The organism is Pseudoclavibacter sp. 8L (genome assembly GCF_902506465.1).
GTDB lineage: Bacteria > Actinomycetota > Actinomycetes > Actinomycetales > Microbacteriaceae > Pseudoclavibacter.
On the sequence record NZ_LR733185.1, the window covers coordinates 1,153,308 to 1,268,650 of the forward strand.

A 115,343-nucleotide genomic window follows, 5' to 3' on the forward strand; every position below is an offset into this window, starting at 1 on the left:
CTTCAACGCGGCACTCGTCGCCGCGATGGGCGTCGCGTTGGCGACGCTCCTCACGTCGCTCGTCGTCATGAACGAGCGAGACCTCACGGGGGTCATCTCGCCGCTCACGACGCTCACCGACACGTTCGACTTCTACTCGCTGCCGGTGCTCCTCCTGCTGGTCCTCGTCACGCTCGTCGGCTGGCTCGGCTGGCTCCGCAACTGGTGGATCGCCGCGATCGCCGGATTCGTGCTCGCGCTCATCGCGGGCACGGTGGGGTACGTCGTCCGGCTCGCGACGGGTGGCGCTGAGTTCACCGGCGAGACGTGGTCTGCGATCTTCACGGAGTTCTTCGGGCTCAACTTCGTGTTCCTCGTCTCCGGCACCGTGTTCACGGCGCTCATCGGGCCGACGCTGTTCCGCCGGCAGGTCGCCGAGATGCTCCGAGAGGTGTCCTCTCGCGTCGCGCACGCGGGGGAGCTCCGCCGGTTCGCGGAGTCGAACAGCAAACTGGCGCTCGTGCGCATCCCCGCGGCGAACCCGCAGGATGCCCAGGTCACCTTCCAGGAGCGCGCGGCGGTCGACCGCGATCGCGCCAACGAGCAGTGGGAGTCCTACGTCGCGCTGCTGGACGAGCACGGGTGGGAGACCCGCGAGGTCCCAGCGGCTGAGACCATGCCGGACTCGGTCTTCACCGAGGACCAGGTCATCGTGCTCGGCCAGGTCGCCATCCTGGGTCGCAGCGGGGCGTCTTCCCGCCGCGCGGAGCTGCCTGGCGTCCGCGCCGCGCTCGCCGAGACCGAGTTCGTCACGATGGAGATCGAGGCCCCGGCGACCCTCGACGGGGGCGACGTGCTCCTCGCGGGCGACACCGTCTACGTCGGCGCCTCCACCCGCACGAACGCCGAGGGCATCCGCGCGCTGCGCGAGATCGCGCTCGATCTCGGCTACCGCGTCGTCGCGGTCCCCATCAGCGGAGCGCTGCACCTGAAGAGCGTCGCGACCGCCCTGCCAGACGGGACCGTCCTCGCCTGGACTCCCGCGTTGGAGCAACCCTCGCTGTTCGGCGGCTACATCGAGGCACCCGAGCTGCTCGGTGCGAGCATCCTGCCGCTGGATGCGGACACCGTGCTCGTCTCGGCTGCCGCACCGGCGACCGCGAAGCTCGTGAAGCGCCTGGGCTACAACGTCGTGACCCTCGACATCTCGGAGTTCGAGAAGCTCGAGGGCGGGGTCACCTGCCTGTCGGCTCGCGCCTACTAGACACGACCGCATCCCCGACTCCATCACACGATCGCTGCCCGGCGTTTCACCCTCTCGCGGTTCCGCAAGAGGGTGAAACGCCGGGCAGCGATTTGGGTCGAACGGCTCTACAGCGAGCCGGTTCCGTGCTGGCTGAGCTCCCGCTCGCCGATCGTCTCCCCATACTGGGTCTCACCGGTGACGACGAACCCGAGGCTGCGGAAGAAGTCGCCAGGCCCGAGGTCGCCCTCTTCCCAGATGGTGGTCACCTTGTCGAAGCCGCGACGCGCAGCCTCATCGAGGATCGCCGTCACCGCGAACGATCCGACACCACGGCGCTGGAAGTCGGCATCGACGTTCATGCGCATGATCGTCGCCCGGAACAGCTCGTCGGGAGCGTCCTCGTCGAAGTTCGCCATGATGAAGCCCACGACTCGACCATCGAGCACGACGACCCTCGGCCATGACGTCGTCTGGCTGACGTAGGCCTCCGAGATGGAGTGCGAGACAGGCGCGACGAACGCCTCCTGGCCTGGTTTCAGGGTGAGCGTGTTGGCGGCGACGATGTTGTCGGCGGACAGCTCTTCGATATACAGCTCGCTCATGGATGCAGAGTAGCGCTCCGTCTGAGTAATCCTCCGAATGCGGCCCCGGTAAGCTGGAGGCAAACCGCGCTCAGAAGGAGAACTCTATGGCGAAGATCAAGGTCGAAGGAACGGTTGTCGAGCTCGACGGCGACGAGATGACCCGCATCATCTGGCAGAAGATCAAGGACACGCTCATCCACCCGTACCTCGACGTGAACCTCGAGTACTACGACCTGGGCATCGAGAAGCGCGACGAGACGGACGACCAGATCACGGTCGACGCGGCGCACGCGATCCAGAAGCACGGCGTCGGCATCAAGTGCGCGACGATCACCCCTGACGAGGCACGCGTCGAGGAATTCGGCCTCAAGCAGATGTGGCGCTCCCCGAATGGGACCATCCGCAACATCCTGGGCGGCGTCATCTTCCGCGAGCCCATCATCATCTCGAACATCCCGCGCCTCGTGCCGGGCTGGAACAAGCCGATCATCGTCGGCCGCCACGCGTTCGGCGACCAGTACCGTGCGACCGACTTCCGCTTCGCGGGAGAGGGCAAGCTCACGGTCGAGTTCACGCCGGACGATGGCTCCGAGCCGCAGAAGTTCGAGGTGTTCCACTCCCCGGGCGACGGAATCGCGCAGGTGCAGTACAACCTCGACGCATCCATCACCGACTTCGCTCGCGCATCGCTCAACTACGGCCTCACGCGCGGCTACCCCGTGTACCTGTCGACGAAGAACACCATCCTGAAGAAGTACGACGGTCGCTTCAAGGACATCTTCCAGGAGATCTTCGAGGCCGAGTTCAAGGAGAAGTTCGACGCAGCAGGCATCACCTACGAGCACCGCCTCATCGACGACATGGTCGCTGCGTCGCTCAAGTGGGAGGGCGGCTACGTCTGGGCCTGCAAGAACTACGACGGCGACGTCCAGTCGGACACCGTCGCGCAGGGCTTCGGCTCGCTCGGCCTCATGACGAGCGTCCTCACGACTCCCGACGGCAAGGTCGTCGAGGCTGAGGCCGCGCACGGCACGGTCACGCGCCACTACCGCCAGCACCAGCAGGGCAAGCCCACGTCGACGAACCCGATCGCCTCGATCTACGCCTGGACGCGCGGCCTCGCGCACCGCGGCAAGCTCGACGGCAACCAGGAGCTCATCGACTTCACGCAGGCTCTTGAAGAGGTTGTCATCGAGACCGTCGAGTCGGGCAAGATGACGAAGGACCTCGCCGCGCTCGTCGGCGAGGGCACCCCCTTCCAGACGACCGACGACTTCATGAACTCGATCGCCGAGAACCTCGCTGCACGAGTGTCCGCGTAAGCGACACCCGACCGCACACGAGGCTCCTGCCTCGGAAGCCCCGCATCCTGCCTCGGCAGCATGCGGGGCTTCTGCGTTGTCCGAATAGGGTGGAGGCATGAGCACCACGCCAGTCCGCATCACCGTCACGGGAGCAGCCGGCAACATCGGCTACTCGCTCCTCTTCCGCATCGCATCGGGCGCCATGCTCGGCGATACTCCGGTCGAGCTCCGGCTCCTGGAGATCCCGCAGGCGGTCAAAGCAGCAGAGGGAACGGCGATGGAGCTCGCCGACGGCGCCTTCCCGCTGCTCCGCTCAGTGGACGTCTTCGACGATGCGGACGCGGCCTTCGACGGGACGAACATCGCCCTGCTCGTCGGGTCGATGCCGAGGCGTGACGGCATGGACCGCGCCGACCTGCTCGAAGCGAACGGCGGTATCTTCGCGCCGCAGGGCCGCGCGATCGGGACGCACGCCGCCGATGATGTCCGCGTGCTCGTCGTCGGCAACCCCGCCAACACGAACGCCGCGATCGCCCGTGCCGCAGCGCCAGATGTTCCGGGCGATCGCTTCACTGCCATGATGCGTCTCGACCACAACCGAGCGATCGCCCAGCTCGCCGCGAAGGCTGGCGTCGGCGCTGGCGAGGTGTCGCGCATCCATGTCTGGGGAAACCACTCGAACACGCAGGTCCCGGACGTCGATCACGGCACGATCGCGGGTGCCCCGATCCGTGAGCGCATCGCCGACGATGCCTGGATCGATGGCGAGTTCGTCACGACGGTTGCGACGAGGGGCGCCGCGATCATCGCGGCGAGAGGTGCTTCATCGGCCGCTTCGGCGGCATCCGCCGCGGTCGACCACGTCCGTGACTGGGTGCTCGGGACCCCCGAGGGCAACTGGACGACGGCCGCGCTCCCCTCGAAGGGCGACTACGGCATCCCCGAAGGCCTCGTCGCGGGTGTTCCGGTGACGTCCAGTGGCGGCGACTGGCAGGTCGTCCAGGGGCTCGCGCTCGGCGAGCTGACGCGAACGCGCCTCGCGGCGACGGTCGCAGACCTCGAAGCCGAACGCGATAGCGTTGTCAGTCTTGGATTCGTTCCGTCGACCTCCTGAAGTGAGAAGAGCTGCAATGACCAATGCCGAACCGGACATCCTCGCGCTTGAGGTGCTGATCCGCCGCGATGGCGTCGGCGAGATTCGGGAAGGCGACTCGGTCGAGCGCATCATCGCGGCCGACGCGGATGAGCTTCGGTCGGCGATCATGACGCGAGTCGTCGATCGCGCGACGCGCGAGGAGATCGTGATCGACCTCCGCACGATCGACATCGACGGTGTCTTCCCGCTCCGCGTCTCTCCGGACGGGAGCCTCATCGAGACAGGCGACGTCGGTGAACTGGCGCCTGGCGAGGACGAGCTCACGGACCGACTCGCCCCCGGAGGGGCCGCCGCCGGGTCCTCAGTCGAACCCGTCTCCGAGGACCGCCAAGACGAGACGGTCGGAGCGAACAGCGACGGATTCCTCCCGCAAGGGAATGTGCACGAGACCGTGCGCATCCCGAGGGTCGAGATGATGCACCACGCCCTCGACCAGGACGCGGAGACCGCGCAGCCAGCCCCTGCGCCCGATGCAGGGCTTCCCGAGACGGAGAACGAGAGCGGACCCGCGCCAGAGAGCCCAGAGCCGTATGACGACGAGGCGGGCAACCCCTCGAACGCGGACACACCCCCGGTCTGGTTCGAGGACCGGATCGACGAGGACGGCCTCGAGGACACACAGCCGTGGCAGCCGAGATTCCCCCGCGACGCGCGCCAGATGCGGGAGCTCGAGGAGCTCGAACGCGCCGAGGCGGGAGCGAGTGAGCGCGCTCGTGCCGACACAGCCCCAGAGCCGGCGAACCCAGCCCCAGTCGCAGCAACCGCCACCGCAGGAGCGGTCGCCAGAGCAGCATCCGCGACCGCGCCGGAACGCCGCAAGAGCGACACCTCCGCCCCGACGCTCGCCGACCTGCTCGCCGACAAGCAGGCGGCACCGGAAGCCCCGGCGCAGCAAGGCTGGCGCAGCGCCCTGCGCCTCGGAACGGGCGGGCTCATCAAGCTCGGGCCAGGCGAGGCCGAGCGAGTCAAGCGTGACGAGATCCGCCGAGTGCAGCGGCAGTTCGACGGCTCGCGCACCGTTGTCGTCATGAACCCCAAGGGCGGCGCGCACAAGACCACTGCGACGCTCATGATCGCCGCTACGTTCGGCGAGATTCGCGGCGGCTACACGCTCGCCTGGGACAACAACGAGACCCGCGGCACGCTCGGGTGGCGTTCGCACGCCGGCAACCACCGCAACACGGCCGTCGACTTCCTGCGACAGCTGCCGAGGTTCGAGGTCTCGGGAGGCGCCACGATTGCAGACGTCGACCGATTCGTGCGACCGCAGGGGGACGCGCAATTCGACGTGCTCGCATCCGACGACGACGCAGCTTCCGCGGCGATCATCGACGCAGAAGCGTTCTCGCGCATGCACCGCACCCTGAGCCGCTTCTACCGCGTCCTCGTCGTCGACACCGGCAACAACATGCGCGCCAGCAACTGGGAGGCGGCCCTCGACGTCGCCGACCAGCTCGTCATCGTCTCCACCGCGAGAGAGGACACGGCCGCCTCCGCGGCCTGGCTCGCCGACGGACTCCGTGAGCGAGGCTTCGGTGAGAAGCTCGAGAACGCCGTCACCATCCTCTCCAGTCCCTCCGCGAAGGAAGACCAGGCGCTCACCGAGCGTCTGCACCACCACTTCGAGAGGCTCACGCGCGCCGTCGTTGAGGTACCGTACGACCACGCCTTCGTCGGTGGCGGCGAGCTCAGCGTCTCGAGCCTCAAGCCAGCCACGCGAGATGCGTGGCGCACCGCGACCGCCGCCATCGCGGAACGCCTCTGACCGAACTCCAGACCTAGGAACCCAGTGCTCACGATCTCCCACACCTCCCGTGCTGCCAGCCCGGAAGAGATGGATGACATCCAGACCGGTCTCAACGACCGCTACGGCGTCGTCCTCTCCTCTGGCGTCGAGTACCCGGGCAGGTACACGCGATGGGACATCGGATTCATCGATCCGCCCCTCATGATCGAGGGCCGCGGGTTCAACCTGCGCATGCGCACGCTGAACGAGCGTGGGAGCATCCCGCTGCGCGCATTCACCGACGCCTTCGAGCGCCTCGACGGCGTCACCGTGCGAGTGCTCGCCGACGGCGAGGTCGAGATCGACGTCACCTCGCAGCGCGACGAGATCATTCCAGAGGAGCAGCGCACCCGCAGGCGGTCGAGCTTCAGCGTGCTGCGCGCCATCATCGAGACCATGCCGGACGACGTCCCGCACCTTGGCCTCTACGGCTCGTTCGGCTACGACCTCGTCCGGCAGATCGAGGCCCTCGAAGCGCCGAACGGCGGAGACCAGCGCGACCTCGTCGTGTTCTTGCCAGACTCCGTGCTCGCCGTCGACCGGCAGCGCGGCGACGCCACCAGGCACGACTTCGAGTTCTCCGACGGCACGACCTCGACCGAGGGGATGCCCCGCACCGAGGTGCTCAGCCCCTTCGTCTCGCCAGCGGCATCCGCACAGTCGTCCCGCGATCACGAGCCGGGGGAGTACGCGGCCCTCGTCGAATCTGCCAAGGCCTCGTTCGCACGCGGCGACCTCTTCGAGGTCGTGCCGGGGCAGGCCTTCCGCCGCCCCGTTCGCACCAGCCCGGCCGACGTCTTCGCCTACCTGAAGCGCAACAACCCGGCCCCCTACGGGGCACTCATGAACCTCGGCGGCCAGGAGTTCCTCGTGAGCGCCAGCCCAGAGATGTTCGTCCGGGTGGCCGGCAGCCGTGTCGAGACCGTGCCGATCTCGGGCACCATCGCCCGCGGGGCCGACGCGATCGAAGACGCCGACCGCATCCTCGAGCTGCTCAACAGCGACAAGGACCGCTCCGAGCTCACGATGTGCACCGACGTCGACCGCAACGACAAGTCGCGCGTCTGCGAGCCTGAGTCGATCAAGATCATCGGCAGGCGGCAGGTCGAGCTCTACTCGAAGGTCATCCACACGGTCGACCATGTCGAGGGCAGGCTGCGGCCTGAATTCGACGGACTGGACGCGTTCGCCACGCACATGTGGGCGGTCACCGTCACCGGAGCCCCGAAGATCTGGGCCATGCGCTTCATCGACGAGCACGAACGCAGCCCCCGCACCTGGTACGGCGGCGCCATCGGCGTGCTCCTCGCCAACGGCGACGTCAACACGGGCCTCACGATCCGCACCGCGATGATCCGCGACGGCATCGCAGAGGTTCGCGCGGGAGGCACCCTGCTCATGGACTCCACGCCTGCCGCCGAAGAGCTCGAGACGGAGATGAAGGCGTCTGCGCTCCTCGAGGCGCTCGACGCCTCCGCAGAGAACGCCACCCCTGAGCCCGTCGCAGAGGCCGCGCCCGTGCGCTCCGGAGTCGGGCACCGCATCCTCTTCCTCGACCACGAGGACTCGTTCGTGCAGATGCTCGCCGGCTACATGCGCGAGACGGGCGCGGAGGTGCGCACGGTCCGCATCCCGAAGGGCGGCATCGAGCGTGCGGAGATGGCGCGCATCCTCGACGAGCAGCAGCCGTCGCTGGTCGTCATGTCGCCAGGGCCCGGCGCTCCGAGCGACTTCAGGTCCGCCGAGCTGCTCGACGAGATCGTCGGACGCTCGTTGCCGGTGTTCGGCGTGTGCCTCGGCCAGCAGGCCATCGGCGAGTACTTCGGTGCGTCACTGGGGCAGCTCGGGTACCCGCTGCACGGCCAGGAGCGCGAGGTCGTCGTCACCAACCCCGGATTCCTGGACGCACTCCCCGAACGGTTCGTCACGGGCAGGTACCACTCGCTGCACATCGACCCCGCGACGATGCCGGAGAGCCTCGTGCTCGTCGCCTCCGATGACGACGGCATCCCGATGGCCATCCAGCACCGTGAGCTGCCGATCTTCGCCGTGCAGTTCCACCCGGAATCGCTCATGACCCTGCGCGACTCTGCCGGGAAGCGCATCATCGAAGCCGTCATGGAGCGCATCCCGGCCCGAGTTCCCGCCGCCTGAGCTGGGTTCGGAAACAGTCTCGGTCGGCCGCCACGCCGCCGGCGGCGGTGCGCGGCGGCCGTTGGCGTTGCTCTTTCGTGTTGCCCGTTTGGGCGTTCTCGTGGAGTGCCCCTTCTATCGCGCGTAGCGCGCGTTAGTCGCGCCGTTGAGGAGCCCTCTTCCTGGAGTCCGTCTCTGTAGCAGGTAGCCCCGCTCCCAGCCAACTTCCGTGATGGATTGAAGTGTTTGGCCGCAGAGGCGGCGTTCCGAGGTTCACCGTCCCGGGAGCTGGTCAGGGAAGGTGGTGTGCGGTGTCGACCTGGACGGTCTCGCTTCGATGCTGTGGGCGGTTCTCGGCAGCGCGGCAGCGTGGCCGGTTGAGCGCCGACCTCTCGCAGGCACATCCCTGCCAACTTCCGTGATGGATGGGCGGGTTGGGCCGCGCTCGGAGCGATCCGAGGGCTCTCGTCCCGGAAGCTGGCCGGGCGGGGGAGTCAGCTGCGGGTGCTGAGCGCCGCTGCGAGCTCCCCAGATGTCGCGAGATCGTGCGCCGTCACGCACCCGTGCATCCCGGAGACGGCCGATCGCTCAGCGAGGAGTGCCGTGAGCTCAGCCGTCGCTCGAGACTGATTGCGGCCGCATGCGCTTCGCCGCTCACCCGTGCGCCGGTTGACCGCCGCGAGGGCCCACGAGTCGTCGCCGAGGGCTGGCGCCGCGCTGATCACGCTCGAGAGCTGGGGGATGGCGCCGACGACTGCCAGCGCTTGGGTCAAATGCCGCGAGCTCAGCGCCAGGTAGCTGCGGACCGCGTACCCGCCGGCCGGGCCGAGCAGGGTGTGGTCGGGGAAGTCGGCCCTCAGGTACCGCCGCCGTTTGCCGTCGCCGCCGAGCAGGGTTCGTCGCTCGCGGAAGTTTCTGATCGCCTCGGTCTCGGGTCTTGAGGCGATCTCTGAACCTGCGAGTGACTTCGTCCAGGCGACTGCCGCTGCGCCGTGCTTCTCGCCGGAACCGAGCATGATCCCGACATCGATCTCGTCTCCGGGCTTCGCGCCCAGTTCTCCGATGAGTGCCGTGCTGAGACCGGGTGCGAGGCCGGCACCGAGGACAACGGATGCGCGGGCGGAGTCTGCCGCGCATCGGAGCGCTGCGAGGTAGGACCCGGTTGCTGAGATATCGACGAGCGTGGCACCGCCGAGGTGCAGGGCGATCGCGGGGTTCTCGACGCCGGATGCGTTGATGATGACGTCGTGGTGCGGAGCGAGCTGGGCGAACCCGTGCACGTCTCGGCGGAGGTCGACGGTCACGGAGTGAGGGTGCCGCCGCCGGGCTGCCCGAGTCACTGCGTGCCCTGCGTTCTCGAGGAGCTCCGCGATGCTGGTGCCGACCGCACCGCTCGCCCCTATGACAAGCGCTCTCATGCGTTGGGCTCAATCTGCGGCCTGGCACGAACCGCAGCGTCAGGTTCTTGTCTGCGGCGGAGGACGCGGAGGTAGAGCTTCGTGAGCTGGGGGACCACCAGGTAGACGGCGAGCACGACGACGATGGCGGTGACCAGAGCGGTGGCGAGCAGGGCGGGCCAGGTGCTCGCAATCGAAGCCAGCAGCGCGCCGACGAGAGAGACGAGGGGGAAGATCGCGAGCCAGGTGAGGAAGGCGCGCTCGTGGACTGAGATCGGGGGCATGCGTACTCCAAACGTTCGGTTGGAGATTGAGCTTAGAAGCGGTGGGAGGTAAAAGCAACTAGTCGGTTGGAGTTGGTACCATTGCCCATGGCCTGGGACACGGAACGCACCAAGCAGCTGCTCCTGGAGTCGGCGACGAAGCATTTCAGCGATCGGGGCTTCGCGGGGGCCAGGATCGACGCGATAGCCAAGGAAGCCGGCGTCAACAAGGAGCGCATCTACCAGTACTTCGGCGACAAGCAGGCGCTCTTCGCGAGTGTCCTGCAGCATGCCCTGCTGCGCATCTTCGACGGGGCCGAACTCACCGGCCCCGGTCCCGAAGCCGTCGGCGCGTACGCGGCAGCACTCTTCGACCGGTACGGCGAGCATCCGGAGCTGCCGCGTCTCCTGGCGTGGGAGGGGCTCGAGACCGAAGGGGGTCCTGCGCTAGAGGAACGCATCGCGCGGTGCGCAGGCAAGGCTGAGGCCATTCGCTCGGCATGCCCCTGGCTGAGCGAAGCTGAGTCTCGGCACGTCCTCCTGAGCGTCGTCACACTCGTCAACGGCTGGTGGACGCTCCGGCAGCTCCACGGCATCATGCTGGACACGACGTCGGAGCACGTCGACCGCCGGTCCATCCTCGCCGCGCAGGTTGCTGCCCTCGCGCTCCCGGCGACACCCTCAGTGCCTCGGCCGGGCCAACTTGCGTGATGCATGCGTGTGGCCCGGCGTTTCAAAGTGCGTTCACGTCTCTTCGTCCCGGGAGTAGGTCACATCCTTCGGTGACGTCTCGAGCGGCGTACGTGGCTGCCGTCGGCGAGGAGAGCGAGCAGCGTGGCTTCGACGCGCGGCCACTGGAACATGATCTGCTCGTAGGTCAAGCGGAGGACTCGAAAGCCGAGCCTGTTCAGCACCAGGTCTCTCCGCCGATCGTTGCGCGAGTCCCACTCGGTCGCATGAAACTCCTTGGAGTCGCACTCGATGATGAGTCGATCGCCGACCAGGAGGTCCACATTGCCGACGCCAGCCACCGTGAACTGCGGATGGACGGCGAAGCCACGCAGCTGGAACCAGAGTCGGACGATGCTCTCGGTGCCAGATTGGCTCCGGGCATCCACGAACCTCAGCTTGGCCTGAGCTGAGAGCGGAACACGGGAGGCGACTGTTGTGAGTGCATCTCGAGTGGTGAGGCGCAGCTGCAACGCAGAGTCGGCCACGACGACAAGATCGCGCGTGGAGAGGCACGGGAGCGCACATTCCAGGGCGAGGTCGATGTCGTCGACTGCGTGCTTCTGTATCGGGCGCGCCTCGAGGACCGACGCGCGGTGTGTGACGAGGCTCCCGGAGTGCAAGCTCGGTGAGGTCGCGCGAGTTCGGCCCGGCGCGCTCGCGGCGATCCGGACGTGGGCCGCGGCGTGGGGCGGGGTCCAAGCCCCGAGGATCTTCAGCGCCGTGAGGCAGGTTGCTCGCGTGTGCCCCAGCACGGCTTCCACGACGGCGGATGACGCATCGGGCATGGCGTACCACCCCGGCGAAATCCTCCTGAAGGACTCACTTCTGAGCGATGCGTCGAGCTCGCGGCGTGTTCCGCCAGCCGCGTCCCACTCAGTCCGCGAGAAGACTCCACCGCTGGGCAGTGTGGGCGATCGGGTGGCTTTCCGGGCAGGCATGCGCCCATCACAACGAAGTTCGCCTGGCGAGGAGACCAGCAGCCTGCTGGCTGTGGGGATCGCCCTATCCACAGCCTCGGTGCTCCGAAGTGCGCGGTCAGCTTCCGGGATCAGCGTGGGCTGAGAGCCGCCTCCGCGTCCGCCGGGGGCGAATCATCACGGAAGTTGGCCAGCGGGAGCGGGAGCGGCAGTGGCGGAGGCGGAGGCGCGGGCCGCCCGCAGCGCGCGGCTCGGCGTGACCGGAGCGATCGGCTCGGATCAGTGGAAGATGATCGTGCGCTGCCCGTCGAGGAGCACGCGGTGCTCCGAGAACCACTTCACGGCCTGCGTGAGGGTGCGCGATTCCTCGTCCTGGCCTATGGCCATGAGCTCCTGGGGTGCCCGCGTGTGGTCGACGCGCACGACGTTCTGCTCGATGATCGGACCCTCGTCGAGGTCGCTGGTCACGAAGTGAGCGGTTGCGCCGATGAGCTTCACGCCACGCGCGTGCGCCTGCCGGTAGGGGTTCGCTCCCTTGAAGCCGGGGAGGAACGAGTGGTGGATGTTGATGGCTCGGCCCGCGAGCTCCGCGCACAGCTCGGGGGAGAGGATCTGCATGTAGCGAGCGAGCACGACCAGCTCGATCTGCTGCTCCTCCACGACCTGCAGGATGCGCGCTTCGAACGCCGCCTTCTCGTCGGGTCCGGTGACTGGCAGATACTCGAACGGCACCTCGTAGAACTCGGCGAGGCCCTTGAGGGCTTCGTTGTTGGCGAGCACTAGCGGCACGTCGATCTGCAGGTGGCCGGAGCGCTGACGGAAGAGGAGGTCGTTGACGCAGTGTCCGGCCTTGGTTGCGAGGACCAGGGTGCGGACGGGGCGGCCGGCGTTGTCGAGGGAGACCTCCGCGCTGAACCGCTCGGCGACGGGCTCGAGTCGAGCGAGGAGCTCCTCGCGGCTGGCGTCGGTGCGCACGTCCACGCGCATGAAGAAGCGACCGGTGTCGATCGAGGAGAACTGCTGGAGCTCCTCGATGTTGCCCGCGGAGTCGACGATGGCTCCCGTGACGGCGTGGACGATGCCTGGCTGGTCTGGGCAGTTGAGGGTGAGCACCCATCGAGTCGCTTCTGGAATCACGAGTTCAGGGTAGCCGTCTTGACGCCACCGTATAGAATCGGACGTGGTCGAGCGGATCGCTCGGCCCCCGGCGTGCCGGTATGCACGCAGTCGACTCCCTGACGAGGTTTCCCGCTCGTCCGGAGTGCGCCGTTCGGATCCTGCGAATGACTTCTCTCACTTCTTCTCCGCTGACGTCTGCCCCTCGGCTGCCGCTCGTCCCTCTCATCGCGCTCGCGTTCTCCACGTTCATCAGCGTCACGATCGAGATGCTCCCGACTGGGCTCCTCGAGCTCATGACGGTCGATCTGGGCGCGACTCGCGCGGAGATCGGCTGGCTGATGACCATCTTCGCGTTCACGGTCGTGTTGACGAGCACGCCGCTGACGGCACTCACGAAACGTGTTCCGCGGCATGCCCTCCTGGTCGTCGTGCTCGCGGTCTTCGCGATCGGCTCCATCGCGTCTGCGTTCGCTCCCACGTACGCGTGGCTCGTCGTGACGCGTGTCATCACCGGCCTCGCGCACGGTGTTTTCTGGGCGGTCGTCGCCTCGTACATCTCGCTCATCGCCCCGAAGGAGCTGCTCACGCGCGCGGTCTCGATCACGCTCGGCGGCGGGGCGATCGCGTATGTCCTCGGCGTTCCGATCGGCACGGCGCTGGGTCAGGCGTTCGGCTGGCGCTTCGCGTTCGGCTCGCTTGCGGTCATCACGCTGCTCGTCGCGGTGCTCCTCTGGTTCCTGCTGCCTCGGGTGAATCACCTCGACGACTCGTTCTACACGCGACCCATCGCTCTCCCGGACGACTCGGACGAGCCTGCGGCGCCGGTGAAGCGCGTTCGCTTCGCGCAACGTTCCCTGCTGACGGTGATCCTGCTCTGTGTCATCACGCTGATCACGATGACCGCCCAGTACGCGTTCTACTCGTACATCTCGCCGTACTCGCTCGACGTCATCGGCTTCCCGGTTGCGACGCTGAGCCTCGTGCTCTTCGCGTACGGCATCGCGTCGGCGGGTGGCACTGCGCTGGCCGGTGTCGTGTTCACATCGCGGCCGCGTGTGGGGCTGGCGACGGGCTACATCTTGATGCTCGTCGCGGTGACCCTGCTGCTCTTCGCGCACGACACGACAGTGGCGCTCATCGCGTTGGTCATCTGGGGTCTCGGGATGGGGGTGCTGCCGCCGCTGCTGCAGTCGCGCATCCTGAACGCAGCCCCCTCTCGCCACCGCGACCTGTCGAGCGCCCTGTACACGTCTGGCTTCAACTTCGGCATCGGTTCGGGCGCGCTGGTCGGCGGTCTGCTGCTGGATGCGGCAGGGCTCGTGGCGCTGCCCGTGTTCTTCATCGCGATGGTCGGGCTGGGGCTCGTGAGCGCTCTGGTGCTCGACGCGGTGCTGGCTAGGCGCCCGCTCCAGCAGTCGAGCTGAGCCCGGTCGAGCTGAGGTCGTCGGCGACCCGCTGCAGTCCGTCGCGGACGGCGGCGATCGTCGGCGATGCGGCGCTCGCCGTGCGGATGGATGTGAAGATCTCGCGTCGTGGGACCCCGCTCAGCGGCAGGAAGCGCACGTTGGGGGCGGCGTGCGCCCAAGTGAGGTCGTTGAGGATGCCCACCGCGTGCCCGGTCTCGATGAAGCGCATCTGCGCCTGCAGGTCGGCGGTCTCGTAGCGGACGTCTGGCTCGAAGCCGGCGACGCGGCACTGCTGCTCGCCCCAGTGGCGCGACGCGGAGCCCTGCGGTTCCATGACCCAGGCAAGGTCCCTGGTGTCGGCGAGCGTGGTCACGGGCGAGTCGACGGGCACGGCGAGGCGGAGGGCGTCGTCGGTGAGGAGGCGCTTGTCGAGGCCGGGGTGGTGCGGGGCGGCGTGGCCCGGGTACTGCTCCGCGACGACGACGTCGAAGTCGCCGGCGAAGGTGTCGAACAGCGCCGACTCCGGTTCGTGCTGCACCATCTCGATGCGGAGCCCTGGGTGCTCTTCGGCGAGCACGCGAAGCAGCGGCGGGATGAGGGTGAGTGCCGCGGATTGGAAGACGGCGAGGCGCACGGTGCCAACGGCGCTGGTGAAGGAGGCGAGCACTTCCTGCTCGGCGATCTCCAGGCGTTCGAGGATCTCGGCGGTGTGTCCGGCAAGGATCTCGGCCTGCTGGGTGAGCTGCACGCGCCGCCCGTGCTTGCGGAGGAGCTCGACGCCGAGCTCCGCTTCGAGGGCTGAGAGCTGCTGCGAGACGGCCGACGGTGAGAAGTTGAGGGCCTTGGCGACTTCGGCAAGGGTGCCGCGCAGCTGCACTTCGCGGAGGAGTCGGAGCTTGCGTACGTCGAGCATGGTCAATCATCACACGTGCTGATGAAAACGCGTCAATTTCCTTCACTTTACCTAACGGAAGTCCGGTGCTGATACTGGGTCACATGACCGCCACCGTGACGCCTGTCTTCCCCGCAGATTCCCTCACCGACCTCGCGCCGGAGGCAGTCGCACTCGTGCGCCGCTGGCTCACGGAGGCCGCCGAGATCCCGGTGGATGCATCCGCCGCTCAGCTCGCCGGAGTGCTCAAGGACCCGCGGGGGCTCGACTTCACGGTCGGCTTCGTCGACGGCGTCGTGCGCCCCGAGGACCTCAAGGTCGCGGCACGCAAGCTCGGCTCGATCGCCGACGAGGTGCCCGGCTTCCTGCCCTGGTACATGAAGAGCGCCGTGCGCGTCGGAGGCGCCGTGGCCCCGATCCTCCCCGGGGTTGTCGTGCCGGTGGCTCGCAAGGTACTCCGCGACATGGTCGGTCACCTCATCATCGATGCGACGGACGCGAAGCTGGGGCCGGCCATCGAGCAGATCCGAGGCAAGGGCGTCCGGCTCAACCTGAACCTGCTCGGCGAGGCCGTGCTGGGGAAGAAGGAGGCGGCCCGCCGCCTCGAGGGCACCACGAAACTGCTTGCGCGCGACGATGTCGACTACGTCTCGATCAAGGTCTCCTCGACGACGGCACCGCACCAGCCTTGGGCGTTCGAGGAAGCCGTCACCGACGTCGTCGAGGAGCTCACCCCCCTGTACCGCCTTGCCGTCGAGAGCCCGAACCGCAAGTTCATCAATCTCGACATGGAGGAGTACAAGGATCTCGAGATGACCATGGCGGTCTTCACGCGCATCCTGGACGCCCCTGAGTTCCTGAGCCTCGAGGCCGGCATCGTGCTCCAGGCTTACCTGCCAGACGCGCTCTCGGCGATGATTCGCCTGCAGGAATGGTCGGCTGAGCGCGTCGCCCGCGGCGGCGCCCCCATCAAGGTGCGCCTCGTGAAGGGCGCGAACCTGCCGATGGAGCGTGTCGAGGCGTCCCTGCACGGCTGGCCCCTCGCGACCTGGGGGACGAAGCAGGACTCCGACACGAGCTACAAGCGCGTGATCGACTACGCCCTCACTCCGGAGAGGGTGAAGAACGTGCGCGTCGGCGTCGCGGGCCACAACCTCTTCGATGTCGCCTTCTCCTGGCTGCTCGCGAAGCGCCGGGGAGCGACGGATGGCATCGAGTACGAGATGCTGCTCGGCATGGCGCAGAGCCAGGCTGAGGTCGTCAAGCGCGAGGTCGGCGGGCTCCTCCTCTACGTGCCGGTTGTGCACCCGCAGGAGTTCGATGTGGCCATCGCCTATCTCATCCGCCGCCTCGAGGAGGGCGCGAGCCAGGACAACTTCATGTCGGCGGTGTTCGAGCTGGCCGACAACGAGGAGCTGTTCGAGCGCGAGTCGCAGCGGTTCGTCGCCTCCCTCGATGCGCTCGACCGCGTCGTCCCTCCCAGCAACCGAGTGCAGGACCGCACTGCCGAGCCGGCGGTGCTGCCGGCCGACCGCTTCGAGGAGACGCCGGACACCGACCCGTCGCTCCCCGTGAACCAGGCTTGGGCGCGCGGCATCCGCGAGCGTGCGCAGGCTTCGGCCCTCGGCACCGAGACGATCGAGGCCAACACGGTCGGCACGCTCGGCGAACTGGACGCGCGGGTCACGCGTGCCGTCGCGGGCAGCCAGTCGTGGGGTGCGCTGTCCGGCGCGGCACGCGCGGAGGTGCTGCACCGGGCTGGTGACGCGCTGGAGCGTCGACGCGCGGACCTCATGGAGGTGGCGGCATCGGAGGCTGGGAAGACGCTCGACCAGTCGGACCCCGAGATCTCGGAGGCGATCGACTTCGCCCATTACTACGCGGAGCTCGCGCGCGGTCTCGACGTCGTCGACGGTGCGTCGTTCGTGCCGTCGAAGGTCATCGTGGTGACCCCGCCCTGGAACTTCCCCATCGCGATTCCCGCGGGGTCGACGCTCGCCGCGCTCGCGGCCGGCGCATCCGTCATCATCAAGCCCGCGCGGCCGGCAGCGCGCTGCGGCGCCCTCATGGTCGAGGCCCTCTGGGAGGCGGGAGTGCCGCGTGAGGTGCTGCAGTACGTGCAGTTCTCGGACCGTGAGCTGGGCAGCGAGCTCATCAAGAACCCCTCGGTCGATCGCGTCATCCTGACGGGCGGCATCGAGACCGCCGAGCTGTTCCGCTCGTTCCGCCCCGAGCTGCCGCTGCTCGCGGAGACGAGCGGCAAGAACGCCATCATCGTCACGCCGAGCGCCGATTACGACCTGGCTGCGAAGGACGTCGTCGCCTCGGCCTTCGGCCACGCCGGCCAGAAGTGCTCCGCATCGTCGCTCGTGGTGCTCGTCGGGCAGGCACAGCGCTCGCGCCGCTTCCGCGAGCAGCTCCTCGATGCGGTGCGCTCGCTCACGGTCGGCTACCCGTGGGATGCCGCATCGCAGATGGGGCCGATCATCACTCCGGCCTCGGGGAAGCTGCTCGACGGCCTCACGAATCTCGGGGCGGGGGAGCGGTGGGCAGTGGAGCCGAAGCAGCTCGACGACAGCGGCAAGCTCTGGAGCCCCGGAGTGCGGGTGGGCGTGGAGCGCGGTTCCGAGTTCCACCTCGTCGAGTACTTCGGCCCGATTCTCGGCATCATGACGGCCGACACGCTCGAGGAGGCGATCGAGATCGTCAACGAGGTCGACTACGGCCTGACGTCGGGAATCCACTCGCTCGACCGCGGTGAGGTCTCGCAGTGGCTCGACACCATCCAGGCGGGCAACCTCTACGTGAACCGTGGCATCACGGGCGCCATCGTGCAGCGTCAGCCGTTCGGTGGCTGGAAGAAGTCGGTTGTGGGATGCACGACCAAGGCGGGCGGGCCGAACTACCTCGTCGGTCTCGGCACGTGGCAGCGATCGGCCTCCGCACTCTCGGCGCCCATCGTCGACGCAGGGGCGCAGTCGCTGCTCGACGCGGCGAAGGCGGTCGCGAAGGCGCACCCCTCTGCGCTCTCCGACGCCGATACGGCGATGCTCGAGCGTGCGCTCGGCAGCGACGCGCACGCGTGGGCTGAGGAGTTCGGACGTGACCGCGACGTGCAGGCCCTCTACGCGGAGCGAAACGTGTTCCGCTACCTGACGTTCCCTGGGGAGATCGTCGTGCGCCTCTCCGAGGATGCCCGGGTCGCGGATCTCCTTCGGGTGATCTCTGCGGGTCTCGTCGCGAGCGCCCGTCTGCGCGTGTCGACGGGCGTCGCTCTGCCGTCCTCGGCGAAGGCCGCACTCGCTGGCGCCGGGGTGCCGATGCGGGCTGAGACCGATGCCGAGTTCCTCGGCTCGGCTGGCTCGCTGCATGCCGGTCGGATGCGCATGATCGGCGGCGATCCCGTGGCGCTGGCGCGAGCCGTGAATGGCCGCGTCGACCTCGCGATCTATTCGGGAGAGGTGACTGAGGCCGGCCGTGTCGAGCTGCTCCCGTTCTTGCGGGAGCAGGCGGTCTCCATTACCGCGCACCGTTTCGGAACGCCGAATGGGCTCACGGAAGGGCTTCTCTCACGCTGAACTGACGTCACTGAATTCGCCTCCAGTTCGACCGTCGGGTAATTCTCGGTATCCTGGCGTGAAGTTCAGGCGGTTGTTTTCGGGGGTATTCGGTGCTTGAGAGTTCGAGGCAGGATCTCAGTGCTTGGATCGCGAGGATCGCGCACACGGGGGAGCCGTTCGCGCATTTCTCGACGGAGGATCTCGTTTCCGGGGCGTTCCGGGAATTCCACGGGGAATCAGGGATCGCGGAATTCTTCGGCCTTTCGAGGGCGGGGAATTCCGCCGCGGCCGCCGCGTTCCACGCGTACACACTCGAAGCCTTCGTCGGCTCTGTGCATCTCTACGGAACGCTGCGAACCAGTTCCGGCGTCGAGCGCGGCGGGGAGGACTTCACTCGGGATGCGCACGAGAAGCTCATCGCGGTCGGCATGCTGCGGGGTTCGCTGAAGTATCGGAACGGAAAGCACACGGGGGTGCTGGGTCCAGGCGACGTGCTCGTCGTGAACTCAACGCATCCGCTTGTCACCGCGAGTATCGGCGTGGTCGAGACACTCGGCATGGCTGTCCCCATCCACGACATCTCGAAGGACTCGCGGGTCACGAGCGGACAGTGGCCGGTGCGTCTGCCCGAGAGCGCGCTCACGTCCGCCTTCCTGGCCTTCGTCGGGCGCTACCTCGTCGAGGACGCCACCGCGGAGGGGGGCGGGCAGGTGTCGTCGGGGCTTGCCGAGCCCGTGCTCTACGACCTGCTCCGTTCCGCCCTTCTGCAGGTCGTGCCGGCGACGATGACTCCGGCGCAGCAGTCGCTGCGGCTGCAGGCCGCCGTGCACGACCTCATCGAGAAGTACCACGTGCTCCAGGGCTTCGATGCGGACAGCATCGCGCGAGCCCTGCACATCAGTCGCCGCAAGCTGTACCGGGATCTCGCGGAGCACGGCGATGGTGTTGCCGGGCTCATCGCCGCGCGCAGAGTGAGATCTGCTGCCGCGATCCTCCTCGAGCAGCCGGCCATGTCGCTGAGCGAGGTGTCGGCGGCGGCGGGATTCGGGGACGCGACAACGATGCGGCGACATTTCCTCTCAAAACTCGGCGTGACACCCGCTGACTACCGCAGAGAGAACGCCTGACCGCGTAGCCTCATGCGTGCGGCTCCCGCAAGCATCTCGGCTCTGCGTCGAATGCAGAGAACCGCGATGAAGGATTCCCCCGCCGCCGATCAAAGGACGCCTCGTGGCTTCGTCGATTCACCGCCCCGCGCTGGTCACCGCCAAGATAGGGTTCGGTCTGCTTGCCTTTTCATCCATCGTCTCGGAGATAGCGACGATCGTGGAGCGCGGAACCTGGGTGCCCGATCAGTTCTTCGCCTACTTCACGATCGAGACGAACATCCTCGTGGTCCTCTCGCTGCTGATCAGCGGAGTCGCGACCGCTGCGAATGCACAGGGTGCGCGAATCAACGCCTTTCGCGCGGCAGTCGCGGTGTACATCCTCATCGTCGGCATCGGGTTCTCCCTGCTGCTCTCCGGCCTGAGTGACGTCGATTTCACGGCCGTGCCGTGGAACAACACCGTGCTGCACTACGCCATGCCAGTCGTCATGCTGATCGACCTCCTCATAGACCGGCCGACCAAGCGAATCCGCTTCGCCCCCGCTCTCATCTGGCTCATCTTCCCCGCCGGATACGCGGCGTTCTCGCTCATCCGCGGCAACCTCACCGGCTGGTACCCCTACCCGTTCCTGAACCCAACGAACCAGGGCTACGCGCCCGTCGTGCTGACCATCATCGGCCTCGTCGCACTCGGCCTGGCGCTGACCTGGCTCGTGACACTGCTCTCGCGGAGGCCAGCCAAGTCGCGGTAGACTTATGACGGCCGCGACTGGCGTTCAGGTGGGTCACCACCAGGGAGCGGCTCTTCGGGTTCTCGAGCCGTTCGCCTGGGCTCGCCGGTTCACGACCACATGTTCGCCGTGCCATCCGGTTTCCTGAAGGAGTCTTCGTGACCGATACGTTCAATGCCCCGCTGAGTGAAGTAGACCCTGAGATCGCTGCGGTTCTCGAGCAGGAGCTCGACCGCCAGCGCTCCACGCTCGAGATGATCGCCAGCGAGAACTTCGTTCCGCGCGCCGTCCTCGAGGCGACGGGTAGCGTTCTCACCAACAAGTACGCCGAGGGCTACCCCGGGCGTCGCTACTACGGCGGCTGCGAGGTCGTCGACGTGGCCGAGAACCTCGCCATCGAGCGCGCGAAGTCGCTGTTCGGCGCGGCCTTCGCGAACGTGCAGCCGCACTCCGGCGCGACGGCCAACGCCGCCGTCATGCACGCCCTCGCCCGTCCCGGCGACACGCTGCTCGGCCTGTCGCTCGACCACGGCGGACACCTCACGCACGGCATGAAGATCAACTTCTCCGGCCGCCTCTACAACATCGTCGCGTACGGCGTCGACGCAGAGACCTCGCAGATCGACATGGAGCAGGTGCGCGAGCTCGCACTCGAGCACAAGCCCAAGGTCATCGTCGCCGGCTGGTCGGCGTACCCGCGTCAGCTCGACTTCGCGAAGTTCCGCGAGATCGCCGACGAGGTGGGCGCCTACCTGTGGGTCGACATGGCGCACTTCGCCGGACTCGTCGCCGCAGGTCTGCACCCGAACCCGGTGCCCCACGCGCACGTCACGTCCAGCACGGTGCACAAGACCATCGGCGGACCGCGCTCCGGCTTCATCCTGACGAACGACGCCGACCTGGCCAAGAAGATCAACACCGCTGTCTTCCCCGGCCAGCAGGGTGGCCCGCTCATGCACGTCATCGCCGGCAAGGCCACCGCGTTCAAGCTCGCCGCGAGCGACGACTTCAAGGACCGCCAGGAGCGCACGCTGCGCGGCGCGAAGATCGTCGCCGACCGCCTCCAGCAGGCAGACGTGGCCGGGGCCGGCATCTCGGTCCGCTCGGGCGGAACCGACGTGCACCTCATCCTCGTCGACCTGCGCAACGCTGAGATCGACGGAAAGCAGGCCGAAGACCTCCTGCACGAGGTGGGCGTCACCGTCAACCGCAACGCGGTCCCCAATGACCCGCGCCCGCCGCTGGTCACGTCGGGTCTCCGGATCGGCACGCCCGCTCTCGCGACGCGCGGCTTCGGCGACGCCGAGTTCACCGAGGTCGCCGACGTCATCGCCCTCGCGCTCCTCCCCGACGCCGACGTGCCAGCTCTGCGAGCCCGCACCAAGGCGCTCGCCGACGCGTTCCCGCTCTACCCAGGCCTCGGCGAAGCATGACGGCTGCCTCACTCGACGGCAAGAAGGCTGCAGCCGAGATCAAGGCCGAGCTCCGTGAGCGCGTAGCCGCACTCGCTGAGCGCGGAGTCGTCCCCGGACTCGGCACGATCCTCGTCGGAGAAGACCCCGGCTCGAAGTGGTACGTAGCGGGCAAGCACCGCGACTGCGCTGAGGTCGGCATCGAGTCGATTCGTGTCGACCTCCCTACCGAGACCACGCAGGAAGAGCTCGAGGCGGAGATCGACCGCCTCAACGCCGACCCCGCGTGCACGGGCTACATCGTGCAGCTGCCGCTGCCGAAGCACATCGACCAGGACCGTGTGATCGAGCGCATCGACCCGTCGAAGGACGCGGACGGGCTGCATCCCACCAACCTGGGTCGTCTGGTGCTCAACGCCAACGACCCGATCACGACACCGCTGCCCTGCACGCCTCGCGGCGTGATCGAGCTGCTCCGCCGCAACGACATCTCGCTCAACGGCAAGCACGTGCTTGTCATCGGCCGTGGCGTGACGGTCGGCCGCTCGATCGGTCCGCTCCTCACGCGACGCGAGAACAACGCAACGGTCACGCTCACCCACACGGGCACGCCCGACATCGGGGCGCTCGCCCGTGAAGCTGACGTGATCGTGTCGGCTGCAGGTGTCGCCGGCATCGTGCGCCCCGAGTGGGTCAAGCCGGGCGCCGCGGTCCTCGACGTCGGCGTCAGCCGCATCGAAGACCCGGAGACGGGCAAGTCCAGAGTCGCGGGCGACGTCGACCCGGGAGTCTGGGACGTGGCCGCCTGGGTATCGCCGAACCCCGGCGGTGTCGGCCCCATGACGCGGGCGCTGCTCCTCGAGAACGTCGTCGAGCAGGCCGAGCGCCTGAACCCGGCGGTCTAACAACCGGTTTCGTGCCAAGGGTGCGGGCAGTTCATCGAACTGTCCGCACCCTTCTGCGTATCAACTTCTTCGCAACCCGCAGTCCGCCGCCATGAGCCACCAGCCATCAGAAGGTGAGCGCGTGTGCCGACTGGACCAAGTCAGTCGCGACCTGGGGCTCAGCCGTGCGGCTGAGACTGACGCTGCGCCGCGAACGAGGACACCAGCTGCTCGACGCGATCCGCAATGATGTCGCCACCGAACTCGGGGGGCGATGCGATGGTGCCGTCGGCCGCGAGGAGGATCGCCGCGGGGGTCGCGTGAGCCTCGAAGAACTCCGTGGCAGCCTTCGCGCCGAAGTACGTGTGGGGCAGCGCGCTCGGGTAGCTCTTCTTGATGGATGCGCGGCTCGACGAGGTGGCGACGATGATCTGTGCGTCGTCGCCCAGCCGCCGCGACCAGTCGCCGATCTGGCTGAGCACGGGCCCGCAGGAACCGCAGCCGACGCGGGCGAAGATGAGGATCGTCGTCTTCTGGGGGACGACGACGAGGTTGTAGAGCAGCTCCGGTGAGCCGTCCCCGGAGACGAGTTCGAGGTTGTGCGGGATAGCATCCCGGGCGGCGGGGTCGGAGATGAGGTCGGGGCCCTCGACGAGTTCGAAGTCCTGACCGACCGTCGCGTCGCGGGTCGCCGTCGGCGCGGAGACGGGTGGCTTCACGAGGCCAGCGATGATGCCGACGAGCGCGACGGTCGTGGTCGCGGCGAGCCACAGCCAGTCGTCGAGCGAGAAGAGCGCAAGCTGGGTCGGTACTCCGAGCGCCATGCCCGGGAGGAGCATCGCGAGGAGCGCTGCGAGTGTGAGGCCCGCGTTCCGCCAGATCGTGATCTGGCTGACCGGCTCGGTGCTGAGCGCCCCGAAGCAGTTGCAGTCGACGGCCTGTCGCTTGGCGACGCTGCGTGCCACCACGACCAGGTAGGTCGCCATGAGGGCGGCGGCGAGGGTGGCGGCGATCAGGTAGGCCGGTCCGCTGAGGAGCAGCAGCGCGGCTCCGAGGATGATCTCGCCCACCGGCAGCGCGACTGCGGTCCACGGCTTCCGGAGCGGGGCGGGGACGCCGAACGCGGCGAACGACTGCAGTGTGCGGGAGCGCTGGGGGAGCTTCAACGCGCCGCTGGCGATGAGGACGCAGGCGATCAGCGCGGGAAAGATCACGAAGGTGGGAAGCACTCGTTCATTATCGCCCTTGGGCGGCGCGTCGTCTCGTTGAGCTTGACCGGTGGCGCGGGGCCGTCGAAGATCGACGCATGCGCCTGAATTCCCTCGATGTGGTGCGCGGCTTCGCGATCTTCGCCATGATCATCGCCCACACGGTCGTGTTCCTGGACGACCGCGAACCGCGGGCCCTGCAGGTGCTCTTCCAGTTCCTGAACGACGCCGCGTCGCCGCTGTTCGCGCTGGTCATCGGCGTGACGGCCGGCTACCAGCTGCGGGATGCGGCACGGTGGGATTCCCGACGGAAGAGCTTCTTCGCGCTCTCGTGGGTCATCAAGGCGATCGTGCTCATCTTCGTGGGGCTGCTGCTGAGCATCAACTTCTCCGGCGTGCTCATCGTCTTGGATTTTCTGGGCATCATGATGCTAGTGGCGACGCCGTTCCTCTTTCTGCCGGCGGCCTGGTCGGCCGGGGCGGCGCTGCTCTTCCTCGCACTGGCGCCCATCGTGAACGAGGCAGCGCGGGACTGGGCGCTGACGTCCGCGTTCTCGCCGTCATCGATGTTCGACCCGACCGCCCTCCTGCTCGACTGGACGGTCCTCGGATCCGCGTATCGCCTCACGAACCTGCTGCCGATGTTGCTGATCGGGTTCCTCCTGGCCCGCTGGCAGCTCGGCAACCGGAGCCGAACGGCCTGGACGTTTGGCGGGGGAGCGGTGCTCCTCGGGGTGTCGCTGTTTGCGCGGCGGTGGGAGGAGATGGCGACCGGCGTCACCCAGTCGGGCTCCTACGGTGACGAGGCGCGGGACCTCGGGCTCGCGCTGCTCGCGTACGCGGGCATCCAGCTCCTCGGAGACTTCTCGGGCGAGCGCATGCGCACCTGGTTCGCCCGCCTGACGAGGCCGCTGGCCGACATGGGCACCATGGCGTTCACGGTCTACTGCCTACACGTGCTCATCCTCACGGCGATCTGGTCGCAGCTGCTCCTTGGCGAAGAGAACTGGCTCGCGGGCCCTGGTCTCGTCTACCGTCAACCGCAGGGCCTGCTCACGATGGTGGCCATCATGGTCGTGTGCATCTTGTTCGCGACGCTCTGGCGGCGCTACCTCGGGGTCGGGCCGCTCGAGCGGGCCATCGGGGTGCTCTCGCTCAGGCATCCCCCGGGAACATTGCTTGCAGTTCCTCCCGCCGCGACCACGCGAGTCGAACCAGCTCTTCGAGCACCTCGAGATTGAGCGACGAGAACCGCCCCACCCAGACGCAGCCCTTGCCGAACTTCGCCTTGCCGAGCCGCTCGAGGAGTCCCTCGGGGGCCCACATCTGGAGTCCGTAGATCGACATCGAGGCTTTGCGAGGCGCGAATCCGAGGATCATCGCCTCGCCGGAATGGCCGCTCTCGTACGTGTACCGATAGCGGCCGTAGCCGATCATCGTGGGACCCCACACGACGGCTTCCTCGCCCGTGACCCGATCCATGATCTCCTTCAGGACGCGCGCATCCTCGCGTCGCCCCGCGGGCTCTGCCTGATCGATGAGGAGATCGGGTGAGACGTCTGACGGCTTCGTCTTCGTATCTGCCATGACGAGAGTATGACCCCGGCCGCCGACAAATGGGGCCGCCTGAGCAGAGGTGAGGTCTCGTTTCGCGATAGGATTCCCCACGGTCGCCGCACGCCAGGCGACTGTGGGGCCTGTAGCTCAGTTGGCAGAGCATCGGACTTTTAATCCGCGGGTCGTGGGTTCGAGCCCCACCGGGCCCACCCTTCTCCCTGCTGGTCAACGATCGAACGCAGCGGCGCGTCGTTGTCGACCTCGCCGTCAAGGTGTGCCACAGGTAGCTCCACGACTCGTGCCACCTGGACTGCACGGTGGTTCTACCAGCGCCGACGCCCGCAATTTGCCACTGATGTTCGACTGCGTAGCGTCCAGTGCGCTGGTTATGTGCCGCCGGTTCATGGGCCGGCCAAGAACTGCTTGACGCTTCAAGGTCGAACCAACAGCCGATGAGACGCACACTCGCGGGTCAATATCTGGGTGGGTAACCAGTGATATCTGGAAGAGATGCGGCGCCTCGGATGTGAACGACATTCCCTGGAAGCTCACTGAGTGGGATCCCGTGACATTTGGCCAGGACGGGTACTGCCCCACCGCCTTGTTTCGGCTCAAGATTGCGGCGTGATCCCTCGGGGGCGGGGCCGAGCGAGTTCCTGATTGTTTGGCCGCGGCCCCAGCCAGGACTTCGGAATCTTGCGGCGCAGCCCATTCGTGGGTTCTTCGATGAGCTTCCACGATCCCCATGCCAGGGCCAGTGTTATCAGCAGTGAAAGCACGGCGGTGCCCCATGGCCCTAAGCCTCCGAGTCCGAGCAGGATGACGAACTGTTGGACTGGGAACGCCCAGATGTAGAGGCCGTAGGAGACGTCGTTCTTGACACCGATCCTGACCGGGAGGCGTCCACCCGCCCAGAGCATGAGGAACGCGAAGGGAAGCTGTCCGACCCAGATGGCAAGATCGAACGCGAACAGCAGCACCATGAGGACGGCGGCGATTGCGGCGAAGGAATTGCGCAGTCGCAGCTTCGGCCCGAGGAAGTAGAGCAGCATGCCGGCTGCGAAGAACGCGCCGAACCGCAGCAGGTTCAGGAAGAGGTTGGTTGTGACCTCGAGTGGCCCATGGGCGAGGATCTGGGCGGCAACGATGCCGACGAAGCCGATCGCGACGATGGGGAGCGCGTGTCGTCGCACCCACGCGAACGTGAGGAGCACCCCGGCTGCGATGTATGCCACGAACTCGAAGAAGAGGGTCCAGATCGATCCGTTCCACACATCTGGATACGGCGCGGTCGCGAGCGTTTCACCGACACCGAACTGCGACACCGAGAGCAGGAAGTTGTTGCCGACGTAACTGAGCGCGCTCCCGAGCTGCCACTGCCCGCCGCCTACGAAGGAAGCGAGTGGGGCGACAGCGAACGCGGTTAGTACGAGGACGGCCCAGTACGCGGGGAAGATGCGGAATGCTCGGTGCACCATGTACTCGCGGAAGCCAAGACGCATCTTCGATCCCGCGATGAGGTATCCGGAGATGGCGAAGAAGCCATTCACTGCCCAGGAGGCGAGTGGAATATCGGGCGCGTTTTCGTACCCGCCGATGATCCAGGTGTGCTCGAAAATCACCACGGCCGCGAGAACGAGGCGAACGAAGTTGAGCGCGTTCTCGCGCGTGGAGAGCGCATCGCGCAGTGTCGGAGTCACGGGACGCTGCTAACAGCGCTTCACAACTTCGGGCGACAATAAGGCGAATCGGTCGTGCGCTCCCGGTAATCGATGGGTTCCCGGTCTGAGCCGCAAACTACGGCTATGAGAAGGCGTACACCACAGGGAACCCGGGCCACATGTGGATCAGCGGATACGATGCTGGATTGCCTAACGGGAGTTATTCCTTGTCGTGCACCTACAAGATGGTTCCAAGCGGCAGCTAGATCAGCTGTGGGTCTCGGGGGCGCCTCCAACGCAACTTCAACGGCGGTGTTCGGTCCGGTGAAGGGGACGCAATGGACTGCGGGGGCAACTGTCTACACGGGGTCCGCTGCAAAAATCTCGGACTCAACAACGAAGTTCGTCCCCATGACACAAGGCTCTCCGCGAACCCTCACGTCAGTGATCGCCTCGAGTGGCGAACGACTATCGGCGACGATGACGTTCTGAATCCGGTTGGCGACTTCATCTTCAACCTCACCGAGGCAGGCTGGGCGGGGAAGCGGGGAAGCGGTGGAGATTGGTGTGTTGGTGCGGACCCGATCGTTCTTCACTTGGATGCCGTTTGAGGTGACGAGCCTCTGGAAACGTGACCCTGGACCGCACCGTCCGGGGGTCACATCTTCGGCCGCGCTGCGTGTGGACACCGGGCGCAAGCTCCTGGAGCAGTTCCGGATGCCCCCAAATCAGACCTCTTCCACCAGGTAGCCCGCGGCGAGGAGCCCAGAGCGCAGCTCCTCTCTGCTGGAAACCACCAACCCGTGGGCACCGAGGCGGTGGCGTGCTCGCTTGAGATGGGTTCGAACAGTGCCCGTCCCCAAGGCGAGGAGCTCAGCGATCTGTTGTGTTGTTGGTGCCGCACGGCTTGCGAAGAGCGCGGCGATCTGCAGCTCGCGATCTGTGAGCCCTGGGCGAGGGAAGTCGTTGGATGAACTCGGCGGGCTTGCGAGTGCGGCCCGGAGTGTCCCCAGGAATTGCTCCCAAGTCGTGGTCGTTCGGCGAGCCACGAAGGATGCGCCCTCGAGACGCAGCCGCGACTCGATAGTGGTGTCTTCGGAGTTCATCAACACTCCTACTCGAGTTCCCAGGCGGGTAATCGCTCGAACTTTCAGAACGGCAGGGACGTGATCGATTAACTCGGCGGAGAGCACGACCAGATCCGCGACCTCGGCGCGAGCTGCCGAGAAATTCACCCATGTCTTTGTTCGGACACCCACCTCCCAGTTGCTGTCGGATGCCTCAGGCGAGTGGCGCAACGCATCCCAAATATAAATACTCTCATCAATGACCTCAATCAGGGTCATTCGCAATACACTTCAGCATCGGTTCATTTATCCATTGAGATACCCGGGGGTTTGGGAAGATGCGGCTAGAGGGTCGAGTGGAAATCGAGGTCACTCCGCGCTGGCTTGTCTGCACTGACCAGCGACTCGAAGGTGAGTGCCTCGGGCAGGTGCTGAAACGGCGCATGCCTTTCTTGCGTGATCCACTGGTCGCAACCATGCCAGCTGTCGCCCTTGAAGGGCCTCCTGTCCACTTTGCAGTTGTGAGTTCGAGTTTCACGACCCAGAATGCTCTCCCTCGATTCATCCGTGAACTCTCGTCCCGCGGGACCAGGGTTCTTCTCTCTACGAAAAACAGCACTTCAAGTGCCGCAGATGCCGCGGCTCTCGCAGGTGCCGCCGCCATCTATGACACCAACGGGGGAGTAGGTGAGTTCCTCGATGCAGTCAGGTCCACGTTGGCGAATCCCAGCCCGAGTCCGGAGCCGATTGGCTCCACGTGGGGTGGCTCGGTCCCGGCGCGGAGCCTTGCACTCACCGTCGCTGAGCAGCGCGTCGTCGACACGCTCTTCACCCCTGGCGCAACCACCGCGTCTACTGCGCTCACGCTGGGTCTCAGCGTGCAAACCGTGCGCAATCACTTGACGAACATACGAGGGAAGCTCACTGGCACCCCGACAAGCAATCTCACATCACTTCGTTTCGCACTTATCGATGCTGGCTTGATCGACCATTACCCTAGGTCTACTAGTAGGAGTGGGGTAATGCGCGATCTGACGTAGGCGCAGGTGGTTTTCTTCAGGTGAGAAGGTTCACCTAGCGAAGGAAGCCCATGTCTGAGAATCAGGGTCCAACATCACCATCTCGGCGAAAGGTGATTCAAGGTGTGGCGTGGTCGGCACCAATCATCGCGACTGCCGTGGCCGCACCATTGGCGGCCGCGTCTGAGCGCTGGAATGTGGCGGTCGGTCAAGGGTGCCTCATTGGAATCGTCGGCCTCGATCTGCTTCCTGGATTCCGCATTACGGAGACCACCAACACACTGCCGCCCGCAACCCTGACGTTCACGCAGTCAATTGTCTACTCCGGTTCTTACAACTTCGTCTTTTCGGCCGGCGAGGGTGTCCAGCGCACTGCAGCGCAAGCGATCGGGACGACAAACCTCGGCCTGTACTTCGTCGCCGGAATCGTGAGTTCTCTTAGCAGCAATGCAACCGCGACCGCTTTCAGTGGAAGCTTGGCGAGCTCCACCTACCAGGAGACCGGTCGAGGTTCGAATGGTCTCGGCGGAACCCGAGTGGACTTCACGATGACCCGGAGCCGCACCATCACCGTCACGAATCTGGGTGCAGGTGGATCTGCCGGTATCGGCTACCTGATCAGCGCCGGCGTCACGCTTCCAGGAGCGTCTGTCCGGAACGTACTCACCGCCAACCCTGGTTCTGGGGGTCTCATCACCACGGACAACTCCGCGACACTCGACTGGGATCTCCTCAGCCTCGGCTGCTGACCAGGTCTTCGGTCTCCGACGCCGCGGCTGATGCACGCAGGCCGCCCTCGGGCGGACGCGGGCGAGTCCAGCTCGGGTCAGCCCGGCTTGCCGCGTGCCGTCTCGAGCGAGGGGACGCGTGGGTCGGAGGCCTGCCTGATGAAACATATGCACTGGTTTCCGCCGGGTTCTGGGGGAGAGTTGCTGCGCATTTTCGACCGGCACCACGACGGTAGGCATCAGGCTGTCGGAAGGCACTCCGGACGGAATGTTCTGGCGCACATCGGGCTGATTTGACCAGGCCCGGATCAGTCGAGCGACTCGGTGCCCGCTGTGGCCCAGCTCTTGCCGAGGACGGCGACCGCGTGAGTCCGGGCATAGCATGATCATCTCCGCGCTGGGGCTTCACGGCACGACAGTCAACCCACGCGGGGAGCAGGGGAGCACCTGAGGCATGGATACCTATGATCAGCGCGGCGCCCGAGGTGTCAGCCTGGCTGGCGATGCAGCCCTGGCCTGGTTCGCTCGCGGGCAGTGCGACGCCTTCCCACAAACTCTGCCGCTGCGCCTGCACGCCGACTACTCGCATGTGCACGGGTTCCTGATCACTCGTATCTGGCACACGCCGGTTCGTCTCGACCTGGTCGCGGACCCGGTGCCCGATGACCGATTGACCGTGATCGTCCCGGTAAGCGGAGTGCGAGTGCTGACGACTCGGAAGGGCCGCTTCGAGATCGCGCCCGGACAAGTCGTCCTCAGTCGGCGAAGGCAGATGCTCTCCTTGGAGACCAGCGCGCCCTCCTCAATGATCACGCTGGCCACGGATGCTGCGCGTCTGCCGGGGCTCAACCGCATCGACGCGCTCATGGATACCACGCTGACGGCGGATGCTGGCCTCGTGTCCGTCCTGGTCTCTGCCGTGAACGCCACGCTCAAAGCGCCCCAGGAGACAGAAAGCAACGCATTCGCACCCTGGCGACGCAGCCTCGAGTACATGCTCACCGCTGTCATCGACTCCACGCTCGATGAGCGCAGCAACCCCCTCGATCAACCCACCACGAGCATCCTCGAGCGCGCCTTGCGAGCCATCGACGACCGAGCGCACGATCCTGCCTTCGGCGTTGCCGCCCTCTGCGAGGACCTGCACGTCTCGTCCACCAGTCTGCACCGGGCCTTCAAGAACGTTGAGATGAGCCCAGGTGTGTATCTCCGAAACGTTCGGACAGGGCTCGCTGTCGATGTGCTCACCAGACAGGGCTCCCCGATTACCGAGTCGATGCTGCGCATGGTCGCGCCGGGGGTGGGCTTCGGAACGAGCCGATCACTGAGAAGAGCGCTGCAGGCCAACGAAGAGGGGCGACGGCTCATCAGCGGCACCGGCCAGCACCGCGAGGATGGGAAAGAAGCTCTCGAAGTGCATCCTGGTTCGAGCTGACGCGGTTGATCGCCGTGCAGCGTCGCCGACCGGCCATGCGACCTGCGATGTGAAGTGCATGCATACGCATTCAACGCGGTTGTAGCTTCAACAGGTCATAGACCCCCACCCTGCGCAGCGCGGGTGAGTGCGGATCCTGCCTCTGCCACGTCGTAGAGCACCCACTCCAGAACCCTGCTGCAGCGCCCCGTGGCCGTCACCGCAGCCTGAATCCGGAGCACCCATGTCATCCCGCACCCCTGAGCCCACGTCTTCCGCCTCGACCAGCCGCCGCACTGTCCTGAGCGCCGCGGCGTGGAGTGTTCCCGTCATTGCACTCGCGGTCGCCGCCCCTGCTCGTGCAGCGTCGACGCTCGCTCTGGTCCCGGGCATCAACGGATGGATCCAGTTCGGCTACCCGAACTCGAGCAGGGGGACCGCACGGGTCACCCTTGACGCCCGCGGTCGGTACCCGGAGCGAGGCCTCTGGATCAACGACACCACCCCGGCGACGAAGGTCACGGATATGCACCTCGCCTTCCACTTCCCGAGCGCCGCCGGCGACCTGTCGTTCGCGGAGGAAGGAACCTCGGCCTGGTCGCCGCTCGTGAAGGTCGGGACGATCGCGATCGACGGTGTGCGATACAACAGCTACCGCTCCGACTACACCGCGAAGCTCCCGCTCTCGCCTGGCCGGACGCTTATCCCCAACGATTTCTCCTTCCGATCCACCAGGAATGTCGCCTGGAGTGGAGCCCGTCCCTACATCGACCGGTTCGTCACCATCGATGGCACTGCGCAGTCCTTCCGGCGCCAGGTTGGCGGCAACGGTGACGTGCTCGCCACGGCGCCCTATGCCGGGACGCGGCAGACGCGGCTCTCGCAGGCCGAGGTGGCTCCTGTACCGGTCGATGGTGCCGTCGAGGATGCGGAGATCGCCAGCGTCCTGGCGTGATCTGAAGACGGTGGAGTTCGGGCCGGCGGAGTCGAGCGGGCGGAGACGAGCGGGCGGAGACGAGCGAGGATGGCTGGTTCGTCCCCGCGAACGGACGGGAACGAACCAGCGTCGAGCATCATCACGCCCCAACGTGATGCTGCTCGAACTCGGGCCTACTCCCCAAAGCGCCCGAGAGTTCACCGCAACGCTGTCGTTTGTCGCAGGTGCGTGGCCATTGTGGCGCGGAAGTGCCTGCGGAGCTGGGCCGGATCACATCCCATGTCGCATCGGCCCCGACAGGACCACCTGTGCGGACGACTCAGGATGGTCTGGCCGCGCAACTGCTCGCATCGAGCTTCGGGAGAGGTGCGTCGATACGTTGGCGTTCGAAGCGGGTCTGGCTGCCACGCACCACAATGGGTAAATGTCGACGAAGCGCAAGCGCAGGCCCAACACGCGCACGGTCAGGGGCTCGGCCGATACGCCGACCTACCGCATGAGTGCCCAGCGCATGGCGTGCATCACCGGCTCCTTGGTGGCGCTGATGGTCATTCTGCTCCTCGCCGCGGTTGTGGGCCTCATGGCCAGTGACGGGTCCGGGTCGAGCAATGGTGAGATGTGGGGAGTGGTCGCACTCGTGGCGGCGTTCGGTCTCCCCGTTGCCGCAGCGGCGATTTTCGGGGGTCTGGCGATTTCGGCCTGGGGTTGGGTCCCTGGCACCATCTTCAGCATCGGGTGGCTGGCGTTGCTGATCCACATCACGAACGATTCGTTCCACCTGCTCTACGACGGTCAGGCCGTTGGGCCGCTGATCTACCGGGAACAGGCATTGCAAGCGACAGGGATCACTGGGCTGATCGTCGGCGGCGCACTGTACTTCGTCGCAGGGTGGGCGAGCGACGTCCCGATGTGGATCGGCGGGACGAGCGGAGGCATCTCGACAGGCAGGGTGCGAAGCAGGGGGCATGACGCACCTGCAGAGCCGTTGGACGAGCCTTGACAACAGCCGTGATCCTCGAGTTCGGTGGACCCCGCGGCACCGGATGGGAGCTCTCACACCCTGAGGGTGCGAAAGATAGCCGCCGAGACTTGCGACGGGGGAGTGGATGCGGCAAACCGCGGCGCGTGGTCTTCCTAAGCAATGGGTCACAAGCGGACAGTTCCATTAAAACGCCGGTGACCAATGAGGGAGACGTCCGTCGCCTTGGATCATGACTACGGGGCACCGGGTCAGGTTGCCGTCACGCCCGGGCCTGCCTTGCATATCGAATTGGCCTTCGTGAAGCAGAGAACTGTGTCTTCCTGATCGCAGCATTCCTCGAACGATCCACGAGACCGCCCAAGCTCTACCGAGAGCTGTGGCCTGGATGGCCCTGGGATTCGGCACGCTTGGGCTGATCCTCAGCCTCACGAACATGATCCTCAACCTCGAGCAAGTGAGACGGCGTCGCGCGTCGGCGGTTACGCGGACTGGGTTTCGCGTGGTTGTCAAGGGATGAGCCGAATATGCGTAGCTAGCTAAATTACAAGCTGGCGCTCTGCCGCTGAAATATATGGTGTGGGCCAGCGGCCCCCGACTCCCAGCGCGGGATCTTCAAGGCGTCGTGGGCACGGAGGCTTCTCAGAATGAATGTGGAACTCGACATTGCTCTGTCTGGCGATCGCGCCGTCGATTGGCTTGAAGCGCATGGCGCGCGGGCGATATCACTCGGCGAGGATTTCCGGCTCTTCGCGGATCTCGTCTCCAGTCCCAGCATCAGCATCACTCGCATCTGGCACACACCTATGGAAGTCCGCCTGCGTCCCACGCATGAGACCGGCCTCGATCGCGTCTATCTGAGCTTCATGATGCGCGGAACCCTCAGCGTCACCGAAGAGGCTGATTTTTCGGCGACCGGAACACCTCCCATTTTCATCCACGACACGGCGGTTCCCGCTCGGATCCGCACCGAAGAGGAATCGAGCAGGTTCGTCTTCGGCATCCGACGATCGAAGATCGAGGCTGTCTTGGGGGCGGATATCTCTGACGAGCGCCCACGTATCCCAGACGCGAGTCTGCGACGGGTTGCCCTCGCTACCGCTGCCGCTTCTTTCGACTGCGAGCTCGAGGAGGCGACGCTTCCCTTCTTCGCTTGGCGAAACGCGATCGAGACTCTGGTTATTGCCGCTCTTCGATCGACGATGCAGGCTCCAGGGCCATCGGAAGCGCTCCTGCACCGCTCACAGCAGCTCATCCTGGACCACGCGAGCGAACCCGACTTTTCGGTTGTCGAGCTCGCCAACCGGGTGGGAATCTCCACCTCGCATCTGCACCGCGTCTTCCGCGCCATCGACACGACTCCCGCGACGGCCCTCCGCAAAAGGCGCCTCAGCCTTGCTCAAGACCTCATGACCGCTCAAGCAACCCCGCAGGATCTGAAAGCGATCGCGCTTCAAGCTGGGTTCAGGAGCCTGCGCATGCTCCAGTACGCGAGGCGGATGTACGCAAGTGAGAGTGTCGTGGCCGATCGGTAGCGGTGTCGTTGCTCTCCGGGGTAGGCCAAGCCCTGGGTGAGCCGCGGATCGTGTCACCCTCGGTGCACGGAGACAGTCGCTGGCAGCGCGACAAACGGATGGCCCGTCGTCCAGAATGCACCGTCGGAGATGTGCTCCGTCCCGCGTGAAGCGGGAACGATCTCTGGTTTTCAACCGCTCGAGGCGATGAGGGCCGGAGATCGCTTGGATCTTCATCGACTTCTCTTTCAACAGTCGAGTCTGACTCCTTGCTGAAGAGCCCCCAGTCGATGTCGAGGGTGAGGTGCTCCCGGCTCCCGGCTGGGCTGTGCTCTGCTGATGCTGGTCGCCGAATCGTGTGGTGAGTGAACGTTCACATCGCGGTCCGTCGCAGGCGCGCAGGGCTTAGCGGCGGCAAAACGAAGCCAGTATCCGCTGCTTTTTGGCCAGAATGCGAACGAGGCAAGATCGTCGACGCCATTGACTGCGACCCCAACGTGTAGGCGGTGAGCGATGGCACGCGCACGGCGGGACTCGTCCTGTGGAGCCGCACCAGTGGGCGCCCACTCGCGCACCTTCGAGCGAGTCCTCTTGCCGTGAAAAGCTCACGATGACGTGAACCAAGCGGGCTGTGGCCAAAAAGTCGCAACCATGAGTGTGGGCTGCGAAGCAGCGCTATGTTCGTGAGCTGTCAGTAACTTCACGAGGACCTGGAATGTCGAACCAAAGGAACACGAAACCAATGTCACCAGCTGAACGCAGGGCGCAGCTGAAGGTGGCCGCGCGGAGGGCGACCGTGCCCGCCGCGTCGGTCACCGCACCGCTCTCAGTCGGGCCGATGGAAGCTGTCGACGATGCAGTCATCTTCAGTGGCCGGTCAGTCGAATCGCTTGACGACACCAACCCGACTCGGCCGGGCCGCCCGCTGTACCCGCCAGCGAAGACCTCTCCGTTCCCGGCGAGGTCCAAGGACGTTGGTACGACTCCAATCGACCGGGGGCGCGCTCAATCCGCGCTCCTCCCGACCTCGCCCACCTCGAGCCATGGCATTCACGACTCGATGCACGTTGTGTGTGTGACGCGCCGCTGGTCACGAGCGCCTCGTCTTCCTCCACAGCGAGCACAGAGAGTGGTGAACACAGACAACAGCGGCAACGGTGCCCTCTCCTTCACGGTGGACCAGGCATTGTCGGCCAGCGGGGGCCTTGAGGCCGGCCCGCCAAGCTGGGCGCGCGGGTCGATCGTCAGCTCTGCTTGAGGGGGCCAGTGATGCGTGGTGCCGGTTCTCGCGGCGGTGACTCCCGGGCCGCAGAGTCGGGTACCGCGACCTCATCGGCATCGTGCACGAGAACTCCCTCGCTCGTTCCGCGGCGCGGTGTGTCGGGAGGGGCCACCTCAACCAATCGACAAGCGAGCTGCCCTCGATCTTCCCAGACATCGCCGTGAATTGAAAAGTCGCTTCGGAGCAGGACCCTCGTGGGCAATCTGGTAGCGGCCACAGCGCTCGCAGAATCAGTGGGCACGGCAACGCCCACTCAGAGCGGATGCCGGTGGTGTGGACGAGAGGGTGATTTCGCCACTTGCGCGGCCGCGAGACTCGCGGCGTAGTTCCATTCCAAGATGCTCTCGACTCGTGCAATTCATCGATCGCTTCGGGTAATTTTCACATCGTGCTGCAGTGAAAGCACCGAATCCATGCAGTTCGTTCTGTGCTTTTTCAGGCAGGACCGCAGCTCGCGTGACTTAACGTGATCTGCAGCAGAAGTAATTGAGGTGACACTGATATGGGTGAGCGCTCATATTTTTCAGAAATTCACGGTTGGCAAGCTTTGCCAGGATTGCGGGGGTACGAGAATACGTTCGTAGGAAAGCTGCCCGTCGACGCGTTCGAATCTTCGGGAGTCTTTGTCCGTGGATATTACGAACCGGCCAACTCGGAAGTGCAGCTTCTTCGGTTCAATAACTTTCTCGTGGCTAGACTCCGAACTCGGCCCGTCGTCCTGGAGTGGCCTCGCACGCGTCTGCCCGCAAGAAGGCGATATGCGTTCATACTTGTCAATCAAGGCGAAGTTGCATTCGCTGGTGACCGCCTGAAGGGCAACCCAAGCGCCACAGGCGTTGGCATGGCTCTCCCGGGGCACGAATCACTGACCATTGATGTGGTTGGTGCCACAGAGATGATCGTCTTCACCTTCGACCAGGAAGAGATTTCGCCGTTGCGGGCGAATCGGGTTCCCAACGTCATGGACGTGTCCAGTTCGCCACTCTTCACGGCGACCTATCACTTCCTGAATAGGCTCCTCAGTCAGTCGCCTGACGCAGACCATACGACAGCGAACTCCATTCGTGAGCTGCTTCGATCCTTTGCCCGCGCGCTTGTCGTGGAATCGACCAGAGAGAACATCGAAAACCCGGATGATCTCTTCGAGCGCGTCAAGGAACTGGTCAATTCTCGGTTCTCGAACCTCGACTTCGGGCCGCCGGAAATGGCAAGGGAACTCGGCGTTTCGACGAGGTCGTTGCAGCGAGCGGCGGAAAAGCACGGAGCCAGCGTCGCCAAGATGTTGCGGACAGCGCGAGCAGCGCGGGCTCGGCGTCTGATTCTCACTCGGCCACATCTCAATCTTGATGTGGTCAGCAAGATGAGCGGGTTCAACTCCGTCGGATCTCTACGTCGAGCCCTGCTCAGCACGCATGGGGTGTCAGTGAAAGATGTCCGAGGATCAGCGGGGGCTGAAGCCGGAGAACCCCCATCGAATCCGCCTTCGGACCCGCCTGCCGACCACATCCTCTGATCGCGTTCGCGTTCGCGTTCGCGATTCGCCGGAGACAGTGTCGAGCTCAGGGAACTGTCGACGGAGAACCCATCAGAGTGATGATCGTCGCTCTCCGCCGCCACCGCTCGGGTCGTGCCCCACCGTAGGGTTCGACTCTCCAGTCGGAGGTTCGCTCGAGATTGCCCAGCGCTGCACTCGTCCAACGGCGGTCAGTGAGAGCGCTGTGGCGATTCGACCGAGGTCCAGCATCTCCGTGATGAGCGCGCCTGTACCAGGGCTTCCGGATGCTGAATCCTTCTCATCGGTCATCTCTTCATTCGTCCAGTTTCCGCGCTGAGGATCGTTCGATGCCGTGCAGCATCACTGGGGAGCGATCAGAACTTCGTGACCAGAAAACTCTGGCAGGGGGCATCTTGGTTGTTGGTGCTCAGGAGGCGCGAGTCCACCTTGCACGCTTTTGAAGCGCCGGTTTCGGCGTCACGCTTCATCTGCTGGACATGGATCACCAAGCGTCGCAGATCGCTGTCGAATGTGACTCCTTCTCAACTGTCACGCTCTGGCCGTCGCCACATGGAACAGTGTTGTCGCGTTTCGAGCTTGCGTTCTCCGTGAACCGATTGGCCCCGCCTCGGTCGATCGCTCGTGGAGGCTCGGCGGCGGGGTGCCGCCTGCCAAGCACATCGCGGAGGTGAGGATCACGTGCTTGCGCGCGGGCAAGGCGGACAGGATTCAGTTGCTGCTCCTGAAATGTGCGGCGCGGTGACCCCAGATCACCGCGCCGCACCGTGGGGCACCGTGCGGGCCATCCCCCGATAGCTCAGTCACCAGCACCCACGCTGCCCACTGTAGGAGCGCACGTAGCCGACCGGATGGTTTGGCGGAATCTAGACCGTAGCTGTCGCGTTTCGAGACCTGTTGCGGCTCTTCACCACTGTTGCGCCTGCAGGAGCTCACCCTCGGGTGACCTGCGAGTCACGGCCTTCGGCGCAGCGGGGACCTGCCCCGCGCCGAAGCGCGATTCGCTTGCAGGAGGCGGTGCTCCCGGGGGGCGATCCCCGGCCTGGAAGATCCTGCCGCGTCCCAGCAGTGAGGGTGCAAGGTCAACCGCACAGGGCCCGTGGGACCGCTTGCTCGGGCTGGCCATGCTGATCGCCAGCGAGATTGACTCGTCTCCCAGCTCGGAGTGTGGGTACACTTGCCCGTCTTCGGCCCCATGAGCCCCGGCGGCTTCTGCCGCCGACATGTCCGCGTGAAATCTGAGATAACCGAGCGTGGAGAGTGCGTTTTGCGACGCTCCGCATTCCGATGACGCGCCGTGCCGTCGGAGAGGACCGGCGGTCCACGGTGCTCACGGATGTGTGATTTCTCTTAGCGAATTCGGCCGATTGGCCCGACTCGAACGATCGGAGCGGCATTGGATTCTGCACATGTTGTGGGTCTCGAGAATGATGAGGCGCTGCAGTGGCTGCAGGGGAATGGTTGGAAAGTTCGGGTTGCCGGAACGAAGGTTCGTGTTCACGCGGACATCATCGGGGCCCGAGCGTTCACGCTGGGACGCATCTGGCAAACCGCAACGAGAGTGGACCCCGACGCGGACTCCTACAATCCCGATCTTGTCTACGTGAATTTTGTCCTGACGGGTCATCTCGTGATTCAGAGCACTGGCGGAGCGACGAGAAAAGTTGCTGCGCCGCAGTTCTACACGCATTCGGCGCGCAGACCAGTGAGCGTCTCTTCTGTGGCGCCTCATTCGTGCTTGTTCATCGCGATTCCCAGGGAGCACCTCGCGGAACTTCCGTGGGTCGAGAGCCAGGCGCCAGGGCCGTTCGTGACGACAGGGGCCTTCCGGAGGGTCTTCATCGCCGCTGCAAATGCTTCGCTCGACACGCAGATCGGGGAGCAGCAGGTTGGCTTCGCCTTCTGGAGGCGTGGACTCGAAGAACTGCTGCTCGCTGCACTCACGGAGACGAGAGTTCTCGAGGATGTGAAGACAGGATCGCAGAAAGGCCTGCATCTAGCCCGGGCTCAACTGCTGATCGAGGAGAACTACCGGGATGCGGACTTCTCGACCCGAGAACTGGCACGCGCTCTGAACATCTCCATTTCGCAGTTGCACCGCATCTTCTCGGCGGAGGGAAAGACAGCAGGGGCAACCATCCGGGCCAGGCGGGTGGATCGGGCGCGGAGTCTTCTCAGTGTGAGTGAGAACTCGAGATCCGAACTTCTCGGGATCACGCAGGAGAGTGGATTCCGATCCGTGCGAACCATGCGTCGACTCCTGAGAGAGGACCTTGCAGAGCGCTCGTCTGGCGAGACCTGATTCCGAAATAAGCAGCCGACGCTCCAAGGGTGCGACGTGGGGCGCTCAGACCAGCTTCTTGATCTCGGTGACCGTCCGCAGCAGATGCGGCACGATGTTCTGGATCTTTTCCGGTGTCATCTCGTGCTCGAGGCCCGAGGTGCTGACGCCTCCGATGACGGAGCCATCCGCGGATCGCAGGGCTGCCCCGACGCACCGGATCCCGAGCTCGTTCTCCTGGTCGTCGATCGCCCATCCACGCTCCGAGACGAGGCGAAGCTGCGCCTGGAGCTCCCGCTTCGACACGATGGAGTGGACCGTCCGTCTTGTGAGCTCGGCTGACACCAGCAGGTCGGAACTCAGCTCGGGGGAGAGCGAGGCGAGGATGGACTTGCCGATGGCGGTGGACCACAGCGGAATCGTGTCTCCGACGCGTGAGCGCATCTGGTAGGCCGCCGGTCCGTCGATCTTGGCGACGTACATGAGCGTCGTCTGGCGGAACCGCGCCATATGCACCGTGCAGCCCACCTCGTCGCGCAGTCGCTGGAGCAGCGGAAGGGCTTTCTGCGTCGCGCGTTCGTCGCGCTGCACGCTCGCAGCGAAGAGGTGCGTACGGGCTCCCGGGCGGTAGGTGCGGTCTGCGCCGTGCTCGACCCAGTCATGCTCGACGAGGTCGCTGAGCACCCGGTGCACGGTGCTGACGGAGAGACCTGTCGCGGTCGCGAGGTCGGAGATGCGATGGTGCTCGGAGACGGCCTCCATGAGAGTGAGTCCCTTCATCAGGGCAGAGAGCGGAGGCTCCGAGTGCTCGGGCGATGGTGTCATGTCCTCATCCAATCGCAGCCGCTTGAGATTCCGCACTCCGTCGAGCGTGGGACCGCGGCAGGGATTCGCTGTCGATTCGACTCTTCTTTGAGTCAGGTCCGTAGTTCGCACCCTAGCCTAGTTTCCGCTCTACAGAAAGTCCTTTCCATAGAGCCGAAAACTTGTAGTATCGCCACCATCGACGCAGAGAGGCGTCGACTCCCCGGGTCGGGGGATTGACATCAAGGAGGATGTAATGACTACGAGAAGGCACAACGCAAAGGTGGCGCTCGCGCTAGCTGTCGGCGTCACCGTTGGCCTCACGGGGTGCGCCCCCGGAGAGGTCGTCAGCGGCGACGACGGTGCAAGCGGGCCGTTGGAAGTCCAGGAGATCAACCCGGCGGACTTCGCCGGCGAGTCGCTGAGCTACGTCTACTTCACCGACGGACCCGACGAGGCGGCAACGCGCGACCTCATCGCATCGTTCGAGGAAGAGTACGACGTCACCGTGAACCTCGAGATCCTCCCATACGCGGACCTCGTCACGTCCGTGCAGGCGCGGCTCTCCGGCGGCAACGCCCCCGACGTCGTCCGCCTCACGGGCCTCGGCGACTTCCAGAACGACCTCCTCGATCTGCGCACGTACCTCGGTGAGGACTATGCATCCGAGTTCGTCGACGGCCCCGTATCGGGTGCCACGACCGACGACGGGCAGCTCATCGCGGTCCCATCCGACCTCACGCTCAACGGCCCGTTCATCAACACCGACCTCTTCGAGCAGGCAGGCGTCCCGCTTCCCGACTCGAGTGATCCATGGACCTGGGACGAGATGATCGCCGCGGCCACGAAGGTCCAGACGGCGACGGGCACCGAGTACGCCTTCGCGATGGACAAGTCGGGGCACCGACTCTCCACAGTGCTCAGCCAGTACGGCACCGCACTCGTCGGCGACGGCGAGGTCGTCCTCGACGAGGCGAAGGCCGAAGCCGCCTTGCAGCCGCTCGTCGACATGATGGCCGACGGCCGCATGCCCCGCGACTTCTGGCTCGGCTCGGGCACTCGATACGAGGGTGCAAACGAGATCTTCCTCGCGCAGGACACTCCCGTCTACCTCTCCGGCAACTGGCAGGTCGGCCAGTTCGCTGCCAACGCGGACTTCAACTGGGCAGCAGCACCCAATCCCTGCGCTGAAGAGTGCGGCGGATTCCCCGGCGGCAAGTACATGGCTGCGCTGAAGGAAGGCCCCAACCCGGCGCTCGCCGCGTTCTTCGTCCAGTACATGAACACCGCGGAGTCGCAGGAGAAGTTCGTTGCAGCAGGTGGGTTCCTCCCCACTCGCGCGGACCTCACGGAGCAGGGTGTCACCTACCCGGACCGTCAGGCCGACATGGATACGTTCCAGGCTGACCTCGCTCGCACTCCCGACCTCGGCTACGCCGCGAACGGCGACGTCGCCTTCAACGGCAGCGCCCTCGAGCTCGTCGACCAGCTCTCTCGAGTCGTCGCCGGCGAGAAGGACCTCAAGACCGCGGTCGCAGACGTCAAGTCGAACGCGCAGTCGCTCGTGGAGGAGCTGCACAAATGACGTCAGAGCGCACGGTCGCTCGGCGGAAGGTGATCGGGGGCAAGTCTCGGAAGCCCTTCAGCCTCCGCTCGGCGCCGTACCTGTTCCTCCTGCCCAACATGGCGATCTTCGGGCTGTTCACGATCTGGCCCGCCATCAACGGCTTCAACATCTCGATGTACTCGTCGTCGAACGGACGCACCTTCGCGTGGGAGGGGCTCGGCAACTACCAGACGATCCTCTCCGACTCGGAGTTCTGGGGGATCGTCTGGCAGACCGTGGTCTACGCGGTGGCCTTCGTGCTCCTGTCCGTCGTCCTCGGCACGCTGCTCGCCGTCCTCGTCGAGCAGCAGCGGAGGGGTCGCTCCTTCTTCCGGGCGGTCTTCTTCATCCCGGTCCTCATCTCGCCCGTGGTCGCGGGCCTCGTGTGGAACTGGATGCTGGAGCGGCAGGGGGGAATCGTCAACGCGTTCCTCGGCCTCTTCGGCGTCGCCCCGGTCCCGTGGCTCGTCGAGGGCCCGCTTGCCATGCTCTCGGTGATCGTCGTGGGCACCTGGATGCAGGTGGGCTTCTACATGCTCATCCTGCTCGCAGGCCTCCAGAGCATCGACCCGTCGCTCTACGAGGCGGCGCAGCTCGACGGCGCCTCCAGGTGGAAGCAGTTCACGAACGTCACGCTGCCCCTGCTGCAGCCGAGCATCCTGGTCGTCGTCGTGCTCGCCACGATCCACGGCTTCCAGGCGTTCGACTTCATCTACACCCTCACGGGCGGTGGACCGGTCGGAGCGACCACCCTCATCGTCCAGTACATCTACGAGAACGGCTTCGTGTCGCCGATCCGCTACGGGCTCGCCTCTGCGGGGAGCGTGCTGCTCTTCATCGTCATCTTCACGATCACCATCGTGAATTACCTGATCGGACGAAAGCGGGACGCGGTATGACCACCGAGACGGCAAGCAATTTCATCGCCACGCAGGAACCGCGCCGGAGCTGGACCTCCACGGGGTCGAAGAAAGTCACCTCGACGGACGCGCTGCGCGTCGTCATCCTGGTCACGGCGACGCTCGTGGCGCTCATCCCGATCGTCTGGCTCGTCCTCGGCTCGTTCAAGTCGCCCGCCGAACTGGCCATGCGGCCACCCGCGCTGCTGCCGGAGACCTGGGGGTTCGGCAACTACACGGAAGCTCTCTCGCGGTTCAACTTCGCCGGTTACTTCCTGAACAGCGTCGTGGTCACGATCGGGGCGACCGTGCTCACGCTCTCGGTCAACTCGATGGCGGCATACGCACTCGCGAAGTACAACTTCCGGGGGAAGAACTTCCTGTTCATCCTCACCCTGGCGACCATCATGATCCCGCTGCAGGTGATCTTGATCCCCGTCTACCAGGTCGTCGCTTCCATGGGGCTCGTGAACACGCTCTGGGGCCTCATCATCCCGGCAGCAGCGACGCCGACGGGGGTGTTCATCCTCCGCCAGTACATGCTGTCGATCCCCGACGAGCTCATCGAGGCGGCGCGGATGGACGGCGCGGGCGAGTTCCGCATCTTCGCCACCATCGTGCTGCCCATGTGCCGACCTGCGCTCGCGGTCGTCGCGATCCTGTCGGTCATGTGGCGGTGGAACGACTTCCTGTGGCCGCTCGTCGTGGCACAGAGCGAATCGGTCTACACGCTGCCGGTGGCACTCGCCCGATTCACGGCGGAGGAGACGGTCCCGTTCAACCTCATCATCGCGATGAGCGTGGTCAGCATCGTCCCCGTCATCATCCTCTTCCTGTTCTTCCAGAAGCAGGTCACGACGGGCATCGCGAACACGGGCCTCAAGTAGCCCGTCACTCACCATCGATCTTGGACAAGGAAACACACGGAGCATGAGTTCTTCACTCACAGTCACCAACCGGACCGTTCACCTCGCCGACGCAGACGGCACGATCAGGGATTGGCTGGTCTCACCGGCCTGGGCAAGCAGCTGCGATGACCTCGACGCGTTTCTCTCCGAAGACGGGGAACCGTGGGGAGACGGCAGATGGGTGCTGACGAACGGACCAGACGTCGGCGAGCTGAAGCAGCGTCTGTACGCGGCGCACCAGCTCGACGAATCACAGGACCTCCCGCAGGTCATCGAGGGCGGCCCGGTCAGCTGGGTAGCCAACGGGCAGAGCTCGAGCGCCGAATGGGCACGCGTGCACACCCCGGCCGACGGCTTCGTCGACTGGTCGGCGTTCTGCTTCACCCCGGAGTACCGGGCCTCGCTCGCCGCCACGGCGGTGGAGGTCGACCAGAGCGAGTGGCGGACGATCGAGGTGCACACGACGGGCCCGTTCGTCCTCTGGGTGGGAGGCGTAGTCGTCCTGCGGGGTGATCAGGTCTCCTACATGGAGCCGCTCACGTCCTCGGTGCGGGTGCGTCTGCCGTCGGGGATCACGCCGCTGCACCTGGCGACCTGGCAGGTCGCATTCCGGGAGTGCCGGCACATCGTGCGCGTGCGGGTCGAAGGGCTGCCGGTTCGCGTGGTCATCCCCTCGCCCGGTGCCGACGAGCATGCTGGCCGACTCGCAGAGCAGGTGCTGAATCGGGTTGCGTCCACGAGCTGGGCGCTCGAGGGGCCAGTCGCCGCCTTCTCCGCACCACGCGGTGTGCGGTTCCGTGTCCGAACGAGCGACCACGAGGACTGGCAGCTGGTGGAAGCGGATGAGAAGGGCCTGGTCCGATTCCGTGTCGGCGGGGTCGCCGAGGAGGACGCGTTCGCGGAGGGCGACGCAGCCTCCGCAGGCGCCTCCATGCTGAGCACGGGGGAGAGCATCGTGCAGATCGGGCTCGATGACCCCCGCTGCCCGCAGCTTCGTCGCATCCGAGTCGCAGTCGTTCCGCCGGACAGCAGGGAACAGCCCCATGGCGATCCTGCGCTGTGGCGCGACGAGGTGCTCCGCTTCGTGGCCGGCCTCGAGGACGACACTCCCACTGAGGCCGGACTCGCGGGTCTCCTCGCTCGCCACGAGCTGCTCGGAGACGTGCGCGTCGAGCCTTCGGATCTCGCGTCTGCGCTGCACCGGGTCGAGACGCGCGGCGACTGCGCCGACTTCGAGGTGCTCTCGATGCTGCTCGCCTGGCACCGGGTGCCGAGCGATGCCTGGTCCGCGGGGCTGCGCGACCGAGTGCAGGGCGCCGTGACGGGCATGAAGTACTGGATCACCCAACCCGGCCTCGACGCCATGTGCTACTTCACGGAGAACCACCAGTTCGTCTGGCACGTCGCCGAGCTGCTCGCCGGGGAGACCTTCCCGGATGAGGTCTTCTCCGTCGACGGGCGAACGGGTGCCGAGCATGCGGACGAGGCGCGCGTCCGCGCCGCCGGATGGCTCGACCGCAAGCTGTCCGGCGGGTTCAGCGAGTTCGACTCGAACGCATACCTCGCCATCGACAGCTACGCCCTCTGCATGCTGATCGAGCTCGGGGTCGACGAGCGCCTCACCGAAGCCTCGCGGGTACTCCTCGACAAGGTGCTCTTCACGCTCGCGTGCAACTCGTGGCGCGGCACGCACGGAGCGGCGCACGGACGCTCGTACGTGCACACGCTGCGCAGCTCGCGCTTCGAGGAGACCTCGCCCATCCTGCGCCTGCTCGCCGGAGTCGGCAGCCTCAACGACGCCGTGCTGCCGGTCACCACGCTCGCGATCTCGCGGAAGTACGCCGTGCCGGCGATCATCCGCAAGCTCGCCGGGGAGCCACCGCGCGAATGGTGGGGCACCCAGGTCTACCGCGGGAAGCTGGCGTTCGAACGGGACCTCCTCAGCAGGCCGTACCGCTCAGATCTCCGCGTCTGGAAGACCCCGGACGTGATGCTCTCGAGCGTGCAGGACTACCGAGCCGGGCTGCCCGGCCTCCAGGAGCACATCTGGGGAGCCACGCTCGCCCGCGAGTTCCAGATCTTCGTCACGCATCCCGCGAACGCGGATACGGGGTCGTCGGCAAGGCCCAACGCATGGGCCGGTCACCGCGTCCTCCCGCGCGTGCATCAGCACCGGAACGTGGTCGTCCATCTCCAGCGCTTCACGAGCAGCGACCCCATCACGCGGACGCACCTCTGGCTGCCTTCCGAGCAGGCAGACGAGCTCGTCGTTGCTGGCGATTGGATCGCCGTCCGGCGCGGCGACGGATACGTCGCCATCGCGACTCCCGGCGGCGTGCGCCCCATCGCGACCGGCGAAACCGCTCAGCAGGAGTGGATACCGGTCGAAGATGGCGCGGTCTGGGTCGCCGTCGCCGGTCGGAAGGACTCGGATGGGGACTTCCAGACGTGGGCCGCCGGCCTGCACTCTGCGAACCTCGACTGGAACCCGAGCGGCGCCGACGACCCCGGCGTCCGATTCCAGCTGGGATCCGGACCGAAGCTCGACGTGACCTTCTCGAGCGCACTGCTCGTCGACGACGTGCCTGAGGGATTCAGCGACGGCACGATCGTCGAGGAACAGCACCTCCAGAACCCGGCAACGCGCAGCGCGTTCGGTGACGCCGAGATCATCGCGGAATGGGACGGCGAGAGGCTCCAGCTACCCGTCGAGCACGTCCGTCAGGGACTCGCCCAGATCGGCGGTGACGCAGATGGCCGGTGAAGACACCTCCTCGGCGGACCTCGCGCCGCCGCCGCTGCCGCCGTTGGCGAAGGCCTCGGCCGGAACCGGATTCGCCGAGCTCGAGGGTGATCTCCTGCGCGGCACCCTCGCCATGGGCGTCGACAGATGGTTCTGGGGCGAGGGGGTCTGCCTCCTCGCGACGTGGCGTGCCGCCGAAGCTCGCGGGGCGACACACCCGCAGCTCGTGCTCGACTACATGGGACGCCACGCGAGCCGTCTCCCGGTGCTCGAGCACGTCAACAACATGGCACCTGCCGCCACAGCAGCCGAACTGCTGCGCGCATCCGGTGACCTCGGTGCTCGGCGCCTCGTCGAGGCCTGCCTCGCCTGGTACCAAGACGCACCCGAAGCCACCCGGGCCTCGAACGGTGCGCTCGAGCACTGGCCAGGGGGAGTCTGGGCCGACACCGTGTACATGGCTGGCGAGTTCCTCCTCCGTGCCGGGCGCGCGCTCGAACGCCCCGAGCTCACGCGGGAGGCGGTGCAGCAGTGGCTCGCCCATGCAGAGCAGCTGCAGGACACGGACACGGGCCTCTTCGCCCACGGCACCAACCAGGGAACACGGATCGACTGCTTCTGGGGGCGCGCCAACGCGTGGATCGCGCTCGCGGGTGCGGACCTGCTGCACCTCGCAGGCGACGATCCTGCGATCGGCGAGGTCCGCGAACGACTCGCCGTGCAGCTCCGGACCCTCGCTGCGCTCCAACCGGACCACGGCGTATGGGACGTCCTCGTGGACGGCCCCATCGAGACCAGAGGAATCCTCGAGACGTCCGCGGCCGCCGGGATCGGGGCCGCGCTGCTGCGGAGCAGCGCGCTCCTCGAACAGCAGCTGCCAGCCGCCGACCGGCTCCTGCGGCGAGCCGGTGAGCGCGCTGTCCTCGGTTCTCTGGCGTACGTCGATGACGGTCGACTCACCCGAGTGAGCGCTGGAACCGTACTCCAGCTCATCCCGTTCGGCTACTCCGTCATCCGAGACGACCGCGTCCAGCCGTGGGGACAGGGCCTCGCCCTGGAGGCGATCGCCGCCTGGAACGAGACAACAGCAGCAGCATCATCATCGTCAGCCCCCAAATCAGAGGAGCACTCATGACCATCACGAAGTACGCCCACAGCCCCAACGCCGTCGCAGCGATGAAGACCGACGAGCTGCGTTCCTCGTTCCTCATGGAGGAGCTGTTCGCCGCGGGTGAGGCGCGAAGCGTCTACCTGCACCACGATCGGATCCTCGCGTTCGGCGTCGTGCCGCTCGACGAACCGCTCGAGCTGCCCACGCCTGACCAGGTGCGAGCCGAGTTCGTCCTGCAGCGCCGCGAGGCAGGTGTCATCAACGTCGGCGGGCCGGGCACCGTGCAGGTCGGCGGCGAGGAGCACGAGCTCGCGCACGTCGGCACGATGTACCTCGGACGCGGGGAACGCGAAGTGCGGTTCTCCTCGGCAGACCCAGCGAACCCGGCCGCGTTCTACGTGTTCACCGCGACCTCGCACCAGGACCTTCCGACGACCAAGATCACGCCTGACATGACCAACGTCGTCGAGCTCGGCGATCCCGAGAACGCCAACCGTCGCACGCTGAACCAGTGCATCTACGAGGGCGGGACGCGCAGCTCGCAGATCGCGTTCGGGTTCACGCAGGTTCACTCCGGAAGCGCCTGGAACACCCTCCCCGCGCACACGCATGACCGACGAACGGAGTGCTACCTGTACTTCGATCTCGCGCCGGAGCACCGGGTCTTCCACGTCATGGGGGAGCCGCAGGAGACCAGGCACCTCGTCGTGTCGAACCGTCAGCTCGTGGTCTCGCCGAGCTGGTCGGTGCACTTCGGTGCGGGTACCGGCCCGTACACCTTCGTGTGGGCTACCGCGGGCGAGAACACCACCTACAACGACATGGACCCCGTCGACACCACGCTGGTGCGCTGAGCAGAGCGGCTGGCCCTGACGTCGGACGACGGCAGGGCCAGCCGCACGGGTGAGCCGGGATCGCTGTGTCGCCCTCGCCTGATCGTCTAGGTTTATCCGGATGATGATGATGTCGAGGTGGGCAGCGAGCGTGCTCCTCGTGTCGGTTCTCGCGGGGATCCTCGCGGCAGTGTTCGCCGCCATGCGCTCCGACTGGGCGACTGGGCTCGCAGCGCTCATCGCGCTCGCGGCGGCATGGGCCTCGATCTGGCTGGTGCTGCGCGAGCATGCGCGAGACCGTGCGCGGCTCGAGGAGGTCACCGAGCTCAGCACGAGGCGCGCGGACCAGGCATCGGTGCTGAGCCACGAGCTCCGCACACCGCTCGCGGTCATCCAGGGAGCCGGGGAGCTCCTCGCGGAGGAGAAGGCTGGCCCGCTCACCGAGAAGCAGGCCGTGTTCGTGCATCGCATCGTCGACAACGCCGTGCGGATGCACAACTTCTCGGAGCAACTGCTCACCAGGGCCCGCCTCGAGGCCGGCCTCGTGTCGATCGAGCGCTCTCGGGTCGACCTCAGAGTGCTGTTCCGTGGCGTCGTCGAGGAGCTGTCGGAGATCTCCGATGTCACGGTCGTGCTGGATGCCCCGGGAGCCCCGGTCAGCGCATTCGTCGACCCGCAGCTCACGAGGCAGGTCATCACGAACCTCGTGAACAACGCTGCGAGGAGCGAGTCGGCGGGCGGTCGCGTGGAAGTGCGTATCGTTCCTGGGGACGACGAGGTCATGATCTCGGTCAGCGACGGAGGGACGGGGATGACGGAGACGCAGCGCGAACGCCTGTTCAGCCGTTTCTCGAGCGGCCGCCCGCTCGGCAACGGCACCGGCATCGGGCTCTTCATCTCGCAGCAGTTCGTGGAGCTGCAGGGTGGCCGCATCCACGTCGACACGATCTCGGGAAAAGGGACGACGATGATGTTCACGCTGCCGCTTGCCGACCCAGCCACCGTGAGGCGTCGACGATGACCACGCCGCACAGTCTCGCATTCGTCGTCGACGACGAACCGGCGATGCTCGACATCGTCACGTTCGCGCTGGAGACGCAGGGGTTCACGACGGAGTCGTTCCGCTCGGCGGAGACCGCGTGGACGGCCCTCGAACGCTCACGCCCGGACCTCGTGGTGCTCGACATCATGCTGCCGGGCATCTCGGGGATCTCGCTGTGCCAGCGCATCAAGTCGCGCTGGGACCTGCCGGTGATCCTCGTGACCGCGAAGGGCGAGGTCTCCGACCGGATCGCGGGGCTGGAGGCGGAGGCCGACGACTACGTCGCGAAGCCGTTCCACCCGCGCGAGCTGGCACTCAGGGCGCAGCGGCTCGTGCGGCGCCCGGAGTCGTCGCGTGCCGTCGTGACCTCCGGGGTCCGACTCGAGCTTGACCCCGCGAGCCACGATGTCATCGTCGCCGCGGAGCGAGTCTCGCTCACCAACACCGAGTACAAGCTCCTCGCCGCCCTCATGGCGCACCCGAACTCACCGCTCGACTTCTCGCAGCTCCTCCTCATGTGCTGGGGCGAGTACGACCGCCACGGCGATCGGGAGATGATCAAGGCCGCGGTCTACCGGATGCGCCACAAGCTCGAGGCGGCCGTCACGGGAAGCTCGGCGGCGATCGAGAGCGTGCGCGGCACCGGCTACCTGCTCCGCGCCGACCGCACCTGAGCGTCGTCCGGCATCAGCGCTCCCTCCCAACTCGGTGACAGAGCTGTCACCGAGCATCACCGAGCTGTCACGGGCGCGCCCGCATCCCGCTCGTAGCGTTGGCAACATCGAGCACAGCTCACTGATGCTCGACAGTTCGAAAACCAGGACAAAGGAGTTCTCCCGCATGCAACGCACACTGCTTCCCTTCGCGGTCGCGGCAACAGCCGCCACCGCTCTCCTCGCCGGCTGCTCGGCGGGTGCGGGCACCGAGGCGGGTGCCTCGAGCGAACCGGTCACGTTCATCTGCACCCCGCAGGAGGATTGGTGCCAGGTCATCGCCGCCGAGTTCACGGCGGCCTCCGGCATCCCGGCGAACTACGTGCGGCTGAGCGGCGGCGAGGCCGTCGCGCGCCTCAGCGCGACAGGAGACACCCCGGAGTTCGACGCCTGGTTCGGCGGCGGCGCCGAGGGGCATCTCGCGGCTGACGAGTCCGGCTTCCTCGAGCCGTACACCTCACCGAACGCCGAGCAGATCCCGTCGGAATACAAGGACGCGGATGGGCGCTGGACCGGTGTCTACGTCGGCGCGCTGAGCTTCTGCTCGAACACCGACGTGCTCGAGGAGATCGGTGCCGAGGCGCCGACCTCCTGGGCGGACCTGCTCGACCCGAAGTTCAAGGGGAATATCGCCATGGCGCACCCCGGCACCTCCGGCACGGCGTACCAGGCGCTCTGGACCGAGGTCGAGCTCAACGACGGCGACCAGGATGCGGCCATCGGCTTCTTCGGCAAGCTGCACTCCAACATCCTCCAGTACTCGAAGAGCGGCAGCGCGCCGGGCCAGATGGCAGGTCGCGGCGAGGTCGCAACCGGCGTGATCTTCGCCCAGGATTGCCAGAAGTTCGTGAACGAGGGCTTCACGAACCTCGAGACGACCTTCCCCTCCGAGGGAACCGGCTACGAGGTCGGGGCCGTCTCGCTCATCAAGAACGCGAAGAACCCAGAAGGCGCCAAGGCGTTCATCGACTGGACCCTCACGGCCGAGGCGCAGGACCTCGCCGCGACTGTCGGCAGCTACAGCGTGCCCACGAACCCGGACGTGGTCATCACGGAGGACATGGTCGACTTCGACACCGTGAAGCTCGTGCACGCCGACATCGACGCCGCGGGTCAGGCGCGCAACGAGCTCACCGGACGGTTCGACTCGGAGGTGGCGCCTGCTCCCAAGGAGTAGAAGCGCAGACGAACAATGACCTCAACACTCGAAGCAGTCGCTGGCGGCGCCACGCCGCCAGCGGCCCCCGCCCCCGCACGAGGACGCGGCTCGCGCCCGGCGCCGCGGTCACGAGCCCGCGCCGACCGCAGCGTGGTGATCCTCGGCACGGCCGTCGCCGTCATCCTCCTGCTCCTCATCGGCTACCCGGTGATGAGCCTCCTCTCCGCAGCGTTCGCCCCGGATGGGCTCGCGGTGCTCGCGAGCATCGTGACCGACCCCGTCAACCATCGGATCGTGCTCAACACGCTGGTCCTCGGGCTCATCGTCGGAGTCGTCGGGACCATCATCGGGTTCCTGTTCGCGTTCGCCCAGGTCCGCATCGCGTTCCGCGGCAAACGAGCGCTGCACCTGCTCGCGATGGTCCCGATCGTGGCGCCCCCGTTCGCGGTCGCCACCGCCGTCATCACGCTCTTCGGCCGCAACGGCGCCATCAGCAACGGCATCTTCGGCATCAAGGGCGACATCTACGGGCTCTCCGGCCTGGTGCTCGTCCTCGCGCTGTCCTTCTTCCCCGTCGCCTACATGAACTTCAAGGGCATGCTCGAGTCGCTCGACCCGAGCCTCGACGAGGCCGCAGCTGGCCTCGGGGCGAGCAAGCTCAAGGTGTTCTTCTCGGTCACCATCCCCATGCTCGTCCCCGGCTTCGCCGGATCCTTCCTCCTGCTGTTCGTCGAGTCCATCGCCGACCTCGCGAACCCGCTGGTCCTCGGCGGCGACTACACGGTCCTCGCGAGCCGCGCCTACCTCGCCGTTACCGGCGACTACAACACGAGCGCGGGCGCGGCCTACTCGCTCACGATCCTCGTGCCTGCCCTCCTCGTGTTCCTCGTGCAGCGCTACTGGGTCTCGAAGCGCAGCGTCGTGACCGTGACGGGCAAGCCGACGGGACGATCCGAGCAGATCACCGCACCGAGCATCCGGGTGCCCATCCTCCTGCTCGTCGGCTCGATCAGCGCGCTCATCGTCACGATCTACGTGACCGTCCTGACCGGTGGCTTCATGAAGGTGCCAGGGGTCAACAACGAGTTCACGCTCGACCACTTCACATTCGTCCTCACCGGCATCGGCTCGAAGGCCATGATCGACACGGCCACCCTGGCCCTCATCGCGGCCCCGATCGCCGGCGTGCTGGGGATGCTCATCGCCTGGCTCGTCGTCCGGAAGCTGCGTCGCACCTCCGGGCTGCTCGACTTCGTCGGCATGCTGGGGCTGGCCGTACCCGGCACCGTCCTCGGCATCGGCTACGCGCTCAGCTACATCACGCCGACCACGATCTTCGGCGTGCAGATCCTGCCGGCCCTCGCCGGCGGAAGCGCGGCGTTCTCCGGCGGCATCGCGATCGTGATGGTCTACATCACCCGCTCGCTGCCATCCGGCCAGCGCTCGGGCATCGCGGCGCTCAACCAGATCCATCCCGCCATCGAGGAAGCTTCCACGTCGCTCGGCGCCGGGTCGGGGACGACGTTCCGCAAGGTGACGCTGCCGCTCATCCAGTCGGCCCTCCTCACCGGCCTGACCTTCGCGTTCGCCAGGTCCATGACGACGCTGTCGCCCATCGTGTTCCTCACCACCCCAGGCATCAAGATCATGACCTCACAGATCCTCGCCGAGGTCGACTCGGGGCGCTTCGGGAACGCATTCGCGTACTGCACGGTGCTCATCCTCATCGTGCTGACGCTCATCCTCATCATCAACTTCCTCGTCCGAAAGGTGATCTTCCGTGGTCGCACACACCGTCGTTGACTCCGTCGATGGCCTCGCCGAGGCTGTCGGCATCGACCCTGAGGCCGCACTCGGCCGCATCACCCTCCGCAAGCTGACGAAGCGATACGGAGCCAAGGCCGACGACCCGCTGGCCGTCGACTCCGTCGATCTCGAGATCGAACCTGGCGAGTTCATCACCCTCCTCGGCCCCTCCGGCTGCGGCAAGACCTCGACCCTGCGGATGATCGCCGGGTTCGAGGAGCCGACCTCGGGGGAGCTCGAACTCGACGGGGCCGACATGATTCGGGTCGCCCCGAACCAGCGGCCGATGTCCATGGTGTTCCAGTCGTACGCGCTCTTCCCGCACCTGTCCGTGCGCGAGAACGTCTCGTACGGGCTGAAGCTCAAGAAGATGCCGGCGGCGCGAATGCGCGAGGAGGTCGACACGGTCCTGACGATCATGAACCTCATGAACTTCGCCGACCGGGCGCCCCACCAGCTGTCCGGCGGTCAGCAGCAGCGCGTCGCCCTGGCCCGTGCGCTGGTCATGCGGCCGAAGGTGCTCCTCTTCGACGAGCCCCTCTCGAACCTCGACGCGAAGCTGCGTGTCCTGATGCGCAACGAGATCCGCCGACTGCAGCGTCGACTCGGCATCACGAGCATCTTCGTCACCCACGACCAGGACGAGGCGATGACGCTCTCCGACCGCATCGTCGTCATGAACCGCGGCCGGATCGAACAGGTCGATGTCCCGGACACCGTGTACCGGCGCCCGGAGTCGGTGTTCGTCGCCGACTTCATCGGCCGCGCGACGTTCCTCGACGCCACCCTCCTCGCCGAGCCGGCGAATGGGCGGGCCCGGGTCGTGGCGCTCGGCCGGGAGTTCGAGACGGACTGCCAGGACGGCGTCACGATCGACACGGAGGTGCTTCTCATGATCAGGCCGGAGTCCGTGCGACTCTCCGGTCGAGTGGAGGCCGCGGAGGTCCACGGGGACGTCGGGCGGGTCCTCACGACGATCTTCCACGGCGACAGCGTCGAGTACGAGATCGAGACCGACACGGGCACGATCGTGGCGCAGGTCTCGGACCCATCCGTTGAGGACATCCTGCGCCCCATGGACTGCGTTCGCGTGGGCATCGCCCCGGAACGCGGATGGCTGCTGCCCAAGACGGGCGACGAAGGCGACGACACGGCGGCCCACTAGGCGCCTGCGCGGTGCGGTCTCGGGCCACTGCCTTCTCTCGAAGGCGGTGACCCGAATCGTGCGGCGGGGAAGAACTCCGACGCCGTCGGCCTAGGTCGAGGGCCCTCGTGATCGGGCTGCCCGCGACATCCGGATTTCCCGAAGCGCGAGCCCGCCAGCGTCGAGAGGCGCCTATTCTCGCTTCCGTTGCGAGTAGGCGACGGCGGCTGCGGCAGCGAGGGAGCCGCCGATAGCGACGAGCACACCGCCGCCTCCTGTGATCGGGGTGAGGAGCCCGGCCCCGGCGGGGATGACGGACTGTGCGAGCCTGTTGCCGACCAGCCGGAGGGAGAGTGCGAGGCCGCGCTGATCGACCGGCGCGACGTCCGTGAGCCAGGCCATCGTGATGGGCTGGGTGACGCCGATGGCGAAGCCGTACAGCACGGCCGAGATCACGAGCCAAATGGGACCGATAGGGAGCCCGGTGAGCGCGAGCGTAACGGCGGCTACCCCCAGCGAGATGAGGAGGAGCAACCGTCGCGACAGCCGTCGACTGAGTGCGGGGAGGGCCGCTCGCGATGCAAGCGTCGCGAGCGCGCGGCTCGTCAGCATGAGACTCACGAGGGCGGCTGAGACGCCGGGCTGCGTGCTCAGTGCAGGCCAGAAGGCAAGCGTCACATCGACGGATGCGATGGCTATGCCACCCGCGACGACGGCGCGGAAGGCACCCGGCGCCTGCAGGATGCGTCGGCTCGAGGCGAGCGATCCCGGCCGCTTGGACGTCGTCTCTCCGCGTGAGCTGCTCCCCAGGAAGACGCTGGCGATGCTGAGCAGGACGGCCGCCACCATCGCCGACCCGAAGACGAGGGGGAGGTTCGGGCCAGGACCAGAGGGGCTCGGGACGGCGAGGAGCAGCGGGCCGAGGGCCTGGCCGATGGACGCGGAGAGCGTGTAGAGGCCGAACGCCGACTCTCTTGAGCCGCTCTTCGAGCGATTCGCGACTGCGGTCTGCTCGCTGATGATGCTCAGCAGGTGGCCGACGCCGAGCACGAGCGCCGCGATCATGAGCCCGCTGACACTCTGCACGGAGACAAGGGCGATGCCGATCGCGGCGATCAGGAGGACACTGCCCAGCAGTGCGATGGTTCGCTCGCCGCGTCCGTCGGTGAGCCTGCCTGCGGGGAGGGCGAGGAGGAGCGCCGGGAGCGCGAACGAGGTCGCGAGCAGGCCGATGACCGCTTCCTGCCCGCCCGCTTCGAGGACCGCGAACGAGAGCCCGGGCCGGACGGCGTACGTCAGGACCTGGACGAGCACGGCGTGGATGATGATCCACGGCCACTTCGAACCGTTCGCGCCGGCCATTCAGCCGAGCCCCGCCAGGTGGGTCACTCCGCGGTTCCGCTGCGTGGCGCTGTGCTCGTCTCGAGGGCACCGATCGCGCGGCGCGCGAGGCTGTGCGTGATGTGGGCGTGGGAGAGCTCGCGAGCTCGCACAGCGTCGCCCGCCACGATCGCGTCACGGAGTGCGCTGTGCTGGCGGTGCACCCTGGCGCGGTCCTCAGGCGTGGGAGTCCAAGCTCGAAGGGCCCGTTGGCGGTAGAGGTCGGTCTTGTCCCAGAGTCCATCGAGGATGCCGAGGAGCGTGGGGTTCGCTGCTGCCCGGTAGATCGAGCGGTGGAAGCGACGATGGGCGTCGAGCGCTTCTGCGGAGGCAACGCCGGTGAGCGGCTCGAGTTCGCCGAGCGCTGCGTCGATGCGGGTGAGGTCGGAGTCGTCGCGACGTTCGGCCGCCAGGGCGCAGGCGAGGGGGTCGGCGGCGGCGCGGACCTCGTAGAGGTTCTGGGCCTCCGCCTGGGAGAGCGGAATGACTCGAGCGTCCCGGTGCGCGCCGAGGTCGACGAGCCCCTCGGTCGAGAGGCGCTTGAGTGCTTCCCGCAGTGGAGTGGTGCTCAAGCCGAGCTCTGCGGCGAGCTTCGTCTGGCCGATGACGTCACCTGGTGCGTAGACGCCGGTCAGGATACGGCGGCGGAGTTCCTCGTAGGCGAGCTCGCTCTTGCTTCTGAAGAGCGGCCGCGCGGGGGAGGCAGGGGCTGGCATGTTCTGATCGTAGCAAGCGTCCCGGTATCATGTAGCATCGAGCCTATAACCTACAAGGTAGTAGGAGACGGAGGAAGCATGCTGACGGACACCGAAGCGACGACGAGGGTTCTCGCCACCGCCTACGGCGACCTCGAGATCTGGCCCATCGGAGCCGTCCCCGGGGCGGAACGGCTGCCGTTCGCGCACCGCATCATCCTCGAGAACCTGCTGAGACATCACGACGGTGAGGTCGTCACCCGGAAAGACATTGACGCGCTCGTCTCCGGGGGTGCTGGCACACACGACATCGCGTTCCATCCCGCTCGCGTCTTCCTACACGACACGAACGGCGTGCCCGTGCTCACCGATCTCGCGGCCATGCGCGATGCCTTCGCTGCACGCGGCATCGATCCAGCGCTCCTTGATACTGAAGTTCCTGCTCAGCTCACCGTCGACCACTCGGTGGTCACGGACTTCTTCGCACGGCCGGACGCCCCCGCCCTCAACGTCCGCCGCGAGTACGAGCGCAACGCCGAGCGGTACCGCTTCATCAAGTGGGGGCGTGAAGCGTTCTCCGGGCTTGAGGTCGTGCCGCCCGGTGCCGGGATCATGCACCAGGTCAACGTCGAGTATCTCGCCGACGTCGTGACGGTGCGCGACGGCTGCGCGTTCCCCGACACCGTCGCTGGCACCGACTCGCACACCACGATGGTCAACGGCCTCTCCGTCCTGGCATGGGGCGTCGGCGGCATCGAGGCGGAGGCCGCCATGCTCGGCGAACCTGTCACGATGCTCATTCCGCCCGTCGTGGGCGTCGAGCTCATCGGACGCCTGCGACCAGGCGTGACGGCGACGGACCTGGTGCTGACACTCACCGAGCGGATGCGGGCCCTCGGTGTCGTCGGCAACATCGTCGAGTTCCACGGGCCAGGAGTCGCCGAGATCTCGCTCGCGACACGATGCACGATCGCCAACATGAGCCCCGAGTTCGGCTCGACATCGGCGATCTTCCCGATCGACGAGGCGACGATCGAGTTCTTGCTCATGACAGGGCGAAGCGAGCAGCAGGCGAGCCTCGTGGAGACCTACGCGCGAGCCCAGGGTCTCTGGAGCGACCCAGGCAACCCGGCCGAGTACGACCGACGGGTCGTCGTCGACCTCGACGGCATCACGCCGAGCCTGGCCGGCCCGCGGCGGCCACAGGACCGCATCGAACTGGCGGATGCGCCCGCCGCGACCGCGCGAGCCCTCGCGGAGGCGCACCAGGTCGCGCCGCTCGTCTCCGGCGAGGGGGAGCGTGCCGTTCCCGATGGCGCCGTCGCGATCGCGTCCATCACCTCCTGTACCAACACGTCGAACCCCGCGGTCATGATGGCGGCCGGGCTGCTCGCGCGAAACGCCAGGGCGCGCGGCCTGCGGTCCAAGTCGTGGGTGAAGACGAGCCTCGCCCCCGGGTCTCGAGTCGTCACCGACTATCTCGCGAAGGCCGGGCTCATGTCGCCGCTCGAGGAGCTCGGCTTCGGGCTCGTCGGGTTCGGGTGCATGACCTGCATCGGCAACTCGGGCGACCTCCTCCCCGAGGTGCTCGCCGGCATCGAGTGTGACGGCATCGTCGTCGCCTCCGTGCTGTCGGGCAACCGCAACTTCGACGGCCGCATCAACAACGACGTCGGCATGAACTTCCTGACCTCCCCACCGCTCGTCGTCGCCTACGCGCTCGCCGGCACGATGCACGTCGACCTGACCCGCGACCCACTCGGGCACGATACGGCGGGGGCCCCGGTCCACCTCGTCGACATCTGGCCGAGCGACCAGGAGATCCAGCAGGCCGTCTCGAGTTCCATCGACCCCGAGATGTACACCGACGCCTACTCGACCATCTTCGACGGCGACGAGAACTGGCAGGGGCTGGATGCGCCGCGCGGCGACGGCTTCGACTGGGAGTCGGCCTCGACCTACCTGCAGCGGCCCCCCTTCCTCGAGCTCGACGCTGCCGCGGGCAGCGCCGACATCGAGGGTGCGAGAGTGCTCATGTTCCTCGAGGACTCGGTGACGACCGACCACATCTGCCCCGCCGGGCGCATCCCTGCCGCCAGCGCGGCGGGCAGACATCTGACCGAGCTCGGAGTCAGCGCCCGCGACCTGAGCAGCTACGCCTCGCGGCGCGGCAACTGGCGGGTCATGAAGCTCGGCGGCTTCACGAACACCCGCCTCGTCAACCGCCTGGTACCGGCAGGCAACGGCGGGAGCACGCGCGACTTCCTCGCAGGGGGGCCTTCCGCGACGGCGCCCATCCGCGAGATCCACGCCGTCGCGGACGCCGCGGCCGACGCGGGGGTACCGCTCATCGTGCTCGCAGGGCGTGAGTACGGAACAGGGTCGTCCCGGGACTGGGCCGCGAAGGTCACCCGCCTGCTGGGAGTCCGGGCCGTGATCGCGCAGTCCTTCGAGCGCATCCACCGCTCCAACCTGGTCGGCATGGGCGTGCTCCCGTTGCAGTTCGAGGAAGGGGCGAACGCCGACACGCTCGGGCTCGACGGCACCGAGAGCTTCAGCATTCGTGGCCTCGCGGCCGACGCCGACGTGCCCGACCGCCTCGAGGTGGTCGCGGTGCATCCCGAGACCGGCAGCACCACCTCGTTCGTCGTGCGCGCACGCGTCGACACCTCGCTCGAGCAGCGCTACCTCCGTTCGGGCGGCGTGCTGCCGTACGCGCTCGACCGCGCCGCTGCGCGACACCAGCAGAAGCCGGCAACCTCCGAGAAGGGCGAATGAAGATGGCAGGCAGCACCCACGTGAGCACAACCGATCTCGTCGACCAGTACGAGGACAGCATCCAGTCGTGCGACGTGCAGCTCCGCGACCTCGGCGGGTTCCTCCGATTCTCCGGGCGCATCGCGACCTTCCGCTCTCCCGTCGACAACCTCCAGCTCAAGGCCATCGTCGAGGAGCCTGGCGACGGCCGCGTCCTGGTCGTCGACGCCGGCGGCTCGCTGCACGCGGCCATGGCCGGCGGGAACATGGTCGCGAGGGCCGCGGCCAACGGCTGGGCGGGGCTCGTCGTCAACGGCGTCGTCCGAGACACCGAGGAGCTCGCCGCGCTGCCCATCGGCGTCAAGGCGATCGGCACCAACCCGCGGCGGTCGACGAAGGACGGCCTCGGTGAGCGCGATGTCGCTGTCGAGTTCGGCTCGGTCGTCTTCCGTCCGGGCGAGTTCCTCGCCGCCGACGAGGACGGCGTCGTCGTCCTCGCCACCCCAACGGGCTGAACCGCCCACGCCACCTCCCCCCACAGGAAACAACGGAGTTTCATGTCAAAGACACCCAGATCAACGCTCCGACGCGTCGTGAACGTCGTCGTCGGAGTCTGCGCAGTGGCGATCGTCGCCTCGGCAACGGCGCTGTCCATCAGTCGATCATCGGCGGCCGAGGACGTGAGCGCGAACCTCACGCTCATCGCTCCCGCTGGCCCCGGCGGCGGCTGGGACGGGTTCGCCCGCGAGCAGCAGCAGGCGCTGCGCGCGACGGGCCTCGTCGGCAACGTGCAGGTCGTCAACATCCCGGGCGCCGCCGGAACCATCGGACTCGGCACCTTCACGACCATGACGGGCCGCAGCGACACCCTCCTCGTGACCGGGTCGGGCATGACCGGCGGAATCGCGCTCAACGACTCACCGGTCGGCTTCGACGACGTGCGACCCGTTGCGAAGTTCGCGGAGGACTACGACGTCATCATCGTGCCAGCCGACTCCCCGCACACGACCCTCCAGGAGCTCGTGGATGCGTGGGCAGCCGACCCGAAGTCCATCCCGTGGTCGGGCGGCTCCGCAGGCACCATCGACCACCTGCTCATCGCCGAGCTCGCGCAGGCCGCGGGCATCCCGCCAGCCGAGCTGACCTACATCCCGAAGTCGGGCGGCGGCGAGGCGATCCAGGCGCTGCTGAACGGCACGGTGGATGCGGTCGCGACCGGGTACAACGACGTCTCCGACCAGATCGAAGCTGGCAGAGTCCGCGCCCTCGCGGTGAGCGGGGCTGAGGAGCTGGAAGGCGTCGACATCCCGACGATCATGTCGCAGGGCTACGACGTCGAAGTCGCCAACTGGCGCGGACTCCTCGCAGCCCCCGGGGTGAGCGACGAGGCCTTCCAGCAGCAGCTCGAGATCTTCAGCGAGCTGCGGGAGAGCGACGAGTGGCAGGAAGTGCTGACTCGTCTGAGCTGGGAGGACTCCTGGCTGACGGGACCGGAGCTCGACGCGTTCCTCGTCGAGGACATGGCCCGCACCGAGGCACTACTTGAGGAGCTGGGACTGTGACCGCACACACCGAGACGCATCTCGACGACTTCGACACCGGGGAAGCCCAGCAGAGCTGGTGGACCGGACGATCCGGGCTCGTCTTCCCCGCCATCCTGGTGGCCTTCGCGAGCTACCTGCTCTACGGCCAGGTCACGATGGACGTCGCCCCGGACACTGATCCGCCCGGCCCCGGGTTCTTCCCCGGCGCGATCATCGCGCTCCTCTATCTGTTCGCGGTGCTGTTGGCCATCGGCATCATCCGCAAGCCGCAGCTGCCGGAGGACGTGCACAGCGACCTCCGCACCGCGGAGATCAGCGTGCTCGGCCAGGGCGGTCCGCGCTGGTACAGCGACTGGTCTCGCGTCGCGTGGGCGGTCGGCGGGTTCGTCGCCTTCATCCTGCTGCTCCAGCCGCTCGGCTGGATCCTCGCGGCCGGCCTGCTGTTCTGGACCATGGCGCGTGCGTTCGCGTCACCCAGCCCCGTGCGGGACATCCTCGTCTCGCTCACCTTCTCATCAGTGCTGTACCTGCTGTTCGCCGGGCTCCTCTCGGTGAACCTGCCAGCCGGAGCGATCTTCGGCGGAGGGATCTGACATGGACATCATCAACAGCCTTCTCGGCGGCTTCGAAGGGGCACTGACCCCGATCAACCTCATGTGGGTGTTCATCGGCTGCCTTCTCGGCACCGCTGTCGGCGTGCTTCCCGGTCTCGGCTCATCGATGGCAGTCGCGCTGCTGCTGCCGATGACGTTCGCACTCGACCCGACCGGGGCGTTCATCCTGTTCGCCGGCGTCTACTTCGGCGGCCTCTTCGGCGACTCGACGATGGCCATCCTCATGAACACGCCGGGCTCGTCGTCGGCGATCGCCTCGACCTTCGAGGGGCATGCGATGGCGAAGGCCGGACGCGCGCCGCAGGCACTCGCGACGGCAGCCATCGGCGCCTTCATCGGCGGCTTCGTGTCCTCCATCGCGGTCGTCTTCCTCGCGCCAGCGCTCGCGGAGCTCTCGTCGAACTTCGGGCCCGCCGAGTACGTGGCGCTTGCGCTCTTCGCCTTTATCGCGACCTCGTCGATCGTCGCCGACTCGGTGGTGGCCGGACTCGCGAGCCTCACGCTTGGCCTCGGCATCTCGGTCATCGGCATCGACTCGGTGACGGGCACGGAGCGCTTCACAGCTGGCGTGCCCGAGCTGTTCGACGGCATCTCGCTGGTCACGGTGACCGTCGCCGTGCTCGCGCTCGGCGAGGTCTTCCGTGTGGCGTCCCGGGCCCGCCGCGAGCCAGCGAGCGTCTCGATGATGTCGAGCCGCACGCCTCGCCTGTCTCGCGTCGAGTTCTTCAACGCACTCCCCGCGTGGATCCGAGGCACGGGCATCGGCCTGCCCTTCGGTGTCATCCCCGTCGGCGGCTCTGAGGTGCCGACGTTCATGGCGTACAGCCTGGAGAAGAAGATCGACGGGCGCCGCAAGGATCCGGAGTTCGGCAAGGGTGCCATCCGCGGTCTCGCCGCGCCGGAAGCGGCGGGCAACGCGACGACGGGCACCGCCATGGCATCGCTGCTCGCCCTCGGGCTCCCGGTGTCCTCGACTGCCGCGATCATGCTCGCCGCCTTCCAGCAATACGGCATCCAGCCTGGGCCGCTGCTCTTCGAGCGTGCGCCCGACCTCGTCTGGGGCCTGCTCGCGAGCTTCTTCATCGCCATGGTCGTGCTGCTGCTGCTCAACCTGCCGCTCGCCCCGCTCTGGGCGAAGCTCGCAGACATCCCGAAGCAGTACCTCTATCCGGGCATCGCGGTGTTCTGCGCGATGGGCATCTTCGCGACGTCCGCCTCGATCTTCGACCTGTGGATGCTGCTGCTGCTCGCCCTGCTCGGCTTCGCCATGCGCCGCTTCGGCATCCCGCTCGCACCGCTCATGATCGGCATGGTGCTCGGGCCCCTCATGGAGACGAACGTCCGGGACGCGCTGCTCAGCTCAGGCGGCGACTACTCGGTCTTCTTCTCGAGCCCCATCGCCGTGGCGCTCTACATCGTGCTGGCCGGGGTCGTCGCCTTCACGATCGTCGGACGGGTGCGCTCGTACCGACCGAAGAACGTCGAGTTCCAGACCACGCGCGAGACGAACTTCGAGGTGTCGGGCAAGAAGCGCCGCGACTAGGCGTCGTCGGCCCGGGGGCGCCGCGGATCAGCGACGGCGGGCCGCTCGGACGCCGTTCAGGATGACGAGCAGCTCCGCGGCTTCGTGGACGAGCACGACCCCAGCGAGGCCAAGCACGCCGAACAGCGCGAGCGGGAACAGGACCACGATGATGGCGAGTGCAAGCGCGATGTTGACCGTCATGATGCGGCGTCCGCGTCTGGCGTGTGCGAACGCGCTCGGAAGCAGCCTGAGGTCGCTTCCCGTGAAGGCGATGTCCGCGGACTCGATCGCCGCGGCGGCACCATGGGTTCCCATGGCGATCCCGACGGTTGCCGTGGCAAGCGCCGGGGCGTCGTTGATGCCGTCGCCGACCATCGCGGTCGGCGTCTGGGACGCCAGCCGTTCGATGACGCGGGCCTTGTCCGCCGGAAGCTGCTGGGCGTGCACCTCGGCGATACCCGCCTGCGATGCGAGCGCCTGCGCGGTCTGCGTGTTGTCCCCGGTCAGCATGAGGGAGCGGATGCCGAGCCGGGAGAGCTGATCGATGGCGTCCGCAGCATCCGGGCGCAGCTCGTCGCGGACGCCGATCAAGCCCGCGATGCTGCCATCGACCTCCACCACGACGACCGTCATGCCATTGCCCGCCAGCGTCTCGGCCGCGGCCTCCAAGCCGAGCGGCGGGAGCCACCTCGTGTTGCCGACTCGCACGGCCGCGCCATCCACCTGGCCGGCTATGCCGAGCCCCGCGAGCTCCTCGACGTCGGCGGCGATCAAGGGGGTCTCACCCGCCGCAGTGATCGCGCTGGCGAGCGGATGCCCGCTGACGGCCTCGAGGGCGGCCGCGAGGTCGACGACCCCTTGCCCGGTCCAGGCGGCCCCCGGAACGACCTCGACGACGCGCGGGTCGTTCATGGTCAGCGTGCCCGTCTTGTCGAACGCGATCGTTCGGATCGTTCCGAACTGCTCGAACGCAGCACCGGACGTGATGACCACACCGAGCTTCGAGGCGGAGCCGATCGCGCTGATCACGGTCACCGGGACGGCGATCGCGAGGGCGCAGGGAGAGGCCGCGACGAGCACGACCAGCGCGCGCTCGGTCCAGAGCGCCGGATCTCCGACGAGGAAGCCGAATGCCACGATGAGCAGCGCCAGCACGAGCACCGTCGGCACAAGCGGGCGGGCGATGCGGTCAGCCAACCGCGCGCGGTTCCCCTTCTTGGCGTGAGCTTGCCGGACCAGCTCGACGATCTGGGTCAGCGAGTTGTCGCGGCCATCGGCCGTAGCCTCGATGCGCAGAGCGCCGGAGATGGCGATGGTCCCGGCCGCGATCGCGTCTCCAGGCTCGAGCTGCACGGGGATGGACTCGCCCGTGACCGCCGACGTGTCGACGTTCGAGCGGCCCTCCAGCACGATGCCATCCGTGGCGGCGCGGTCTCCGGCGGCGAGCTGCAGTACATCTCCGCGACGCACCTCGCTGGCCGGAACGGTCGCGGTGCCGCCGGCGCGAACCACGATCGCCGTCTCCGGGAGCAGCGCGAGGAGCGCGCGCAGCCCATCCTTGGCCCGCGACATCGCGCGGCCCTCGAGCGTCTCCGCGAGGGAGAAGAGGAACGCGAGCGCTGCGGCCTCGCCCACGTGCCCGAGGAGCACGGCCCCGATCGCGGCGATCGTCATCAGCAGCCCGACCCCAAGGCGGCCCCGCGCGAGGCGACGGAGCGTGTCGGGGACGAAGGCCGAGGCCCCGGCCAGCAGGGCGACGCCATGGAAGACGACCGCGGCGGCGGGCGCCCCGCCCCATTCGAACCCGTAGCCGACGATCAGGGCGACGCCCGATACCGCGGACGGCAGGAGCGCCCGATCCCGCCACCAGGGCGCAGCGACGGGCGGTCCGCTTGCGGGCTCGGTCGCTGAGGCCGGTGAAGCCAATGAGGTCGCCGAAGCCGCTGAAGCCAGCCGAGGTCCGCAGCAGGCATCTCCGTCGTCGTCTCCGCATCCCGCCGCGACGACCGGCGACGGAGGAAGGTTGCCGGAGGCGGGTGACGGCCCCGAGCGGAGCAGCAGCGGCCGACGCGGGGCGCCTCCTCGCGGGGGTTCGGCCGGGCCGCAGCATTCTTCGCTCACGCTGGACCAGCCACTTCCGAGGCGCACGCCTCGCAGCTGTCGCAGTCGGACGCACACGGGACGCCCTCATCGACGGCCAGGACGGTCTCGATCAGCATGCCGAGCGCGCGGGTGATGTGCGAGTCGGCGATCTCGTACCGCGTCTGCCGGCCCTCGGGGCTCGCGACGACGATGCCGCACCCCCGCAGGCAGGCGAGGTGGTTCGAGACGTTCGTGCGAGTGAGCCCCAGCGACTCGGAAAGGCGCGCGGGGTACCCGGGGCCGGAGAGGAGCGCGAGCAGGATCCTCGATCGCGTGGGATCCGCCATCGCCCGACCGAGCCTGTTCATCACGTCGAGCCTCGAAGCAAGAGTCAGCATGGAGTGACTATACAGCGAAGAGTGACCTGTCTGGTGGGTCAGGCTGCCTCCACCACCACGGGCGAGTCAGCGTCCGGCCCACTCTCCACGCACGTGGCCGATGTGCTGCGCCACCAGCTCCTGCATCCGCGCTCGATCGCGGTCGAGAGCTGCCTCGATCATCTGGCCGTGCTCGAGCGTGGACGCGGTGAGCTGGCCGGCTTCGGCGAGCGGCAGCAGATTGTGGAGTCGGCTGCGCTCGCGGGCACGCCGCACGATCTGGACGAGCTCCGGGTTGCCGTGGAGAGACAGGAACGAGGTGTGGAACTCGGTGTCGGCCGTCAGGTAGGCGACCATGTCGTTCGCCGCCTCAGCCCGCTGCATCGCCTTGACGAGCGGGCGGAGCGAGCGGATGCGCGCCACGTCGTCGTCGCTGTGCTGCTCGGCGATGTCGCCCATGACGGGCACCTCGAGCAGCCGGCGCACCTCGGCGAGGTTGTCGAGCTCGGCGCGCGTGACCTCCGTCACGCGGAACCCCGTGTTCGGCAGCACCTCGACCATCCCATCACGCGACAGCTCGAGCATCGCCTCCCGGACCGGGGTCGCCGAGGAGGCGAAGCGGGCGGCGAGCGCAGGCGCCGAGTAGACCTGGCCGGGGGCGAGCTCGCCGCCGATGAGCGCGGCTCGCAGTTCCGCGGCCACGCGCTGCCGCACGGAGTCGCGCCGGCCCGGGCTGGGCTGCGCGCCGGCGGGAGTGCTCATCGGCGACGCTCGTCGGCGTCGGCGATCGCCCGGGCCAGCACGAGGTCCTCCCACGACATTCCGGCGCTCTTGAACACCACGGGTCGCCGGCCGAGCGGCCGGCGGGTGCCCTGCACGAGATCGGCCATCGGGATCAGGTCCCGCGCGTCGAGGGCGCCCTCGCCGATGGCCATGATGACGTCGCCGCACTCGCGCAGCGCCGCCGCGACGTCCTCGACGATCACGTCTGCCCGGCCGAGCAGCGCACCCGGCAGCTCGCGTGCATCCGGCGAATGCGAGCCGACCGCCACGACCACGGCGTCGTCGCGCACGAGTTCGTCGGGGAAGAGCGGGGTCGAGGCCGTCGTCGTGCACAGGATGAGCCCGGCCGCGCGGGTTGCACCCTCGGCCTCCTGGCTACCCGCCGCGAGCACGGCGTCGAAGTCCTCGCTCGTGGAGACACGCTCGGGGGAGCGGACCACCGAAGTGACGCGGCCGACCTGCCGGGTGCCCTCGAGCACGGCCCTGACCGTGCGCACGTGCGCTCTCGCCTGGGGGCCGGCACCATAGGCGACAACCTCCAGTGGGCCGCGGTCTCGCTCGAGCGCATCTTTGACCGCCGCCACGGAGACAGCCGAGGTGCGAATGTCGGTGAGGGTCGGCCCGTCGATGAGGGCGCGAGGCGTGAGCGTCTCCGCGTCGAACAGCACGTAGAGGCCCTGGATGCGGGCGAGTCCCCGCGCCGGGTTGTCCGGTGCGATCGTCAGCAGCTTGATGCCGGCGCTGTCCGCGGTCTCGGCCGGCATGAGCAGGAACTCGCCGTGCTCGAGCGACTCGAAGATGCGCGCGTGGTCGGTCTCGGGACGGAACCCGTCGGCGAGGGCGCGGCGGAGTGCATCCACCGCCGCCGTCGGGGAGAGGAGCGCCGAGACGTCATCGGCGCCGAGGTGGGGGATGCGCGCGCTCATCGCAGCACGAACCCAGGCGTCATCTCGTCACGAGGGTCGACCTCGAAGACGTGCTCGCCGGTCTTGTGCGCCATGCCCGAGACCTGCGTCGTCGTAGCGCGGCGCCCGGCCTCGACGCCCTCAGCGACGACGCGGGCGAGGAAGCGGGAGCCGACGATGGAGTCGTGCACGAGCTCGGACCCGACGGGCAGCGCGCCCTGCTCGGTCAGTGTCGCGACCCGGGCGCACGTGCCGGAACCGCAGGGGGAGCGGTCGAGCTCACCGTCGGCGAACACCGTGGCGTTGCGCTGGCGGACGACGCCGTCGGCGCTGTGGTCGGAGAACAGGATCGTCCCGTAGACGCCGCTCAGCCGTGCATCGCTCGGATGCTGGGCGTGCGGCGATTCGTTCAGGAGCCACTTCACCTCCCGCCCGAACGCGATGACCTCGCTCACCTCCTCCGGGTCGATCGACAGCCCGACGGTGCTCGCGTCAACCTGCGCGTAGATGGCCCCGGCGAAGGTGAGGTCGGCGAGCACCGCGCCCCTCGACGTCGAGACGGGGACCTGCTGCGCGAGCACGTAGCCCGGAACGTTGATGAAGTCGGCCCCCGTGACGGTGCCATCTGGGTCGGTGTGGACCCTCGCGGTCACGCGCCCGGATGGGACATCGATGATGACGTCCGTCGTGCCGCTGCGCTCGGCGGCGACGAGGCCGCTCTCGACGGCCCACACGCCGAGCGCGATCGTGCCGTGCCCGCACGCCGTCGAGAACCCGTCCTTGTGCCAGAAGAGCACCCCGAGGTGGGCGCCGTCGTCGTTCGGCTCCACGATGAAGCCGCCGTACATGTCGGCGTGCCCGCGCGGCTCGAAGCAGAGCAGCTGACGGACTCGGTCGACGGTGGGGGAGGCCATGGCGGAGACGCGCTTGCTCGCCACGTCTGCGCCCGCGATCGGGATCCCGAGCTCCGGCACGATGCGGAACGGCTCGCCGGCCGTGTGGTAGTCGATCGTCGCGTAGCGCTCGCGCATGAAGCCTCCAGAAAGATTGCAATTGCAATCACACTAGGGCACAGCGCGCGCGACCGACAGGGTGGGCGTGAGACACGCGACTCGCGCATCACTCGAACCCTGCCTAGAACATAGGTACGATGGCGGGGTCATGAACTCGTACCTGCTCCATGCCGACGCCGACTCCTTCTTCGCATCGGTCGCCCTGCGTGACCGGCCGGAGCTCGCAGCCAAGCCCGTCGCCGCCGTGGCGCACCTGTTCATCGCCAGCGCCAACTACCCAGCGCGGGAGTTCGGCATCCACGCCGGCATGCTCGTCACCGAGGCGCGTGAGCTTTGCCCACGCATCCTGCTCGTCGAGGCCTACCGCCAGGAGATCGAAGCGGTCGGGGATGCGCTCTACGCGCTCTTCGACTCGGTCGCGCGGGGCATCGAGCCCGGCTCGATCGAGGAAGCGTTCCTCGACGTCGGGGCACGCTCGATCGAGGAGGCGCAGAGCGTCGCCCACGAGCTGCGTCGCCGCGCCGCGACCGAGCTGCGCATCCCCGTCAGCGTCGGCATCGGCCGCACGAAGCTCATGGCGAAGCTCGCATCGAGAGCAGCGAAGCCCGACGGCGTGCACGTCATCGACCAGGCGCGCGAGTTGGAGCTGCGCACCGAGCTGCCCATCGGTGAGGTGTGGGGAATCGGGGCACGCACCGAGGCGCGGCTCATCAAGCTCGGCGTCGCTCGCATCGGCGATGTCGACGTCATCCCGCGCGACGAGCTGCTGCGGGTCTGCGGCACGGGGATGGCCAGGCGGCTGTGGCGCATCCGCGCCGGCACCGACGACGCGATGATCTCGCCCATCCGGCACCGCACGAGCCTCACCTCGGAATCGTCGACCTCGGGATACGCACGGGCCGACCGCACGCCGGAGGAGGTCGTCGAGGGCTGCGTCGAACGCGTCTGCCACCGCGCGACTCGGGCGGGTCTCAGCGCGACGGGCATCAAGCTCGAGCTGCGCCCCGTCGGGCTCGGCCCGGTCAGGGAGAAGTACCAGGGCATCGACTCGAGCGCGTCCTTCGACGTATGGATGCCCGTCGCGAAGAAGCTGCTCGTCGACTCGAGCACGTCGGAGCTCGAGTCCGCGAGCGTGACGCTCACCGGGCTGGTTCCCGTCGAGATGGTGCAACCGACGCTCTTCTGACGATCCCGCCTCGTGGTTTCGTCTGCCCGGTGCCCTGCCCCTACGCTGAACTGCAGATCGCGGGATGCGCGAGCGGACGAGACGAGGACCCAACGATGAGCAGCACTCTCGAGCCGCGCGAGGGCATCCTGCGCCCCATCTCGGCGGGCGTGGTCTCGGCGCTCGTGGCGTTCACGAGCTCGTTCATCGTCGTGCTGACGGGCCTGACCGCCGCGGGGGCGAGCGCAGATCAGGCATCGAGCGGCCTCCTCGCCGTGAGCGTCACCATGGGCCTCGGGTGCGTCCTGCTGGCGGGCTGGACTCGACTGCCCATCACCGTCGCCTGGTCGACCCCGGGCGCGGCCCTGCTTGCGGCGACGGGAACCATCGAGGGCGGCTGGCCGGTCGCGGTCGGCGCGTTCCTCATCACGGGACTCCTCATCGTCGTCACGGGGCTCATCCCGCAGCTCGGCGCCCTCGTCGCCCGCATTCCCGTCTCCGTCGCCCAGGCGATGCTCGCGGGCGTGCTCTTCCAGCTCTGCCTCGGCCCGATCACCGGAATGGCGGAGAACCCGCTCGCCGTCGCGCCCGTCGTCGTCGCCTGGCTGCTCGCGCTGCGCTTCCTGCCTCGGTGGGCCGCGCCGATCGCGTTCCTCGTCGCGGCGATCGTCATCGGCGTGCACATCGTCGCCTCCGGCGCCTCGGTCCAGGCCGCCGACCTCGCCCCGCGCCTGGAGTTCACCGCCCCGGAGTTCTCGGTCGCTGGCATGATCGGCATCGCGCTGCCCCTCTACCTCGTCACCATGGCGTCCCAGAACGTGCCGGGGGTGGCCGTCATGAAGGGCCTCGGCTTCGCCGTGCCGTGGCGGCGGTCGCTCATCGTGACCGGCATCGGCACCGTCGTCGGCGCCCCCGCCGGAGGCCACGCCATCAACCTCGCCGCCATCAGCGCGGCCCTCGCCGCGGGGCCGGAGGCGGGAGAGGACCGTTCACGGCGCTGGGTGGCGAGCGTCACCAATGGAGTCGTCGTCATCGTCCTCGGCGTGGCATCGGCCGCATTCGGAACGCTGGTCCTGCTCGCCCCGGCCGGCGTCATCGCCGCAGTGGCGGGGCTTGCGCTCATCGGCACGCTCGCCGGCTCGCTCAAGGCGGCGCTCGCCGAGACGGGGGAACTCGTGCCTGCCGTCGTGACCTTCGCGACCGCCGCATCCGGCATCGCGATCGGCGGAGTCAGCGCGGCCTTCTGGGCACTGCTTGCAGGCCTCATCGTGCGCTTCGTCGTGCGGCCCCGCCGCCCATCCACCGAGAGCTGAGTTGTGGTCGTCTCGGGCGACGAATGACGACCACAACTCAGCTCTCGGCGGATGCGCAGTCCGAGGTCAATCGTTGCGGGGCGCCGTGATCCGAACGATCACGAGGTAGACGGCGAGGGAGGCGACGGCGCCTACGATCGCCGAGGTCCAGTTCGGCAGCGAGAACGGGTCGCTTGTGCTGCTCCAGAACAGGACGCTGCTGAGCCAGCCCCCGAAGAGCGCGCCGAGCGCGCCCACGAAGAGCGGCGCGATCCAGTCGTCGCGCCTGCGGGTGGGCAGGAAGCGCTTGGCCAGCACCCCCAGCAGAAGGCCGATGGCGAGGAAGGCGAAGTAGCTCACGCGTGCTCCAGAGGTTTCGGGGGAGAGGTCGAGGCTTCCAGCCTAAGAGCCCGCGGCCACCGCGCAGGCCTCGTCGCCGACGCCGCCCACGATGAGGCCGCGCTCGCGGAACGCCTGCAGCCAGCCGACCATGGGCCACTCGCCCCAGCGCTCGCGGAACACGTTCGCGTTGCGCGCGATGTCGGCGACGTGCTGCACGGGAGGTGAGGAGGTCGGATGCCACTGGTGATAGGCGCGGGCGCCGCCCACCCAGGCGAGCCCCACCCCGGCGTCTCCCGCGAGTCGCGCGAAGTCGGTGTCCTCGCCGCCGTACCCGTCGTACCCCTCGAAGAACCCGCCGATCCGCTGCCAGGTGGCCGCGGTCGTCGCGAATGACAGCGACCAGAACAGGTTCCTGTCCTCGCCATCGACCACGGCTCCGGGAGACGGGGCAGGCCGGGCCGGGTGCGGGGCATCCAGCAGCTCGATGCGCTCGCCGTCGTAACCGGCAGGTCCCGGCTGCTCGAGGTAGGTGACCGGCCCGCTCAGCAGCGTCCCCGACCAGCGGGCATCCGCCGCAGCAGCGTGATAGGAGGCGACGAGCCCACGGCCCGGGATGCAGTCGACGTCGAGGAAGATCAGCAGCTCGGCGCCGCGCGCGAGGGCAACTCGAGCGCCCTCGTTGCGGGCAGCGGCGAGCGGGAGGGCGCTCGTGTCCGCAGCGACATCCACGACGATGCCGGCGAGGCGATCGGCGGCGGCCAGCCGTCCCAGCTCGGGGTCGTCCATGGCCACCACGATCGTGTCGTCCGCGGGGTGGGACTGGCGGAGCAGGCCGGCCCGCAGCGCCCTGAGGTGCGAGTGCCTGCCGTGCGCGATCGTGACCACCGCGGTTCTCATCTGCTCGCCATCCGGTCGAGCAGGGCCGCGGCGCGCAGCGCGCCGGCCCCGTCGTTCCAGCTCGCCCAGTTGCGTCCGTCGAGACGTGCCGCCTCGTCGAGCAGTGCGGCCCAGTCGTCGCGCTCGAAGCTGTTCGTGACGATGACGGGCAGGCCGGGGGTGGCGGCGAGGACCCTGGCTGCGGCCGCCTGCTCGTCGTGCGGTCGATCCTGCGGGACGACGACGGCGGGAACCTGGGCGGCGGCGACATCGGCGATCGCGCCCTGCCCCGCGTGCGTGAGGACAAGCGAGGCTTCGCGGATGCGCGGGCCGGGGTCGGCGACCCGGTTCCCGGGAGTCGTGCCGATCTCGTCCCATTCGACGCCGGGCGTCTGCCGCTTGGCCTCGCGGATCTGCGCGGAGCTCATGCCGCCGCCGCCGCTCCCCGCGAGCACCAGGACTCGCGTGATGGGGCCGGGCCCGCGGCCCGTCGAGCGCTCGGCTGCGGAGATCGCGCCGACGGCGTGCAGGCGAGCCAGCACACGAGCGGATGCGCCGGGCAGCATGCCCTCCGCGCTCGCCGGCCAGGCGGCGAGGACGGCATCCGAAAGCCCGAACCCGAGGGTGTGCGGCGCGTCGGTGCGCACGCCGGGCAGCGCGACCGAGACCACGGGGACGCCGTGCAGGCGGGCGAGTGCCGCGACTTCCACTGACACGTCGGAGACGAAGAGCGTGGGCGCGGCGTCGGCGATCCAGGCGGAGATGCGGGCCATGCGCCGTCGCATCCCCTCGTCGTCGACGGGCGCCCAGTGCAGTGCACCGTTCGCCGTGGGTTCGAGCGGCGAGACAGCGAGGTCGTCGCGCTCGAGCCGGATCCAGGGGCCAAGCCAGGCCTCGGGTTTCGGCAGCGTCGAGAGCCCCGTCACCGGGGTCGTGCACTCGCGTGCGATGGCGAGCGCACGTCGCGCGTGCCCGCCGCCTCGGTGGTGCACGTAGTAGCCGATGCTTCCCGTCTCGGACGGGCCTGTGTCGCTCATGCCGCTTCCTGCCTCTCACTCTGTGCGCCGCCGAGCAGCGCCTCGTACTCGTCGACCATCCGCTCGAGGGAGCAGAAGGCGACCGCGCGCTCCCGCGCACCCTCGCGGGGCAGCCTCGCGGCCTCGAGCAGTGCGGCGGCGAGAGCCGGCACGTCGTCGCGGGCCGCGAGCCTGCCGCTGCGCTTGTCGATGATCTGCGGAAGCGCGCCCCGATCGAACGCGGCGACCGGCGTGCCGGCGGCGAGCGACTCGGCCGCGACGAGACCGTACGGCTCGTCCCACCTCGGCGTCACGAGTGTCACGCTCGCCCGCCCGAGATGCTCGAAGAGGGTGGCCTGCTCGAGGTGCCCGAGGTACCGGATGCGCCCACCGAGTCGGGGGCGGATGCTGCGCTCGAAGTACTCGGGATCGAAGATCGGCCCGGCGATATCGAGGTCGACCTGCGCGAGCTCGGCGGCCGCGATCGCCAGATCCAGTCCCTTCTCCGGCACGATGCGACCGGACCAGAACGCGGCACCGCCGCCCGGCCCCGGCAGGAGACGGTCGGTGTCGACGCCGTTGAGGATCACGGTGCTCTCGATGCTTCCGGCCCAAGCATCCCGCATGTGCGAGCTGACGGCTATGAAGGTCCCAGTTGACCCGCTGATGCGGACGGCCGACTCGATCCACCCGACGGGCGGCGTGTGCAGCGTCGTGAAGAAGGGCACCCCGAGCAGGCCGGACATGGCGACGGGAAGGTGGTGGATGCTGACGTTGAGCACCGCGTCGAAGCGCGCCTTCGCGGTCTGCGCGAGGTCGAGCATGAGGGCCAGGTAGGCGTGGTGCTCGTGCATCCATTCGACGGGCATCGCGCCGACGTCCTGGCGGGCCGTCTCGCTCATGGTGAAGCTCTCGACGGAGAGGTGCTCGACGCCCAGGGCTGGGTCTGAGCCGGGGGCTGCGAAGAGCGTCACCTCGTGGCCGCGACGCTTGAGCGCCAGGATGAGGGCGTGGGTGTGCGACTCGAGCCCGCCGGCGAAGGGTTCGCTGATGGGGAAGCGGGAGGGGCCGATGACACAGATTCTCAACTCGCAACACGCTCCAGGCTCAGGACGGACGTGTACACGTCGAGGTGCGCGGCCGCGATCCGGCCGCGCTCGGCGGCACGCGCCTCTGGGTCGGGGCGTGGAGTCTGCGCGCGCGCTGCTGCGAGCACCGCCGCCTGCAGGGAGTCGACATCGAGGGTGCCGGAGGGGTCGCGGCGGTACTCGAAGACGGGTCCCTGGTCGGCGAAGTAGCCCACATCGGGCGCGACGACGGCCGTGCCGAGGTCTCGGCACGCCTCCATCCAGCCGGAATGCGTGCCGAAGCGGTAGGGGAGCACCGAGGCGTCGAGCGATGCCAGGTAGTGCCACAGCTCCGTGTCGCTCAGGTAGTCGTGGATGCGCAGCTCGATGCGGCCAGCATCGGCGAGCTCGCGGAGCCGGGCTGAGAGCTCTGGCTCGAACTTCGCGCCGGCGGGGTCGAGGAGCTCGCGGTGCCCGTTGACGAGCACGTCGAGGGTCTCCTCCCGCGCGCTGAGGTCGACGAGCGCCTCGATGACGGGCAGCGGATCCAGGCTCGCGCGCAGGCTCTTCGCGTGCACGCCGACACGGAATCGACCGCCGGATGCGGTGCGCCCGTCGATGGCGGCGTTCGCCTCGTCCGGCTCCACGATGTGCGGGTGCGGTACAACGATCGGGCGGCGCCCCCAGCGGCGCTCGATCTCATCGGCGGCGCCTGCCGTGAGCGTGATGAGCCCATCAGCTGCCGGGATCAGGATGTCCAGGTGGGCGGTGTGCGCGTCAGGGGTGTCGTGGTGCGGGTTCGTGAGGTCGTGCACGGTGTAGACGAGCGGCTTGCCGTGCCTGCCCAGTGCATCCACGATCGCCCGTAGGGACTCGGGAGAGAGGGCGTCGAAGCCGAAGTGCACGTGGAAGACGTCGAACTCGGCGGCATGCTCGTCGATCCAGCTCGAGTCGAGCATGACCGGCGGCCACCAGCGATCCGTGGCGGGCCGTCCGGACCCATCCGGGTGCGGGTCAGCCAGGCGTACGACCTGGTGCGAGGAAGGCGCGGAGGAGACGGGAGCGAGGTGCCTGACGTAGACGTGTCCCGAGGGGACGCTCGCAACCCTGATGGTTCGGCTGGTCTCGCCGAGGAGTTCTGAAGTACTGAGGGATGCCACTTATCCACATAACCAGGACAAGTGGAGGAGCGTACGACTCTTGACAGTCCTCGGCCTCCGTGCATGCGTCAGCTGCTTCGCACCGCTGACGGGTCAGTCGCCCGGGTACGGCTCCACGACCACGATGCCGACCCCGGGGCCGACCAGCAGATTCGCGGGCTCGAGGCGCCCCTCGCCGCGGTCGCCGCGCACCCAGAACCACTCGCCGGCGGCCACTCGGGCGAGGATGTCCTCGCGGAAGGCATCGACGTCGGCGACGAGCTTCGAGAACGTCTCACCCTGGTACAGCAGCTCGATCCTGGTTGACGTGCTCATGTTCATGAGGTCCTCTCTGCGGGTTCGGCGATGACGGCGAGGCCCGCCTGCGAGTTGGCACCCTGCACGAGCGCCTCGACCCACGAGCGGTTGATGTGCACCTGCCTGCTGCCGAGGAACTTGAAGCGGATGGGCACGGCCGGGTGCATCCATACGGTGCTTCGCCCGTCCCCGCCGGCGTTGTTGTCCTTCCAGCTGAAGAAGAACGACTCTCCGCGGCGCAGCTTCGTGCCGATCGCGAGCTGGAGGTGTGCCAGCAGGCGGTCCTCGAAGTCGACGGTGACCTCGGAGTTGTAGATGAACTTCCCCACGCTGGATCCTGCTTTCTTGTCACTGGCACATGGTGTGCGCCGTCCATTATCACTCTCAGAGCGCCGACCTGTGGCCAGCGCGCCCAATCAGAGTTCGTCGAGCCAATCCGGATGGGGCACGCGAGGGTCATTCGAGGAGCCCTCCTCGACGAGCTCCTCTGGCGCGTAGCTCTTGTTCTCGAGCTCGGCGCGCAGCTTCGTGAAGGTGGCGAGCGCCTGGCTGTCGTCGAACTCAGGGAGCTCGGTGTCGACCGTTTCGGTGGCGATCTGGCTCGACGGGCCGACCAGCACGGAGAGCATGTTCGACGTGCCGTCCGCGTGCCGCACGGGGATCTCGACGATCCCAGCCTGGTGCACCTCGGCGAGTGCCGCCGCGTATCCCACGAGCTCTCGCGCGATCTTCGTGCTCGTGAAGTAGACACCACCTGCGTAGTGAAGCTGATCCATCGTTCCCCCAGACGGTCGCGGGTGTGCAGAATTTTCTGAGTCTCCCAGCCCCACTTGGGTGTGCTCGGAGTATTGCATTCTGATTCGTTGTATGAAGCTGATTCCGGGCTTTGCCAAATCGAAACCTGGCGTTCATTGCTCCGCCGCTACGCTCAGGGAAGTTCCTATGTATCGGCAGTGCCTGATTGGAGTCCGTGATGTCTACCCCTCAGCTCGACGCCCCGCTCTACCCACCGCTCTACGGAGCCAGCTTCGGGCAGGCGGTGAAGCGCTTCTTCAAGAAGTACGCCGTCTTCTCCGGCCGCGCGAGCCGCAGCGAGTACTGGTGGTGGTGGCTTTTCGGTGTCATCGTCAACGCCGTGTTCTTCCTCATCGGCTCACTCACCGGAACGACCTCGGTCGACACCACAGAGGGATTCTCGGCCGCAACCTTCGGCAACCCCGTTGTCACGGTCATCCAGTCGATCTGGGGCCTCGCGATCCTCATCCCCGGCCTCGCGCTGCTCTTCCGCCGCCTACACGACACGAACCGCTCCGGCTGGTGGTGGCTGATCCTGCTCGTGCCGCTGGCTGGTCCGATCATCATGCTCGTGTTCCTGATCGGCGACTCGCGTCCAGAGGGTGCCCGGTTCGACACCCAGTAGCTTCCTGTTCCGCTGAGACACGAAACCGCCACCGTCGTTCGAGGGTGGCGGTTTCGTCGTTCGAGGCAAGGGGGGGCAGGTCAGCGTTCGGGGTTCACGGCCTCGGCCACGGCGCCGAACCGGCCGAGCAGCCCGGAGAACACGCGCAGCTCGTCCGGCGTCCAATCGCGCAGCACGGCGTGCAGCCGGTGCCGGTTGCGGGCGCGCACCTCCGTGACCCGCTCGACCGCGAAGGTGGTGGGGGTGAGGATGCGCGCGCGCCCGTCGTTCGGGTCCGCCCCGACGGTGAGCAGCTCGAACTCCTCGAGCATCCGGATCTGGCGGCTCATGACGCTCTTGTCGATCGCGAGCTGTTCGCCGAGGGTGCCGACGTGCGCGGTCTCGTGCTGCACGAGCGCCGAGAGGATCTTGTAGCCGATGGGCTGCAGCGAAGGGTGCACGGCGACTGCGGACTCGCTCCACGTGGTGCGGACGCGCCGGTAGAACGTGCCGAGCTCCGACTCCACCGAGGCGATCGCCTCGGCGAAGTCGGCGTCGTCGGGTGACTCAGGCATGATGGCCATCTTAGGTGCGGTCTGCCTGCCGTCCCGAGTCCCCGAGGATCGGGATGGCGCCCGTGCGCGGGATGCCGACCATCGCCTCTGCGACCTCGACGAGGTCCTCGGAGGTCGACTCCGTGACCTTCTCCCGGGACTGAGTCGACGCATCCGCCTCGCTGCCGGAGGGGGAGGTCTCCTCGCCCTTGGCTCGCTGCACGGCGTTCTGCGTGCCGAGCTGGGCGTTCGGCAGGAAGGAGACGGCGATGAGCGTGACGATCGCGAGCGGCAGGGCCGCCAGGAAGATCGCGCCGACCGACGTGCCGTAGGCGTCCTCGACGAGGACCCGCAGCCAGTCGGGCAGCGTCGCGAGCTGCGGGATGCTGCCACCCGCGAGCGACTGTGCGGCTGCGGCCTGCTGCTCCGGCGGCAGAGCGCGGACGCTCGTCGAGATCGTGTCTGCCACGACGGTTCCCAGGATCGAGCCCATGACGGAGACGCCGATCGTGCCGCCCAGGCTGCGGAAGAAGGTGACGGCGCTCGTCGCGACGCCCATGTTCTTGACCTCTGCCTTGTTCTGGACGACGAGGACCAGGTTCTGCATGACCATGCCGACGCCGGCGCCGAGCGCGAACATCGAGACGCCCACGTACAGGTAGGGCGTGTCGTAGTGGAGGCGGCTCAGCAGGAAGAGCCCGACGACCATGAGCGCGCTGCCCGTGACGACGAACGCCTTCCACTTGCCGCGGCGGCTGATGAGGTTGCCCACGATGGTGGATGCGACGAGGAGGCCCGCCATCATCGGGATCGTGAGGATGCCGGACTCGGTCGGGGTCGCGCCACGCGCGAGCTGCATGTACTGGCTCAGGAAGACGCTCGTACCGAACATGGCGACGCCGACGGAGACGCTCGCGATGACGGCGAGCGTGAACGTGCGGTCGCGGAAGAGCGTGAGCGGGATGAGCGGCTCCTTGACACGGAGCTCGACGAGGATGGCGATGACCAGGAGGAGGACGCCGCCCCCGACCATGAGGTAGGAGGGCAGGGAGTTCCACTCGAACTGCGTGCCCGCGAGGGTCACCCAGATGAGGAGCAGGGACACACCGCTCGAGATGAGCACGATGCCGTAGTAGTCGATGCTGACCTTGCGCTTCTTCGGCTTCGGCAGGTGCAGGGTGACCTGCAGCAGGATGAGCGCGATCACCGCGAAGGGGAGGCCGACGAAGAAGTTCCAGCGCCACCCGAAGGCGTCGGTGATGACGCCGCCGAGGAGGGGGCCGCCGACGGTGGCCAGCGCCATGACGGCGCCGAAGAAGCCGGCGTAGCGGCCGCGCTCACGGGGGCTGAGGATGTCCGCCATGACGATCTGGCTGAGTGCGCCGAGTCCGCCGGCACCGAGGCCCTGGAACACGCGCATGGTGATGAGCATCGCGGGGTCCTGCGCGAAGCCGGCGATCGCCGAGCTCACGACGAAGATGACGAGGGCGATCTGCAGGAGGAGCTTGCGGTTCGTGAGGTCGGCGAGCTTGCCCCAGATCGGGGTGGAGACGGTGGTCGCGAGCAGGGTTGCGGTGACGACCCAGGTGAAGGCGCTCTGGTCGCCCTTGAGGTCGCTGATGATGAGCGGCAGCGAGGTGCTCACGACGGTCGACGCGAGCATCGACACGAACATGCCGAGCATGAGGCCGGAGAGGGCCTGCAGCACCTGGCGGTGGCTCATTCCGGATTCGGTGAGCTCAGCGGCTGGCTTGGAGCTGGATCTGGGGTTCTTGCTGGACGACATCGACGCGGGGCCTCCTGGTAGTTGACAACGGTCAACCATACTCAGATGGTTGACCGTCGTCAACTACCAGAAAGGGCCCCGCGAACGGGGCCCTTTGCTGCATGCGCGAGACGCCGGAATGTGGCGTCTCGAGAGGCACTGCTAGTCGATCTTGCGCTTGAGGTTGTCGAGGCCCTCCTTGGCGGCGTCCTTGACGTCCTCGACCTTCTCCTTGAAGCCCGCCTTCGTCTGGTCGGAGCGGCCTTCAGCCTTCAGCGACTCGTCTCCGGTGACCGCGCCAGCGGCCTCCTTCGCGCGTCCGCCGAGGTCTTCTGACTTGTTCTGAATACGATCGTCGATTCCCATGAGGGGATGCTCTCAGGCGAACTTGGACGCCGCCTGTGGCGGGGTGGGGTTCAGGGCTGCGCGTGCCGATCCGCAGTGATCGACAGGGCCTCGAAGACGGCGGCGACCGCCTCGTCGTCGCTCACGCCCAGCTCACGCGCCTCGACGGCGAACGCCCTCGCGGCCGCCGTCAGTCGCACATCCCCGTGCCTGCCGTCCGCGGTCACGAACGTGCCAGCGCGGCCGCGGCCGACGACGACGCCCTGCTCCTCGAGGGCCGTGTAGCACTTCGCCACCGTTCCCGGCGCGACGCCGAGCGTCTCCGCCAGCGCGCGCACCGGCGGCAGTCGCTCGCCGGGGACCAGATCGCCTCGCTCGACGGCGTCGATGATGGCCTCCCGCAGCTGCCGTCCTGGCGGGCTCGCAGCGTCTCCCCCGAGGGAGAGGGAAGCGAAGAAATCAGCGGCGCTCACTGGCGCGGCCGCTTGCCTGGGCTCGTGTTCTCGTCGACGGCGGTGTCGGAGCCGAGCGAGATCTCCTCGTCGTCGTCCGGGTCGACCAGGTCGTCGAACATCGCAGCACTCGCGGCGTTCGCCGCCAGGTCGTGCTTCTTCTCGCGCTGGGGTCCGAATCCGAGCCACTTGCGTGTCGGGTAGTGGAGCTTCTCGCGCCGCCACCACAGCGTCGCGAGCACCAGCGCAGCGACGCTCGGCAGGAGCGCAAGCCACGCGCCGTAGGCGATCGGGTACTGGCCGTTCGCCGCATCCACGCGGAGGGTCGCGAAGGCGAAGAGGAACAGGATCCCGAGTGTCGCGAAGGCGGCGTAGAGCTGGAGGATCTTCGCGGAGATCACCGCGACCCCGGAGATGCGGAGGATCAGGACCACGACGAGCCCGAGCAGCGGCAGCGTTGGCACGAGGCCGAACAGGAACGTGCCGAACCAGTTGTAGCCGAGCGCCTCATCCATCTGGCTCAGTCCCGTGCCGGCGACCAGGAGCTGCCAGCCGTTCAGGGTCGGCGCGATGCGGTTGAGGGGGATCTCGGAGTTCCACCACGGGAAGAACATCGTCACGACCAGCAGGACCGCCAGCACGCCGAAGGCGATCTGCTTCGGGCGGTAGGCCGGGTACGACGACATCGCCGCCGTGTCCTCGACCAGCGAATCGTCCTCGTGCGCAGTAGCCATGCCCCCAGCCTACGAGGCAGGTTCGCAATCGTGGCTCCGAACGCGCAGACTGGATGCGGCCCGCACGGGCCAGCAAGGCGCAGTCGGCGAGAGGGGCAGCATGACGCAACGACACCACAGGCCCGTCCGCGTGCCATCGCAGGCGTTCGAGGCGCTCGTCGGCGCCGACGACCCAGCAGCGGTGAGCCGCGTCGCGCACGACACGGCCCGGGCGCTCCTGCAGCGAGCCCGTGGCGAGGGCGACCAGGCGGTCGTCGCGCGCCTCGTGGCCTACGCCGACGAGAACGGCATCGACGAGATCGCCGAGCTCTGGGCCGGTGCCACCTCGCGTTCCCTGCCAGGCGCGCTCTGGCGCCTCTACCTGCTGCGGCAGGCCGTGCGCGCCAATCCGGCCGAAGCGAGCTACCTCTTCCGTCGAGGCTACGAGGTCGACCGCTCCATCAGCTCCGTGGTCGCAGGTGCAGCGACCCCCACCGGGCCGGAAGAGGTCGTCGCCCTCGCCGACGTCATCCTGCACGGCGCCTTCTCCGGTGACTTCGCCATCGCCCTCGAGCGAGCCGCCGCGTTCTGCCGCGTCATGTCGCAGGGGGCGACGAGCCTCGCGAAGGACGAGGAGAGCGTCGTGCCAGCCAGGGCGCGCCAGTCGACGCGACGTGCCATCCGGTACCTGGAGATGGGCGACGACCTGCACGCCTCGGCGGGTCTCTGGCGCATTGACGCGCTCGACTGAACGACCGGCCGAGGGGCTTCGTCGCGGCTAGGACTCTCGGCTCGGCGTGACCGCCTGACGTTCTGCCCGGTTGCCCGAGCGGAGTCCGCGCGCGAGCTCGACGGCGGCAGCGGTGAGTCTCGTCACCTCGGCCCAGTCCTGCTGGTCGACGGCCGACGGCGGGAGCATCCACGAGCCGCCCACGGCGAGCACCGCCGGGATGGCGAGGTAGTCGCCGAGGTTCGCGGGGTTCACTCCGCCGGTGGGCACGAATCTCACGTCGCCGAACGGCGCGGAGAGGGCGGCGATCGCCTTGGCACCCCCATTCGTCTCTGCGGGGAAGAACTTCACCGTCTCGATGCCCAGCTCCAGGGCGGCCTGCACCTCGGTCGCGGAGGTGGCACCAGGCAGAACCGGGATGTCGTGGGCCCTGCACGGCTCGACGACGGTACGGCTCAGGCCGGGGGAGACGATGAACGAGGCTCCCGCATCCACGGCGATGTCGACCTGGGCTGGGGTGAGCACCGTTCCGGCGCCGACGAGCACTCCGCCGCGGGCGGCGAGAGCAGCGATCGTCGAGGCCGCGGCGCTCGTCCGGAAGGTCACCTCGGCGACCGGGAGCCCACCGTCGGCGAGTGCCTCCGCGATGCCGAGGCCCTCGGCGGTGGTCTTCGCGGAGACCACGGGAACGATCGAGTGCTCGGCGAGACGAGCAAGGATTTCGTGCAAGAGAACCTCCGTTGGCTGCCTTGTGTTCCCAAGTGGAACCCAATGATCATATTATTGGAGATCCTACCGAGAGTCGCCACCGCGCACGGCCCCGATCGGCAACGACGCCCACGAGTGGAGCAGAACCATGAAGATCCTCGCCCTCGAGTCCAGCACCACCTCAGCGAAGACGCTGATCTTCGACTCCGACACCCAGGAGGTGCAGGTGCGGACTCGGCGATTCGAAGTCGCCGGGCCCGACCCCGCCGTCCGCGACGCGGAGGGCATCTTCACCCAGCTCATCGCCCTCGCCCGTGAATCCGTCCGCGGGCACGACATCGACGCCCTCGTGCTGTCGAACACGTACCACGGCCTCGGGCTCGTGACCCAAGACCTCCAAGCGGCCAGCCCTGTCTACGAGTGGCCCTTCACGGGCGCCCAAGGACTCTGCGCCGAACTGCGCGAGGATGCGGAGCTCACCACCTGGTTCTACGAGCGCACGGGCTGCATGGTCAACGCCAGCTACCCCGCCTTCAAGCTCGCCTACCTGGCCCGCCAGGGCGTGGAGATCGCCGGGCGCAAGGTCATGGACCAGGGGAGCTTCAACTTCCTGAGATTCACCGGCCTCCCGTGGACGAGCTACTCCCTCGCCTCCGGAACCGGCCTGCTCAACGTCCACACCTCCGACTGGGACCTCGAGATCCTCGAGACCCTCGGTGTCGCCGGCGTCGACTTCCCCGAACTGCACGACAGCGAGGAATCCGCCCCACTGCTCGCCGACGTCGCGACCTACCTCGGCATCCGCCCCGGAATCCCCGTCCTCGTCCCCGGACCGGATGGCGGCCTCAGTCAGGTCGGCGACCTCGCCGGGCTCCCCGGCGACATGACCTTCTCCATGGGGACCAGCGGCGCCATGCGGTTCGCGACCCTCGAGCCGTCCCTCTCCCCGCGGCTCAGCACCTGGGCCTACCGCTCCCCGCTCGGCTGGCTCAGCGGCGCCGCCACAAGCGGATGCACGAACTGCGTCGACTGGGCGAAGGACAGGTTCTTCGGCTCGGACGCCCAGTTCTCCGAGATCGAACCCCAGCTCGTCCAGGGACGGGACGAGCTGCCCACCTTCCTGCCCTTCCTGTACGGCGAACGGTGCCCGGGGTGGCAGGACCAGCGGCTCGGCGGGTTCGTCGGCCTCGAGCCCCGGCACGGGCGCGTCGACATGTACCAGGCCGTGCTGCAGGGGGTTGTGCTCTCGCTCTACCACTGCTTCCGCGAGCTCACCGCGATCAACGGCATGCCGACCCGCGTCCTTCTCTCCGGCGGAGTCCTCTCCTCGCCGTTCTGGACCCAGATGACGGCAGACGCCTTCGGGGTCGAGATGGAGGTGTCGTCGCTGCAGCACAGCTCGGTGGTCGGCGCCGTGCGCCTCGGGCTCCGCGCCGCGGGACTCAGCGAGGACCAGCCGGCGTTCCGCAACACGGAGACGCAGCGAGTCATCCCGAACCCCGCCATGCGGGACTACTACGACCGCGCCTTCGCCAAGTACCTCGACGCCTACGACCGCACGAGCACCGCACCGGATGCGCGTGCTGAGTCCCTCATTGGAAGCAACGCCTGATGCGCATCCTGATCACCCCCACCTCCCTGAGCCGGACTCCGGACGCCGAGGTGCTCGCCCCGCTGCGGGAGATGGCCGACGAGCTGATCTTCAATACGCTCGGGCGCCCGCTCACCTCCGCCGAGCTCGCCGAGGCCCTGCCCGGGATCGACGGCGTCATCGCTGGCCTCGACACCTACGACGCGGCAGCGCTCGCGGGCGCCGACCGCCTTCGGGTGATCTCCAGGTACGGTGTCGGCGTCAACAACGTCGACCTGGACGCCGCAGCCGGGAGAGGCATCCACGTCACCAGAACCCCTGGGGCCAACGCGTCCGCGGTCGCCGAACTCGCGATCGGCCTCGCCTTCGCCGTCGCCAGAGAGATCCCCAGGCTGCACGCTGAGGTCGCAGATGGCGGCTGGCCGCGAGGCAGCGGCATCGAGCTCGGTGGGCGCACGTTCGGGGTCGTCGGTTTCGGCGCGATCGGCCGGATCGTCGCCGAACGAGCCCGCGGCATCGGGATGAACGTGCTCGCCTACGACCCCTTCGTTCCCGCCACCGCCATCGCAGAGACCGGAGCTACGCCGGCCAGCCTCGACGAACTCTTCCGGGCAGCCGACGTCGTCAGCCTGCACGTGCCGCTCCTCGAGAGCACCCGCCACGTCGCCGACGCCGCACGCATCGCGGCCATGAAGCCCGGGGCCATCCTGCTCAACACCTCGCGCGGTGGCCTCATCGACGAGGCGGCTGCCCGCGAGGCGCTCGACGCTGGGCACCTCTTCGGGGTCGGCCTCGACGCCTACGAGACGGAGCCGCCGCAGGACTCACCGCTGCTCGGGCACCCGAGGGTCGTCGCGACGCCGCACAGCGGGGCGCACACCGCCGAGGCCGTCGCCAGGATGGCGAGCGGGGCCATCCAGAACCTCGTCGAGGAGCTCTCCGGACGGGCCAGCGTGCATCGCGTCTAGGGTGTGTCGGGCGTCTCCGACTCGAACTCTGGGGCCTCGCCGATGGCTGCGTCGTGGATGATGAGCACCTCGCCCAGGATCGTGTCGAGGTAGCCCTTCGAGTGCTTCTCGGCGGCGAGGGGGTCGCCGTCCGCGATCGCCTGCGCGGTGAGCACGTGGTTGTGCAGCGCGTCGTGCAGTGGCCTCGCCGGCGTGAGGCCCAGGTTCGCGCGGCCGGCGAGCACCTGGGCGATCGGCTCCTTGACGGCCGCGAGCAGCGCATTGCCGCTCGCATCCAGGATCAGGTCGTGGAACTCGATGTCGGCCTGCAGGTATTCGGGGGAGTCGCCGCGCTCGCTTGCGCCGAGCGCCTGCAGCTGTGCGGCGAGCTCGAGCAGGCGAGTCCGCTCGCGCTGCGAGGCCCGCGAGGCGGCGAGCTTCGCGGCGACCGGCTCGATCGCAGAGCGGAGCTCGGTGAGCGCGACGAGCTGCTGGCTGCGGCTGTTCCCTCGAAGTCGCCAGCGGATAAGGGTCGTGTCGAGCGCGTTCCAGTCGCGGGTGGGCTGGACGGTGATGCCGACTCGTCTCCGCGAGACGAGCAGTCCCATGGATTCCAGGACGCGGACGGCCTCGCGCACGACCGTGCGGGACACCGCGTAGTGCTCCTCGAGGGCCGCGAGGGTGAGGACCTGGCCGGCCTCGAGCTCGCCTCCCGCGATGCGGACGCCGAGGTCGTCGAGCACCGACCCGTGCACTGCCTGCGCCATGCGCACCTCTCTTCGCTCACCGCAACGATATAGATATGATCACAACTTGAAATAAGTATGATCATTGTGCGAGGCTCGAACCACACTGAGCGTCACCAGAACCCGCGTTCCGAATCATCGCAGATCGCGAACGGCCTCACCCTCACGGCACCGCTGCACGGTCGCACGGTCCGAATTCCAGAAATCGACGGAGATCACCATGGAAGAAGAATGGACCCAGACACTGGGGACCGCACCGCTGCTCGGCATCGCAGCAGGAGCCATCGCGCTCATCCTGATCCTCATCATCCGCTTCAGGCTCCACGCGTTCCTGACGCTGGTGATCGTGTCGCTTCTCACGGCGCTCGTCGCGGGCGTCCCCGTCTCGGCCGTCGCGAGCACCCTCACCGGCGGCTTCGGCAGCACCCTCGCGACCGTCGCGCTCCTCATCGGCTTCGGCGCGATGCTTGGCCGCCTCATCGAGCACTCCGGCGGTGCCAAAGCCCTCGCTGACAAGCTCGTCGACGTCTTCGGCGAGAAGCGAGCCCCCTTCGCGCTCGGCATCGCGTCGCTCATCCTCGGCTTCCCGATGTTCTTCGACGCCGGCCTCATCATGATGCTGCCCATCGTCTTCGCCGTCGCGCGCCGAGTCTCGGGCAACAACGTCCTCCTCTTCGGCATCCCCGCAGCGGCCGCCTTCTCGGTCATGCACGTGTTCCTGCCGCCGCACCCCGGCCCCGTCGCCGCCACGGAGCTCTACGAAGCCAACCTCGGCGTCGTCCTCCTGCTCGGCCTCATCATCGTGTTCCCGCTCTGGTACGTCTCCGGTTACCTGTGGGGCAAGTTCGTCGCCAAGCGCATCCAGCTGCCCGTCCCCGCCCTCTTCGGCGACCTCGACGAAGACCAGCCGAAGAACCCGCCGAAGGTCTCCACGATCATCCTGCTGCTCCTGCTGCCGATGGTCCTCATCTTCCTCAACACGGGCATCTCGGCCCTCGCCAGCGCCGGAGTCGTCGACGGTGACGCGATCTGGGCCCAGGCCGCGGTCCTCCTCGGCAACTCGCCCATCGCGCTGCTCATCGCGGTCGTCACCGCCAGCATCGTCCTCGGCACGCGCCGCGGCGAGAACGGCACCGCCCTCGAGAAGCTCCTCGACTCCTCCCTCGGGCCGATCTGCTCCGTGATCCTCATCACCGGCGCCGGCGGAATGTTCGGCGGCGTCCTGCGCGCCTCCGGCATCGGCGACGCGCTCGCCGACACGCTCGGCGACCTCGGACTCCCGCTCATCGTCGCCGCCTACGTCATCGCCGTCGTCCTCCGCGTCGCGCAGGGCTCTGCAACCGTCGCCCTCGTCACCGCGGCGGGCCTCATCGCCCCCGCAGTCGTCGTCGCCGACCTCAACGACTTCCAGGTCGCGTCGATCGTGCTCGCCACCGCAGCAGGCTCGGTCTTCGCCGGCCACGTCAACGACTCCGGCTTCTGGCTCGTCGGACGCCTCATGGGCATGGACGTGAAGACGACGCTCAAGACCTGGACGGTGCAGCAGACCATCGAGTCGGTCACGGCGTTCGCGTTTGTGCTCGTCATCTACCTGGTCGCGTCGCTCTTCTGAGCCTGACCCGGAACGCCCCGTCTGCGTGACACCACCTCACAGAGCAGGAACAGCATGGATCTCTTCACCCTCACGGGCAAGCTCGCCCTCATCACCGGGTCGTCGCGCGGCCTCGGCCGTTCGCTCGCCACGGCGCTCGCCGACGCAGGCAGCACGATCATCCTCCACGGTCGGGACACCGAGGCGCTCGCGACGGCAGCCGCCGAGCTGGAGGAGCGCACGGGGCGCCCCGCGCACGTCGTCTCCTTCGATGTCACCGACGCGGCTTCCGTCGAGGCCGGAATCGCCGCCCTCATCGCCGAGCACGGGGTGCCGGACATCCTCGTCAACAACGCGGGGCTCCAGCGGCGAGCGCCCTTCGCGGAGTTCAAGGTCGAGGACTGGGATGCGCTCGTCGCCGCCAACCTGAGCGGAGTGTTCTACGTCTCCAGGTTCCTGGCCCCCGCCATGATCGAGCGCGGTTCCGGCAAGATCGTCAACATCGGCTCGGTGCAGTCGCTCCTCGCCAGGCAGACGATCGCCCCGTACTCGGCCACGAAGGGCGGCGTCGCCCAGCTGACGAAGGGCATGGCGGCCGACCTCGCCAGGCACAACGTGCAGGTCAACGCCATCTCGCCCGGCTACTTCGCGACCGAGATGAACCGAGCCCTCGTCGAGGACGAGCAGTTCAACAGCTGGCTCATCAACCGCACCCCGGCGCAGCGCTGGGGCGCGTTCGAGGAGCTCGCTGGCACCCTGATCTACCTCAGCTCCGACGCCTCGAGCTTCGTGTCGGGGCAGAACATCTTCGTCGACGGCGGCATGACCGCGGTCGTCTGATCCCGGTCACCGCCGACCACCTCGCACCAGGACACGCAGGAGACACCATGCGCGCAGCGTTCATCGAAAGCAAGGAAGCACTCGACCTCGCCGAGGTCGACACCCCGGAGCCGGGGGAGGGGCAGGTCCGGATCCGCGTCGACTACGTCGGCATCTGCGGCTCCGACCTCCACTACTACTTCGAAGGAGCCAACGGCGCCTTCGTGGTGCGGGAGCCGCTGGTCCCAGGTCACGAGCTCTCCGGCAGGGTCGACCTCGATCCCATCGACGAGTTCGAGACCGGTGCCCCCGTCACCGTGCATCCCGCCACGTTCGGCACCCCGAGCCGCGGACTCGAGGACTCGCCGCACCTCTGGCCCGGGGGCGCCTACCTGGGCAGCGCATCCACGACCCCGCACACGCAGGGCGCGCTGAGCGAGTACCTGCTCGTCGACCGCGGCATGCTCCGCAGGCTCCCAGCGACGCTGCCGATCCGCCGTGCCGTGCTCGCCGAGCCCCTCGCCGTCGCCCTCCACGCCCTCACCAAGGCGGGAGACCTGACCGGCAAGCGAGTGCTCGTCACGGGGGCCGGCCCCATCGGTCTCCTCACCATCGCCGCAGCCCGCGTCAAGGGCGCAGCGCACATCAGCGCGACCGACGTGCTCGCCGGTCCGCTCGCGCGCGCCTCCGCCATGGGAGCCGCCGAGGTGATCGACGTGAGCCGCGAGCAGGTGCCCGCCGACAGCTTCGACGTGGTCTTCGAATGCTCGGGCGTCGCCGTCTCCGTGTCGAGCGCGTTCGCGGCCGCCAAGCCGGCGGGAACCGTCGTGCAGGTGGGGATGGTCCCGAACGAGCCACGCCCCATCAACCTCGCTCCGTTCATCTCCAAGGAGCTGCGCGTCTTCGGCACGTTCCGCTTCAAGGACGAGATCGACGAGGCGATCGTCATCCTCGACGCTCATCCCGAGATCGAGGACGTCATCACGCACGAGGTCCACGCCGACGACACCGTCACAGCCTTCGGCCTCGCTCGGAACTCGGAGGAGTCCGGCAAGGTCGTCGTCGCTGTCTGGCCCGAGGGCTGAACCGCCACGCCGCCTGTTCGCCGTCAGCCAACACGGTGCACAGCGGCCGTCGATCCCAGTAAACTCGACGACGCCGGGCCGCAGTAACCCCGGGCTCCAATATTCGCCGCTGCGAGCGGCCTTCCGCCGAGAGGCGTTCCTGCGGCCTGGCTTTTCTCATGCCTCCGCCCGCCTCCGCCGCCGCCGGCCCCGGGGCGGGGGCGCGCTCTACGCGCCGGGGTAGGTCATGAGGTCGCCGGTGAGCGGCACCTGGTTGGTGCGCTCCCCGGCGTTCGCTTTGTCGACCTTGTAGGCCTTGCCCTGTTCGCCGGCGTCGAGCGCGGCCTGCGAGGTGACCTGGCCGTCGAGCGTGAACGTGTCGAAGACGAAGGGCAGCCCGTTGGAGGCGAGGGGGTTCGGGGAGTCCATGATGTGGAAGTGGAGGTGCGGGGCGTCGCTGTTCCCGCTGTTCCCGAGCAGGCCGAGGCGGTCGCCGCGGGCGAGCTGCTGACCGACCTGGATCTCGAAGGGGTTACCGGTCTTGAGGTGGGCGTAGAACGCGTAGTTGCCGCCGCCGATGTCCTGTACGACGTAGTTGCCGCCGTATTCGTCGAGGGTGAGGGTCGGGCCGGGGGCTGTGCCGGCTTTCTGCTCGGCGCGGTCGCTCGTGATGGCGACGATGGGGCCGTCGGCGACGGCGATGACGTTCTCGCCGAAGCCGGGGTAGCTGCGCGGGTTGTCACGCGAATCTTCGTAGAGCTGCATGGTGGGGGTGAGCTTGACGTAGTCGATGGCCCAGCGTTCCGGCGCCCAGTAGGCGCCGTTGATGGGGCTGACGGCGCCGCGGTGGGCGGTGAGGCCGCAGCAGCCGTTGCCGTCGAGCCAGCCGCTGCCGGTGAGGGGCGGGCCGATGACGGCGACCTCGCGCTTGTCGACGGCGACGGCCTGCGTGGTCTCGGCGATCGTCTTCTCGTACAGCGGCGGTTGCGCCTTCGGCATCTCGACGGTGACGGTGTGGTCGATGAGGTCGGGCACGTCGGTGCCGGATGCGACGGTCGCGTCCATCCACACCGTCGCGTTCTGACCAGGCCCGAGCTCGACGCCGCCTCCGTCGGTGGTGCCGGCGACGCGCATCACGTCGTCGAGGTCGTCACCCTCGAGCTCTTGCAGCACCGTTCCGCCGCTGCTCGCCTCGACTCCCTGGATCTTCACCTTCGACGGCGACCCGTTGGTGAGCTGCAGCTCGTAGGCGAGGTGGATGCGCTCATCCGTTCCGAGCACGGGGATGGGCGCAGCGAGGGCGGACACGACGACGGGCGTGAACTGTTCACCGCTCGCCGCCGGAGGTGCGGCGACGGGTGGGGTCTCGGTGACCGCGGGAGGCGCATCCGCCCCGATCGTGAGGGCCGGGCTCGCCGAGCAGGCGCTCAGCGAGGCGAGCGCAGCCGCCGCGAGGACCGCTGCGAAGACGCGCGCGCCCCTTGCGGTGATGCCGGTCATGGGCTGAGTTTAGGCTCGCGCAGGGAGGCTCGCCAGGCACAGCGCCCGCCGCTATTGCGTTCGCCGCTTCCGGGAGGTGACGGCCCGCTGCAGCAGCACGAACACGAGCAGGATGCCGCCAGTGATGATCGTCGTCGCCTCCGGAGGGATACTGCCGTCGCGAGTGATGAGGACGTTCATGAGCCCGAGCACGAGGGCGCCGACCACTGAGCCGAGCACGAACCCACCGCCGCCGGTCAGCAGCGTGCCGCCGATGATGACCGCGGCGATCGCGTCGAGTTCCCATCCGACGCCCGTGATGTTCTGCGCGATCCCGAGCTTCGAGGTGTAGAGCACTGCCGCGATGCCTGCGAGGGTGCCGCTGATGACGTAGATCATGATCTTCGTTCGCGCGACGGGGAGTCCCATGAGCAGCGCGGACTGCTCCGAGCCTCCCATGGCGTAGACGGTCCGCCCGAAGCGGGTGCGGTGCAGGATGAAGAAGGCGACACCGACGAGGAGAACCGCGATGACGACAGCGGGGGTGACGACGAGGTCGTTGATCTTCGGCCCGTCGATGATCTTGATCTCGGTGGAGAGTCCGCGGATGGGCGAGTCGTCCGCGAGTCGCTGGGGCTCGGTGCTGAGCATCGAGGCGAGCCCGCGGGCGAGGAACATCATCGCGAGGGTCGCGATGAACGGCTGCACTCGGAAGTAGTGGATGAGGATTCCGGAGGCGAGGCCGAAGAGCGAGCCGATGCCGACCATCAGCACGATCACGAGGATCGCGGGGAGGCCTGCGCTGGAGAGCATGACCCCGACCAGGCTGCTGACGGCGATGACCGCGCCGACGGAGAGGTCGATGCCGCCGGTCAGGATGACGAAGGTCAGTCCGATGGCGAGGACGATGAGGTACGCGTTGTTGATGAGGAGGTTGGAGAGGGTGCTGAACTGAAGGATCCCGCCGTACGCGAGTTCCCCATATGCGAGCATCCCGACGAAGATGACCACGGCGGCGAGCGTCGGGAGGGAGTCGAGGTTCGGCTTGAACTTCGCGAGCCTGGTGACCTCGCTGGTCTGTTCGACGATGGTGGTCATGCGGCAACCGCCTTCTGCGCTGGTGCGGAACTCGCGGGTCCGGTGGGGGTCTTGGCTCGTCGCCGTTTGAAGAAGTCGCGGACGCGCTGCGACTGCAGGAGGCAGACGAGGACGATCACGATCGCCTTGAACGCGGGCGTTGCTGAGGATGGGATGGAGAGGAACACGACGGTCTTGTCCAGCGTCGCGATGAGCAGGGCGCCGATGACGCTGCCCGTGAGCGAGAACTTGCCTCCGGCGAGCGACGTGCCGCCGATGACGACGGCGAGGATCGCATCCATCTCCGACGCCGACCCTGTCTTGGCGACTTCGACCGTCATGACGGTGGCCGTGCTGAGGATGCCCGCGACGCCCGCGAGGATCGCGCTCGAGATGTAGACGAAGAAGAGCAGCCCGATGGGGCGGATGCCCGCCATGCGGGAGGCCTTGGGGTTGATGCCGATGGACTCGATCATGAGGCCGAGCGCGGTGCGTCGCACGAGCAGTGCGACGAGGACGACGATGCCGACGGCGAGCACGAAGATCACTGGGAACCCGCCGATCGTGCCGTTGGCGATCCAGCGGAACGAGTCGTTGCTCGCCGACGTGTTCTGGCCGGCGGTGATGACCTTCGCGAGCCCGCGCCCGGCGAGCATCATGATGAGCGTGGTGATGAAGGGCTGCAGGCCGACCACGGAGACGAGGAGTCCGTTGACGGTGCCGAGGAGCGCGCTGATGAGCAGCGCGAGGCCGATGGCGGTCAGCGCCGAGCCGAAGGAGTTCTGCGCGGACGCCATGAACTCCATCGAGACGGCACCCGCCACGGCCATGACGGAGCCGACGGACAGGTCGATGCCGCGCGTGGCGATCACGAGGGTCATGCCGACGGCGATCATCATGACGGGTGCGCTTGCGCGGAGGATGTCGATGATGTTGCCGTTGAGGTCACCGGTCGCCTGGTTGACCGAGATGCCCAGGTAGCCCGGGTCCTTGATCAGATTGACGATGATGAGCAGCACGAGTGCGACGACCGCCCAGATGTAGGGCTGTCGAAGTGCGCCGCGCACCGGGTGGTCGGTGGCTCGTCGGCGTTGGGGCGGTTCGGCGGGGCCGTCGGTGGTCGGTGTGCCGAGCGCGGCCGTGGTCTGGCTCATGCGTGGGCTCCCTCGACGTCAGTGGATGCGGGTGGGGTGGACGGGGTGCCCGGCAGCTGCGTGTCGACTCCGTCGGCTGCGATGGTCTGGACGATGAGGTCCGCGGTGACGTCGGGGCCGTTGGCGATCTCCGCGATCTTCCTGTGGTCCTTGAGGACGACGATCCGCTCGCTGAGCCTGACCACCTCGTCGAGCTCCGACGAGATGAAGATGACCGACATGCCGTCTTCGGCGAGCTGCGCGATGGTCTCCTGGATCTCGGCCTTGGCTCCCACGTCGATGCCGCGGGTCGGCTCGTCCAGGATGAGCAGCTCGGGCTTCGTGGCGAGCCAGCGCCCGAGGAGCACCTTCTGCTGGTTGCCTCCGGAGAGGTTGCGGATGGCGCGCTCCGGGTCGGCGGGGCGGACGTTGAGCTCGGTCAGGTACTTGGCGCAGAGCTCGTTCTGCTCTCTTCTGGACAGCGGGCGAGCCCAGCCTCGTCTGGCCTGGACGGCGAGGATCAGGTTCTCGCGAACGGTGAGGTCACCCACGATGCCCTCGTCTCGACGGTTCTCGGTCGAGAAGGCGATGTGCTTGCCGAGCGCGGCGGCGGGCGAATGCACCTCGACGGGCGACCCGTTCAGGTGGGCCGTTCCGGCGTCTGGCTTGTCCGCCCCGTAGATCAGGCGCCCGAGCTCGGTGCGTCCCGATCCGAGCAGTCCGGCGAGACCGACGACCTCTCCGCGGTGGACCTCGATGTCGACGGGATCGATGGAGCCTTTTCGACCGATGCCCTGAGCACTGTAGAGGGGGACGTCGTCGCTGTCTCGGGCGTCGACCCGTCGGTTGGCGCCCAGCGACTCGAGGGTCGAGAACTCCTTGCCGATCATCTTCGAGATGAGATCGCTTCTGCTGAGGGCGGCGGTGGCGTACTCGCCGACGAACTGTCCGTTGCGGAGCACGGTCAGCCGGTCGCTGATCGCGTACACCTGGTCGAGGAAGTGGGAGACGAACAGGATCGCGACCCCCTGCTCGCGAAGCTGGCGGATGACGGCGAACAGCCCTTCCACTTCCTGCGCGTCGAGGCTCGACGTCGGCTCGTCGAGGATGAGGACCTTCGATCTGATGACCATCGCTCGGCTGATCGCGACGAGCTGCTGCATCGCGAGCGAGATGCTCGAGAGCGAGCGCTTCGGGTCGAGGTGGTCGAGCCCGAGCGCTGCGAGTGCGTCGCGCGCTGCCGCGTTCGTCTTGCGCCAGTTGATTCCGAGGGGCCCCCGCACTTCGTGCCCGAGCATCACGTTCTCCCCGATGGAGAGGTTGTCGCAGAGGTTCACCTCTTGGTAGACCGTGGAGATGCCTGCGGCTTGGGCGTCTGCCGTGCCCCTGAGCTGCCGCTCCTCGCCGCCGATCAGGATGGCGCCTGCGTCGATCTTGTAGACGCCGGTGAGGGCCTTGATGAGGGTGGACTTCCCCGCGCCGTTCTCGCCCATGAGGGTGTGCACTTCGCCGGGGAAGAGTCGGAAGTTCACGTCTTGGAGTGCTTTCACTCCGGGGAACTCGATTGAGATGCCGCTCATCTCAACGATTGGCTGGTTCGCTGCCATGATCGCCTAGCGTTCTGCCGGTGGCCGGCGTCGAGTGACTGGGGTGGGCGCGCCCGGTGCGCCGCCGAGAGAGCGGCGGCGCGCCGGGGCACGAGCGCTGTCAGTACTTGCGGTCGGGGAGGGCGGTGGTCGCGGCCTCCGGCGAGTCGAAGGTCACGCTCTCGACGACGATGTTCTTCTCGACGCTCTCGCCGGCGACCGCGGACTTCACGACGTCGACGGCGACGTCACCGAAGAGCGGGTTGTATTCGGCGACGAAGGACAGGCGGCCAGCTGCGAGCGCTTCGAGGGCGGCCTTGGTGCCGTCGATCGTGATGATCTTCACGTCGGTGCCTGGCTTGAGTCCTGCTTCTTCGACGGCGAGGGCTGCGCCGAGTCCCATCTCGTCGTTCTGTGCGAAGACGAGCTGCACGTCGTTGCTGTTCGACTTGAGGATCGTCTCGAAGACGCTCTTGGCCTCTTCGGTCGACCAGTTCGCCGACTGGCTCTCGAGCTTCGTCAGCTTCGGGTCGATGCTCTCGTCCCAGCCCATGTTGCGGTCGTTGACGACGGAGAGTCCGGGAGGACCTTCGAGCACGACGTAGTTGCCTCCGTCTGCGAACTGCCCGTTCGCCCACTCGGCTGCTGCTGAGCTGATCCCCACGTTGTCGGGGGCGATGTGGCTCGTGTAGAGGGCTTCGTCGTTCGGCTCGATGCCGCGGTCCAGGAGGATGACGGGGATCTCGGCCTCCTGGGCCCGTTCGAGGACGCTCTCCCAGCCGGTGGCTTCCGTGGCGGAGAGCAGGATGGCGTCGACGCCCTCGTCGATGAACGAGGTGAATGCGGTGATCTGCGAGTTCTGGTCCCCGTTGGTCGCGGGTGCGTACTTCAGCTCGAAGCCGTTCTCGGTGGAGAACGAGTCCTGGATGTTCTGCTCGTTCGCGGTGCGCCAGCCGCCTTCTGGTCCGACGGCGACGAAGCCGACGGTGATGAGTTCCCCGTCGCTGCCGGCGGCCGCGTCTCCTGAACCTCCGGAGCAGGCCGCCATGCTCAGAGTGAGTGCTCCTGCCATCGCGATCCCGGCGATGGTCTTGATCGTTGACTTGTTCACGCTTGTCTCTCCTCGTTGAGAGCAGTTCACTCGTGCCTGGGCCTTCGTGACGCTGCGCCGTGGGATGCTTCCTCGCATCTGCCGAAATGTTATCGATCACATACTGGGAGCGCAACCGGCAATCTTAATCGTTATTCGGACACCGGCACTCGCTGGCTGTGGGCATAATTGCGGAATGACGAACGGACCTGTGGATGCGATGAAGCCCAAGCGGGCTGCAAGCGTGTTCGACGTCGCGCGTGCCGCCGGGGTGTCCCACCAGACCGTCTCGAGGGTCCTCAACGACCATTCGAGCGTCCGCCCGTCCACTCGGCAGAAAGTGCTGGATGCGATGGGCGAGCTGAACTACCGGCCGAACCTCGCCGCGAGGGCACTTTCCTCGAAGCGCAGCCGAACTCTCGGGGTGCTCTCGACCGCGAGCGGCGAGTACGGCCCGTCGTCGAGCATCATCGCCATCACGGAGGCCGCACGGGCACGGGGATACACGACGATCGTCGAGCAGACGGACGGCTTCGATGTCGCGTCGATCGAAGAGGCCCTCGGGAACCTGGCGAGCCTCAACGTCGAGGGCATCGTCGCGGTCGCTCCGCAGACCCCCCTCCTCGAGGCCCTGAGCTCCATGAATTCGGGCATCCCGTTCGTGACGCTGCAAGCATGGGCCACCGAGGGAGGGGCCGACCTGGCTCAGGATCAACTCCAGGGAGCGCGCGTTGCGACGGCCCACCTCCTCGACCTGGGGCACATCGACGTGGTGCACCTCGCCGGCCCCAGCGATTGGATCGACGCAACCTCCCGCCTCCGGGGCTTCCGCCTCGAGATGGAGTCACGGGGCCTGGTTCCGCGACACATCGACGCCAGGGACTGGTCCCCCGGCGCCGGCTATCTGGCCGCGGCTCAGATCTTCGAATCGAAGGCGACGGCCGTGTTCTGCGCGAACGATCAGACCGCCCTCGGCGTGCTCCATGCGGCGCACGATGCCGGAGTCTCCGTCCCGGACGACCTGAGCGTCGTGGGCTTCGACGACATCCCGGAGGCCGCGCACTTCTGGCCGCCGCTGACCACCGTTCGGCAGCATTTCGCCGCTGCTGGGGCCCAGTGCGTCGCGCGACTCCTCGACGGCGATGAGGGCATCCCGAACGTGCTGCCGAAGCTGATCAGCCGCGCCTCGACTCGTCGGATGACCCTCGAGAGCTAGCCGGGCCGCGTCCACAACTCTGGGCTTGCGCTCACGGCCTCTACATGGTGTGATCGATCACATTACATCCGGTCGAGCCAAAGGAGACCGCCAGGATGAGTCATTCGACGAACTCGGAATCGCGCATGCAGGACGCCGATCGTCCGAGCGCAGACACCGCGGATCGCTACGTCATCGGCGTCGACTACGGCACCCTGTCCGGCCGGGCGGTCGTCGTCCGCGTCCGTGACGGCGCCGAGCTCGGCGTCGGCGAGCTGCCGTACCCGCACGCCGTGGTCGACGAGCGGCTCCCGACGACGGGTGAGCAGCTCCCGCCCGAGTGGGCGCTGCAGGTGCCGAGCGACTACGTCGACGTCCTCAAGGTCGCCGTGCCCGCCGCCATCGCAGACGCTGGCATCGACGCGGCGGATGTCATCGGCATCGGCACCGACTTCACGGCCTGCACCATGGTGCCGACGCTCGCCGACGGCACCCCGCTCAACGAGGTCGCCGGCTTCGAGACGCGCCCCCACGCGTATGTGAAGCTCTGGAAGCACCACGCAGCGCAGCCGCACGCCGACCGCATCAACGACCTCGCCGAGCTCAGGGGCGAGAAATGGCTGCCCCGGTACGGCGGCCTCATCTCGAGCGAGTGGGAGTTCGCGAAGGGCCTCCAGCTCCTCGAGGAGGACTCCGAGGTGTACGCCGCGATGGACCACTGGGTCGAGGCGGCCGACTGGATCGTCTGGCAGCTCACGGGCACGTACATCCGCAACGCCTGCACCGCCGGCTACAAGGGCATCCTGCAGGACGGCGAGTACCCCAGCCGCGAGTTCCTCGCCGCTCTCAACCCCGAATTCGCCGACTTCGCGGAGGCCAAGCTGGCCCACGAGATCGGCCAGCTCGGCGACGCCGCCGGCACGCTCTCGGCGGAAGCCGCGGCGTGGACGGGACTGCCAGAGGGCATCGCAGTCGCGGTCGGCAACGTCGACGCGCACGTCACCGCCCCGGCAGCGGCCGCGACCGAGCCGGGCCAGATGGTCGCCATCATGGGCACCTCCACCTGCCACGTCATGAGCTCAGACACCCTCGCCGAGGTGCCGGGGATGTGCGGGGTCGTGGACGGCGGAATCGTCGCGGGCCTCTACGGCTACGAGGCCGGCCAGTCTGGCGTCGGCGACATCTTCGCCTGGTACGTCGAGAACCAGGTGCCCGCCCGCTACGAGCGCGCCGCGGCCGAACTCGGCATCTCCGTGCACGAGCACCTCACCAACCTCGCGGCAGCGCAGCCCGTCGGCGCGCACGGCCTCATCGCGCTCGACTGGCACAGCGGCAACCGCTCCGTGCTCGTCGACCACGAGCTCTCCGGCCTGCTGGTCGGTGCGACGCTCGCGACGAAGGCGGAGGACGTCTACCGCGCCCTGCTCGAGTCGACGGCCTTCGGCACGCGCAAGATCGTCGAGACGTTCAACGCCTCCGGGGTTCCCGTGACGGAGTTCATCGCGGCCGGCGGACTGCTCAAGAACGCGTTCCTCATGCAGACCTACAGCGACATCCTCGGTCTGCCGATCTCCACGATCGACAGCGCGCAGGGGCCGGCGCTCGGATCCGCCATCCACGCGGCGATCGCCGCAGGCGCGTACCCGGATGCGCGCGCCGCGGCCGCCGCCATGGGGCGCGTGACCCGCGCCAGGTACGTCCCGAATCCCGAGGCGGCTGCCGCGTACGACGAGCTGTACGCCGAGTACGACGAACTCCACGACCATTTCGGGCGGGGCGCGAACCAGGTCATGAAGCGCCTCAAACAACGCCGCCGCGCGGCGCTCGCCAGTGCATCCGGTGCCCCAGCCCCGGCAACCCGCGAGGAGGTCAACGCGTGAGCATCCAGACGCAGATCATCACGCCTGAAACTCAGGCGAGCATCGACAAGGTCCGCGCCGAGGTCGCCTCGCTGCACGACGAGCTCGTCCGCTACGGGCTCGTCGTCTGGACGGGCGGCAACATCTCCGGCCGCGTGCCGGGCACGGAGCTGTTCGTCATCAAGCCGTCCGGCGTCAGCTACGACCAGCTGAGTGCCGACAACATGATCCTCTGCACCCTCGACGGCGAGGTCGTGCCCGGCACTCCCGGCTCCGATCGCTCCCCCTCGAGCGACACCGCGGCGCACGCCTATGTGTACCGCAACATGCCAGAGGTGGGCGGGGTCGTGCACACGCACTCCGACTACGCCGTGGCGTGGGCGGCGCGGGGCGAGCCCATCCCGTGCGTCATCACGGCGATGGCGGATGAGTTCGGCGGGGAGATCCCCGTCGGACCGTTCGCGATCATCGGCGACGACTCGATCGGCCGCGGCATCGTCGAGACGCTGCGCGGGCACCGCTCGCGGGCGGTGCTCATGAAGAACCACGGGCCGTTCACGATCGGCAAGGACGCCCGCGACGCCGTGAAGGCGGCCGTCATGGTCGAGGACGTCGCCCGCACCGTGCACATCTCCCGGCAGCTCGGCATCCCCGACGCCATCCCCCAGCAGGCCGTCGACGCGCTATTCGACCGCTACCAGAACGTCTACGGACAAGACCCGACAGGAGCCCTCAGTTGAGCGCACTCACCACTTCCTTCGACGCAGCCGAGATCTGGTTCTTCACCGGCAGCCAGGGCCTCTACGGCGAGGAGACGCTGCGTCAGGTCGCCGAGCAGTCGCAGGGCATCGTCCGGACCCTCAACGAGTCGCCGAACACGCCCGTGAAGATCGTCTGGAAGCCGGTGCTCACCGACTCCGACGCCATCCGCCGCGCTGCCCTCGAGGTCAACTCGAACGACAACGTCATCGGCATCGTCGCGTGGATGCACACCTTCAGCCCCGCGAAGATGTGGATCCAGGGCCTCGACGCGCTCGCGAAGCCGCTCCTGCACCTGCACACGCAGGCCAACGTGGAGCTGCCATGGGCCGACATCGACTTCGACTTCATGAACCTCAACCAGGCCGCGCACGGCGACCGCGAGTTCGGGTACATCCAGACCCGCCTCGGCATCCCCCGCAAGACGGTTGTCGGCCACGCCTCCAGCGCGAGCGTGACGCGGCAGATCGACAGCTGGTCGCGCGCCGCGGCCGCCTGGCAGGCCGTGCGCACCATGAAGCTCGCGCGCTTCGGCGACAACATGCGCTTCGTCGCGGTCACCGAGGGAGACAAGACCGAGGCCGAGCTGCGCTTCGGCGTGCAGGTCAACACGTGGGGCGTCAACGAGCTCGCCGACGCCGTGGACGCGGTCGACGACGGGGCGGTGGATGCACTGGTCGCCGAGTACGAGGAGCTCTACGACGTCGCCCCCGAGCTGCGGCTCGGCGCCGAGCGCCACCAGTCGCTGCGCGACGGCGCGGCCATCGAGCTTGGCCTGCGCTCCTTCCTCGAGGCCGGCGGCTTCAGCGCGTTCACGACGAGCTTCGAGGACCTCGGGGCGCTCAAGCAGCTCCCGGGGCTGGCCGTGCAGCGCCTCATGGCCGAGGGCTATGGCTTCGGTGCCGAGGGCGACTGGAAGACGGCCATCCTCGTGCGGGCCGCGAACGTCATGGGCGCCGGCCTGCCCGGCGGGGCGAGCCTCATGGAGGACTACACGTACGACCTCACCGAGGGCAGCGAGCTCATCCTGGGCGCGCACATGCTCGAGGTGAGCCCCTCCCTCACAACCGCCAAGCCGACCCTTGAGGTGCACCCGCTCGGCATCGGCGGCAAGGACGACCCCGTGCGCCTCGTCTTCACCGCCGACCCGGGCCCCGCGGTCGTCGTCGCGCTCAGCGACATGCGCGACCGCTTCCGCCTCGTCGCGAACGTCGTCGAAGTCGTGGAGCCCACCGCTCCCCTGCCGAAGCTGCCCGTCGGCCGCGCCGTGTGGCAGCCGGAGCCCTCGTTCGAGGTGTCGGCCGCCGCCTGGCTCACGGCCGGCGCAGCCCACCACACGGTCATGTCGACCGCCGTCGGCATCGACGTGTTCGAGGACTTCGCGACCATCGCGAAGACCGAGCTGCTGCGCATCGACGCCGACACCACCCTGCGCGAGTTCAGCAAGGAAGTGCGCTGGAACCAGTCCTACTACCGCCTCGCGCAGGGCCTGTAGACCCGGCGGTTCTCGAGCGACCTCGGTGCCGCCGCGGCCGGTGCCGCCGCGGCTCTTCGCGGTGGCACCGAACGACGACCACGAGGTGGCGCCGCTCTTGTTCGGAGAGGGCCAACGGCGCCACCCCGTGGCACCTCCCCTCGGCATGCCGCGCCGCGGTCACACCCGCTGGACCTGGCCCCGCTGCGCGATACTCCGCGCCGCGTCGTGGATCGCCCGCGAGATGGCGTACATCGCCGGCGTGTACTGCCGCCGCGCGAGCGACGCGATCGTGATGGAACGGGACGGCACCTCGTCGCGACCGGCGAAGCGGACCATCTTCACGTCCGGCCGGTGGTGCGCGATCGCGAGCTCCGGCACCATCGCGATCCCCACACCGGCCGCCACCATCGCCTCGATCTCCTGGTAGTCGTGCGCCTCGTAGACGACTCGCGGCTCGAACCTCGCCGCCGCGCAGGCTCGGAACAGCACCTCCGAGGCAGGATGCCGGTCGTTGCGGATGATCCACTGGGCCGAACGCAGCGACCTGACGGTCACGTTGTCCTCGATCTCGGAGTCGGCCGCGACCAGGAGCACCGTCCGATCCGTGGCGACCGGCACGAGCGACAGCGACTGCTCGGCCGCCTCCGTCCAGGCGTAGCTCCACATGAGCGCGAGCTCCACCTCGCTGCTGTGCAGCATCTCGACGAGCCGCGGCCGAAGCGCTGACCGCACCTGCACGGTGATGCTCGGCTGCGAGTGATGGAAGCTCTTGAGCGCATCGGAGAGCAGTGACGCGCTCACGGTGGGGAACGAGCCGAGGCGGACGGTGCCGCGCTCGAGACCTCGAAGCGCCTCGAGGTCGCCCCTCGCGGCTCGCATCTCTCGCCGGAAGAGTCTCGCGCGCTCGACCAGCACGGCCCCGGCTTCCGTCACCTGCACACCCCGGGGAAGGCGGACGAGGACGGGCTGGCCGATCGACTTCTCGAGCTTGGTGATGCGCTGCGAGGCGGCGGACACCGTCATGTTCGCGCGCTCGGCTCCCGAGGTGATGCTGCCAGCATCCACGACGTCCAAGAGCAGGGACAGGGTTGCGGCATCGAAGAGGTCCGACATGACTCACCTTTCAGGTCTGCTAAAGCCGAGCGTAGCAACATTCAATTTACGTGAAGCCTTTCGCTTCCTAGCTTGGAGGGAGTCAGACGAAAGGCTCCACGATGCAAACCCCAGCAACCCTCATGCGAGGCGGCACCAGCAAGTGCTGGATCTTCGACTCCCGCGACGTCCCTGCGGACCGAGCGGCGCTGACCGCACTGCTCATCGACACGTTCGGCGCGCAGGACCCGCGGCAGCTCGACGGCGTCGGCGGCGGCACCTCTGTCACCTCGAAGGCCGCCATCGTGTCGAGGAGCGCCGACCCCTCCTTCGACATCGACTACCTCTTCGCGCAGGTCGCCGTCGGCGAATCCGTCGTCGAGTGGGGCAGCAACTGCGGGAACTGCGCCACCGCGGTCGCACTCTGGGCCGTCGACACCTTCGACCTCGCGCACGGGGCTCCGAGCACCGAGGTGCGGATGCGCAACCTCAACACGGGCGCCGAGGTGACCGCCCGGGTGGACACGGAGGAGCACGAGGCGACCGTGAGCGTCCCCGGTGTCCGGGGAGCCGGCACCGCCGTCGACCTCGCCTTCATCAACCCGGTCGGCTCGACCACGGGAAGCCTCTGGCCCACAGGCAACCACCGTGACGAGCTCACCGTCGACGGACTCACTGTCGCGGTCTCGATGGCGGATGCCGGAGCCCCGGTCGCGCTTGTCGAGGCAGACTCGCTCGGCGTCTCGGCCGCCGCGACCGAGGAGCAGGTGCGCCAGTACGTTCCCATGCTGCGCAAGATCCGCGCCCGCGCCGCCGTTGCGATGGGCATCGCGCCCTCCATCGACGAGGCCTTCGACGCGATCCCGAAGGTCGGCATCGTCGGCCCGCCCGTCGACTACGTGACGTCGCTCGGGGAGCCGGTCAGCGCCAGCGACTACGACGTCTCGGTCCGCATGCTCTCGATGAACAACCCGCATCCGACCATCGGCCTGACCAGCGCGGTGGCCATCGCGCTCGCGACGACCGCCACCGACTCGGTCCTCGGACCAGTCGGCCAGCCAGCGAATGCTGCGTCCGCCACTTCGACCCTCGACGTCCGGGTGATCACCATCGGCACGCTCGGCGGCACCCTCCGCTGCGAGGTCGAGATCTCCGCAGACGGCTCACGCGTCCTCCTGCGACGCGCTGCCCGCCGGCTCGCCGACTCGCAGCTCTACGTGCGGTGAGCACGCCTCCACTGGCATATTCTCCATCCTGATCCGAAAGCGTGACAATGTCGTCCACTGAAATCCTTCCTCTCATCGCACTGATCGCGATGTTCGTGATCGCCACGATCTTCCCCATCAACATCGGCTTCCTCGGGTTCGTCGGAGCCTTCGCCGTCGGAGCCATCTACCTCGGCTTCGACGACAAGGAGATCCTGTCCGCGTTCCCCGGCTCGATCGTGCTCACGATCGTGGGCGTCACGTACTTCTTCGGCATGGCCAAGAAGAACGGCACGATCGACCTCTTAGTCAACGTGTGCATCCGCGCAGTGCGGGGCCGCGTCTCCCTCATCCCCTGGGTCTTCTTCGCGGTCGCATCGTTCCTGACCGCGCTCGGCACGTTCAGCCCGGCCGCCGTGGCCCTGATCGCACCCGCCGCGATGACGTTCGCAGCCCGCAGCCGCATGAGCCCGCTGGTGATGGGCATCATGACCATCAACGGCGCCCACGCCGGGGCGTTCTCGCCGATCTCGGTCTCTGGGATCATCGTGCGCGACCTCGTCGAGGGAAACGGCCTCGCCATCGAGCCCTGGTCGCTCTTCTTCGCCAGCTACGGCATCAACACCCTCCTGTCGATCCTGACCGTCGTGGTCTACGCCGTCGCGAGCCGGGTGCGCACACTCGAGTACACGGCGACCGGCTCCATCACCACCGCCGGCGCCCACGACATCGACGACGAAGGGCCTTCGAAGGCGAACCGCGTCCAGGCGCTCACGCTCGCGCTGATCGCCGTGATCCTGGTCCTTGTCCTGCTCTTCCACCTGCCGATCAGCTTCATCGCCATCGCGGCGGGCATCGTGCTGGCCTTCACCGATCTGAAGAAGCAGAGCGACGCGATCGTCGGTATCAGCTGGTCCACCGTGCTCCTGGTCTCCGGCATGATCACCTACGTGTCGATCCTTCAGGAGCTCGGCACAATCGATCACCTCGCCGACATGGCCCTCCTCATCGGAGCTCCGATCGTCGTCGCACTGGTGCTCTGCTACGTGATCGGCCTGACGTCGGCCTTCGCCTCCTCCACCGCACTCCTGACGGCGATCATCCCCCTGGCGATGCCGCTGCTCGAGATGGGCGCACTCCCCATCGTGGGAGTCGTCGCGGCGCTCTCCATCTCGGCCACCGTCGTCGACGTCTCACCGTTCTCCACGAACGGCGCGCTGGTGCTCGCGAACGCGCAGGGCATCGACCGCCGGGTCTTCTACAAGCACCTGCTGCTCAACGCAGTCGCCGTCGTCGCGATCGCCCCGCTGCTCTGCTGGCTGATCCTCGTCATCATCCCCAACGCGGTCGGGTAGCTCGGCCACAGGAGAACACGGTCCGCAGGTAAGCACGGCCCGCTGTCGCATCCCGAGACGGGAGCCCCAGCGGGCCGTTGCCTCACGGGTGCAGCGAGTCGTCCGCCGGCGTCGTCCGCCACGCGGTGAAGTGCACCACCAAGCCGCTCCGCGACGGCGCGCAGCAGAATGGGCCGGCCGCCACGAGCGCATCGGCCGCCAGCGGTGCCACTCGAACGAGGCGCCACGGCTCGGCGTCCACCCGGGCGCGGATGGTGACGGCGTTGCCCTCCCGGCTCGCGCGCACCGTGACACGGCGGCCACCCCACTCGGGCACTGGAGCCAGCGACCAATCCGACTCGGACCTCGTGACCACGGCCCCCAGCTGCTCCTGCCCGTCGCTCACCTCGATGCCGGCCTTGATCCAGGTCTCGTCGTCGACCCTGAGGAAGATCCCTGCCTGGTCGAACTGCTCGGTGAAGTCCACGACGAACTCCACCTCCACGGCGGAATCCTGCTCGAACGACCGCAGGAGGGCGTGCTCGGAGTCGTGGACGAACCCGTAGGACGTGGTGCGCCACGCGTCGCTGCCCTCCACGGCGGTGACGCGGAGCCCATCCTCGCTCGCCTTCGCGGCAACCGGCTCGTTGGTCCAGTGACCGTCACCCCACGGGATGCTCGTCGCGTTCAGTTTCGTCATCATCGACTCCGTTCGGCTCGGGGCAGCACGCGCAGCCCAGGTCGAGCGCGCGCGGTCAGTTCGTTGCGCAGTCCATCATCTCTGTCGACCGCGCTGCTCGGCCAACCGTTCCCGCTACTCCGTCCACACGCCTTCGCGGGGAATCACGAGCGGCGTGCCGGTCTCGGGGTCGTCGATGATGCGGCAGGGCAGCGAGAAGACGTCCTCGACGAGCTCTGCCGTGAGCACCTCGCCCGGCTTGCCCTGGGCGACGATCTCGCCGTCGCGCATGACCACGAGGTGCGTCGCGAAGCGGGCCGCCTGGTTGAGGTCGTGCAGCACGGCGACCAGCGTGCGCCCCTCGCCGCGGAGCCGCCGGAACAGCTCGAGCAGCTCGTACTGGTGGGAGATGTCGAGGAACGTCGTGGGCTCGTCGAGCAGGAGCACCGGCGCTTCCTGCGCGAGCGCCATCGCGACCCACACGCGCTGCCGCTGACCGCCGGACAGCTCATCCACGAACCGCGACGACAGTGCATCCACCCGCGTCGCGGCCATCGCGTCGGTGACGGCGCGCTCGTCGGCCTCCGACCAGCGGTCGAACATGCCCTGATGCGGGAACCGGCCGCGCGCGACGAGGTCGGCGACCCTGATGCCCTCAGGGGCGAGCGACGTCTGCGGCAGCAGGCCGAGGCGCTTCGCGACGTCCTTCGTCTTGAGCGTGAAGATGTCGCTGCCATCGAGCAGCACACTGCCCTCGCTCGGCTTGAGGAGCCGGGCGAGGGCCTTCAGCAGCGTCGACTTGCCGCACGCGTTCGGCCCGATGATGACGGTGAACGAATGCGCCGGCACCTCGAAGTCGAGGCCCTCGATGATGGGCTGCTCGTCGTAGCCGACGTGCACGGAGGTGGCCTTGAGCTCTGCCGCGACCAGCCCCACCCCGGGGCCCGCCTTGCTCGCTGTATCCGCTTCGATCGTCATCACTGACGTCCCTTCTTCGTGGTCTGCTCGTGCACGAGCAGCCAGGCGAGGTAGATGCCGCCGACGCAGACGGTGAGCACGCCGACTGGGAGGTCGACGAGCTGCGCGACGAGGTCGGCGGAGACGAGGAGGAGCGCGCCCACGAGCGCCGACGGCAGGAGCTGCAGGCTGGCACCCTTGGTGAGCCGGCGCGCGATCTGCGGGGCGGCGAGGGAGATGAACGAGATGGGTCCGGCCGCAGCCGTGACGAGCGCCGTCAGCGCGACCCCGACGAGGGTCGAGAACGCGCGCGTGCGGTTCGCATGCACGCCGAGCGACAGGGCCGCGTCGTCACCCACCTCGAGCGCCGCGAGCGGACGCCCGAGGAACCCGCATCCCACGACCAGCGCGGCGAAGATGAGCGTCGCCGGCAGCAGCTGCGCGTAGCCGAGCGCACTCAGCGAGCCGGAGCCCCAGACGGCGGCGAGCATCGCCTGCTCCTGGCTGACCCGCATCATCATGAGCGCGTTGAGAGACGCGAGCATGGCGCTCGCGCCGATGCCCACGATGATGAGCCGGAACGGACGAAGTCCCTTCCGGTAGGCAAGCAGGTAGACGGCCGCCGCGACGACGGCCCCGCCGAGCAGGGCCCCCGCTCCGATGGCGTAGTACGAGGTCGAGCCGATCCAGAGCATCACGATGATCGCGCCCGTGTAGGAGCCCGTCGAGAAGCCGATGATGTCGGGGGATCCGAGCGGGTTGCGGGTGATCGACTGGAAGATCGCGCCGCTTGCGCCGAGCGCGAGGCCGGCCAGCACGGCGAACAGGAACCGCGGAAGGCGCCACTCGAACACGACGAGCCGGTGCGCCCTGGACGCATCCGCGTCGAAGAGCGCCGTCAGTACCTCCCAGGGCGAGAGGGCGAGCGTGCCGTAGCCGAGCGAGACGATGCCGAGCGCCAGCACGGTGACGACGATCGCGGCGCACACGACGACCGCGCGGCGGCGGTGGAGGTTGGAGAAGCGGCCGAAGCGCACGGCGTAGGTGCGGTCGCCGAAGTCGATGCCCCGGGCAGCAGCCTCGGCGGCGACGGCGACAGTTCCCTCCCGTGTCGCGGTCACAGTCCGCTCACCTTCTTGCGGCGCACGAGGCCGATGAGCACGGGTGCTCCGATGATCGCGGTCACGAGCCCGACCCGCAGCTCTCCGGACGGCAGCACGATGCGGCCGAGAATGTCGGCGGCCAGCAGCAGGATGGGCGACATGACGATCGACATGACGATGATCCAGCGCTGGTCGGGCCCGACGAACCAGCGCACGACGTGCGGCACCATGAGGCCGACGAAGCCGATCGGGCCGGCGATCGCGACGGCGGTGCCGGCGAGCAGCGTCACGGCGATGACGACGAGCACTCGGGTCGAGCGGATGCGCACCCCGAGCGAGGCCGCGAGCTCGTCACCCAGCGACAGCGCGTTGAGGGAGCGGGCGCAGAACAGCGCGAGCACCACCCCGACGATGATGAGGGGCAGGCACGTGAGCACCACGTCCATCGACCGTCCGCCGATGGACCCGACTCCCCAGAACCGTGTCACGTTGAGGGCCTCGATGTTCTTCAGCACGATCGCCGAGGTGAAGCCGCCGAGCACGGCGCTGATCGCAACGCCTGCGAGCGTGAGGGTCAGGGGCGTCGCCTTGCCGCCGCCGACAGAACCCATCGCGTAGACGAGCATGGTCGCGAGGAACGCCCCGATGAGCGCGAACCACACGTACTGGCCGGGAGCGGTGAAGCCGAAGAGGCCGACCGCGAGCGTCACGACGAAGCTCGCGCCGGCATTGACGCCGAGGATGCCGGGGTCGGCGAGCGGGTTGCGGGTGAACGCCTGGATGAGGGCGCCGCACAGCCCGAGCGCGGGCCCGACGACAAGCCCCACGAGGGTCCGCGGGATGCGCAGGTCGAGCACCATGACGTGTTCTTCGGTGGCGCGCGAGCCGAGCAGACTCTCCCAAACCACCTCGGGCGAGATGGCTCGCGCGCCGACGAAGATGCTCAGCACGACCGTGCCGGCGAGCACCGCGAGGGCGACGACAAGCGCGAGGGTGCGCTTGGCGTTGCTGCTCGCCAGGCCGCTCCCGCTGGGGTCCCGGGGGTTCGAGCGAGCCGCCCCGACGCTCGGACCCGCCGTGCTGATCGTCGCCACGGCGCGGCTAGAGGCCGACCGAGGCGTAGATGCGGAAGACCTCGTCCATGCGGGTCTCCTCATCCATCTCCGGTTCGCCGTCGCCGGTCTCGCCGTAGAGGTCCATGATCTGCTGCTTGATCGACTCGTCGAGTGCCTCCCACTTCGCCGACCAGGCCTCGACTTCGTACGTCCAGTAGCCGACGACCTTGTACGCGGAGCCGGGGAGACCGAGCGTGTGGCGGAGGTGGCTGCGCACCTCGCGCGTGACGCGCGTCTCGCCGGCCACCCACACGTAGACGCTGCCGTCGTTCGGAATGTCGAGGCGGCGCACGGCCTCGACGAGGCGGCTCGGCCGGTGGCCGTTGCCGGAGCCGCGCACCCAGTGCGCCGCCTTGAGGTCGACCGACGGGAACAGCTCGTAGCCTGCATCCCGGATCTCGCAGACGATCTCCGTCTCGACGTGCGGCGTCAGCTCGGCGATGCGCAGCGCGGCAGGCAGGGCCGGCTCGTCGCAGATGAGTACCTGCTTGGCGACGCCCTCGGGCAGCGCGTACAGGTCGCGCGGCGGGTTGATGCCGAGCACGTAGCCGGGCTTCGCGCCGAGCACCCACGTGCTCGCGATCCCGCCCTCGTGCACGACGAAGTCGATGTCGATCTCACCAGGCCGGTGGTCGCGGATCGTGTACGTGCGCATCTGCGAGGGCTCGACGCCCTCCTCGTAGTCCCAGCCGCGGCCGGAGACGAACGGCAGGCGCGGCTCGAGGTGCGCCTCGTCGGGGAAGAAGAGGCGCACGTACTCGTCGCCGATCCCCGTCGTGGGGTAGTCGAGCAGGTCGTCGCCGCCGAACGTGACCCGGAGCATCCCGGGCCCGAGCTGCCGCACGCCCGTCACGACGGCGCGGTGGATGCGCTCGACGTAGCCGCTCGCGGCTGTCTCGGATTCGGTTCCGGTTTCGGTTCCGGTTCCGGCTTCGGTGAGGGCGGTCATTCCGCGCCTCCGACCCCGTTGCCGTCGATGGCCGAGTTCAGCATGGGAACGAACTCGTCGATGGCCCACGGGATGGAGAGGGGCGTGGGCGCGTTGGTCGCCATGGCGAGCGGCTCGCTCTCGAGGAACAGGTAATGGCCGGTGGCGATGGGCTCCCACAGCTTGAACGTGGGGTGGTTGAGCGTGTAGTCGAGCTCTTCCTGGCTGTTCGACCAGGCGACGAAGATGTCGGCGGGGATGGTGTCGAGTTCCTCGAGGCTCACGGCGCCGTACCAGTTGTCGCCCTCGACGGTGCCGAGCACCGTGTCCATGGCCGGGGTGTTCTTGAGGCCCAGCTCGGTGAGGAACTGCACCCGCAGGTCGCTCGGGATGTAGATGCCGGCCTCCGTCGCCCCATCGCTGAGGGTGAGCCCGTACGCGAAGGTCGTGTCGGCGAACCGCGGGTTCTCCTCCTTGACGGTGTCGAGATGGCCCTGCGTCTCGGCGATGATCTCGTCGGCCTTCGCGGGCTGGCCGAGGCTGTCGCCGACGATCTCGACGAGCGACTGCCAGGACTCGGAGGCCCACGGCTTCTCGGGGTACGCGACCGTCGGAGCGATCTCGGTGAGGCGGTTGTACTCGACCTCGGTGAGGCCGGAGTGCGGGGCCAGGATCACGTCGGGCTCGAGCGTGAGGATCTGCTCGAAGTCGAGCTCGTTCGCGTCGTTGTAGTTGAGGATCTCCGGCATGGTGCCGCCAAGCTCCTCGACCTCCGCGCGGAACCACGGCGAATAGCCTTCCTCGTCGCCGCCCCACGTCTCGGGAATCCCGACCGGCACGGTGCCGAACGCGGCGACGACGTCCTGCGTCGCCCAGCCGATCGTCACGACCCGCTCTGGCGCTTCCGAGATCGTGGTCTCGCCGAAGACGTGCGTCATCGTGACGGGCAGGGCGCCCTCCTCGGCTGCCGTCGCCGTCACTCCGTCAGCCGCTGCGGCGTCACCGGATGCGCAGCCCGCGAGCGCGAGGACCGTGACGGTAGCGGCGGCGAGCGCTCCGGTCCAGCGGCGATGCGTCGAGCGTCGCGGGGCGGGACGGGACGAGGTGGACAAGCGACGGGTGACAGTCGAGGTCAAGGTGGCTCCATTCGACACAAGTGCAGGCACTAGAGGTAAGGCTAACCTCAGAACACACCGAGCTTACGGAGGCGGCGTATCGCTCCGCGGTCACTCGGCATCGCATTCCTGCCACCCGAAGCGTCGCGCGGGCACCCCCTCGCCGCGCTACTCTTCGAAGGTGAATCAAGACGAGCTGTTCGGGGGGCTGCTCGCCATCTTCGTGCTCGCGGCCATCGCGATCGGTGCGATCGTCGTGTTCGGCGATCTCAGCATCCGCCCCCGCCCGAAGCGCCTCCCGCTCTGGCAGTACACGCACCGCGTCATCGGCAGGGACCAGCCGTTCGTCACCTCGAGTGGGTCGTTCCCGGCGAACGAGCAGCGCCTCTGGGAGCTGTGGGTCGAGAGCCACAAGCCCGGGAAGCTCGTCGCCGTTCCCGTCGAGGAGCATCCGTCCACCCCAGTCGCCGCCCCAGCCGAGGGCGACACCGATAGCGGGGACGAGACCGGGGCCGACGGTTCGCCAGCCAAGCCAGCAGAGCAAGCAGAGACGCGACAGCTGCGGGTCTCCAGGGTCTCCCGTGAGCTTCGCTCCGTGTATCCGCTGGCCCTGGTGGGCTTCAACGCCTACTTCGAGGACTACGAGAAGAGCGAGTTCCCCGTCGGCCTCATCGTGCGCGGCAGCGATGGCGTCGCGATGATGACCCTCACCGCGGACGACGTCGTCGCGTTCGACGAACGGGGGCGCAGGCTCTGGTCGAGCCGCTGGGAGCGCCTCATCTTCTCCAACGCCCACGACCTGCTCCTGTACAACGGGCACACGCAGATCCGCATCGACGACGAAGACCAGCGCGACCTCGTCGAGGCGCTTGTCGTCAAATACGGCCGACTCGAGCAGATGCACTTCCTGCCGGGCCCCCTGCGCCGCGACACCGAAGACTGACCGGGCCGCACGGCGCTCACGCGTCGCGCCTCGCAGCTGCCAGCTGGAGTGCTAGTTCTAGTTGCGCGCGGGAACCGATTCGCCGTCCAGCGCCGCGTTGATGAGCGGCACCATGCCGTCAACGGCATACGGAATCGAGAGCGGCGTCGGCGCTTGCACGGCGTTCTCGAGCGCCGCATCCTCGAGGATCAGGAAGTGCCCCTCGGAGATCGGCTCCCAGAGCTTGAACGTCGGGTGATCGAGCATGTACGCCGTCTCCTCGGGACTCGTGGTCCACGCGACGTACAGGTCTGCCGGCACCCCATCGAGCTCCTCGAGGCTCACCGAGCCGTACCAGTTCTCCCCCTCGACGCCGGCCATGACGTGGTCGAGGCCCGGCGTGTTCTGAAGGCCGAGGTCCAGGAGGAACCGCACGCGCAGATCGCTCGGGATGTAGATGCCCGCTTCAGTGGCACCGTCGGTGAGGCTGACACCGTAGACGACACTGTGGTCCGCGAACCGCGGATTCACATCGGCCGCTGCCGATATGACCCGCTCCGATTCGGCGATGATCGTGTCGGCCTTGCCGGGTTGCCCGAGAGCGTCGCCCACGACCTCAACCAGCGACTGCCACGACTCAGCCGCCCAGGATCGCTCGGGGTAGGCGACAGTTGGTGCGATCTCGCTGAGGCGGTTGTACTCGGTCTCGATGATTCCGGAGTACGGAGCCAGGATGAGATCCGGTTCGAGGGCGAGGATCTGCTCGAAGTCGAGCTCACCGGCGTCGTTGTAGGCGAGGATCTCGGGCAACTCACCTCCGAGTTCTTCGACTTCCGCGCGGAACCAGGGCGAGAACCCCTCCTCATCTCCACCCCACACATCAGGCGTGAGCACCGGAACCGTGCCGAACGCGGCGACCACGTCCTGCGTCGCCCAGCCGATCGTCACGACCCGTTCCGGAGCGTCGCGCACGGTGGTCTCACCGAAGACGTGACCGATCGTCGCCGGAAGGGCACCCTCCTCTGCTGGGGTCGCGATGACGGCGCCACCGGTTCCCGCCTCCGCGGCACCGGATGCGCAACCGGCGAGGGCGATCACCGCCGCCGTTCCGATCGCGAGGGTGCGCATCCACCGCCGCGAGATGCTGTACTGCTCTGACTCCATGGGTTCTCCATTCGCTCGACAGTCTCAGAGCGTATGGATGGTCAGCGTCGCGTTGAGGTCAGGATCTGTCGCGCTCCTGCACCGGCTTCGAACGAGACGAGCTACGGCCGCCAATCGCTGGGCTTCGAGCCCATGGCGCGCCGGAAGGCCGCACTGAACGCGCTGGTCGTGGCGTAGCCGACGCGCCCGGCGACGGTGCCGACGGGCAGATCGTCGGCGAGCATCCGCGCTGCCGCCGCCATACGCACCATGGTCCGCCAGTGCGAGAACGTCATGCCGACCTCTGCCGCGAAGATGCGGGCGATCGTGCGCACGCTGAGCGACAGCTGCCACGCCCACGCTTCGACGCCTCGGTCGTCGGCGGGGTCGCTGAGGACTCGGCGCACGAGCGGTTCGAGGCGCTCATCGCGGGGTACGGGAACGGTCTCGACGTAGCTCGTCGCCTCGGGGAGGAGCTCGATGACGACGGCCTGCGCGCGGAGACGCTGATCGGTCTCCATGGGCGACTCGGCGAGGTGCAGCAGCAGCTCGCGGAACGCGGCGCCCAGCTGCACAGTGCCGACGGCATGCCAGTCGGGGGCGACCTCGCTCGTGAAGTACGTGCAGCACCCGACCGACGAGGCGTCGACCTCCATGGTGTGGGGCGTGAAGGGCGGCACCCAGATGCCCTGGCCGACGGCGAGCGTGCGCAGAGCACCCTCGACGAGCACCACAACGCTCCCCCGCGACGGCCACATGATCATGCCCTCTGGATGCACGTGCGGCACCCGGTCTCCGAGGTTCGAGCCGTCGAGCACGGCCGTCGTGAGGAGGAAGGGAGTGGGAATGCCGACCGGACGGACCTCAAGGGTCGATGGTGCGGGGCTGAGCTCGAGCGCCTGGAACACGGTGCATCTCCTGGTTGTCCGGAACGCAACAGAAGTTGGCCGAACGCATCACTAACGGGACTTAGGTGAACCTTACTATCGACTGATGCCCCGTGAGAACCCCCGAACCCCGACCCCCGCATCCGTCATGCGGGACGCGCTCTTCGCGTCAGGACGCGGCTGGAAGCTCACCCTCGCGACGCTCGGCTACATCGTGCATGAGGCTGCGGAGGCGCTTGTCCCCGTCCTCGTGGGCGTCATCATCGACCGGGCCATCGTCACGAACGACGCCGCGCAGCTCGCGCTCTGGCTGGGCATCCTCCTCGCCAACTTCGTCGTCCTCTCCTTCTCGTACCGCTGGGCGGCGAGGCTCATGGTGCGCGTCTACGGGCACGGCGAGCTCGAGCTGCGGCGCTCGCTCCTGACCCGCGTCCTGCACCCGAACGGCGTGACGAGCCGCCGCAGTCCCGGCGAGCTGCTGCAGATCACGACCTCGGACAGCTACCGGGTCGCGGGCGTCTCCTGGTCGGTCGTGCAGCAGGGCGCGAGCACCGCCGCGATCCTCGTCTCGTCGGCGGCGCTGCTCGCGATCTCGGTCCCTCTGGGCGTCGGTGTCCTCGCGGCTTCCGTGCTGATCCTCGTCGGCATGCACGCGGCTTCGAAGCCCATCGAAGCCCGCGGCGCTCGCGAGCAGGCGTCCGCGAGCGCGGCAAGCGACGTGGCGACCGACCTCGTCGCAGGACTGCGCATCATTCGCGGCATCCGAGCCCAGCCGCAAGCCACCCGCCGGTACCTCGACGCGAGTGCCGAAGCGAAGACGGGCGCGATCGCGTCCAACCGCGGCATCCAGCGCTACCTCGCTGTGAGCGGCATCGCGTCCGGCGCGTTCCTCGCCGCCCTCGCATTCTCAGCCGCCGCCCTTGCCACCCTCGGGCAGATCACGCTCGGAGAGCTCGTCGCCGTCGTCGGCCTCGGCCAGTACCTGCAGGGCTCCCTCGCACACGTCGGCACGTTCGCGTCGAACTGGCTGCACAAGCGCGCATCCGCGGTGCGCATCGTCGCGGTGCTCAGCGAGGAGCACGCGGTGCCCGTCGAGGACACGCACGTCGGCGGCGTGGGCCTGGCGGAGGCTGTCCGTTCCACCCACAAGGCCCCCGCGGCCTTCACATGGCGGGCGCCCGACGGCACTGACATCGACGTGGCCCCTGGCACGCTCGTCGGTCTCCGTCCGGCAACCCCGGCAGCCGCCCGCGCGCTCGCCTCCATGCTCGCCTACCGAGTTCCCCTCGAGGCCGGCGAGGTGACCGTGGCCGGGCTGGACGCCCACACCATCGGACCGGACGCCTACCGACACCTCGTCTTCGCGCCGCCCCACGACGCGACGGTCTTCTCGGCGACGCTCCACGAGAACCTGCTCGTGGATGCGGATGACCATACGGGAGCGGGTGCAGATCCGGGCGCCGCAACCGGAGCGGGATCGGCTGCGGCGGCTGCAGGTGCAGGTGCAGGTGCAGACACCGGAGCTGGCGCTGGTGTCGGCCCCGGAATCGACCCGGACCTCGAGTCGGCCGCGGAACGCGCCGCCCTCACCGAGGTCACCGCGCTCGGCTGGCACCGCCAGCTCGGCGAGCGCGGCAGGCGCCTCTCCGGCGGACAGCGTCAGCGCGTCCTCCTGGCCCGCGCGTTCGCGAGCGAGGCACAGGTCCTGGTGCTCGACGAGCCCGCCTCCGCGCTCGACCCGGCAACCGAGGCGCGCATCGCGGAGTCCCTCCGCGCCCACCCCGCGACCACCGTGCTCATCACCCGCAGCCCCCTGCTGCTCGCAGCCTGCGACCGCGTCGTGGACGTCGAGGCGCACTCGTCGCGCACGACGGGCGACGCTCGACCAGGCGACGCCCGACCAGCCGAAGCTCGACGACCCGAACCCCAGAACGCCTCCACCGCCGCAGGTCCCGACACGCAGCCCCGGCCCGAGTCCCAGAACGAGACGCAGCCACAGCCCCAGCCCCAGGCCCAGGCCCAGGCTCAGGCTCAGCGCGACACCGACCCCGACACCCCAGCCACGAGCCCCGACGAGGAACTGGCACGCCGATGAGCCACGACGCACCGCACGCAGCAGCCACAGCCACAGCCACAGCCACAGCCACAGCCACAGCCACGCTCCTACCTATCGCGTCCGGCCGCGAGACGGCGCGCGCCACAGCTGACCGGCTGCGCGCATCCCGTCCTCGGATCTTCGCCGTGGTCCTGCTGCTCCTCGGCGGCTCCTCGTCGACGCTCCTGGTCCCGCGGCTCCTGGGCTGGCTCGTCGACCTCGTGACCAGCAGCGCGGGTGTCCAGGCGCTGGTGCTGCCCGG

The 115,343-nt window shown here is 67.8% G+C and carries 101 protein-coding genes, 1 tRNA gene and 1 riboswitch (2 of these 103 cut by a window edge); of the genes, 55 read left to right on the forward strand and 47 right to left on the reverse strand.

The window, feature by feature from the left end:
• Positions 1-1,243, forward strand: partial view of a dimethylarginine dimethylaminohydrolase family protein gene (locus GV007_RS19175; RefSeq protein ID WP_228502172.1) — the 3' portion only. Its footprint begins 59 nt before the window's first position; 1,243 of the gene's 1,302 nt are visible here — the last part of the coding sequence; its start codon lies beyond the left edge, outside the window; the stop codon is at positions 1,241-1,243.
• Positions 1,244-1,350: 107 nt separating this feature from the next.
• Here GV007_RS19175 and GV007_RS05460 read toward each other — a convergent pair whose 3' ends face one another.
• On the reverse strand, positions 1,351-1,827 hold the full coding sequence (locus GV007_RS05460; RefSeq protein WP_160071301.1) for a GNAT family N-acetyltransferase: 477 nt from the start codon (positions 1,825-1,827) through the stop codon (positions 1,351-1,353).
• Between the two features lie 86 nt (positions 1,828-1,913).
• On the opposite strand from GV007_RS05460, the gene GV007_RS05465 reads away from it, so the two are divergent.
• From GV007_RS05465 to GV007_RS05480, 4 genes are all read left to right on the forward strand, one after another.
• Positions 1,914-3,131 carry an NADP-dependent isocitrate dehydrogenase gene (locus GV007_RS05465; protein ID WP_104242572.1) on the forward strand — a complete coding sequence of 406 codons (1,218 nt, stop codon included), beginning with the start codon at positions 1,914-1,916 and terminating at the stop codon, positions 3,129-3,131.
• 97 nt (positions 3,132-3,228) lie between these two features.
• The gene (locus tag GV007_RS05470) at positions 3,229-4,227 is read left to right on the forward strand and encodes a malate dehydrogenase (RefSeq protein ID WP_160071302.1); all 999 of its coding nucleotides are present in this window, start codon (positions 3,229-3,231) and stop codon (positions 4,225-4,227) included.
• A 16-nt stretch (positions 4,228-4,243) separates the two neighbouring features.
• Entirely contained in the window at positions 4,244-6,034 is a 1,791-nt protein-coding gene (locus GV007_RS05475; RefSeq protein WP_160071303.1) for a MinD/ParA family ATP-binding protein, read from the forward strand.
• 24 nt (positions 6,035-6,058) lie between these two features.
• Entirely contained in the window at positions 6,059-8,209 is a 2,151-nt protein-coding gene (locus tag GV007_RS05480; RefSeq protein WP_236558345.1) for an anthranilate synthase component I, read from the forward strand.
• Positions 8,210-8,682: 473 nt separating this feature from the next.
• On the opposite strand, the gene GV007_RS05485 is transcribed toward GV007_RS05480, so the two are convergent.
• A complete protein-coding gene (locus GV007_RS05485) occupies positions 8,683-9,606 on the reverse strand; it encodes an NAD-dependent epimerase/dehydratase family protein (protein ID WP_160071304.1) in 924 nt (307 codons plus the stop codon).
• On the reverse strand, positions 9,603-9,869 hold the full coding sequence (locus GV007_RS05490; RefSeq protein ID WP_160071305.1) for a hypothetical protein: 267 nt from the start codon (positions 9,867-9,869) through the stop codon (positions 9,603-9,605). Before GV007_RS05490 ends, GV007_RS05485 begins: the two co-directional genes overlap by 4 nt.
• Before the next feature lie 87 nt (positions 9,870-9,956).
• Here GV007_RS05490 and GV007_RS05495 point away from each other — a divergent pair, with 87 nt between their 5' ends.
• Positions 9,957-10,559: a TetR/AcrR family transcriptional regulator gene (locus tag GV007_RS05495; RefSeq protein ID WP_160071306.1), complete on the forward strand. Its 603-nt coding sequence runs from the start codon at positions 9,957-9,959 to the stop codon at positions 10,557-10,559.
• A 59-nt stretch (positions 10,560-10,618) separates the two neighbouring features.
• Here GV007_RS05495 and GV007_RS05500 read toward each other — a convergent pair whose 3' ends face one another.
• Both GV007_RS05500 and purU read right to left on the reverse strand, forming a co-directional pair.
• Positions 10,619-11,365 (reverse strand): endonuclease domain-containing protein, encoded by a 747-nt coding sequence (locus GV007_RS05500; RefSeq protein WP_160071307.1) that lies wholly within the window; start codon positions 11,363-11,365, stop codon positions 10,619-10,621.
• A gap of 411 nt (positions 11,366-11,776) precedes the next feature.
• Positions 11,777-12,634, reverse strand: a complete 858-nt coding sequence (gene purU, locus GV007_RS05505; RefSeq protein ID WP_374953203.1) for a formyltetrahydrofolate deformylase — start codon at positions 12,632-12,634, stop codon at positions 11,777-11,779.
• 146 nt (positions 12,635-12,780) lie between these two features.
• On the opposite strand from purU, the gene GV007_RS05510 reads away from it, so the two are divergent.
• Positions 12,781-14,040, forward strand: coding sequence for an MFS transporter (locus GV007_RS05510; protein ID WP_160071308.1), 1,260 nt, complete (start codon positions 12,781-12,783; stop codon positions 14,038-14,040).
• On the opposite strand, the gene GV007_RS05515 is transcribed toward GV007_RS05510, so the two are convergent.
• Positions 14,012-14,935, reverse strand: a complete 924-nt coding sequence (locus GV007_RS05515; RefSeq protein WP_160071309.1) for a LysR family transcriptional regulator — start codon at positions 14,933-14,935, stop codon at positions 14,012-14,014. The genes GV007_RS05510 and GV007_RS05515 overlap by 29 nt on opposite strands.
• Positions 14,936-15,018: 83 nt before the next feature.
• On the opposite strand from GV007_RS05515, the gene GV007_RS05520 reads away from it, so the two are divergent.
• The 5 genes from GV007_RS05520 to GV007_RS05540 all read left to right on the forward strand — a co-directional run bounded on the left by GV007_RS05520 (position 15,019) and on the right by GV007_RS05540 (position 22,630).
• Positions 15,019-18,492, forward strand: coding sequence for a proline dehydrogenase family protein (locus tag GV007_RS05520; protein WP_160071310.1), 3,474 nt, complete (start codon positions 15,019-15,021; stop codon positions 18,490-18,492).
• A 314-nt stretch (positions 18,493-18,806) separates the two neighbouring features.
• Positions 18,807-19,601 carry an AraC family transcriptional regulator gene (locus GV007_RS05525; RefSeq protein ID WP_160071311.1) on the forward strand — a complete coding sequence of 265 codons (795 nt, stop codon included), beginning with the start codon at positions 18,807-18,809 and terminating at the stop codon, positions 19,599-19,601.
• Between the two features lie 103 nt (positions 19,602-19,704).
• Positions 19,705-20,334, forward strand: coding sequence for a Pr6Pr family membrane protein (locus GV007_RS05530; RefSeq protein WP_160071312.1), 630 nt, complete (start codon positions 19,705-19,707; stop codon positions 20,332-20,334).
• Positions 20,335-20,337: 3 nt separating this feature from the next.
• Positions 20,338-20,422: riboswitch (ZMP/ZTP riboswitch) on the forward strand.
• A gap of 49 nt (positions 20,423-20,471) precedes the next feature.
• Positions 20,472-21,746, forward strand: a complete 1,275-nt coding sequence (glyA, locus tag GV007_RS05535) for a serine hydroxymethyltransferase (protein ID WP_160071313.1) — start codon at positions 20,472-20,474, stop codon at positions 21,744-21,746.
• Positions 21,743-22,630, forward strand: coding sequence for a bifunctional methylenetetrahydrofolate dehydrogenase/methenyltetrahydrofolate cyclohydrolase (locus tag GV007_RS05540; RefSeq protein WP_160071314.1), 888 nt, complete (start codon positions 21,743-21,745; stop codon positions 22,628-22,630). The genes glyA and GV007_RS05540 overlap by 4 nt, the downstream gene beginning before the upstream one ends.
• A gap of 158 nt (positions 22,631-22,788) precedes the next feature.
• On the opposite strand, the gene GV007_RS05545 is transcribed toward GV007_RS05540, so the two are convergent.
• A complete protein-coding gene (locus tag GV007_RS05545) occupies positions 22,789-23,838 on the reverse strand; it encodes a MauE/DoxX family redox-associated membrane protein (RefSeq protein ID WP_160071315.1) in 1,050 nt (349 codons plus the stop codon).
• Between the two features lie 77 nt (positions 23,839-23,915).
• Between GV007_RS05545 and GV007_RS05550 the strand changes: the two genes are divergently transcribed.
• A complete protein-coding gene (locus tag GV007_RS05550; RefSeq protein WP_160071316.1) occupies positions 23,916-25,058 on the forward strand; it encodes an acyltransferase family protein in 1,143 nt (380 codons plus the stop codon).
• On the opposite strand, the gene GV007_RS05555 is transcribed toward GV007_RS05550, so the two are convergent.
• On the reverse strand, positions 24,973-25,404 hold the full coding sequence (locus tag GV007_RS05555; RefSeq protein ID WP_160071317.1) for a DUF1801 domain-containing protein: 432 nt from the start codon (positions 25,402-25,404) through the stop codon (positions 24,973-24,975). The genes GV007_RS05550 and GV007_RS05555 overlap by 86 nt on opposite strands.
• Positions 25,405-25,510: 106 nt before the next feature.
• Between GV007_RS05555 and GV007_RS05560 the strand changes: the two genes are divergently transcribed.
• Positions 25,511-25,583: transfer RNA gene (locus GV007_RS05560), tRNA-Lys, on the forward strand.
• A 402-nt stretch (positions 25,584-25,985) separates the two neighbouring features.
• On the opposite strand, the gene GV007_RS05565 is transcribed toward GV007_RS05560, so the two are convergent.
• Both GV007_RS05565 and GV007_RS05570 read right to left on the reverse strand, forming a co-directional pair.
• Entirely contained in the window at positions 25,986-27,074 is a 1,089-nt protein-coding gene (locus GV007_RS05565) for an acyltransferase family protein (protein ID WP_160071318.1), read from the reverse strand.
• 689 nt (positions 27,075-27,763) lie between these two features.
• The gene (locus GV007_RS05570; protein WP_160071319.1) at positions 27,764-28,381 is read right to left on the reverse strand and encodes a helix-turn-helix transcriptional regulator; all 618 of its coding nucleotides are present in this window, start codon (positions 28,379-28,381) and stop codon (positions 27,764-27,766) included.
• 811 nt (positions 28,382-29,192) lie between these two features.
• Between GV007_RS05570 and GV007_RS05575 the strand changes: the two genes are divergently transcribed.
• The 7 genes from GV007_RS05575 (at position 29,193) to GV007_RS05605 (ending at position 39,790) form a co-directional block, all read left to right on the forward strand.
• On the forward strand, positions 29,193-29,870 hold the full coding sequence (locus GV007_RS05575) for a hypothetical protein (protein ID WP_104341362.1): 678 nt from the start codon (positions 29,193-29,195) through the stop codon (positions 29,868-29,870).
• 433 nt (positions 29,871-30,303) lie between these two features.
• Positions 30,304-31,284 carry an AraC family transcriptional regulator gene (locus tag GV007_RS05580; protein WP_160071320.1) on the forward strand — a complete coding sequence of 327 codons (981 nt, stop codon included), beginning with the start codon at positions 30,304-30,306 and terminating at the stop codon, positions 31,282-31,284.
• 223 nt (positions 31,285-31,507) lie between these two features.
• The gene (locus GV007_RS05585) at positions 31,508-32,218 is read left to right on the forward strand and encodes a hypothetical protein (RefSeq protein ID WP_160071321.1); all 711 of its coding nucleotides are present in this window, start codon (positions 31,508-31,510) and stop codon (positions 32,216-32,218) included.
• A 406-nt stretch (positions 32,219-32,624) separates the two neighbouring features.
• Positions 32,625-33,200, forward strand: coding sequence for a hypothetical protein (locus GV007_RS05590; protein ID WP_160071322.1), 576 nt, complete (start codon positions 32,625-32,627; stop codon positions 33,198-33,200).
• Positions 33,201-33,826: 626 nt separating this feature from the next.
• Positions 33,827-34,714, forward strand: a complete 888-nt coding sequence (locus tag GV007_RS05595; RefSeq protein WP_160071323.1) for an AraC family transcriptional regulator — start codon at positions 33,827-33,829, stop codon at positions 34,712-34,714.
• Between the two features lie 2,156 nt (positions 34,715-36,870).
• The gene (locus GV007_RS05600; protein WP_160071324.1) at positions 36,871-37,488 is read left to right on the forward strand and encodes a helix-turn-helix domain-containing protein; all 618 of its coding nucleotides are present in this window, start codon (positions 36,871-36,873) and stop codon (positions 37,486-37,488) included.
• Between the two features lie 1,396 nt (positions 37,489-38,884).
• Positions 38,885-39,790, forward strand: coding sequence for a helix-turn-helix domain-containing protein (locus GV007_RS05605; RefSeq protein WP_160071325.1), 906 nt, complete (start codon positions 38,885-38,887; stop codon positions 39,788-39,790).
• A 45-nt stretch (positions 39,791-39,835) separates the two neighbouring features.
• Here the strand turns inward: GV007_RS05605 and GV007_RS05610 are convergent, their stop codons facing one another.
• The gene (locus tag GV007_RS05610; RefSeq protein ID WP_160071326.1) at positions 39,836-40,594 is read right to left on the reverse strand and encodes an IclR family transcriptional regulator; all 759 of its coding nucleotides are present in this window, start codon (positions 40,592-40,594) and stop codon (positions 39,836-39,838) included.
• Between the two features lie 235 nt (positions 40,595-40,829).
• On the opposite strand from GV007_RS05610, the gene GV007_RS05615 reads away from it, so the two are divergent.
• The 11 genes from GV007_RS05615 (at position 40,830) to GV007_RS05665 (ending at position 54,558) form a co-directional block, all read left to right on the forward strand.
• Entirely contained in the window at positions 40,830-42,158 is a 1,329-nt protein-coding gene (locus tag GV007_RS05615; RefSeq protein ID WP_160071327.1) for an ABC transporter substrate-binding protein, read from the forward strand.
• Complete coding sequence (locus GV007_RS05620) at positions 42,155-43,078, forward strand: carbohydrate ABC transporter permease (RefSeq protein ID WP_160071328.1); 924 nt, start codon at positions 42,155-42,157, stop codon at positions 43,076-43,078. The genes GV007_RS05615 and GV007_RS05620 overlap by 4 nt, the downstream gene beginning before the upstream one ends.
• Positions 43,075-43,965 carry a carbohydrate ABC transporter permease gene (locus GV007_RS05625; RefSeq protein WP_104242401.1) on the forward strand — a complete coding sequence of 297 codons (891 nt, stop codon included), beginning with the start codon at positions 43,075-43,077 and terminating at the stop codon, positions 43,963-43,965. The genes GV007_RS05620 and GV007_RS05625 overlap by 4 nt, the downstream gene beginning before the upstream one ends.
• Positions 43,966-44,008: 43 nt before the next feature.
• Entirely contained in the window at positions 44,009-46,750 is a 2,742-nt protein-coding gene (locus GV007_RS05630; protein ID WP_201297578.1) for a hypothetical protein, read from the forward strand.
• Entirely contained in the window at positions 46,740-47,864 is a 1,125-nt protein-coding gene (locus GV007_RS05635; protein ID WP_160071329.1) for a glycoside hydrolase family 88 protein, read from the forward strand. The genes GV007_RS05630 and GV007_RS05635 overlap by 11 nt, the downstream gene beginning before the upstream one ends.
• Positions 47,861-48,694, forward strand: coding sequence for a 5-dehydro-4-deoxy-D-glucuronate isomerase (gene kduI, locus GV007_RS05640; protein WP_160071330.1), 834 nt, complete (start codon positions 47,861-47,863; stop codon positions 48,692-48,694). Before GV007_RS05635 ends, kduI begins: the two co-directional genes overlap by 4 nt.
• Before the next feature lie 109 nt (positions 48,695-48,803).
• Entirely contained in the window at positions 48,804-49,694 is an 891-nt protein-coding gene (locus tag GV007_RS05645; protein WP_236558346.1) for a sensor histidine kinase, read from the forward strand.
• On the forward strand, positions 49,691-50,389 hold the full coding sequence (locus GV007_RS05650; protein ID WP_160071332.1) for a response regulator transcription factor: 699 nt from the start codon (positions 49,691-49,693) through the stop codon (positions 50,387-50,389). Before GV007_RS05645 ends, GV007_RS05650 begins: the two co-directional genes overlap by 4 nt.
• 166 nt (positions 50,390-50,555) lie before the next feature.
• Positions 50,556-51,605, forward strand: coding sequence for an ABC transporter substrate-binding protein (locus GV007_RS05655; protein ID WP_160071333.1), 1,050 nt, complete (start codon positions 50,556-50,558; stop codon positions 51,603-51,605).
• A gap of 15 nt (positions 51,606-51,620) precedes the next feature.
• Entirely contained in the window at positions 51,621-53,390 is a 1,770-nt protein-coding gene (locus GV007_RS05660; RefSeq protein WP_160071334.1) for an ABC transporter permease, read from the forward strand.
• Positions 53,368-54,558 carry an ABC transporter ATP-binding protein gene (locus tag GV007_RS05665; protein ID WP_236558347.1) on the forward strand — a complete coding sequence of 397 codons (1,191 nt, stop codon included), beginning with the start codon at positions 53,368-53,370 and terminating at the stop codon, positions 54,556-54,558. Before GV007_RS05660 ends, GV007_RS05665 begins: the two co-directional genes overlap by 23 nt.
• 171 nt (positions 54,559-54,729) lie before the next feature.
• Here the strand turns inward: GV007_RS05665 and GV007_RS05670 are convergent, their stop codons facing one another.
• Positions 54,730-55,899: an MFS transporter gene (locus GV007_RS05670; protein ID WP_160071335.1), complete on the reverse strand. Its 1,170-nt coding sequence runs from the start codon at positions 55,897-55,899 to the stop codon at positions 54,730-54,732.
• Between the two features lie 23 nt (positions 55,900-55,922).
• Positions 55,923-56,633 carry a GntR family transcriptional regulator gene (locus GV007_RS05675; protein ID WP_160071336.1) on the reverse strand — a complete coding sequence of 237 codons (711 nt, stop codon included), beginning with the start codon at positions 56,631-56,633 and terminating at the stop codon, positions 55,923-55,925.
• Positions 56,634-56,711: 78 nt separating this feature from the next.
• Here GV007_RS05675 and acnA point away from each other — a divergent pair, with 78 nt between their 5' ends.
• From acnA to GV007_RS05700, 5 genes are read left to right on the forward strand one after another with little or no spacing between them, the layout of a single operon-like run.
• On the forward strand, positions 56,712-59,390 hold the full coding sequence (gene acnA, locus GV007_RS05680; protein ID WP_160071337.1) for an aconitate hydratase AcnA: 2,679 nt from the start codon (positions 56,712-56,714) through the stop codon (positions 59,388-59,390).
• 20 nt (positions 59,391-59,410) lie between these two features.
• On the forward strand, positions 59,411-59,884 hold the full coding sequence (gene rraA, locus GV007_RS05685; protein WP_236558348.1) for a ribonuclease E activity regulator RraA: 474 nt from the start codon (positions 59,411-59,413) through the stop codon (positions 59,882-59,884).
• Positions 59,885-59,926: 42 nt separating this feature from the next.
• Positions 59,927-60,931 (forward strand): Bug family tripartite tricarboxylate transporter substrate binding protein, encoded by a 1,005-nt coding sequence (locus GV007_RS05690; protein WP_160071339.1) that lies wholly within the window; start codon positions 59,927-59,929, stop codon positions 60,929-60,931.
• On the forward strand, positions 60,928-61,506 hold the full coding sequence (locus GV007_RS05695; protein WP_160071340.1) for a tripartite tricarboxylate transporter TctB family protein: 579 nt from the start codon (positions 60,928-60,930) through the stop codon (positions 61,504-61,506). The genes GV007_RS05690 and GV007_RS05695 overlap by 4 nt, the downstream gene beginning before the upstream one ends.
• 1 nt (position 61,507) lies before the next feature.
• Positions 61,508-63,070: a tripartite tricarboxylate transporter permease gene (locus tag GV007_RS05700; RefSeq protein WP_160071341.1), complete on the forward strand. Its 1,563-nt coding sequence runs from the start codon at positions 61,508-61,510 to the stop codon at positions 63,068-63,070.
• Between the two features lie 27 nt (positions 63,071-63,097).
• Here GV007_RS05700 and GV007_RS05705 read toward each other — a convergent pair whose 3' ends face one another.
• From GV007_RS05705 to GV007_RS05725, 5 genes are all read right to left on the reverse strand, one after another.
• The gene (locus GV007_RS05705; protein WP_160071342.1) at positions 63,098-64,978 is read right to left on the reverse strand and encodes a heavy metal translocating P-type ATPase; all 1,881 of its coding nucleotides are present in this window, start codon (positions 64,976-64,978) and stop codon (positions 63,098-63,100) included.
• A 191-nt stretch (positions 64,979-65,169) separates the two neighbouring features.
• Positions 65,170-65,532: a Cd(II)/Pb(II)-sensing metalloregulatory transcriptional regulator CmtR gene (gene cmtR / locus GV007_RS05710; protein ID WP_160071343.1), complete on the reverse strand. Its 363-nt coding sequence runs from the start codon at positions 65,530-65,532 to the stop codon at positions 65,170-65,172.
• A 66-nt stretch (positions 65,533-65,598) separates the two neighbouring features.
• A complete protein-coding gene (locus tag GV007_RS05715; protein ID WP_160071344.1) occupies positions 65,599-66,273 on the reverse strand; it encodes a GntR family transcriptional regulator in 675 nt (224 codons plus the stop codon).
• Positions 66,270-67,220, reverse strand: a complete 951-nt coding sequence (locus GV007_RS05720; RefSeq protein ID WP_160071345.1) for an ornithine cyclodeaminase family protein — start codon at positions 67,218-67,220, stop codon at positions 66,270-66,272. The genes GV007_RS05715 and GV007_RS05720 overlap by 4 nt, the downstream gene beginning before the upstream one ends.
• Positions 67,217-68,230, reverse strand: a complete 1,014-nt coding sequence (locus tag GV007_RS05725) for a proline racemase family protein (RefSeq protein WP_160071346.1) — start codon at positions 68,228-68,230, stop codon at positions 67,217-67,219. The genes GV007_RS05720 and GV007_RS05725 overlap by 4 nt, the downstream gene beginning before the upstream one ends.
• A 130-nt stretch (positions 68,231-68,360) precedes the next feature.
• Between GV007_RS05725 and GV007_RS05730 the strand changes: the two genes are divergently transcribed.
• Both GV007_RS05730 and GV007_RS05735 read left to right on the forward strand, forming a co-directional pair.
• On the forward strand, positions 68,361-69,398 hold the full coding sequence (locus GV007_RS05730; RefSeq protein ID WP_160071347.1) for a Y-family DNA polymerase: 1,038 nt from the start codon (positions 68,361-68,363) through the stop codon (positions 69,396-69,398).
• A 95-nt stretch (positions 69,399-69,493) separates the two neighbouring features.
• Complete coding sequence (locus tag GV007_RS05735) at positions 69,494-70,690, forward strand: benzoate/H(+) symporter BenE family transporter (RefSeq protein WP_160071348.1); 1,197 nt, start codon at positions 69,494-69,496, stop codon at positions 70,688-70,690.
• Between the two features lie 66 nt (positions 70,691-70,756).
• Here GV007_RS05735 and GV007_RS05740 read toward each other — a convergent pair whose 3' ends face one another.
• From GV007_RS05740 to GV007_RS05775, 8 genes are all read right to left on the reverse strand, one after another.
• Positions 70,757-71,029, reverse strand: coding sequence for a GlsB/YeaQ/YmgE family stress response membrane protein (locus GV007_RS05740; protein WP_160071349.1), 273 nt, complete (start codon positions 71,027-71,029; stop codon positions 70,757-70,759).
• Between the two features lie 42 nt (positions 71,030-71,071).
• Complete coding sequence (locus tag GV007_RS05745) at positions 71,072-71,908, reverse strand: glycosyltransferase family 2 protein (protein ID WP_160071350.1); 837 nt, start codon at positions 71,906-71,908, stop codon at positions 71,072-71,074.
• Positions 71,905-72,924 carry a glycosyltransferase gene (locus GV007_RS05750; RefSeq protein WP_160071351.1) on the reverse strand — a complete coding sequence of 340 codons (1,020 nt, stop codon included), beginning with the start codon at positions 72,922-72,924 and terminating at the stop codon, positions 71,905-71,907. Before GV007_RS05750 ends, GV007_RS05745 begins: the two co-directional genes overlap by 4 nt.
• On the reverse strand, positions 72,921-73,991 hold the full coding sequence (locus GV007_RS05755) for a glycosyltransferase (protein ID WP_160071352.1): 1,071 nt from the start codon (positions 73,989-73,991) through the stop codon (positions 72,921-72,923). The genes GV007_RS05750 and GV007_RS05755 overlap by 4 nt, the downstream gene beginning before the upstream one ends.
• Positions 73,988-75,130, reverse strand: a complete 1,143-nt coding sequence (locus GV007_RS05760; RefSeq protein ID WP_194676653.1) for a glycosyltransferase — start codon at positions 75,128-75,130, stop codon at positions 73,988-73,990. The genes GV007_RS05755 and GV007_RS05760 overlap by 4 nt, the downstream gene beginning before the upstream one ends.
• A gap of 93 nt (positions 75,131-75,223) precedes the next feature.
• The gene (locus tag GV007_RS05765) at positions 75,224-75,445 is read right to left on the reverse strand and encodes a hypothetical protein (RefSeq protein WP_104242346.1); all 222 of its coding nucleotides are present in this window, start codon (positions 75,443-75,445) and stop codon (positions 75,224-75,226) included.
• Positions 75,446-75,447: 2 nt separating this feature from the next.
• Positions 75,448-75,756 carry a DUF7882 family protein gene (locus tag GV007_RS05770; RefSeq protein ID WP_104242344.1) on the reverse strand — a complete coding sequence of 103 codons (309 nt, stop codon included), beginning with the start codon at positions 75,754-75,756 and terminating at the stop codon, positions 75,448-75,450.
• Between the two features lie 87 nt (positions 75,757-75,843).
• Positions 75,844-76,203, reverse strand: a complete 360-nt coding sequence (locus GV007_RS05775; protein ID WP_160071353.1) for a hypothetical protein — start codon at positions 76,201-76,203, stop codon at positions 75,844-75,846.
• A 197-nt stretch (positions 76,204-76,400) separates the two neighbouring features.
• Here GV007_RS05775 and GV007_RS05780 point away from each other — a divergent pair, with 197 nt between their 5' ends.
• A complete protein-coding gene (locus tag GV007_RS05780; RefSeq protein ID WP_160071354.1) occupies positions 76,401-76,847 on the forward strand; it encodes a DUF805 domain-containing protein in 447 nt (148 codons plus the stop codon).
• A gap of 80 nt (positions 76,848-76,927) precedes the next feature.
• Here the strand turns inward: GV007_RS05780 and GV007_RS05785 are convergent, their stop codons facing one another.
• The 5 genes from GV007_RS05785 to GV007_RS05805 all read right to left on the reverse strand — a co-directional run bounded on the left by GV007_RS05785 (position 76,928) and on the right by GV007_RS05805 (position 80,676).
• A complete protein-coding gene (locus GV007_RS05785; RefSeq protein ID WP_160071355.1) occupies positions 76,928-77,401 on the reverse strand; it encodes a MarR family winged helix-turn-helix transcriptional regulator in 474 nt (157 codons plus the stop codon).
• A gap of 10 nt (positions 77,402-77,411) precedes the next feature.
• Positions 77,412-79,166, reverse strand: coding sequence for an MDR family MFS transporter (locus GV007_RS05790; RefSeq protein WP_442960372.1), 1,755 nt, complete (start codon positions 79,164-79,166; stop codon positions 77,412-77,414).
• Positions 79,167-79,307: 141 nt separating this feature from the next.
• Positions 79,308-79,511, reverse strand: a complete 204-nt coding sequence (locus GV007_RS05795; RefSeq protein ID WP_160071356.1) for a CsbD family protein — start codon at positions 79,509-79,511, stop codon at positions 79,308-79,310.
• 50 nt (positions 79,512-79,561) lie between these two features.
• The gene (locus GV007_RS05800; RefSeq protein ID WP_160071357.1) at positions 79,562-79,963 is read right to left on the reverse strand and encodes a GntR family transcriptional regulator; all 402 of its coding nucleotides are present in this window, start codon (positions 79,961-79,963) and stop codon (positions 79,562-79,564) included.
• Positions 79,960-80,676 carry a hypothetical protein gene (locus tag GV007_RS05805; RefSeq protein ID WP_160071358.1) on the reverse strand — a complete coding sequence of 239 codons (717 nt, stop codon included), beginning with the start codon at positions 80,674-80,676 and terminating at the stop codon, positions 79,960-79,962. Before GV007_RS05805 ends, GV007_RS05800 begins: the two co-directional genes overlap by 4 nt.
• Positions 80,677-80,776: 100 nt before the next feature.
• On the opposite strand from GV007_RS05805, the gene GV007_RS05810 reads away from it, so the two are divergent.
• Positions 80,777-81,406 carry a DNA-directed RNA polymerase subunit beta gene (locus GV007_RS05810; protein ID WP_068495464.1) on the forward strand — a complete coding sequence of 210 codons (630 nt, stop codon included), beginning with the start codon at positions 80,777-80,779 and terminating at the stop codon, positions 81,404-81,406.
• Positions 81,407-81,433: 27 nt separating this feature from the next.
• Here GV007_RS05810 and eda read toward each other — a convergent pair whose 3' ends face one another.
• Positions 81,434-82,114 carry a bifunctional 4-hydroxy-2-oxoglutarate aldolase/2-dehydro-3-deoxy-phosphogluconate aldolase gene (gene eda / locus GV007_RS05815; protein WP_160071359.1) on the reverse strand — a complete coding sequence of 227 codons (681 nt, stop codon included), beginning with the start codon at positions 82,112-82,114 and terminating at the stop codon, positions 81,434-81,436.
• Positions 82,115-82,241: 127 nt separating this feature from the next.
• Here eda and GV007_RS05820 point away from each other — a divergent pair, with 127 nt between their 5' ends.
• Positions 82,242-83,705: a gluconokinase gene (locus GV007_RS05820; protein WP_160071360.1), complete on the forward strand. Its 1,464-nt coding sequence runs from the start codon at positions 82,242-82,244 to the stop codon at positions 83,703-83,705.
• Positions 83,705-84,652: a phosphoglycerate dehydrogenase gene (locus GV007_RS05825; RefSeq protein ID WP_160071361.1), complete on the forward strand. Its 948-nt coding sequence runs from the start codon at positions 83,705-83,707 to the stop codon at positions 84,650-84,652. Before GV007_RS05820 ends, GV007_RS05825 begins: the two co-directional genes overlap by 1 nt.
• On the opposite strand, the gene GV007_RS05830 is transcribed toward GV007_RS05825, so the two are convergent.
• Entirely contained in the window at positions 84,649-85,398 is a 750-nt protein-coding gene (locus GV007_RS05830) for a FadR/GntR family transcriptional regulator (protein ID WP_160071362.1), read from the reverse strand. The two genes, GV007_RS05825 and GV007_RS05830, sit on opposite strands and share 4 nt — an antisense overlap.
• A gap of 199 nt (positions 85,399-85,597) precedes the next feature.
• Here GV007_RS05830 and GV007_RS05835 point away from each other — a divergent pair, with 199 nt between their 5' ends.
• Genes GV007_RS05835 through GV007_RS05845 form a run of 3 tightly spaced genes read left to right on the forward strand, consistent with a single transcriptional unit; the run spans position 85,598 to position 88,872 of the window.
• Entirely contained in the window at positions 85,598-86,989 is a 1,392-nt protein-coding gene (locus tag GV007_RS05835; protein ID WP_160071363.1) for a GntP family permease, read from the forward strand.
• A 54-nt stretch (positions 86,990-87,043) separates the two neighbouring features.
• The gene (locus GV007_RS05840) at positions 87,044-87,808 is read left to right on the forward strand and encodes an SDR family oxidoreductase (protein WP_160071364.1); all 765 of its coding nucleotides are present in this window, start codon (positions 87,044-87,046) and stop codon (positions 87,806-87,808) included.
• 47 nt (positions 87,809-87,855) lie between these two features.
• Positions 87,856-88,872: an L-idonate 5-dehydrogenase gene (locus tag GV007_RS05845; protein ID WP_160071365.1), complete on the forward strand. Its 1,017-nt coding sequence runs from the start codon at positions 87,856-87,858 to the stop codon at positions 88,870-88,872.
• Between the two features lie 207 nt (positions 88,873-89,079).
• Here GV007_RS05845 and GV007_RS05850 read toward each other — a convergent pair whose 3' ends face one another.
• From GV007_RS05850 to GV007_RS05870, 5 genes are all read right to left on the reverse strand, one after another.
• Complete coding sequence (locus tag GV007_RS05850) at positions 89,080-90,351, reverse strand: M23 family metallopeptidase (RefSeq protein ID WP_160071366.1); 1,272 nt, start codon at positions 90,349-90,351, stop codon at positions 89,080-89,082.
• A gap of 51 nt (positions 90,352-90,402) precedes the next feature.
• Positions 90,403-91,428, reverse strand: a complete 1,026-nt coding sequence (locus tag GV007_RS05855) for an ABC transporter permease (RefSeq protein WP_160071367.1) — start codon at positions 91,426-91,428, stop codon at positions 90,403-90,405.
• Complete coding sequence (locus tag GV007_RS05860; protein WP_160071368.1) at positions 91,425-92,561, reverse strand: ABC transporter permease; 1,137 nt, start codon at positions 92,559-92,561, stop codon at positions 91,425-91,427. The genes GV007_RS05855 and GV007_RS05860 overlap by 4 nt, the downstream gene beginning before the upstream one ends.
• Entirely contained in the window at positions 92,558-94,147 is a 1,590-nt protein-coding gene (locus tag GV007_RS05865; RefSeq protein ID WP_160071369.1) for a sugar ABC transporter ATP-binding protein, read from the reverse strand. The genes GV007_RS05860 and GV007_RS05865 overlap by 4 nt, the downstream gene beginning before the upstream one ends.
• Positions 94,148-94,247: 100 nt before the next feature.
• Positions 94,248-95,237: an ABC transporter substrate-binding protein gene (locus GV007_RS05870; RefSeq protein ID WP_328809438.1), complete on the reverse strand. Its 990-nt coding sequence runs from the start codon at positions 95,235-95,237 to the stop codon at positions 94,248-94,250.
• 175 nt (positions 95,238-95,412) lie between these two features.
• On the opposite strand from GV007_RS05870, the gene GV007_RS05875 reads away from it, so the two are divergent.
• The 4 genes from GV007_RS05875 to araA all read left to right on the forward strand — a co-directional run bounded on the left by GV007_RS05875 (position 95,413) and on the right by araA (position 100,524).
• Entirely contained in the window at positions 95,413-96,432 is a 1,020-nt protein-coding gene (locus GV007_RS05875) for a LacI family DNA-binding transcriptional regulator (RefSeq protein ID WP_228502274.1), read from the forward strand.
• Between the two features lie 125 nt (positions 96,433-96,557).
• The gene (araB, locus tag GV007_RS05880; RefSeq protein ID WP_160071595.1) at positions 96,558-98,291 is read left to right on the forward strand and encodes a ribulokinase; all 1,734 of its coding nucleotides are present in this window, start codon (positions 96,558-96,560) and stop codon (positions 98,289-98,291) included.
• Positions 98,288-99,010, forward strand: coding sequence for an L-ribulose-5-phosphate 4-epimerase (locus GV007_RS05885; protein WP_236558349.1), 723 nt, complete (start codon positions 98,288-98,290; stop codon positions 99,008-99,010). Before araB ends, GV007_RS05885 begins: the two co-directional genes overlap by 4 nt.
• Positions 99,007-100,524, forward strand: a complete 1,518-nt coding sequence (gene araA / locus GV007_RS05890) for an L-arabinose isomerase (protein ID WP_160071371.1) — start codon at positions 99,007-99,009, stop codon at positions 100,522-100,524. Before GV007_RS05885 ends, araA begins: the two co-directional genes overlap by 4 nt.
• A gap of 159 nt (positions 100,525-100,683) precedes the next feature.
• On the opposite strand, the gene GV007_RS05895 is transcribed toward araA, so the two are convergent.
• Complete coding sequence (locus tag GV007_RS05895) at positions 100,684-101,619, reverse strand: LysR family transcriptional regulator (RefSeq protein WP_160071372.1); 936 nt, start codon at positions 101,617-101,619, stop codon at positions 100,684-100,686.
• A gap of 101 nt (positions 101,620-101,720) precedes the next feature.
• Here GV007_RS05895 and GV007_RS05900 point away from each other — a divergent pair, with 101 nt between their 5' ends.
• Together GV007_RS05900 and GV007_RS05905 are read left to right on the forward strand one after the other, a co-directional pair.
• Positions 101,721-102,824, forward strand: coding sequence for a PrpF domain-containing protein (locus GV007_RS05900; RefSeq protein ID WP_160071373.1), 1,104 nt, complete (start codon positions 101,721-101,723; stop codon positions 102,822-102,824).
• A 47-nt stretch (positions 102,825-102,871) separates the two neighbouring features.
• The gene (locus GV007_RS05905; RefSeq protein WP_160071374.1) at positions 102,872-104,158 is read left to right on the forward strand and encodes an SLC13 family permease; all 1,287 of its coding nucleotides are present in this window, start codon (positions 102,872-102,874) and stop codon (positions 104,156-104,158) included.
• Between the two features lie 82 nt (positions 104,159-104,240).
• Here the strand turns inward: GV007_RS05905 and GV007_RS05910 are convergent, their stop codons facing one another.
• From GV007_RS05910 to GV007_RS05935, 6 genes are all read right to left on the reverse strand, one after another.
• Positions 104,241-104,837 carry a DUF1349 domain-containing protein gene (locus tag GV007_RS05910; RefSeq protein ID WP_160071375.1) on the reverse strand — a complete coding sequence of 199 codons (597 nt, stop codon included), beginning with the start codon at positions 104,835-104,837 and terminating at the stop codon, positions 104,241-104,243.
• A gap of 114 nt (positions 104,838-104,951) precedes the next feature.
• Positions 104,952-105,794, reverse strand: a complete 843-nt coding sequence (locus GV007_RS05915; RefSeq protein ID WP_160071597.1) for an ABC transporter ATP-binding protein — start codon at positions 105,792-105,794, stop codon at positions 104,952-104,954.
• Entirely contained in the window at positions 105,794-106,894 is a 1,101-nt protein-coding gene (locus GV007_RS05920; protein ID WP_236558350.1) for a FecCD family ABC transporter permease, read from the reverse strand. Before GV007_RS05920 ends, GV007_RS05915 begins: the two co-directional genes overlap by 1 nt.
• On the reverse strand, positions 106,891-107,970 hold the full coding sequence (locus tag GV007_RS05925; RefSeq protein ID WP_236558351.1) for a FecCD family ABC transporter permease: 1,080 nt from the start codon (positions 107,968-107,970) through the stop codon (positions 106,891-106,893). The genes GV007_RS05920 and GV007_RS05925 overlap by 4 nt, the downstream gene beginning before the upstream one ends.
• Before the next feature lie 7 nt (positions 107,971-107,977).
• Positions 107,978-108,940, reverse strand: a complete 963-nt coding sequence (locus GV007_RS05930; protein ID WP_160071377.1) for a siderophore-interacting protein — start codon at positions 108,938-108,940, stop codon at positions 107,978-107,980.
• Complete coding sequence (locus GV007_RS05935) at positions 108,937-110,055, reverse strand: ABC transporter substrate-binding protein (protein ID WP_201297580.1); 1,119 nt, start codon at positions 110,053-110,055, stop codon at positions 108,937-108,939. The genes GV007_RS05930 and GV007_RS05935 overlap by 4 nt, the downstream gene beginning before the upstream one ends.
• A gap of 160 nt (positions 110,056-110,215) precedes the next feature.
• On the opposite strand from GV007_RS05935, the gene GV007_RS05940 reads away from it, so the two are divergent.
• Positions 110,216-110,977: a hypothetical protein gene (locus tag GV007_RS05940; protein ID WP_160071378.1), complete on the forward strand. Its 762-nt coding sequence runs from the start codon at positions 110,216-110,218 to the stop codon at positions 110,975-110,977.
• Positions 110,978-111,034: 57 nt separating this feature from the next.
• Here GV007_RS05940 and GV007_RS05945 read toward each other — a convergent pair whose 3' ends face one another.
• Positions 111,035-112,120 (reverse strand): ABC transporter substrate-binding protein, encoded by a 1,086-nt coding sequence (locus GV007_RS05945; RefSeq protein WP_160071379.1) that lies wholly within the window; start codon positions 112,118-112,120, stop codon positions 111,035-111,037.
• 101 nt (positions 112,121-112,221) lie between these two features.
• Positions 112,222-113,007, reverse strand: a complete 786-nt coding sequence (locus GV007_RS05950; protein ID WP_160071380.1) for a helix-turn-helix domain-containing protein — start codon at positions 113,005-113,007, stop codon at positions 112,222-112,224.
• Positions 113,008-113,092: 85 nt separating this feature from the next.
• Between GV007_RS05950 and GV007_RS05955 the strand changes: the two genes are divergently transcribed.
• A complete protein-coding gene (locus tag GV007_RS05955; protein WP_201297582.1) occupies positions 113,093-115,081 on the forward strand; it encodes an ABC transporter transmembrane domain-containing protein in 1,989 nt (662 codons plus the stop codon).
• Positions 115,078-115,343, forward strand: the beginning of a protein-coding gene (locus GV007_RS05965; protein WP_201297584.1) for an ABC transporter ATP-binding protein. Its footprint extends 1,651 nt past the window's final position; the window shows 266 of its 1,917 coding nt (coding positions 1-266); the start codon lies at positions 115,078-115,080; its stop codon lies off the right edge, out of view. The genes GV007_RS05955 and GV007_RS05965 overlap by 4 nt, the downstream gene beginning before the upstream one ends.

Bases quoted from the DNA above. Each gene is read 5' to 3' on its own strand.
- GV007_RS05860 (WP_160071368.1), bottom strand. From the start codon at position 92,561: ATGAGCCAGACCACGGCCGCGCTCGGCACACCGACCACCGACGGCCCC.
- GV007_RS05780 (WP_160071354.1), top strand. From the start codon at position 76,401: ATGTCTACCCCTCAGCTCGACGCCCCGCTCTACCCACCGCTCTACGGA.
- GV007_RS05615 (WP_160071327.1), top strand. From the start codon at position 40,830: ATGACTACGAGAAGGCACAACGCAAAGGTGGCGCTCGCGCTAGCTGTC.
- GV007_RS05730 (WP_160071347.1), top strand. From the start codon at position 68,361: ATGAACTCGTACCTGCTCCATGCCGACGCCGACTCCTTCTTCGCATCG.
- GV007_RS05785 (WP_160071355.1), bottom strand. From the start codon at position 77,401: ATGCCTGAGTCACCCGACGACGCCGACTTCGCCGAGGCGATCGCCTCG.
- GV007_RS05875 (WP_228502274.1), top strand. From the start codon at position 95,413: ATGACGAACGGACCTGTGGATGCGATGAAGCCCAAGCGGGCTGCAAGC.
- GV007_RS05825 (WP_160071361.1), top strand. From the start codon at position 83,705: ATGCGCATCCTGATCACCCCCACCTCCCTGAGCCGGACTCCGGACGCC.
- GV007_RS05745 (WP_160071350.1), bottom strand. From the start codon at position 71,908: ATGAGAACCGCGGTGGTCACGATCGCGCACGGCAGGCACTCGCACCTC.
- araB (WP_160071595.1), top strand. From the start codon at position 96,558: ATGCAGGACGCCGATCGTCCGAGCGCAGACACCGCGGATCGCTACGTC.
- GV007_RS05900 (WP_160071373.1), top strand. From the start codon at position 101,721: ATGCAAACCCCAGCAACCCTCATGCGAGGCGGCACCAGCAAGTGCTGG.
- GV007_RS05630 (WP_201297578.1), top strand. From the start codon at position 44,009: ATGAGTTCTTCACTCACAGTCACCAACCGGACCGTTCACCTCGCCGAC.
- GV007_RS05835 (WP_160071363.1), top strand. From the start codon at position 85,598: ATGGAAGAAGAATGGACCCAGACACTGGGGACCGCACCGCTGCTCGGC.
- GV007_RS05555 (WP_160071317.1), bottom strand. From the start codon at position 25,404: ATGGCAGATACGAAGACGAAGCCGTCAGACGTCTCACCCGATCTCCTC.
- GV007_RS05670 (WP_160071335.1), bottom strand. From the start codon at position 55,899: ATGGCCGGCGCGAACGGTTCGAAGTGGCCGTGGATCATCATCCACGCC.
- GV007_RS05930 (WP_160071377.1), bottom strand. From the start codon at position 108,940: ATGACCGCCCTCACCGAAGCCGGAACCGGAACCGAAACCGGAACCGAA.
- GV007_RS05690 (WP_160071339.1), top strand. From the start codon at position 59,927: ATGTCAAAGACACCCAGATCAACGCTCCGACGCGTCGTGAACGTCGTC.
- GV007_RS05675 (WP_160071336.1), bottom strand. From the start codon at position 56,633: ATGCCAGCCCCTGCCTCCCCCGCGCGGCCGCTCTTCAGAAGCAAGAGC.
- kduI (WP_160071330.1), top strand. From the start codon at position 47,861: ATGACCATCACGAAGTACGCCCACAGCCCCAACGCCGTCGCAGCGATG.
- GV007_RS05585 (WP_160071321.1), top strand. From the start codon at position 31,508: ATGTCATCCCGCACCCCTGAGCCCACGTCTTCCGCCTCGACCAGCCGC.
- GV007_RS05645 (WP_236558346.1), top strand. From the start codon at position 48,804: ATGTCGAGGTGGGCAGCGAGCGTGCTCCTCGTGTCGGTTCTCGCGGGG.
- GV007_RS05790 (WP_442960372.1), bottom strand. From the start codon at position 79,166: ATGTCGTCCAGCAAGAACCCCAGATCCAGCTCCAAGCCAGCCGCTGAG.
- GV007_RS05490 (WP_160071305.1), bottom strand. From the start codon at position 9,869: ATGCCCCCGATCTCAGTCCACGAGCGCGCCTTCCTCACCTGGCTCGCG.
- GV007_RS05595 (WP_160071323.1), top strand. From the start codon at position 33,827: ATGAATGTGGAACTCGACATTGCTCTGTCTGGCGATCGCGCCGTCGAT.
- GV007_RS05470 (WP_160071302.1), top strand. From the start codon at position 3,229: ATGAGCACCACGCCAGTCCGCATCACCGTCACGGGAGCAGCCGGCAAC.
- GV007_RS05655 (WP_160071333.1), top strand. From the start codon at position 50,556: ATGCAACGCACACTGCTTCCCTTCGCGGTCGCGGCAACAGCCGCCACC.
- GV007_RS05720 (WP_160071345.1), bottom strand. From the start codon at position 67,220: ATGAGCGCGCGCATCCCCCACCTCGGCGCCGATGACGTCTCGGCGCTC.
- GV007_RS05580 (WP_160071320.1), top strand. From the start codon at position 30,304: ATGGATACCTATGATCAGCGCGGCGCCCGAGGTGTCAGCCTGGCTGGC.
- acnA (WP_160071337.1), top strand. From the start codon at position 56,712: ATGCTGACGGACACCGAAGCGACGACGAGGGTTCTCGCCACCGCCTAC.
- GV007_RS05515 (WP_160071309.1), bottom strand. From the start codon at position 14,935: ATGCTCGACGTACGCAAGCTCCGACTCCTCCGCGAAGTGCAGCTGCGC.
- GV007_RS05840 (WP_160071364.1), top strand. From the start codon at position 87,044: ATGGATCTCTTCACCCTCACGGGCAAGCTCGCCCTCATCACCGGGTCG.
- GV007_RS05910 (WP_160071375.1), bottom strand. From the start codon at position 104,837: ATGACGAAACTGAACGCGACGAGCATCCCGTGGGGTGACGGTCACTGG.
- GV007_RS05500 (WP_160071307.1), bottom strand. From the start codon at position 11,365: ATGCCCGATGCGTCATCCGCCGTCGTGGAAGCCGTGCTGGGGCACACG.
- GV007_RS05915 (WP_160071597.1), bottom strand. From the start codon at position 105,794: ATGACGATCGAAGCGGATACAGCGAGCAAGGCGGGCCCCGGGGTGGGG.
- GV007_RS05610 (WP_160071326.1), bottom strand. From the start codon at position 40,594: ATGACACCATCGCCCGAGCACTCGGAGCCTCCGCTCTCTGCCCTGATG.
- GV007_RS05765 (WP_104242346.1), bottom strand. From the start codon at position 75,445: ATGAGCACGTCAACCAGGATCGAGCTGCTGTACCAGGGTGAGACGTTC.
- GV007_RS05945 (WP_160071379.1), bottom strand. From the start codon at position 112,120: ATGGAGTCAGAGCAGTACAGCATCTCGCGGCGGTGGATGCGCACCCTC.
- GV007_RS05635 (WP_160071329.1), top strand. From the start codon at position 46,740: ATGGCCGGTGAAGACACCTCCTCGGCGGACCTCGCGCCGCCGCCGCTG.
- GV007_RS05855 (WP_160071367.1), bottom strand. From the start codon at position 91,428: ATGACCACCATCGTCGAACAGACCAGCGAGGTCACCAGGCTCGCGAAG.
- GV007_RS05520 (WP_160071310.1), top strand. From the start codon at position 15,019: ATGACCGCCACCGTGACGCCTGTCTTCCCCGCAGATTCCCTCACCGAC.
- GV007_RS05820 (WP_160071360.1), top strand. From the start codon at position 82,242: ATGAAGATCCTCGCCCTCGAGTCCAGCACCACCTCAGCGAAGACGCTG.
- GV007_RS05570 (WP_160071319.1), bottom strand. From the start codon at position 28,381: ATGACCCTGATTGAGGTCATTGATGAGAGTATTTATATTTGGGATGCG.
- GV007_RS05550 (WP_160071316.1), top strand. From the start codon at position 23,916: ATGCGCCTGAATTCCCTCGATGTGGTGCGCGGCTTCGCGATCTTCGCC.
- GV007_RS05715 (WP_160071344.1), bottom strand. From the start codon at position 66,273: ATGAGCACTCCCGCCGGCGCGCAGCCCAGCCCGGGCCGGCGCGACTCC.
- GV007_RS05865 (WP_160071369.1), bottom strand. From the start codon at position 94,147: ATGGCAGCGAACCAGCCAATCGTTGAGATGAGCGGCATCTCAATCGAG.
- cmtR (WP_160071343.1), bottom strand. From the start codon at position 65,532: ATGCTGACTCTTGCTTCGAGGCTCGACGTGATGAACAGGCTCGGTCGG.
- GV007_RS05660 (WP_160071334.1), top strand. From the start codon at position 51,621: ATGACCTCAACACTCGAAGCAGTCGCTGGCGGCGCCACGCCGCCAGCG.
- GV007_RS05495 (WP_160071306.1), top strand. From the start codon at position 9,957: ATGGCCTGGGACACGGAACGCACCAAGCAGCTGCTCCTGGAGTCGGCG.
- GV007_RS05700 (WP_160071341.1), top strand. From the start codon at position 61,508: ATGGACATCATCAACAGCCTTCTCGGCGGCTTCGAAGGGGCACTGACC.
- GV007_RS05510 (WP_160071308.1), top strand. From the start codon at position 12,781: ATGACTTCTCTCACTTCTTCTCCGCTGACGTCTGCCCCTCGGCTGCCG.
- GV007_RS05725 (WP_160071346.1), bottom strand. From the start codon at position 68,230: ATGCGCGAGCGCTACGCGACGATCGACTACCACACGGCCGGCGAGCCG.
- GV007_RS05805 (WP_160071358.1), bottom strand. From the start codon at position 80,676: ATGGCTACTGCGCACGAGGACGATTCGCTGGTCGAGGACACGGCGGCG.
- GV007_RS05460 (WP_160071301.1), bottom strand. From the start codon at position 1,827: ATGAGCGAGCTGTATATCGAAGAGCTGTCCGCCGACAACATCGTCGCC.
- GV007_RS05905 (WP_160071374.1), top strand. From the start codon at position 102,872: ATGTCGTCCACTGAAATCCTTCCTCTCATCGCACTGATCGCGATGTTC.
- GV007_RS05475 (WP_160071303.1), top strand. From the start codon at position 4,244: ATGACCAATGCCGAACCGGACATCCTCGCGCTTGAGGTGCTGATCCGC.
- GV007_RS05830 (WP_160071362.1), bottom strand. From the start codon at position 85,398: ATGGCGCAGGCAGTGCACGGGTCGGTGCTCGACGACCTCGGCGTCCGC.
- GV007_RS05465 (WP_104242572.1), top strand. From the start codon at position 1,914: ATGGCGAAGATCAAGGTCGAAGGAACGGTTGTCGAGCTCGACGGCGAC.
- GV007_RS05735 (WP_160071348.1), top strand. From the start codon at position 69,494: ATGAGCAGCACTCTCGAGCCGCGCGAGGGCATCCTGCGCCCCATCTCG.
- GV007_RS05575 (WP_104341362.1), top strand. From the start codon at position 29,193: ATGTCTGAGAATCAGGGTCCAACATCACCATCTCGGCGAAAGGTGATT.
- GV007_RS05795 (WP_160071356.1), bottom strand. From the start codon at position 79,511: ATGGGAATCGACGATCGTATTCAGAACAAGTCAGAAGACCTCGGCGGA.
- GV007_RS05955 (WP_201297582.1), top strand. From the start codon at position 113,093: ATGCCCCGTGAGAACCCCCGAACCCCGACCCCCGCATCCGTCATGCGG.
- GV007_RS05775 (WP_160071353.1), bottom strand. From the start codon at position 76,203: ATGGATCAGCTTCACTACGCAGGTGGTGTCTACTTCACGAGCACGAAG.
- GV007_RS05810 (WP_068495464.1), top strand. From the start codon at position 80,777: ATGACGCAACGACACCACAGGCCCGTCCGCGTGCCATCGCAGGCGTTC.
- GV007_RS05650 (WP_160071332.1), top strand. From the start codon at position 49,691: ATGACCACGCCGCACAGTCTCGCATTCGTCGTCGACGACGAACCGGCG.
- GV007_RS05485 (WP_160071304.1), bottom strand. From the start codon at position 9,606: ATGAGAGCGCTTGTCATAGGGGCGAGCGGTGCGGTCGGCACCAGCATC.
- GV007_RS05540 (WP_160071314.1), top strand. From the start codon at position 21,743: ATGACGGCTGCCTCACTCGACGGCAAGAAGGCTGCAGCCGAGATCAAG.
- GV007_RS05625 (WP_104242401.1), top strand. From the start codon at position 43,075: ATGACCACCGAGACGGCAAGCAATTTCATCGCCACGCAGGAACCGCGC.
- GV007_RS05620 (WP_160071328.1), top strand. From the start codon at position 42,155: ATGACGTCAGAGCGCACGGTCGCTCGGCGGAAGGTGATCGGGGGCAAG.
- GV007_RS05590 (WP_160071322.1), top strand. From the start codon at position 32,625: ATGTCGACGAAGCGCAAGCGCAGGCCCAACACGCGCACGGTCAGGGGC.
- GV007_RS05845 (WP_160071365.1), top strand. From the start codon at position 87,856: ATGCGCGCAGCGTTCATCGAAAGCAAGGAAGCACTCGACCTCGCCGAG.
- GV007_RS05850 (WP_160071366.1), bottom strand. From the start codon at position 90,351: ATGACCGGCATCACCGCAAGGGGCGCGCGCGTCTTCGCAGCGGTCCTC.
- GV007_RS05750 (WP_160071351.1), bottom strand. From the start codon at position 72,924: ATGAGCGACACAGGCCCGTCCGAGACGGGAAGCATCGGCTACTACGTG.
- GV007_RS05600 (WP_160071324.1), top strand. From the start codon at position 36,871: ATGATCGTCTTCACCTTCGACCAGGAAGAGATTTCGCCGTTGCGGGCG.
- GV007_RS05895 (WP_160071372.1), bottom strand. From the start codon at position 101,619: ATGTCGGACCTCTTCGATGCCGCAACCCTGTCCCTGCTCTTGGACGTC.